This window comes from Planotetraspora mira, assembly GCF_016863275.1.
Classification (GTDB): Bacteria; Actinomycetota; Actinomycetes; order Streptosporangiales; family Streptosporangiaceae; genus Planotetraspora; species Planotetraspora mira.
In genome coordinates this window covers 1-113777 of sequence record NZ_BOOO01000030.1, presented here as the reverse complement: position 1 = coordinate 113777, position 113777 = coordinate 1, and the positions used below count along the sequence as shown (strand labels likewise).

General features: G+C 69.4%; 98 protein-coding genes, 3 tRNA genes and 1 pseudogene (1 of these 102 running past the window's edge). 64 read left to right on the top strand and 38 right to left on the bottom strand.

Going from position 1 to position 113777, the window contains the following annotated elements; all coding sequences use genetic code 11:
* The 3 genes from gatA to Pmi06nite_RS25505 form a co-directional block, all read left to right on the top strand.
* On the top strand, nucleotides 1-276 hold the 3' end of the coding sequence (gene gatA, locus Pmi06nite_RS25515) for an Asp-tRNA(Asn)/Glu-tRNA(Gln) amidotransferase subunit GatA (RefSeq protein ID WP_203955640.1). Its footprint begins 1215 nt before the window's first position; only the last 276 of its 1491 coding nucleotides appear in the window; its start codon lies off the left edge, out of view; it ends in the stop codon at nucleotides 274-276.
* A 108-nt stretch (nucleotides 277-384) separates the two neighbouring features.
* Entirely contained in the window at nucleotides 385-1893 is a 1509-nt protein-coding gene (gatB, locus tag Pmi06nite_RS25510) for an Asp-tRNA(Asn)/Glu-tRNA(Gln) amidotransferase subunit GatB (RefSeq protein ID WP_275409603.1), read from the top strand.
* A 241-nt stretch (nucleotides 1894-2134) separates the two neighbouring features.
* Complete coding sequence (locus tag Pmi06nite_RS25505; RefSeq protein ID WP_203955639.1) at nucleotides 2135-4087, top strand: VanW family protein; 1953 nt, start codon at nucleotides 2135-2137, stop codon at nucleotides 4085-4087.
* Between the two features lie 199 nt (nucleotides 4088-4286).
* On the opposite strand, the gene Pmi06nite_RS25500 is transcribed toward Pmi06nite_RS25505, so the two are convergent.
* A complete protein-coding gene (locus tag Pmi06nite_RS25500) occupies nucleotides 4287-5456 on the bottom strand; it encodes a PQQ-dependent sugar dehydrogenase (RefSeq protein WP_203955638.1) in 1170 nt (389 codons plus the stop codon).
* A gap of 67 nt (nucleotides 5457-5523) precedes the next feature.
* On the opposite strand from Pmi06nite_RS25500, the gene Pmi06nite_RS25495 reads away from it, so the two are divergent.
* From Pmi06nite_RS25495 to ilvC, 5 genes are all read left to right on the top strand, one after another.
* Nucleotides 5524-6456 (top strand): 2-hydroxyacid dehydrogenase, encoded by a 933-nt coding sequence (locus tag Pmi06nite_RS25495; RefSeq protein WP_239114198.1) that lies wholly within the window; start codon nucleotides 5524-5526, stop codon nucleotides 6454-6456.
* A gap of 492 nt (nucleotides 6457-6948) precedes the next feature.
* Nucleotides 6949-9582, top strand: a complete 2634-nt coding sequence (locus Pmi06nite_RS25490) for a putative bifunctional diguanylate cyclase/phosphodiesterase (RefSeq protein WP_239114197.1) — start codon at nucleotides 6949-6951, stop codon at nucleotides 9580-9582.
* Between the two features lie 211 nt (nucleotides 9583-9793).
* Entirely contained in the window at nucleotides 9794-11587 is a 1794-nt protein-coding gene (locus Pmi06nite_RS25485; protein WP_203955637.1) for an acetolactate synthase large subunit, read from the top strand.
* A gap of 49 nt (nucleotides 11588-11636) precedes the next feature.
* Nucleotides 11637-12161 (top strand): acetolactate synthase small subunit, encoded by a 525-nt coding sequence (gene ilvN, locus Pmi06nite_RS25480; RefSeq protein ID WP_203955636.1) that lies wholly within the window; start codon nucleotides 11637-11639, stop codon nucleotides 12159-12161.
* 90 nt (nucleotides 12162-12251) lie between these two features.
* Nucleotides 12252-13238 carry a ketol-acid reductoisomerase gene (ilvC, locus tag Pmi06nite_RS25475; RefSeq protein WP_203955710.1) on the top strand — a complete coding sequence of 329 codons (987 nt, stop codon included), beginning with the start codon at nucleotides 12252-12254 and terminating at the stop codon, nucleotides 13236-13238.
* 115 nt (nucleotides 13239-13353) lie between these two features.
* On the opposite strand, the gene dacB is transcribed toward ilvC, so the two are convergent.
* The 3 genes from dacB to Pmi06nite_RS25460 all read right to left on the bottom strand — a co-directional run bounded on the left by dacB (nucleotide 13354) and on the right by Pmi06nite_RS25460 (nucleotide 16568).
* Complete coding sequence (gene dacB, locus Pmi06nite_RS25470; protein ID WP_203955709.1) at nucleotides 13354-14901, bottom strand: D-alanyl-D-alanine carboxypeptidase/D-alanyl-D-alanine endopeptidase; 1548 nt, start codon at nucleotides 14899-14901, stop codon at nucleotides 13354-13356.
* A gap of 96 nt (nucleotides 14902-14997) precedes the next feature.
* A complete protein-coding gene (locus tag Pmi06nite_RS25465) occupies nucleotides 14998-15534 on the bottom strand; it encodes an FHA domain-containing protein (protein WP_203955635.1) in 537 nt (178 codons plus the stop codon).
* An 86-nt stretch (nucleotides 15535-15620) separates the two neighbouring features.
* Entirely contained in the window at nucleotides 15621-16568 is a 948-nt protein-coding gene (locus tag Pmi06nite_RS25460; RefSeq protein WP_203955634.1) for a CAP domain-containing protein, read from the bottom strand.
* A 271-nt stretch (nucleotides 16569-16839) separates the two neighbouring features.
* On the opposite strand from Pmi06nite_RS25460, the gene Pmi06nite_RS25455 reads away from it, so the two are divergent.
* The 3 genes from Pmi06nite_RS25455 to Pmi06nite_RS25445 are packed head-to-tail and all read left to right on the top strand — an operon-like array spanning nucleotide 16840 to nucleotide 20779.
* Nucleotides 16840-17379 (top strand): PadR family transcriptional regulator, encoded by a 540-nt coding sequence (locus tag Pmi06nite_RS25455; RefSeq protein WP_203955633.1) that lies wholly within the window; start codon nucleotides 16840-16842, stop codon nucleotides 17377-17379.
* A complete protein-coding gene (locus tag Pmi06nite_RS25450) occupies nucleotides 17376-18131 on the top strand; it encodes an ABC transporter ATP-binding protein (RefSeq protein ID WP_203955632.1) in 756 nt (251 codons plus the stop codon). Before Pmi06nite_RS25455 ends, Pmi06nite_RS25450 begins: the two co-directional genes overlap by 4 nt.
* A complete protein-coding gene (locus tag Pmi06nite_RS25445; RefSeq protein ID WP_203955631.1) occupies nucleotides 18128-20779 on the top strand; it encodes an FtsX-like permease family protein in 2652 nt (883 codons plus the stop codon). The genes Pmi06nite_RS25450 and Pmi06nite_RS25445 overlap by 4 nt, the downstream gene beginning before the upstream one ends.
* A gap of 17 nt (nucleotides 20780-20796) precedes the next feature.
* Here the strand turns inward: Pmi06nite_RS25445 and Pmi06nite_RS25440 are convergent, their stop codons facing one another.
* Nucleotides 20797-22182, bottom strand: a complete 1386-nt coding sequence (locus tag Pmi06nite_RS25440) for an MFS transporter (protein ID WP_203955630.1) — start codon at nucleotides 22180-22182, stop codon at nucleotides 20797-20799.
* Nucleotides 22183-22259: 77 nt separating this feature from the next.
* Nucleotides 22260-23123 carry a hypothetical protein gene (locus tag Pmi06nite_RS25435; RefSeq protein WP_203955629.1) on the bottom strand — a complete coding sequence of 288 codons (864 nt, stop codon included), beginning with the start codon at nucleotides 23121-23123 and terminating at the stop codon, nucleotides 22260-22262.
* 312 nt (nucleotides 23124-23435) lie between these two features.
* Between Pmi06nite_RS25435 and serA the strand changes: the two genes are divergently transcribed.
* Both serA and Pmi06nite_RS42680 read left to right on the top strand, forming a co-directional pair.
* Nucleotides 23436-25025, top strand: coding sequence for a phosphoglycerate dehydrogenase (gene serA, locus Pmi06nite_RS25430; RefSeq protein ID WP_203955628.1), 1590 nt, complete (start codon nucleotides 23436-23438; stop codon nucleotides 25023-25025).
* A gap of 435 nt (nucleotides 25026-25460) precedes the next feature.
* Complete coding sequence (locus tag Pmi06nite_RS42680; RefSeq protein ID WP_275409602.1) at nucleotides 25461-25589, top strand: hypothetical protein; 129 nt, start codon at nucleotides 25461-25463, stop codon at nucleotides 25587-25589.
* 48 nt (nucleotides 25590-25637) lie between these two features.
* On the opposite strand, the gene Pmi06nite_RS25425 is transcribed toward Pmi06nite_RS42680, so the two are convergent.
* The 4 genes from Pmi06nite_RS25425 to Pmi06nite_RS25410 are packed head-to-tail and all read right to left on the bottom strand — an operon-like array spanning nucleotide 25638 to nucleotide 29676.
* Nucleotides 25638-26687: an ROK family protein gene (locus Pmi06nite_RS25425; protein WP_203955627.1), complete on the bottom strand. Its 1050-nt coding sequence runs from the start codon at nucleotides 26685-26687 to the stop codon at nucleotides 25638-25640.
* Nucleotides 26684-27871 carry a sugar ABC transporter permease gene (locus tag Pmi06nite_RS25420; RefSeq protein WP_203955626.1) on the bottom strand — a complete coding sequence of 396 codons (1188 nt, stop codon included), beginning with the start codon at nucleotides 27869-27871 and terminating at the stop codon, nucleotides 26684-26686. The genes Pmi06nite_RS25425 and Pmi06nite_RS25420 overlap by 4 nt, the downstream gene beginning before the upstream one ends.
* Nucleotides 27868-28587: an ATP-binding cassette domain-containing protein gene (locus tag Pmi06nite_RS25415; RefSeq protein WP_203955625.1), complete on the bottom strand. Its 720-nt coding sequence runs from the start codon at nucleotides 28585-28587 to the stop codon at nucleotides 27868-27870. Before Pmi06nite_RS25415 ends, Pmi06nite_RS25420 begins: the two co-directional genes overlap by 4 nt.
* A complete protein-coding gene (locus tag Pmi06nite_RS25410; RefSeq protein ID WP_203955624.1) occupies nucleotides 28588-29676 on the bottom strand; it encodes a sugar ABC transporter substrate-binding protein in 1089 nt (362 codons plus the stop codon). It abuts the gene before it with no gap.
* A 433-nt stretch (nucleotides 29677-30109) separates the two neighbouring features.
* Here Pmi06nite_RS25410 and Pmi06nite_RS25405 point away from each other — a divergent pair, with 433 nt between their 5' ends.
* From Pmi06nite_RS25405 to Pmi06nite_RS25395, 3 genes are all read left to right on the top strand, one after another.
* On the top strand, nucleotides 30110-31048 hold the full coding sequence (locus Pmi06nite_RS25405; RefSeq protein ID WP_373317333.1) for an ROK family protein: 939 nt from the start codon (nucleotides 30110-30112) through the stop codon (nucleotides 31046-31048).
* A gap of 46 nt (nucleotides 31049-31094) precedes the next feature.
* A complete protein-coding gene (locus Pmi06nite_RS25400; RefSeq protein WP_203955622.1) occupies nucleotides 31095-32141 on the top strand; it encodes a 3-isopropylmalate dehydrogenase in 1047 nt (348 codons plus the stop codon).
* A gap of 145 nt (nucleotides 32142-32286) precedes the next feature.
* On the top strand, nucleotides 32287-33378 hold the full coding sequence (locus tag Pmi06nite_RS25395) for a branched-chain amino acid aminotransferase (protein ID WP_203955621.1): 1092 nt from the start codon (nucleotides 32287-32289) through the stop codon (nucleotides 33376-33378).
* Nucleotides 33379-33575: 197 nt separating this feature from the next.
* On the opposite strand, the gene Pmi06nite_RS25390 is transcribed toward Pmi06nite_RS25395, so the two are convergent.
* The gene (locus Pmi06nite_RS25390) at nucleotides 33576-34229 is read right to left on the bottom strand and encodes an O-methyltransferase (protein ID WP_203955620.1); all 654 of its coding nucleotides are present in this window, start codon (nucleotides 34227-34229) and stop codon (nucleotides 33576-33578) included.
* Between the two features lie 328 nt (nucleotides 34230-34557).
* Here Pmi06nite_RS25390 and cimA point away from each other — a divergent pair, with 328 nt between their 5' ends.
* Entirely contained in the window at nucleotides 34558-36132 is a 1575-nt protein-coding gene (cimA, locus tag Pmi06nite_RS25385; RefSeq protein ID WP_203955619.1) for a citramalate synthase, read from the top strand.
* A gap of 46 nt (nucleotides 36133-36178) precedes the next feature.
* On the opposite strand, the gene Pmi06nite_RS25380 is transcribed toward cimA, so the two are convergent.
* Nucleotides 36179-36559 carry an antibiotic biosynthesis monooxygenase family protein gene (locus Pmi06nite_RS25380; protein WP_203955618.1) on the bottom strand — a complete coding sequence of 127 codons (381 nt, stop codon included), beginning with the start codon at nucleotides 36557-36559 and terminating at the stop codon, nucleotides 36179-36181.
* A 154-nt stretch (nucleotides 36560-36713) separates the two neighbouring features.
* Here Pmi06nite_RS25380 and Pmi06nite_RS25375 point away from each other — a divergent pair, with 154 nt between their 5' ends.
* Nucleotides 36714-37484 carry a fumarylacetoacetate hydrolase family protein gene (locus Pmi06nite_RS25375; RefSeq protein WP_203955617.1) on the top strand — a complete coding sequence of 257 codons (771 nt, stop codon included), beginning with the start codon at nucleotides 36714-36716 and terminating at the stop codon, nucleotides 37482-37484.
* Nucleotides 37477-38841: a glutamate--tRNA ligase gene (gene gltX, locus Pmi06nite_RS25370; protein ID WP_275409601.1), complete on the top strand. Its 1365-nt coding sequence runs from the start codon at nucleotides 37477-37479 to the stop codon at nucleotides 38839-38841. The genes Pmi06nite_RS25375 and gltX overlap by 8 nt, the downstream gene beginning before the upstream one ends.
* Nucleotides 38842-39468: 627 nt before the next feature.
* On the opposite strand, the gene Pmi06nite_RS25365 is transcribed toward gltX, so the two are convergent.
* Complete coding sequence (locus tag Pmi06nite_RS25365; RefSeq protein WP_203955616.1) at nucleotides 39469-41448, bottom strand: M3 family metallopeptidase; 1980 nt, start codon at nucleotides 41446-41448, stop codon at nucleotides 39469-39471.
* 160 nt (nucleotides 41449-41608) lie between these two features.
* Between Pmi06nite_RS25365 and Pmi06nite_RS25360 the strand changes: the two genes are divergently transcribed.
* The 5 genes from Pmi06nite_RS25360 to Pmi06nite_RS25340 all read left to right on the top strand — a co-directional run bounded on the left by Pmi06nite_RS25360 (nucleotide 41609) and on the right by Pmi06nite_RS25340 (nucleotide 43654).
* Nucleotides 41609-41680: transfer RNA gene (locus tag Pmi06nite_RS25360), tRNA-Gln, on the top strand.
* Between the two features lie 44 nt (nucleotides 41681-41724).
* Nucleotides 41725-41797 (top strand) — tRNA-Glu (locus Pmi06nite_RS25355).
* A 12-nt stretch (nucleotides 41798-41809) separates the two neighbouring features.
* Nucleotides 41810-41882, top strand: a tRNA-Glu gene (locus Pmi06nite_RS25350).
* A 213-nt stretch (nucleotides 41883-42095) separates the two neighbouring features.
* Complete coding sequence (locus tag Pmi06nite_RS25345) at nucleotides 42096-43103, top strand: TlpA disulfide reductase family protein (protein ID WP_203955615.1); 1008 nt, start codon at nucleotides 42096-42098, stop codon at nucleotides 43101-43103.
* Between the two features lie 56 nt (nucleotides 43104-43159).
* Nucleotides 43160-43654 (top strand): PaaI family thioesterase, encoded by a 495-nt coding sequence (locus Pmi06nite_RS25340; RefSeq protein WP_203955614.1) that lies wholly within the window; start codon nucleotides 43160-43162, stop codon nucleotides 43652-43654.
* Here Pmi06nite_RS25340 and Pmi06nite_RS25335 read toward each other — a convergent pair.
* Both Pmi06nite_RS25335 and Pmi06nite_RS25330 read right to left on the bottom strand, forming a co-directional pair.
* Nucleotides 43632-45326, bottom strand: a complete 1695-nt coding sequence (locus Pmi06nite_RS25335) for a hypothetical protein (RefSeq protein ID WP_203955613.1) — start codon at nucleotides 45324-45326, stop codon at nucleotides 43632-43634. The genes Pmi06nite_RS25340 and Pmi06nite_RS25335 overlap by 23 nt on opposite strands.
* Before the next feature lie 36 nt (nucleotides 45327-45362).
* Nucleotides 45363-46079, bottom strand: a complete 717-nt coding sequence (locus Pmi06nite_RS25330) for an IclR family transcriptional regulator (RefSeq protein WP_203955612.1) — start codon at nucleotides 46077-46079, stop codon at nucleotides 45363-45365.
* Between the two features lie 133 nt (nucleotides 46080-46212).
* On the opposite strand from Pmi06nite_RS25330, the gene leuC reads away from it, so the two are divergent.
* The 3 genes from leuC to Pmi06nite_RS25315 all read left to right on the top strand — a co-directional run bounded on the left by leuC (nucleotide 46213) and on the right by Pmi06nite_RS25315 (nucleotide 48802).
* The gene (gene leuC / locus Pmi06nite_RS25325; protein WP_203955611.1) at nucleotides 46213-47598 is read left to right on the top strand and encodes a 3-isopropylmalate dehydratase large subunit; all 1386 of its coding nucleotides are present in this window, start codon (nucleotides 46213-46215) and stop codon (nucleotides 47596-47598) included.
* A 29-nt stretch (nucleotides 47599-47627) separates the two neighbouring features.
* Nucleotides 47628-48215 (top strand): 3-isopropylmalate dehydratase small subunit, encoded by a 588-nt coding sequence (gene leuD / locus Pmi06nite_RS25320; protein ID WP_203955610.1) that lies wholly within the window; start codon nucleotides 47628-47630, stop codon nucleotides 48213-48215.
* 287 nt (nucleotides 48216-48502) lie between these two features.
* Complete coding sequence (locus Pmi06nite_RS25315; RefSeq protein WP_203955609.1) at nucleotides 48503-48802, top strand: HU family DNA-binding protein; 300 nt, start codon at nucleotides 48503-48505, stop codon at nucleotides 48800-48802.
* A 102-nt stretch (nucleotides 48803-48904) separates the two neighbouring features.
* On the opposite strand, the gene Pmi06nite_RS25310 is transcribed toward Pmi06nite_RS25315, so the two are convergent.
* Nucleotides 48905-49126 carry a hypothetical protein gene (locus Pmi06nite_RS25310; RefSeq protein WP_203955608.1) on the bottom strand — a complete coding sequence of 74 codons (222 nt, stop codon included), beginning with the start codon at nucleotides 49124-49126 and terminating at the stop codon, nucleotides 48905-48907.
* Between the two features lie 51 nt (nucleotides 49127-49177).
* On the bottom strand, nucleotides 49178-49918 hold the full coding sequence (locus tag Pmi06nite_RS25305) for a TetR/AcrR family transcriptional regulator (protein WP_203955607.1): 741 nt from the start codon (nucleotides 49916-49918) through the stop codon (nucleotides 49178-49180).
* Nucleotides 49919-50116: 198 nt separating this feature from the next.
* Between Pmi06nite_RS25305 and Pmi06nite_RS25300 the strand changes: the two genes are divergently transcribed.
* A complete protein-coding gene (locus Pmi06nite_RS25300) occupies nucleotides 50117-51577 on the top strand; it encodes an MFS transporter (RefSeq protein ID WP_203955606.1) in 1461 nt (486 codons plus the stop codon).
* A 498-nt stretch (nucleotides 51578-52075) separates the two neighbouring features.
* Here the strand turns inward: Pmi06nite_RS25300 and cofC are convergent, their stop codons facing one another.
* Complete coding sequence (cofC, locus tag Pmi06nite_RS25295; protein WP_239114195.1) at nucleotides 52076-52723, bottom strand: 2-phospho-L-lactate guanylyltransferase; 648 nt, start codon at nucleotides 52721-52723, stop codon at nucleotides 52076-52078.
* A 147-nt stretch (nucleotides 52724-52870) separates the two neighbouring features.
* On the opposite strand from cofC, the gene Pmi06nite_RS25290 reads away from it, so the two are divergent.
* From Pmi06nite_RS25290 to Pmi06nite_RS25275, 4 genes are all read left to right on the top strand, one after another.
* Entirely contained in the window at nucleotides 52871-53659 is a 789-nt protein-coding gene (locus Pmi06nite_RS25290) for a lysophospholipid acyltransferase family protein (protein WP_239114194.1), read from the top strand.
* A 66-nt stretch (nucleotides 53660-53725) separates the two neighbouring features.
* Entirely contained in the window at nucleotides 53726-54733 is a 1008-nt protein-coding gene (locus Pmi06nite_RS25285) for an NAD(P)H-dependent glycerol-3-phosphate dehydrogenase (protein ID WP_203955604.1), read from the top strand.
* Nucleotides 54734-54738: 5 nt separating this feature from the next.
* Entirely contained in the window at nucleotides 54739-55968 is a 1230-nt protein-coding gene (locus tag Pmi06nite_RS25280; protein WP_203955603.1) for a trans-sulfuration enzyme family protein, read from the top strand.
* A gap of 40 nt (nucleotides 55969-56008) precedes the next feature.
* Complete coding sequence (locus Pmi06nite_RS25275; RefSeq protein WP_203955602.1) at nucleotides 56009-57124, top strand: D-alanine--D-alanine ligase family protein; 1116 nt, start codon at nucleotides 56009-56011, stop codon at nucleotides 57122-57124.
* Nucleotide 57125: 1 nt separating this feature from the next.
* On the opposite strand, the gene Pmi06nite_RS25270 is transcribed toward Pmi06nite_RS25275, so the two are convergent.
* Nucleotides 57126-57572 (bottom strand): DUF3515 domain-containing protein, encoded by a 447-nt coding sequence (locus Pmi06nite_RS25270; RefSeq protein ID WP_203955601.1) that lies wholly within the window; start codon nucleotides 57570-57572, stop codon nucleotides 57126-57128.
* Between the two features lie 49 nt (nucleotides 57573-57621).
* Nucleotides 57622-57855 (bottom strand): Lrp/AsnC family transcriptional regulator, encoded by a 234-nt coding sequence (locus tag Pmi06nite_RS25265; RefSeq protein ID WP_203945897.1) that lies wholly within the window; start codon nucleotides 57853-57855, stop codon nucleotides 57622-57624.
* 47 nt (nucleotides 57856-57902) lie between these two features.
* Between Pmi06nite_RS25265 and Pmi06nite_RS25260 the strand changes: the two genes are divergently transcribed.
* The 3 genes from Pmi06nite_RS25260 to thiD all read left to right on the top strand — a co-directional run bounded on the left by Pmi06nite_RS25260 (nucleotide 57903) and on the right by thiD (nucleotide 60755).
* Nucleotides 57903-58892 carry a thiamine-phosphate kinase gene (locus Pmi06nite_RS25260; RefSeq protein WP_203955600.1) on the top strand — a complete coding sequence of 330 codons (990 nt, stop codon included), beginning with the start codon at nucleotides 57903-57905 and terminating at the stop codon, nucleotides 58890-58892.
* A 71-nt stretch (nucleotides 58893-58963) separates the two neighbouring features.
* Nucleotides 58964-59917: a hypothetical protein gene (locus Pmi06nite_RS25255; RefSeq protein ID WP_203955599.1), complete on the top strand. Its 954-nt coding sequence runs from the start codon at nucleotides 58964-58966 to the stop codon at nucleotides 59915-59917.
* 43 nt (nucleotides 59918-59960) lie between these two features.
* Nucleotides 59961-60755: a bifunctional hydroxymethylpyrimidine kinase/phosphomethylpyrimidine kinase gene (thiD, locus tag Pmi06nite_RS25250; protein ID WP_203955598.1), complete on the top strand. Its 795-nt coding sequence runs from the start codon at nucleotides 59961-59963 to the stop codon at nucleotides 60753-60755.
* 7 nt (nucleotides 60756-60762) lie between these two features.
* Here the strand turns inward: thiD and Pmi06nite_RS25245 are convergent, their stop codons facing one another.
* Both Pmi06nite_RS25245 and rpmB read right to left on the bottom strand, forming a co-directional pair.
* Nucleotides 60763-61407, bottom strand: a complete 645-nt coding sequence (locus Pmi06nite_RS25245) for a hypothetical protein (RefSeq protein WP_203955597.1) — start codon at nucleotides 61405-61407, stop codon at nucleotides 60763-60765.
* Nucleotides 61408-61529: 122 nt separating this feature from the next.
* Nucleotides 61530-61715, bottom strand: a complete 186-nt coding sequence (rpmB, locus tag Pmi06nite_RS25240; RefSeq protein WP_203955596.1) for a 50S ribosomal protein L28 — start codon at nucleotides 61713-61715, stop codon at nucleotides 61530-61532.
* Nucleotides 61716-61924: 209 nt separating this feature from the next.
* Here rpmB and fakA point away from each other — a divergent pair, with 209 nt between their 5' ends.
* The 10 genes and pseudogenes from fakA (at nucleotide 61925) to Pmi06nite_RS42095 (ending at nucleotide 70659) form a co-directional block, all read left to right on the top strand.
* Nucleotides 61925-63490 (top strand): DAK2 domain-containing protein, encoded by a 1566-nt coding sequence (gene fakA / locus Pmi06nite_RS25235; protein WP_203955595.1) that lies wholly within the window; start codon nucleotides 61925-61927, stop codon nucleotides 63488-63490.
* Between the two features lie 37 nt (nucleotides 63491-63527).
* On the top strand, nucleotides 63528-65699 hold the full coding sequence (gene recG / locus Pmi06nite_RS25230) for an ATP-dependent DNA helicase RecG (RefSeq protein WP_203955594.1): 2172 nt from the start codon (nucleotides 63528-63530) through the stop codon (nucleotides 65697-65699).
* Between the two features lie 381 nt (nucleotides 65700-66080).
* On the top strand, nucleotides 66081-66650 hold the full coding sequence (gene rsmD, locus Pmi06nite_RS25225; protein ID WP_203955593.1) for a 16S rRNA (guanine(966)-N(2))-methyltransferase RsmD: 570 nt from the start codon (nucleotides 66081-66083) through the stop codon (nucleotides 66648-66650).
* Nucleotides 66651-66667: 17 nt separating this feature from the next.
* Complete coding sequence (gene coaD / locus Pmi06nite_RS25220; protein ID WP_203955592.1) at nucleotides 66668-67144, top strand: pantetheine-phosphate adenylyltransferase; 477 nt, start codon at nucleotides 66668-66670, stop codon at nucleotides 67142-67144.
* A gap of 71 nt (nucleotides 67145-67215) precedes the next feature.
* On the top strand, nucleotides 67216-67788 hold the full coding sequence (locus Pmi06nite_RS25215) for a YceD family protein (RefSeq protein ID WP_203955591.1): 573 nt from the start codon (nucleotides 67216-67218) through the stop codon (nucleotides 67786-67788).
* Nucleotide 67789: 1 nt separating this feature from the next.
* The gene (gene rpmF, locus Pmi06nite_RS25210) at nucleotides 67790-67969 is read left to right on the top strand and encodes a 50S ribosomal protein L32 (protein WP_203945887.1); all 180 of its coding nucleotides are present in this window, start codon (nucleotides 67790-67792) and stop codon (nucleotides 67967-67969) included.
* Between the two features lie 328 nt (nucleotides 67970-68297).
* Nucleotides 68298-68960 (top strand): annotated as a pseudogene (gene rnc, locus Pmi06nite_RS25205) (ribonuclease III); the annotation flags it as partial.
* A gap of 65 nt (nucleotides 68961-69025) precedes the next feature.
* Complete coding sequence (gene mutM, locus Pmi06nite_RS25200; protein ID WP_203955590.1) at nucleotides 69026-69958, top strand: bifunctional DNA-formamidopyrimidine glycosylase/DNA-(apurinic or apyrimidinic site) lyase; 933 nt, start codon at nucleotides 69026-69028, stop codon at nucleotides 69956-69958.
* Between the two features lie 46 nt (nucleotides 69959-70004).
* Nucleotides 70005-70274, top strand: a complete 270-nt coding sequence (locus Pmi06nite_RS25195) for an acylphosphatase (RefSeq protein ID WP_239114193.1) — start codon at nucleotides 70005-70007, stop codon at nucleotides 70272-70274.
* A 190-nt stretch (nucleotides 70275-70464) separates the two neighbouring features.
* Nucleotides 70465-70659 carry a hypothetical protein gene (locus Pmi06nite_RS42095; protein WP_239095011.1) on the top strand — a complete coding sequence of 65 codons (195 nt, stop codon included), beginning with the start codon at nucleotides 70465-70467 and terminating at the stop codon, nucleotides 70657-70659.
* Nucleotides 70660-70711: 52 nt separating this feature from the next.
* Here the strand turns inward: Pmi06nite_RS42095 and Pmi06nite_RS25190 are convergent, their stop codons facing one another.
* On the bottom strand, nucleotides 70712-70879 hold the full coding sequence (locus Pmi06nite_RS25190; RefSeq protein ID WP_203955588.1) for a hypothetical protein: 168 nt from the start codon (nucleotides 70877-70879) through the stop codon (nucleotides 70712-70714).
* A 174-nt stretch (nucleotides 70880-71053) separates the two neighbouring features.
* Between Pmi06nite_RS25190 and Pmi06nite_RS25185 the strand changes: the two genes are divergently transcribed.
* Complete coding sequence (locus Pmi06nite_RS25185; protein WP_203955587.1) at nucleotides 71054-74764, top strand: chromosome segregation SMC family protein; 3711 nt, start codon at nucleotides 71054-71056, stop codon at nucleotides 74762-74764.
* A gap of 179 nt (nucleotides 74765-74943) precedes the next feature.
* Nucleotides 74944-76119 carry a signal recognition particle-docking protein FtsY gene (ftsY, locus tag Pmi06nite_RS25180; protein ID WP_203955586.1) on the top strand — a complete coding sequence of 392 codons (1176 nt, stop codon included), beginning with the start codon at nucleotides 74944-74946 and terminating at the stop codon, nucleotides 76117-76119.
* 48 nt (nucleotides 76120-76167) lie between these two features.
* On the opposite strand, the gene Pmi06nite_RS25175 is transcribed toward ftsY, so the two are convergent.
* On the bottom strand, nucleotides 76168-77238 hold the full coding sequence (locus tag Pmi06nite_RS25175) for a PLP-dependent cysteine synthase family protein (RefSeq protein ID WP_203955585.1): 1071 nt from the start codon (nucleotides 77236-77238) through the stop codon (nucleotides 76168-76170).
* Between the two features lie 262 nt (nucleotides 77239-77500).
* Between Pmi06nite_RS25175 and Pmi06nite_RS25170 the strand changes: the two genes are divergently transcribed.
* Complete coding sequence (locus Pmi06nite_RS25170; RefSeq protein ID WP_203955584.1) at nucleotides 77501-78097, top strand: sigma-70 family RNA polymerase sigma factor; 597 nt, start codon at nucleotides 77501-77503, stop codon at nucleotides 78095-78097.
* A 71-nt stretch (nucleotides 78098-78168) separates the two neighbouring features.
* Here the strand turns inward: Pmi06nite_RS25170 and Pmi06nite_RS25165 are convergent, their stop codons facing one another.
* Nucleotides 78169-79005, bottom strand: a complete 837-nt coding sequence (locus Pmi06nite_RS25165) for an EamA family transporter (RefSeq protein ID WP_203955583.1) — start codon at nucleotides 79003-79005, stop codon at nucleotides 78169-78171.
* A 68-nt stretch (nucleotides 79006-79073) separates the two neighbouring features.
* Between Pmi06nite_RS25165 and Pmi06nite_RS25160 the strand changes: the two genes are divergently transcribed.
* The 5 genes from Pmi06nite_RS25160 to Pmi06nite_RS25140 all read left to right on the top strand — a co-directional run bounded on the left by Pmi06nite_RS25160 (nucleotide 79074) and on the right by Pmi06nite_RS25140 (nucleotide 83144).
* Nucleotides 79074-79652, top strand: coding sequence for a helix-turn-helix domain-containing protein (locus Pmi06nite_RS25160; RefSeq protein ID WP_203955582.1), 579 nt, complete (start codon nucleotides 79074-79076; stop codon nucleotides 79650-79652).
* Nucleotides 79653-79794: 142 nt separating this feature from the next.
* Nucleotides 79795-80100, top strand: coding sequence for a hypothetical protein (locus Pmi06nite_RS25155; protein ID WP_203955581.1), 306 nt, complete (start codon nucleotides 79795-79797; stop codon nucleotides 80098-80100).
* A 33-nt stretch (nucleotides 80101-80133) separates the two neighbouring features.
* Entirely contained in the window at nucleotides 80134-80949 is an 816-nt protein-coding gene (locus Pmi06nite_RS25150; RefSeq protein ID WP_203955580.1) for a polysaccharide deacetylase family protein, read from the top strand.
* The gene (locus tag Pmi06nite_RS25145; protein WP_203955579.1) at nucleotides 80946-82460 is read left to right on the top strand and encodes a helicase HerA-like domain-containing protein; all 1515 of its coding nucleotides are present in this window, start codon (nucleotides 80946-80948) and stop codon (nucleotides 82458-82460) included. The genes Pmi06nite_RS25150 and Pmi06nite_RS25145 overlap by 4 nt, the downstream gene beginning before the upstream one ends.
* Before the next feature lie 57 nt (nucleotides 82461-82517).
* Nucleotides 82518-83144, top strand: coding sequence for a DUF2461 domain-containing protein (locus tag Pmi06nite_RS25140; protein ID WP_203955578.1), 627 nt, complete (start codon nucleotides 82518-82520; stop codon nucleotides 83142-83144).
* Nucleotides 83145-83147: 3 nt separating this feature from the next.
* On the opposite strand, the gene Pmi06nite_RS25135 is transcribed toward Pmi06nite_RS25140, so the two are convergent.
* Nucleotides 83148-83759 carry a superoxide dismutase family protein gene (locus Pmi06nite_RS25135; RefSeq protein ID WP_203955577.1) on the bottom strand — a complete coding sequence of 204 codons (612 nt, stop codon included), beginning with the start codon at nucleotides 83757-83759 and terminating at the stop codon, nucleotides 83148-83150.
* Nucleotides 83760-84215: 456 nt separating this feature from the next.
* Entirely contained in the window at nucleotides 84216-86069 is a 1854-nt protein-coding gene (gene typA / locus Pmi06nite_RS25130; RefSeq protein ID WP_203955576.1) for a translational GTPase TypA, read from the bottom strand.
* A 490-nt stretch (nucleotides 86070-86559) separates the two neighbouring features.
* Between typA and Pmi06nite_RS25125 the strand changes: the two genes are divergently transcribed.
* Nucleotides 86560-87315, top strand: a complete 756-nt coding sequence (locus Pmi06nite_RS25125; RefSeq protein WP_203955575.1) for an alpha/beta hydrolase — start codon at nucleotides 86560-86562, stop codon at nucleotides 87313-87315.
* Nucleotides 87316-87474: 159 nt separating this feature from the next.
* Here the strand turns inward: Pmi06nite_RS25125 and Pmi06nite_RS25120 are convergent, their stop codons facing one another.
* The gene (locus Pmi06nite_RS25120) at nucleotides 87475-88911 is read right to left on the bottom strand and encodes an aldehyde dehydrogenase (RefSeq protein WP_203955574.1); all 1437 of its coding nucleotides are present in this window, start codon (nucleotides 88909-88911) and stop codon (nucleotides 87475-87477) included.
* 264 nt (nucleotides 88912-89175) lie between these two features.
* On the bottom strand, nucleotides 89176-92217 hold the full coding sequence (locus tag Pmi06nite_RS25115; RefSeq protein WP_239114192.1) for a M14 family metallopeptidase: 3042 nt from the start codon (nucleotides 92215-92217) through the stop codon (nucleotides 89176-89178).
* Nucleotides 92218-92505: 288 nt separating this feature from the next.
* Here Pmi06nite_RS25115 and Pmi06nite_RS25110 point away from each other — a divergent pair, with 288 nt between their 5' ends.
* Nucleotides 92506-93360 carry a coiled-coil domain-containing protein gene (locus tag Pmi06nite_RS25110; protein WP_203955573.1) on the top strand — a complete coding sequence of 285 codons (855 nt, stop codon included), beginning with the start codon at nucleotides 92506-92508 and terminating at the stop codon, nucleotides 93358-93360.
* 7 nt (nucleotides 93361-93367) lie between these two features.
* On the opposite strand, the gene Pmi06nite_RS25105 is transcribed toward Pmi06nite_RS25110, so the two are convergent.
* A complete protein-coding gene (locus tag Pmi06nite_RS25105) occupies nucleotides 93368-94654 on the bottom strand; it encodes a GH1 family beta-glucosidase (protein ID WP_203955572.1) in 1287 nt (428 codons plus the stop codon).
* 149 nt (nucleotides 94655-94803) lie between these two features.
* Here Pmi06nite_RS25105 and Pmi06nite_RS25100 point away from each other — a divergent pair, with 149 nt between their 5' ends.
* Complete coding sequence (locus Pmi06nite_RS25100) at nucleotides 94804-95382, top strand: TetR/AcrR family transcriptional regulator (RefSeq protein WP_239114191.1); 579 nt, start codon at nucleotides 94804-94806, stop codon at nucleotides 95380-95382.
* A 24-nt stretch (nucleotides 95383-95406) separates the two neighbouring features.
* Here the strand turns inward: Pmi06nite_RS25100 and Pmi06nite_RS25095 are convergent, their stop codons facing one another.
* Together Pmi06nite_RS25095 and Pmi06nite_RS25090 are read right to left on the bottom strand one after the other, a co-directional pair.
* A complete protein-coding gene (locus Pmi06nite_RS25095) occupies nucleotides 95407-97248 on the bottom strand; it encodes an ABC transporter ATP-binding protein (RefSeq protein WP_203955704.1) in 1842 nt (613 codons plus the stop codon).
* A gap of 268 nt (nucleotides 97249-97516) precedes the next feature.
* Nucleotides 97517-98302: an IclR family transcriptional regulator gene (locus Pmi06nite_RS25090; protein ID WP_203955570.1), complete on the bottom strand. Its 786-nt coding sequence runs from the start codon at nucleotides 98300-98302 to the stop codon at nucleotides 97517-97519.
* Nucleotides 98303-98555: 253 nt separating this feature from the next.
* Between Pmi06nite_RS25090 and Pmi06nite_RS25085 the strand changes: the two genes are divergently transcribed.
* The 4 genes from Pmi06nite_RS25085 to Pmi06nite_RS25070 all read left to right on the top strand — a co-directional run bounded on the left by Pmi06nite_RS25085 (nucleotide 98556) and on the right by Pmi06nite_RS25070 (nucleotide 102655).
* Complete coding sequence (locus Pmi06nite_RS25085) at nucleotides 98556-98993, top strand: thiamine pyrophosphate-dependent enzyme (RefSeq protein WP_203955569.1); 438 nt, start codon at nucleotides 98556-98558, stop codon at nucleotides 98991-98993.
* Nucleotides 98944-100404, top strand: a complete 1461-nt coding sequence (locus Pmi06nite_RS25080) for a benzaldehyde dehydrogenase (RefSeq protein ID WP_203955568.1) — start codon at nucleotides 98944-98946, stop codon at nucleotides 100402-100404. Before Pmi06nite_RS25085 ends, Pmi06nite_RS25080 begins: the two co-directional genes overlap by 50 nt.
* 247 nt (nucleotides 100405-100651) lie before the next feature.
* A complete protein-coding gene (locus Pmi06nite_RS25075) occupies nucleotides 100652-101875 on the top strand; it encodes a CynX/NimT family MFS transporter (protein WP_239114189.1) in 1224 nt (407 codons plus the stop codon).
* A 69-nt stretch (nucleotides 101876-101944) separates the two neighbouring features.
* A complete protein-coding gene (locus Pmi06nite_RS25070; protein WP_203955566.1) occupies nucleotides 101945-102655 on the top strand; it encodes a hypothetical protein in 711 nt (236 codons plus the stop codon).
* Nucleotides 102656-103173: 518 nt separating this feature from the next.
* Here the strand turns inward: Pmi06nite_RS25070 and Pmi06nite_RS25065 are convergent.
* Together Pmi06nite_RS25065 and Pmi06nite_RS25060 are read right to left on the bottom strand one after the other, a co-directional pair.
* On the bottom strand, nucleotides 103174-103713 hold the full coding sequence (locus Pmi06nite_RS25065; RefSeq protein ID WP_203955565.1) for a cysteine dioxygenase: 540 nt from the start codon (nucleotides 103711-103713) through the stop codon (nucleotides 103174-103176).
* Nucleotides 103710-104600, bottom strand: coding sequence for an amidohydrolase family protein (locus Pmi06nite_RS25060; RefSeq protein ID WP_203955564.1), 891 nt, complete (start codon nucleotides 104598-104600; stop codon nucleotides 103710-103712). Before Pmi06nite_RS25060 ends, Pmi06nite_RS25065 begins: the two co-directional genes overlap by 4 nt.
* A 161-nt stretch (nucleotides 104601-104761) precedes the next feature.
* Here Pmi06nite_RS25060 and Pmi06nite_RS25055 point away from each other — a divergent pair, with 161 nt between their 5' ends.
* Nucleotides 104762-105760 (top strand): LacI family DNA-binding transcriptional regulator, encoded by a 999-nt coding sequence (locus tag Pmi06nite_RS25055; RefSeq protein ID WP_239114188.1) that lies wholly within the window; start codon nucleotides 104762-104764, stop codon nucleotides 105758-105760.
* On the opposite strand, the gene Pmi06nite_RS25050 is transcribed toward Pmi06nite_RS25055, so the two are convergent.
* From Pmi06nite_RS25050 to Pmi06nite_RS25040, 3 genes are all read right to left on the bottom strand, one after another.
* Nucleotides 105757-107127, bottom strand: coding sequence for an aromatic amino acid lyase (locus Pmi06nite_RS25050; RefSeq protein WP_203955563.1), 1371 nt, complete (start codon nucleotides 107125-107127; stop codon nucleotides 105757-105759). The genes Pmi06nite_RS25055 and Pmi06nite_RS25050 overlap by 4 nt on opposite strands.
* Nucleotides 107117-107488, bottom strand: a complete 372-nt coding sequence (locus tag Pmi06nite_RS25045; RefSeq protein ID WP_203955562.1) for a phage holin family protein — start codon at nucleotides 107486-107488, stop codon at nucleotides 107117-107119. Before Pmi06nite_RS25045 ends, Pmi06nite_RS25050 begins: the two co-directional genes overlap by 11 nt.
* 205 nt (nucleotides 107489-107693) lie before the next feature.
* On the bottom strand, nucleotides 107694-109781 hold the full coding sequence (locus tag Pmi06nite_RS25040) for an acyltransferase family protein (RefSeq protein WP_203955561.1): 2088 nt from the start codon (nucleotides 109779-109781) through the stop codon (nucleotides 107694-107696).
* 350 nt (nucleotides 109782-110131) lie between these two features.
* Here Pmi06nite_RS25040 and Pmi06nite_RS25035 point away from each other — a divergent pair, with 350 nt between their 5' ends.
* Nucleotides 110132-110407, top strand: coding sequence for a hypothetical protein (locus Pmi06nite_RS25035; protein WP_203955560.1), 276 nt, complete (start codon nucleotides 110132-110134; stop codon nucleotides 110405-110407).
* A 21-nt stretch (nucleotides 110408-110428) separates the two neighbouring features.
* Here the strand turns inward: Pmi06nite_RS25035 and Pmi06nite_RS25030 are convergent, their stop codons facing one another.
* The gene (locus Pmi06nite_RS25030) at nucleotides 110429-111805 is read right to left on the bottom strand and encodes a ferredoxin reductase family protein (protein WP_203955559.1); all 1377 of its coding nucleotides are present in this window, start codon (nucleotides 111803-111805) and stop codon (nucleotides 110429-110431) included.
* A 146-nt stretch (nucleotides 111806-111951) separates the two neighbouring features.
* Here Pmi06nite_RS25030 and Pmi06nite_RS25025 point away from each other — a divergent pair, with 146 nt between their 5' ends.
* Together Pmi06nite_RS25025 and Pmi06nite_RS25020 are read left to right on the top strand one after the other, a co-directional pair.
* On the top strand, nucleotides 111952-112680 hold the full coding sequence (locus tag Pmi06nite_RS25025) for a response regulator transcription factor (protein WP_444544158.1): 729 nt from the start codon (nucleotides 111952-111954) through the stop codon (nucleotides 112678-112680).
* A gap of 47 nt (nucleotides 112681-112727) precedes the next feature.
* Nucleotides 112728-113114 carry an OsmC family protein gene (locus tag Pmi06nite_RS25020; protein WP_203955558.1) on the top strand — a complete coding sequence of 129 codons (387 nt, stop codon included), beginning with the start codon at nucleotides 112728-112730 and terminating at the stop codon, nucleotides 113112-113114.
* Nucleotides 113115-113777 lie beyond the last annotated feature (663 nt).

Genomic DNA, 113777 nt, shown 5'->3' with positions numbered 1-113777 from the left:
ACCACGCCGACGACCGCCTTCCCGATCGGGGAGCGGGCCGACGACCCGATGGCGATGTACCTGGCGGACCTGTGCACGATCCCGAGCAACCTCGCGGGCAACGCCGCGATCTCGGTGCCGTGCGGTCTCGCCGACGAGGACGGCCTGCCGGTCGGCCTGCAGATCATGGCTCCGGTGCTCGGCGACGACCGGTGCTACCGCGTCGGCGCGGCGGTGGAGAAGGCGTTCACCGACCGCTGGGGCGGGCCCCTGCTGTCCAAGGCGCCCGCGCTCTAGAGGGGAGGGACGACGCATGGTCAACCACATCGATCTCGCGGTTCCGGCCCCCGTGTGCGCGGACCGGATCGCCGATGCGAGGAACGCATTGAAGGGACGGGCTTACCTGTGAGCAGCACTGAGACGCTCATGCCGTACGACGAGGCGCTGGAGCGCTTCGAGCCGGTGCTGGGGCTGGAGACGCACGTCGAGCTCGGCACCGTGTCGAAGATGTTCTGCGGTTGCTCGACGACGTTCGGCGCGCCGCCCAACACGCACGTGTGCCCGATCTGCCTGGCGCTGCCCGGTTCGCTGCCGGTGGCCAACGTCAAGGCGATCGAGTCGACCATCAGGATCGGCCTCGCGCTGAACTGCTCGATCGCGGAGTGGTGCAGGTTCGCCCGGAAGAACTACTTCTATCCGGACATGCCGAAGAACTACCAGATCAGCCAGTACGACGAGCCGCTGTGCACGGACGGCTACCTGGACGTCCAGGTCGAGGGCAAGACCGTCCGGGTGGAGATCGAGCGGGTCCACCTCGAGGAGGACACCGGCAAATCCACCCACGTCGGCGGCGCCACCGGCCGCATCCAGGGCGCCGACTACTCGATCGTCGACTACAACCGGGCGGGGATCCCGCTCGTCGAGATCGTAACCAAGCCCGTCGAGGGAACCGACAGGCTCGCTCCCGAGGTCGCCAAGGCCTACGTCACGGAGCTGCGTGAGCTCCTGCGCTCTCTCGGCGTGTCCGACGTCCGGATGGAGGAGGGCTCGCTGCGCTGCGACGTCAACGTGTCCCTGATGCCGCGCGGGTCCTCGACGTGGGGCACCCGCACCGAGACCAAGAACGTCAACTCGCTGCGCAGCGTCGAGCGGTCCGTCCGAGGTGAGATCGAACGCCAGGCGGCGATCCTGGCGGACGGCGGGCGGATCATCCAGGAGACCCGCCACTTCCACGAGGACACCGGGGCCACCACGTCCGGCCGGTCCAAGGAGGAGGCGCAGGACTACCGCTACTTCCCCGAGCCCGACCTGGTGCCGATCGCGCCCGACCCCGCGTGGGTGGCGACGCTGAAGGCCGAGCTGCCCGAGCTGCCGTCCGTACGGCGGGCGCGCATCCAGGAGGAGTGGGGAGTCTCCGATCTCGACATGGCGGCCATGCACAACGCCGGCGCCATCGGGCTGGTGGAGGCGACGGTCGCGGCCGGGGCTCCGGCCGCCGACGCGCGCAAGTGGTGGATGGGCGAGCTGGCCCGCCGGGCCAACGAGTCCGGTACGGCTCTCGCGGACCTGCCCATCACGCCCGGCGACGTCGCCAAGGTGACCGAACTGGTGGCCTCGGGGGCGTTGAACGACAAGCTGGCCCGCCAGGTGCTCGAAGGCGTGCTGGCCGGAGAGGGCACGCCGGAGGCCGTCGTCGAGAAGCGGGGCCTGCGGATCGTCAACGACGAGGGCGAGCTGTCCGCGATCATCGACCAGGTGCTGGCGGGCAACGCCGACGCGGCGGACAAGGTGCGATCGGGCAAGATCGCGGCCGTGGGCGCCCTGGTCGGCGGAGTCATGAAGGCCAGCCGCGGCAAGGCCGACGCCGGCCGGGCCCGCGAGCTCATCCTCGAGAAGCTCGGGGTCGAGGGATAGTTCCGCACTCGCCGCGCGTGGCTCGCCTGACGGCGGGCGGCGCGCGGCGGGAAGCCCGCTCCGGCGGGGCTTTCATGCCCGAATGAGAGATGTGCCGGCGAGAAGCCTGTGTGGCGTTCGGGGACGCTGTTGTACCCGCGAGTTTCTTGCACACAGAACGTTGTTGTTTCATGACATATCTCAAAGGCAGGCTTTAGGGTTGGCTGAACGGAGTGGCCCTTGAGCAGGAGGAGACCGAGGCGTGCGGAACGCCGGAGCGTCCATCGATCCGCCGACAGATCCGCTGTCGGCCGTGCCCGCCTCCGATCCGCCCAAGAAGCATCCGGTCCGGTCGAACGCGTCCTCGCTGCCTCCCGGAGTCTCCGCCGACATCTTCGGTGAGAGGTCGGCGCACCCCACGCCCGGGCCGTCGGCCTCCAAGCAGGGCAGCAGCCTCCCTCCGCCCGCGTCCCCGGTCGAGTTGTGGCCCGTGGTCGACACGACGGTCATCGAGGAGCCCGTCGCGCTGGAGCCGGAACCCGAGCCGAAGCGGCGGACGCTGCGCTACACGATCGTCGGCCTGGTCGTCCTGCTGCTGCTCGCCTACCTGATCCCCGCGATCTCCATGTCCAGCCGGATCCTGCCCGGCACCCTGGTCCTCGGCGTCGACATCGGCGGGCAGAGCACGTCCGACGCGGTGCTGAGCCTGCAGGAGAAGCTGTACACCCAGACCCGCTCGCCCATCGTCGTCCGGCAGGGCACCCACCGCATTCCCGTGGACCCCAACGAGGCGGGTCTCCAGTTCGACGCCGAAGCGACCGTACGGCAGGCGCCGACGGGTTTCCCCACCCCCGCGCAGGTCCTGGGGTCGATCTTCGGAGGCCGTCATCTCGCGCCGGTCGTCTCGGTCGACCAGGTCAAGCTGGAGGCCGCCGTGGCCAAGGACATCGGCGCCTCCCTCGAGGACCCGGCCCAAGAGGGCGACGTCACGTTCAAGGGGACGACTCCCGTCCCGGTCTACCCGCACCCGGGCAACGGGATCGACAAGACGGTCGTGGCCCGGGACATCCAGCGGGCCTACCTCAGCCCGAACGTCACGGTCATGGCCGCGGCGGTGAAGGACGACCCCCAGGTCGACCGAGCCGCCGTGCAGCGGGCCGTGACCTGGGCGAAGCGCGCGGTCTCCGAGCCGATCACGCTGACCGTCGGCGCGAAGTCCGTCCAGCTTCCCCCGGCCACCCTGGCCGGGCACCTGTCCTTCGTGCCGGAGGGACACTCCCTGAAGCCGCGGTTCGACGCCGCGGCCGCCGCCGTCGGCTTCGAACACCGGTTGGTCGCCGCAGAGGCGGGAGCCAGGAACGCGACGTTCACGATCGAGGACGGCAAGCCGGTCCTGGTGCACGCCCGGGCGGGCAAGAGGGTGGACACCGGACGGCTCGGCGTCGACGTGATCGCGGCGATGGAGGGCGGGAGCCGTACCGTGCCGGTGACGCTGGTCAGCGCGCCGCCGGTCGTGACGGACGACGATGCGGCGAAGATGGGCGTCAAGGAGAAGGTCGGCGAGTTCACGACCTCCTATGCCTGCTGCCAGCCACGGGTGGCCGACATCCAGGCCGCCGCGCGCGTGCTGAACACCCATCTGGTCAAGCCGGGGGAGACGTTCTCGTTCAACGAGTTCGTCGGGAGGCGGGACGCCGCCGGCGGGTTCAGCGGAGTCGCCCTGCCCACCTCGATCCGGGGGAAGGCCGGCTCGGACGTCGCGGGCATGACCCAGGTCGCCACCACGATGCTCAACGCGGTGATGCGCGCCGGGATGGCGGACGTCGAGCGCACGGCCCCTGATGTGTACATGCCGCAGTATCCGGCCGGGATGGACGCCACGGTGTCCTACCCGGAGCCGGACCTGAAGTGGACGAACGCCTCGCCGTACGGCGTGCTGATCCAGGCGTCGGCGAGCGACACGTCGTTGACCATCTCCCTCTGGAGCACCCAGCGGTACGACGTGCAGATCAGTGGGCCGGTCAAGTCCCGGTTCCTCCACGCCGCGCCGGTCGAGGGAGCGGGACCGGACTGCGTGCCGGTTCCCGAGCAGCTGGGCTTCACGGCAGAGGTCACGCGGGTCATCAGGCGGGAGGGGAAGGCCGACGACCGCCAGTCGTTCACGACCGTCTACCGCCCCCAAGCCGAGATCACCTGCCCCGCCCCTCCCGCGTGATCATGCACACCTTCGGAAACATCCCGCCTGACCTGCGCCCACACCTGTCGTGATCATGCACAGGTTCGGGTGTGGCCCACTTGACCTGCGCCGATCCAATTCGTGATCATGCGCAAATTCGCGATCATCGCGCCCGACCTGCACTTACACCGACCGTGATCATGCGCAGGCGCCCGCCCCCCAGGGCGCCCGTGCGTGATCAGCCGGCCGACTTCCCGGTCGGCACCACGAGAATGCGGTCGTCGCCCCGGCGGGGAGACCCGCGGCCGTCCTTGTTGCTGGTCCCGACCCACAAGGTCCCGTCCGGAGCGGTGGTCACCGCGCGCAGCCGGCCGTACTCCCCGGTGTAGAGGGCTTCCGGCCGTCCGGCCTTGCCGTCCGCGCTCAGCGGGATCCGCCACAGCCGCTGGCCGCGCAGGGCCGCCGCCCACAGCGAGCCGTCGGCGTAGGCGAGCCCCGACGGCGAGGCCTCGTCGGTCGACCAGGTGAGCAGCGGGTCGGTGTACTTGCCGTCCGCGCCTCCGCCCATGCCCTCGACATCGGGCCAGCCGTAGTTGTGGCCCTTTTCGATCAGGTTGACCTCGTCGTAGGTGTTCTGGCCGAACTCCGTGGCGTACATGTGACCGCTGGAGTCCCAGGCCAGCCCCTGGACGTTGCGATGGCCGTACGACCAGACCAGGCTGCCGAAGGGGTTGCCGGGCGCCGGCTTGCCGTCCACCGTCATCCGCAGGATCTTGCCGGCCAGGGAGTTCCTGTCCTGGGAGAGCCCGCGCTCGCCGGTCTCGCCGGTCGACGCATAGAGGTAGCCGTCGGGGCCGAAGGCCAGGCGCCCCCCGTTGTGGATCGACCCCCTCGGGATGCCCGTGACGAGCGGGACGGGGTCGGACAGGCCGCCGTCGTACCGGTACCTGACCACCCGGTTGTCGCCGTCGGCCGAGAAGTAGACGAAGACGTAGTGATCGGTCGCGAAGCTCGGGGACACGGCCACGCCGAGGAGGCCGCCCTCCCCGCTCGGGGATACGCCGTCGATCACGCCGACGTCCGTGACCTGCCCCTTCGGGGTGACCCGGACGACCTTGGCAGAGTCCCGCTCCGTCACGAGCGCGTCGCCGCCCGGCAGGAACGCGATGGCCCAGGGCACGGCGAGATCCGTCACCAGCGTGCGCGGTGCTCCGGAGACCTGCGCCGGCGCCGATCCGGCCAGCGGGCCGGGCGTCAGGGCCCCGCCCGCGCGTCCCGGCGTCGTGCCCTGACCCGGCGCGGTCCCGCCAGGCCGCTCCGGCGCAGCCGAGCATGCCGTCACCGCCGTGATCGCCACGGCCAGCGCCACCGGCGACGCCCATCGTGCGAATCGGCCCGTATTCACCATGGTTCGTGACCTCCCTCGTCCCTTCCATACTCGCGTTTCGCCGCAGAGGTTCCCTAGGTTTGTTCTTGTGAAGATCTGGGTCGCCTCGCAGGACCTCGCCGACGTGCTGTCCGATTTGCCCAAGGAGTCGCCGGACGATCCTCCGGAGATCGAGTGCGCCGTCTATGACGGCAGGGGAGCGCTGCCCGGCCCGCCCGAGGAGGTGGAGATCTGGGTGCCGCCGCTCATCCCGGTGCCCGACACCCCCGGGTTGCTCGGCCGGATGACCGGACTGCGCCTGCTGCAGACCGTGACCGCGGGCGTCGAGGCGTACCTTCCGCATGTCCCGGAGCACGCGATGCTCTGCAACGCCCGTGGCGTCCACGACGCGGGAACCGCCGAGTGGATCGTCGGCGCGGCGATCGCCGTGCTCCGGGAGTTCCCCGGTTTCGCCGCGGCCCAGGCTCGGCGCGAGTGGACCTACCACCACACCGGCGTCCTCGACGGCGCCACCGTTCTCATCGTCGGGTACGGCTCGATCGGTGAGGCCGTGGAACGCCGGCTCGCCGGGTTCGAGGTCGACGTCGTCCGCGTGGCCAGGACCGCGCGCGAGAACGTCCACGGGGAGGACGAACTTCCCGCTCTGCTGCCCTCGGCCGACGTCGTCGTCCTGCTCGTCCCCGTCACGGCCGGCACCGTGGGCATGGTGGACGCCCGCTTCCTCGCACGGATGCGGGACGGGGCCGTGCTCGTGAACGCGGCACGGGGCACCGTCGTCGACACCGACGCTCTGGTCGCCGAACTCGAGAGCGGGCGCCTGCGCGCCGCCCTCGACGTCACCTCACCCGAGCCGCTGCCCCCGGACCATCCCCTGTGGACCGCGCCCGGAGCCTTCATCACGCCGCATGTCGCCGGCAGCACCCCCGCATCCGTACGGCGGACACGAGAACTCGTGCGCGCTCAGGTCATCAGATACGTGACCGGCGAGAGACTCGCTAACATGATCACGGATCATTACTGAGCGCTCGCCGTCGAGACGACACGAGCGACCAGGGACTTGACTGGCGGTCCTGACTGGTCCATTAAGGAATCCGGAACGTGGCTGCTCCGTGACCTGTAGTGCGTACGGTGAACCTCGTCGCGCGTGGCCGGTTATCAGATCGGTGACGACTCGCGGGTTGTCGCCTTACGGATCAGGCGGCTGTGCGCAGACTGGCCATGTGACATGGAGAGTAAAGCCGGGTCGAGGACGGGAGGGGCAGTGACATCACACCCCGCCGGGCGCGACGACGCCGACGCGGCTCCATCTCCGGAGACGACGGCGCCGGACGTACCGGCTTCGGAGGCACCGGCACCGGACACGGAGCCACCGGGGACGGCGGAAGCGGACGCGGTGGTGTCCGACGCCGCCGAATCGGGCCACGCGGCGACGGCCGCGCAGACAGTTGCGCAGACGGCCACACAGACAGCTACAGAGACGGCTGCAGAGACAAGGGACACAGGGGCGATTCGCGTGGACGGCAGGCGCAACCCGAGGGGTTCGCTCACCGCCGCGGCCGGGCTCGGCGCGGTGGGGCTCGCCGCCGCGTTGATCGGCGGAGGCTCCTCGTCCGTCATCGCCGCCGTGGCGGGCGTCGCCGCCGGCCTTCTCGCGGCCTTCTCGCTGTTCCTGGCCGCCCTCCGCTCCCAGCCGGGGCAACGGCCGCGGCCCGCCGCCTGGCGCTGGCTGGCCGTGGGGACGCTGACCTGGCTCGTCGGCATCGGCCTGCGCCCGGCGGCCGACGGCACCCCTTTCGTTCTCACCTTCGCTGACCTGCTGCTTCTCGTCGGATCCGTGTTGATGGCGATCGGTTGCGGGGTCGCCGTGACTCCCTCCGCCTACAGCAGGGGCGCGGTCCGGCAGGCCGCCGACGCCTATCTGGGCGCCGCGTCGATCTTCACCGTGGGCTGGGTCCTCCTCCTCGGCCCCGCCTTCCAGAAGGCGGAGGAGCCCGGAGCGTTCTTCTCCACGCTGGCGCTGCCGATCGTCTGCCTGTTCGCGGCCTGCGCGGTGGCGCCCGCCGTGGCCGCCGCCCGCTCGGGAGGCCGCGTCGTGGGTCTCGCCGGTGTGATCGTGCTAGGCGCGATCACCGTGGCCGAGGTGAGCACCGCCCTCGCCAGACTCAGCGGAGACGACCCGCCTCTGGCCACGGTCCTCATCGCGCCGGCCGCGTTCCTCGTGCTCGCCGTCGCGCCGTGGCTCGACCAGCGGCGCCTTCGCCGGCCTCTGCCGATCGCGCTCACGGCGGCCACGCCGCTCGTGCTCGTGGCCGTCGCCACCGTCGCGGTCGCCGTCCAGGCGATCAGCGGCAACCGGGACGCGGCCCTGTCCGCCATCGCCGCCTCCGTCGTCCTCGTCCTGCTCGGGCGGCTGTTCGTGCTTCTGGTGGAGACCGCGGGGATGCGCCGCCTCGTCGACGTCGGCGAGCGGCAACTGCGCCAACTGGCGGAGAACACGGGCGACCTCGTTCTCGTGTGCGATCACGACGGCGTCATCAGGGAGATCGGCGCGGCCGTCCAGGAGACGTACGGCTACTGCCCCGACGATCTCGCCGGCCGCCCGATGTTCGACTACATCCATCCCGAGGACGTGCCCGGCATCCAGGCGCTGCTGCGGCGCATGGCCGCCGAAGAGGTCGGGCCCGAGGGGCCCGGGACCTGCCGGATCGCCTGCCGGGTCCGGGCGGCGGACGGCACCTGGCGGCCGACCGAGTCGGTCGCCACGCGAGACGTCAGGAACGAGGACCAGATCCTCGTCAGCGTCCGGGACATGAGCGATCAGGTGGCCCTGCGGAACCAGGTCACCCACCTGACCTTCCACGACGGTGTCACGGGCCTGCCCAACCGGGCCTACTTCGAGGAACGCGCCCGGGAGGTCCTCGCCCGCCGCGGCTCCGGCCGTACCGCTGTGATCTTCCTGGACCTCGACGGCTTCACCGGGGTCAACGACTCGGTCGGCCACGCGAGCGGCGACTACCTGCTCGGCCAGGCCGCGCGCAGGCTCCGCTCCGCCGTACGGGCCGACGACACGCTGGCCCGCTGGGGCGGCGACGAGTTCGCGGTGTTGCTGGAAGGCGGCGTCTCCACCGGCTCGGACGCCCAGACCGCGATCGACCTCGCGGAACGTCTGGTGCGCGCGGTGTCGTCCGAGCCCTTCCGGGTGGCGGACCGCGACATGGCCCTCACCGCCAGCGTGGGCGTCGCGTTCGCCGAGGACGGCCTGTCCGCGGGCGACCTCCTCCGCAACGCCGACGTCGCGATGTCCCGCGCGAAGGAACTGGGCGGCCGGCGGGTCGAGGTGTTCGCCGCCCACATGCACGCCGACGTCGTACGTCGGCTGGAGATCGCGGCCGACCTCCAAAGGGCCCTGCTCGACAACCAGTTCGCCATCGAATACCAGCCCGTCGTCGATCTGGCGACCTCCCGCGTCACGGCGGTCGAGGCGCTGGTCCGGTGGTGGCGGGGTAGCACGTTCGTCCCGCCCGAGCAGTTCCTCGGGCCGGCCGAGGACACCGGCCTCATCGTTCCGCTGAGCGAATGGATCCTCCGCGAGGCGTGCAACGAAGTGGCCGCCTGGCGGGCCTCGTCGCTCGACATCGGCCTGTCGCTCAACCTGTCCCTACGCCAGATCACCGCTCCCCGGTTCGTCGAGACCGTCTCCCAGGCGCTCGCGGAGAGCGGCCTGCCCGCGAGCGCGCTGACCCTCGAAGTCATCGAGGAGATGCTCGTCGAGGACGCCGAGGACACGATCAACAAGCTGTCGCAGTTGCGGGCTCTCGGCGTACGGCTGGCCATCGACGACTTCGGCACCGGCTACGCGTCGCTGGCGTTCCTCCGCCAGCTGCCCGTGGACATGATCAAGATCGATCCGTCGTTCGTGTCCGGCCTCGGGCGGGACGAGACCCTCACCCTGCTGACCCGAACGATCGTACGGCTCGGCCACGATCTCGGCCTGATCGTCGTCGCGGAGGGAATCGAGCGCCCCGAGCAGCTCGAACTGCTGCGCGAGATGGGCTGCACCCGTGGTCAGGGTTACCTGGTCGGACGCCCCATGGCCGCCCGCGGCGTCGACTCCCTCATGCGCACATCCCTGCAGAACACCGCGTGACCTATTGCCTCGCCGGAGGCGAGGCAATAGCGGGCACCATCCCGGATGCTGAGATATCCGTCCCAGATGATTTGACGTGAGGGCCGGGGATCGGACATGGTGTAGCCATGCATCGCGATGGGATCCTCGTAGTACTTCGCAGGCGCGCAGCCTGACGAAGTCTCGGTCCTGCGCGCGCCCCAGCTCCGCTCAGCGGATTGGGGCGTTTTTTATGCCAGCGCAATCCCAGCAGACAAGCTCAGTCACAAGGAACGAGCCGATGACCGAACAGATGACAGGTGCCCAGGCCCTCGTGAGAGCCCTGGAGCACGTTGGGGTCGACACGGTGTTCGGGATCCCGGGCGGCGCGGTACTCCCCGCCTACGATCCCCTCTACGACTCGGTCAAGGTCCGGCACGTGCTTGTACGGCACGAGCAGGGCGCCGGCCACGCTGCTGAGGGATATGCCCAGGCCACCGGCAAGGTGGGGGTCTGCATGGCGACCAGTGGTCCGGGGGCCACCAACCTGGTCACCCCGATCGCCGACGCCTACATGGACTCGGTGCCGATCGTCGCGATCACGGGCCAGGTGGCGTCCCAGCTGATCGGGACCGACGCCTTCCAAGAGGCGGACATCTCCGGCATCACCATGCCGATCACCAAGCACAACTTCCTCGTCACCGAGGCCGCGGACATCCCCAGGACCATCGCGGAGGCGTTCCACATCGCGTCGACCGGCCGTCCGGGGCCGGTGCTGGTGGACATCGCCAAGGACGCGCTGCAGGACATGATGGAGTTCTCGTGGCCGCCGGTCATGCAGCTTCCGGGCTACCGTCCCGTCACCCGGCCGCACTCCAAGCAGATCCGTGAGGCCGCGAAGCTGATGATCGAGGCCAAGCGCCCGGTCCTTTACGTCGGCGGCGGCGTGCACCGCGCGGGGGCGTCGGCCGAGCTGATCGAGCTCGCCGAGCTGACCGGCATTCCCGTCGTCACCACGCTGATGGCCCGGGGGACGTTCCCCGACAGCCACCCCCAGCACATGGGCATGCCGGGCATGCACGGCAGCGTCTCCGCGGTCGGCGCCCTGCAGCGCTCCGACCTGCTGATCGCGCTGGGCACGCGGTTCGACGACCGGGTGACCGGCCAGCTGTCCAGCTTCGCGCCGCACGCCAAGGTCATCCACGCCGACATCGACCCGGCGGAGATCTCGAAGAACCGACACGCGGACGTGCCGATCGTGGGCGACTGCCGCGAGGTGATCGGCGACCTGGTCACGACCATGCGCAACGAGCACAACGAGGGCCGCAGGGGCGACTACTCCGAATGGTGGAAGCTGCTCAACGACTACAAGAAGACCTACCCCCTCGGTTATGAGGAGTTCGCCGACGGATCCCTCGCCCCGCAGTACGTCATGGAGCGGCTGAGCGCCATCGTCGGCCCGGACGCGTTCTACGTGGCGGGCGTCGGCCAGCACCAGATGTGGGCCGCGCAGTTCATCGGATACGAGAACCCGGGGTCGTTCATCAACTCGGGCGGCGCGGGCACGATGGGCTTCGCCGTCCCCGCCGCCATGGGCGCCAAGATGGGCCGGCCGGACGCCACGGTGTGGGCCGTGGACGGCGACGGGTGCTTCCAGATGACCAACCAGGAGCTCGCCACCTGCGCGATCGAGGGTGTGCCGGTCAAGATCGCACTCATCAACAACGGTAACCTCGGCATGGTCAGGCAGTGGCAGACGCTGTTCTACGAGCAGCGTTACTCCAACACCGACCTGCAGAGGGTCAAGAGGATTCCGGACTTCGTGAAGCTGGCCGAGGCATACGGATGCGTCGGTCTGCGCTGCGAGCGGCCGGAGGACGTCGACGCCACCATCCGCAAGGCCATGGAGATCAACGACGTGCCTGTGGTGATCGACTTCGTCGTCCATCAGGACGCGATGGTCTGGCCGATGGTCGCGGCCGGCACCAGCAACGACGACATCAAGTACGCCCGTGACATGGCGCCGAAGTGGGAGAGCGAAGAATGAGCGAGCGGGGCAACGGGGCCTGCGCCGAAGGCGCCATGAGGAGGGTGGCATGAGCCGTCACACGCTGTCCGTGCTGGTCGAGAACAAGCCGGGAGTCCTGGCGCGGGTCGCCGCGCTGTTCAGCCGGCGCGGGTTCAACATCGACTCCCTGGCCGTCGGCCCGACCGAGCACCACGACATCTCGCGGATGACCATTGTGGTCAACGTGGAGGACCTCCCTCTCGAGCAGGTCACCAAGCAGCTCAACAAGCTGGTCAACGTCCTCAAGATCGTTGAATTGGACAACGTCCAGTCGGTGCAGCGCGAGCTGATGCTGATCAAGGTCAGGACCGACTCGGAGAGCCGGTCCCACGTCCTGGAGCTGGTGAACCTGTTCCGCGCCCGCTGCGTCGACGTGGCCCCGGACGCGGTGACGATCGAGGTCACCGGCACGACCGACAAGCTGGCCGCGTTCGTCAAGGTCCTCGAGCCGTACGGCATCAAGGAGCTTGTGCAGTCGGGCATGGTGGCCGTCGGCCGGGGTGCCCGTTCCATCACCGATCGTTCGCTGCGGGCGCTCGACCGCATCGCATAGCCGTACGCGCCGCACAGCCGTACGCACGTGGTCGGGCCCGTGCCGAGCGAGCGCGACCATCCGATTCCGAAAGGCAAGCAAGTGACTGAGATCTACTATGACGACGACGCCGACCTGTCGATCATTCAGGACCGCCACGTCGCCGTCCTCGGATACGGAAGCCAGGGTCACGCCCACGCGCTGAGCCTGCGCGACTCCGGTGTGGACGTCCGGGTGGGGCTGCTCGAGGGCTCGAAGAGCCGCGAGAAGGCGGAGGCCGACGGCCTGCGCGTGCTCACGCCCTCCGAGGCGGTCGAGGAGGCCGACCTCACGATGATCCTCGCGCCGGACCACATCCAGCGGCACCTGTACGCCGAGCACGTCGCCCCGAACCTGGTCGAGGGTGACGCCCTGTTCTTCGGGCACGGCCTCAACATCCGGTACGGCCTCATCGAGGCGCCGGAGGGTGTCGACGTCGCCATGGTCGCGCCCAAGGGCCCGGGCCACCTCGTCCGCCGGCAGTACGCGGCCGGCCGCGGCGTTCCCGTCCTCGTCGCCGTCGAGCGCGACGCCACCGGCAACGCGTGGCCGCTGGTCCTGTCGTACGCCAAGGGCATCGGCGGCACCCGCGCGGGCGCGCTGAAGACGACCTTCACCGAGGAGACGGAGACCGACCTGTTCGGCGAGCAGGCCGTGCTCTGCGGCGGCGTGTCCGAGCTCATCAAGGCCGGGTTCGAGACGCTGATCGAGGCGGGCTACCAGCCCGAGGTCGCCTACTTCGAGTGCCTTCACGAGATGAAGCTGATCGTGGACCTGATGTACGAGGGTGGCCTGTCCAAGATGTACTGGTCGGTCTCCGACACCGCCGAGTACGGCGGCTACACGCGGGGCCCGCGCGTGGTCAACCCGGAGACCAAGAAGGAGATGCGCCGCATCCTCGACGAGGTCCAGGACGGCCGCTTCGCCCGCGAACTGGTCGAGGAGTTCGACTCCGGCCAGGGCAACTTCAACAAGTACCGCGAGGAGCTCGCCGGGCACCCGATCGAGCAGACCGGTGCCAAGCTGCGCCCGATGATGAGCTGGCTGAAGGGCGAGTAGCCCGGAGCGCCGGCGCTCGCGCCGGCAGCGTTACACGGCGTGACACAGTGCGACGCGGCGCCGCCGACCTCGGCGGCGCCGCGTCGCGCGTTCACTCACCCCGCGCCGGTACGGCTCAGCACTGGACGGGCTTGAGCCACGAACACTCCAGGTCGCCGCCCGCGGGCGGGTTCACCCGGAGGACCGAAGCCCCGTCGACCGCGGTCGACCGCTTGAACTCGGCCAGCCGGATGGCGATCTTGTCCTCCAGATCCTTGGGCGACCCGGAGAGGTAGCCGTTGGAGATCACGGAGAAGACGAGGGGCTCGCCGTCGGCGCTGGTCACGTAGCCCGACAACGCCGAGACGCTGGTCAGCGACCCGGTCTTCGCATGCACGTTCCCCGCCGCGGGAGTGCCCGCCATCCTGCTGCTGAGCGTCCCGCCGACGAACCGCTCGCTTTCACCCGCGACGGGCAGCGCGTCGTACCAGGTCTGGAACCAGGGCTTGCCCTTGAGGGTCACGAGCAGCGAGGTGATGCCCGACGGCGTGAGGCCGTCGATCCTGGACAGGCCTGAGCCGTCGCGGAGCCGTGCCGTGGGGACCCCGTTGGCCTGCGCGAACGCCGAGGTGACCGCGAGTCCGGCCGACCAGGTGCCCTGGCCGGACACCTTCCGGCCCATCGCCTTGGTCAGGATCTCCGCGTGCATGTTGTTGCTCAGCTTCATGAACGGGACGAGGAGCTTGCTGAGCGGCATCGATTCATGGTCGGCCACGGTCGTCGCACCGCTGGGGGCGGCCCCGCGAACGGTGGGACCGTGGACGCGCACTCCGTGCTCGGCGAGGGCGGCCCGGAACAGCGACGCCGTGTAGAGCGTGGGGTCCCACACCGAGATCCAGTCCTCGTACCGGTCGGCCACGGTGCCGGTGATCACGACGGTGTTGGTGCCGTGCTCACGGACGATGTTCGCGTCGGTGGTCGTCCCGGTGACCGCCTTGTTGACGATCTTCAGGTAGTCGGTGGGGGGTGTGGTGGAGATCTTGGCGGGCTTGCCCGGCGCGCTGCCCGGATCCGCCGAGACGATCACCGATCCGGCGTCGTAGTCGGTGTCGGGCGAGGTGGTCAGCGCTGAGATCTGGCCCGCGTAGTAGTACGGCTCGTCGTCCCAGGTCCAGTCGGTGCCGAGCCGTACGTCGTCGAACCAGGTGTCGTCGGCGATCAGACGGCCGGTGACCTCCTTGACCCCCGACCTGGCGACCTTCGCGGCGAGCGCGTCGTAGTCGGCGGCCAGCATGGTGGGGTCGCCCGTTCCCTTGAGCACGAGGTCGCCCTTGATCGAGCGCCCCGGCTTCGATGTCGCGAGGACCCTGGTGCTGAACCGGTAGTCCAGGCCGAGCGTCTCGACCGCGGCGGACGAGGTGACCAGCTTCGTGTTGGACGCCGGGATGAACAGCTTGCCCGAGTGCAGCGAGTAGAGGTCCTCGCCCGTCTCCGCGCTCTTCACGACCACCCCGGCCTGAGCGACCGTGAGCCGCGGGTCGCTGAGGATCTGGTCGATGTCGTGCGTCAGGTCGCTGACCCCGGGCGCCGGATCGAGAGCGCTCGCCGGAATGCCGGAACCCGCGACCCCCGTCACGAGAACCGCGCCCGCGAGCGCGATCGAAATTCGTCGTGATGACCGCACAATCAACCCCCAATGATAGGCCTTTCGCGATCATTGAGAATTCTCGACGGCGCCTCAATACGGAAATATGCGTAACTGTTCCCGGATAAGGCGTGATCAGGCCTGTGCGGCCACCAGGAAGGCGCAGTCACCGAAGGCTATCTCGTCGCCCGTCCGAACCCTGGCAGGCCCGGCCAGCCGCCAGCCGTTCAGCCTGGTCCCGTTCATGGAACCCAGGTCGACCAGCATCCAGGAATCGTCGGTGTCCTTGCGCAACTCGGCGTGGACCCGGGAGACCGTCAGGTCGGTCAGCACGAGATCGCAGGTCGTTCCCCTGCCCACGACGTACCGGGCGCGGTTGTCCACAGGCAGGGCCAGGCGAGGAAGACGGGGCCGTCGCCAGGCGGCCTCGACCCGGTGGGTGAAATCCGACACCGAGCCGACGGCCTCGGTGATGCGTCTGCGCCAGCGGCCGCGGTGAGGCAGGTCGGCGATCAGCTCGTCCAACTCGCCGCGGCTCCGTGCCCGCAACGCCATGTCGACTCGGCCGACGAAGGTCTCCATGGACAGGCGTCCCTCGGCGGCGCGGTCGCGAAGCTCGCTGAGCGCGCGCTCGCGATCCCCGTCGGAGGCGCGGACCGGGGGAGAACTCATGACTGGAGTATCCGACGCATGCGCGCGGAGTGTCCAGAAGATCCCTGCATTCTCTCCTTTTTGGGGCGCTGTTATCCACTGTTTGGTCAGGGCTTGCCGAAGTCCTGGGTCCAGTACGGCCCGCCGGCCTTGGCGTAGCCGACGCCGATCTCCGTATAGGTGCAGTTCAGAATGTTCGCCCGATGCCCAGAGCTGTTCATCCAGCCGTCCACGACGGCGGCGGCGCTGCTGTAGCCCTTGGCGATGTTCTCGGCGGCCGCGGAGAACGAGTAACCGGCCGCCTTGATGCGGTCGACGAACGTCCTGCCGTCCTTGGAGTCGTGGTCGAAGTAGTTCTTCGCGGACATGTCGGCCGAATGGCCGAACGCCGCGGCGCGGAGCTTCGCGTTGGCCTTGAGCGGGCGGCAGCCGGCCTTCGCGCGCTCGACGTTGGTGAGGCGCACGACCTCCTGCTCCACGGCCGTGCCGACGCCCGACGAAGACGATCCGCCTGAGGATCCGCCCGTAGAGGTTCCACCCGAGCCCGAGGTGCCCCCGGAGGTCCCGCCCGAGGGAGTCGAGCCGCTGGTCGTGGGAGGCGCGGGGCAGGTCACGCGGATCTGCTTCGAGGTGCCGGTGTGCCCCTTCTGGTCGGAGACGGTCGTGTAGAACAGGCCGTTCGCGCAGGGAAGGGCGATCGTCACCCGCGCGTTCACGACGCTCTTCGAACCGATCTTCGCCAGCCGGTCGTTCCCCGGCTGGACCTTCCAGACGCGGACCTGGAAGGTCGCCTTGTCGACACAGCCGGCGCGCGAGCCCGCCGCACGGACCTTCCCGTCAGAAGCGCGGGACGGCACTCCCGCGAAGACCCGGCAGTTCTTCCCCGCCGTCGCGCTGGGGGAGGGGGACGGGGACAGGGACGGCGTCGGTGTGGGGGTGGCGGAGACCTCGGCCTGCGCGTTGGCGACGGGCGCCGTGGTGGGGGTGGAAGCCGCCTGGCCTCCGCAGGCCGCGAGACTTCCGACGCACAGGATCGCTCCGAGCGCTCTCTTCACGATCTTTCTCCAGTGGGGGTTCGACGCTGGATGCAAATCGCCATTATGGGGCGCTCGGATGACGTTTGTCCTGCTAAATCACTCGTCTCTCTGAAATATCGCCCAAGATGGGTCGCCTCAGAGATCACACGAGCCACTCCCGACGCAGCCTTCTGATAGCCCCTGGAACGTTTTCTCCAGGGGTTGTACGCGTGGCCGTGGAGCACGCGAAGGGTGACATATCTCACCGGCGGGTTGCCGGATGAATACTGAGTATGCATACTCAGTATTCATGTCGATCCGGCACGGACTGCTCGCTCTGCTCAGCCAGGGGTCGCGTCACGGCTACCAGTTGCGCGCCGAGTTCGAGGCGTCGACGGGGGCGACCTGGCCGCTGAACATCGGCCAGGTCTACACGACGCTGGCGCGCATGGAGCGGGACGGTCTCGTCGCGCCCGGTGAGCAGGACGAGCAGGGCCGGATCGTCTACTCGATCACTCCGGACGGAGCGACGGAGGTCGGGCGGTGGTTCGCCACCCCCATCACGCAGACCGAGCGGCCGCGTGACGAGCTCGCCATCAAGCTCGCCATGGCGGTCACCACCCAGGATGTCGATGTGGCCGGGGTCGTCCAGGCGCAACGGACCGCCACCATGCGGACCCTGCAGGAGCTGACCCGGAGCAAGCGCGGTCTGGACTCTCCACTCGACACCGCACAGACGCTGATCCTCGATTCCAAGATCTTCCAGGCCGAGGCCGAGCTGCGCTGGCTCGACCACTGCGAGGCCGTCCTCTCCCGCAGATCCCTCCAGCACCCTCAGGAAAAGCAATGATCGATCGTGATCCGTCCCCCGTCCCACCCGTCGCCGAGGAGGATCCGGGGCGTGCTCTGGTCGTGGAGTTGGCCGACGTCAGCCGTGTCCACGTGGAAGGTACGCAGTTCGTCGTCGCGCTGAAAGAGGTCAGCCTGAAGGTCTCGGCGGGTGAGCTCATCGCGGTGATGGGGCCGTCGGGGTCCGGCAAGTCCACCTTGCTCAACATCGCCGGCGGCCTCGATCGGGCGACGTCCGGAGGGGTCATGGTGGAGGGCGAACTCCTCAACGTCCTGCTCCCCTCGCGACTGGCCGCCCTACGCAGAAGGCGCGTGGGTTACGTCTTCCAGGACCTCAACCTCATCCCGTCGCTGACCGCCGTCGAGAACGTCATGTTGCCGAGGGAGCTGGACGGGGTCCGTACGGCGAAGGCGAGGCAGGAGGCCCTGGCCGTGCTCGGCGAGATCGGCGTCGCGGACCTGGCAGAACGTTTCCCCGACGAGCTGTCCGGAGGACAGCGTCAGCGGGTCGCCATCGCCCGCGCGCTGGTGGGGGAGCGGCGGCTCATCCTGGCTGACGAGCCGACCGGCGCCCTCGACACCGCGACGGGCGACGACATCCTGCGCCTGCTCCGCGCCCGAGCCGACGCCGGCGCGGCCGTCATCCTCGTCACCCACGAGCCTCGCTATGCCGGATGGGCCGATCGCGTCGTCTTCCTCAGGGACGGGCAGATCGTCGACTCGGCCACGGCAGGCCTGGCGAGCGCCCGATGAGCGCCTTCAGAGTCGCGCTCCGGATCTCCCGCAGGAACGCCTGGCGCTCCAAGAAACGCAGCGCGCTGATCCTCACCATGATCGCGCTCCCGGTGGCCGTCGCGACGTTCCTGGCGACGGCCATGACCGGCGCCCTCGGTCCGGAGGACCAGGGGGAGATGCCCCTGGGCCGGGCCGACGCCATCATCGGCGGCTCCCCCGAGACGACCAACGTCGTCCAGGAGGAAGCCGGCGACGGCTCGTCCGTGAGCTGGGAGGGCCCCGACGACGGGAAGCCGTTCACCGCCGACCAGGTGATCGGCATGTTCGGCCCCGGGACGCGCGTCGTGCAGATCGACCGGGGCTATGTGCGCTACCGGACGCCTCAGGGGTACCGGTCGGACATGGTCCAGTCGCAGGACCTCCGTGATCCGATCTTCGGCGGCACCTACTACCTCGTCCACGGACGGTTGCCCACCGCACCTGGGGAGATCGTCATATCCTCGGAGGCCGCCGACAGGGGACTGAAGATCGGTCAGACCGTCGCGATCGATCGGCGACCGCAGCTCCGCGTCGTGGGGATCATCCTTACCCCACAGGTCGGCCCTCCGTTCGACTTCATCGCGTTCCCCGGCTCCGTGTCCGTCGGCGACCTGGACGACGGCGGCCCGGGCGGCAGAACCGTGTGGATGGTCGACACGCCGAAGGCCGTCTCCTCGGCGGATGTCCCGAGGCTCAACGCGCGGGGCGCGGTGGTGGTCAGATACGCCGGACCGGACGGAACACGCGGCGACACGATCGTTTCGGAGTCGAGCAGCGGCGATGTGCTGTCCGTTCTCGAAGTCGTTCCGTGGATCGCGCTGATGTTGCTGGAGGTCGTCCTGCTCGCCGGGCCCGCGTTCGCGGTGGGTCAGCGGCGCAGGGCACGGGAGTTCGCGCTGATCGGCGCACAAGGTGGCTCACCGGGGCAGCTCAGAGGTGTCGCGCAGGCCGACGGGCTGCTCTTCGGCGTCGGCGCCGCGGTCGTCGGCGCGGCGGCGGGTGTCGGAGTGGGGGCTCTCGTCAGCACTCGCATCGCGATCGCGAATGGCACGATCCCCCATCCCTTCGCCGTTCCCTGGACCGCCGTGGCGATCATCATGGCTATGGGCGTCGTCGCCGGGCTGCTCGCCTCCCTCGCGCCCGCCGAACGCGCGGGCCGTACGGACGTGGTCGCAGTGCTCACCGGCCGGCGTGCCCCCGGGCGTGACCGGGCCGGCCGGCCCGCCCTTGGGCTCGCGCTCGTCGCCGCCGGCCTCACCGTCACGGTCGTAGGCGCGCGGTACGCCGTCGCCTGGATCGTCAGCGGCGCGCTGCTCACCCAGCTGGGGCTGGTGGCGGCGTTGCCGTGGCTGATCGCCAGGGCCGGACGTCGGGCGGCCGCCTTGCCGTTCCCGCTCAGGTTCGCCGTGCGGGACGCGATCCGCAACCGGGCCCGCACGGTTCCCGCCGTATCCGCGATCATGGCCGCCGTCACGCTGTTCATGGCGATCGGGGTCGTGTCGCGAAGCGGCCTGTCCGACTCGCCGACCTGGGCTGATGCGTACCCGCAGGCGCCTGCGGGCGCGCTGTTCGTCAGGGGCACGGATCTGGGTCCCGACCTGTGGAACCGGGTCCGCGCACGGATGCGTGCCGAACTCCCCGCTGATGTGCCGTTCGTCGAGGCGGACATCCCTTCCACCAGGTCGGGCGTGCCGCTACAGGCAGACGTCGTGCCGCCGGACCAAGATCCCGACGGCGACTACATGGGGGCGATGCGTGTGGACCCCGGCGGTGGCGGCGGCCTGCTCGTGGGCGACGCGCGGCTGCTGCGCTACGTCCTGCGCCGTGCTGATCCCTCAGCGGAGGCGGCGTTGCGCGCGGGGAAGGCCGTCGTGCTCGACCCCGGCGCCGTCCACAACGGGAAGGTCGGCCTCATGCTCCAGACCCAGGACGGATCCTCCGACGACACCGACGATCTGACCCTGCCCGCCGTCGCCGCACGGGCGACAGGCCAGGGCTGGGCGCGCGTCGTCATCTCTCCCGAGGCGATCAGGAAACACGGTTTCACCACGCAGGCAGCGTTTCTCGCGGTCGACCCCGTGGATTACCGGGTGCCGCCGGAAGCGGCGCAGCGGATCACCGCGGAGTTGGCGAAGCTCTCTCCACAACAGCTGACCACTCGCCTTGAGGCGTCCCGGCCGGCGGACGACACGCTCCGGATCCTCCTGCTGGCCGCGGCCGCGGCCGTGCTCGTCCTGGGAATGACCTTCGTCGCCACCGCGCTCGCGGCGGCGGAGGCGAGACCGGATCTGGCGGTGATGTCCGCCGTGGGAGCCGCGCCGCGGACCCGGCGTGCGGTGAAGGCCGGGCAGGCGCTGGTCATTTCCCTGACCGGGGTGACCCTGGGTGTCGCCGCGGGTCTCGTGGCAGGGGTGGCGGCGCGCCTGCCACGGACCGCGAGTTCTGTAGGCGAGCCGCAGTTCGGCGCCGACGGCGCGCCTCTCTCCGCACATCCGGCGTCTTTCACGATCGACGTCCCGTGGAGCCTGATCGCGCTGCTGGTGGTGGGGCTTCCGCTGCTCGCCGCGCTCGTCTGCGGCGTGTTCACCAGGTCGCGGCTTCCGGCTCCCCGGCGCAGGCCGGCCTGACAATCGAGACGGCGGTGTCAGGCCTCCGGCGCCGCCGTCTCGGAGGTCTCCTTCGGCTCCGACGCGGTGATCGCGGCCAGGCGGTCGGCGGTGAGGTCGTACTTCATGGTCATCCAGATGCTCGCGATGGTGATCACGGCGGGGATGGCGGTGAGGCCGACGATGACGGCGGTGTGCGCGCTCTCCGGCTGGGTCACCGGGTTCTCGGGGTCGGAGGAGATGAAGCCGCCCACAGCGAGGGTGGCGCCGTAGATGGTCGCGCCGAAGGCGGCGACGGCGTTCTCGGCCGCGGTCCACAGGCCGGTGAAGACGCCGCCCCTGCGCTCGCCGCTGACGGCTCCGTCATAGGCGATCACGTCGGCGAGCATGGAGAACTGGAGGAGTTGCAGCCCCGCGTAACCGATGCCGACCACCACGACCGCCAGGTGGGCGTACAGCGAGCCCAGAGCGGGAGCCCCGACGGCCAGGATGTCGCCGATCGCGAACAGCGCCGCGGCGAGGATCATCGCACCGCGCTTGTCGAGCCTGCGGGCCAGCCACACCCACAGCGGCATCGTCACCAGCATGGGCGCGACGAGAGCGGCGAAGAGCGTGACCTTCGCGTCCGGGTCGTCCAGCGTGTACGCCGCGAAGTACGGAGCGCCCGCCAGCATCACACCCGCTGCGAGGGTCTGAGCGGAGCTGAGCCCGAGCAGCCACATGAACGGCTTCGACGTCCGCGCGGCACGCACCTGCGCCCGCAGTGTTCCTCCCGCCGACTGCTGCTGGCCGGTGAACGGGGCACGGGCCGTGCCGTAGAAGGAGCCGATCATGGCGGCGAGCAGGATGAGCGCGAAGACGATCCCCATCATGCGGTAGCCGTCCACGGTGTGACCGGCGATGAGCGGCGCGACGATCCCGCTCAGCCCGATCGAGATGGCGATGAAGACCATCCGCCACTGCAGCAACGAGGTCCGCTCGTGATAGCTGCTGGTCATCTCGGCCGGCATCGCCTTGTACGGAACCTCGTACAGAGCGAATCCCGTGGCCGCGATCAGGAACATCACGCCCACGAAGATCCCGGCCGAGGTGCCCTTGAGCGGGGGGCCGAGGAACATCAGGGCGAAGAACAGCGGGAGGACGGCCGCGCCGGCGAGCAGCCACGGTCGCCGCGGCCCCCACCGCGACGTCGTACGGTCCGACCACTGACCGACGAGCGGGTTGGCGATCAGGTCCCATGCCTTGGGGAGGAAGACCACGACGCCGGCGAGCAGGGCAGGTACGGCGAGCACGTCGGTCATGTAGATCAGCAGCAGCAGACCGGGAATGGTCGTGAAGTTCGCCGAGCAGAACGAGCCGACGGCATACCCGAGGCGCACGCCGGTGGACACGTTCGAGGGGGGCCTGGCCGTCGCGGAAACCATGCCGTCATTCAAGCCGAGCAAGCGCCCGACCGGAAGGCTTTCTAGATCGCAATCGGGGTACGAGAGAGGCGGTGCCGTCAGTCCGTGACGTCGGCGCAGACGACGTGCGCACCGAGTTCGATCATCCGGCGTTCGGTGTGGGAGTCCGCCACGCGGGCCATGAGCGCGGGCGCCTCGCTGGCCGCGAGTTGCGGCAGCTGTGCCCGGACCCGGCGGTGCAGGCTCTTGACGATGTCGTCCGCGGAGGGCGTGTGCACCTTGACGTGCAGCATGATCCCCGACGTTCCGGCGGCGGTGCGCGCCTCGGAGATCCAGACATGGTGGACCAGCGGGAAGTCACGGAGCATCTCTCCGATCGCCACCCGGAGGGCGGGCAGGATCGGATGACTCGTCCGGCGGTAGCTGGGGTCGACCACGGGCGCGGCGCCAGGCGTGTGCTGCCGCGGCGCGGGGACCCAGGACGAGGACACCGGGGCCGGGACGGGAACGGGAGCGCTCCGCGGCAGGTGCGAACTCGTGATCGCCGCCATTGCTCCCGTGGCGTACGCCGCGGGAACGGGGGCCGACTGCCTGTTCAGTGCGGGTGTCGGGCCGGTGCGGGTCGTCCGGAGATGCCGCTGGAGGTCCTCGATCGGCACGGCCGCCGCAGCGGGACCGGCCGCGTCGATGACGATCTCCCGGACACCGGTGACGCGCTGGATGTCGAGGATGGTGTCGGCGTCGCAGACCGATAGCGAGTGGCTGCCGTTGTGGCGCGCGTAAGTCGCGGGCCCGGTGTAGCCCAGCAGAACCCGCTCGCCGTTCTGGGTCGTCCCAAGCACCACGGAGCGGTCTGGCCGTACGGCAACGAGGATGCCCCATTCCGCCAGAGCCGCAAGCAGCTCCTGGGGACCGCCGTGCTGCGCGAGCACTTCGCCGAGGGAGGGGTTCCCGATGCTCATATGCTGAACGATAGGTAGAGAACCATGGCTTAAGCAGGCTAATCGTCAAGATTGGGTGCTATCAATACCAAGACGACCCTTGTACGGATAGGACCGGTCCAAGTTGGGTAAACAACCCCACTAGTGCCCACATCGGCATAGGTCTCACCTCTCACTGTGGTCACACGAGCCCCCGCCTCCGTTCGCGTGAAGCCCCGTCTTCGCGGAATCGACACGGGTTCCGTCTCGGATGGCGGATCGCTCGTGAGAGCTTTCACAAGCTCCGGCTAGACTCGCGCGTGTCCGAGCCGTCGCACTTCGAAGGACTGACTAGTGAACAGGCCCGTCGTACTTGTCGCAGAAGAGCTCTCCGATGCGGGTCTCGCCGTCCTCGGCGCGGACTTCGAGGTCCGCCATACCGACGGCGCGGACCGGGCGCAGCTGCTGCCCGCGCTCGCCGACGTGGACGCCGTGATCGTCCGCAGCGCCACCCAGATCGACGCGGAGGCCGTGGCCGCGGCGCCGAAGCTGCGGGTCGTCGCCCGCGCGGGCGTCGGCCTCGACAACGTGGACGTCGAGGCGGCCACCAAGGCCGGTGTCATGGTGGTCAACGCCCCGACCTCCAACATCACCAGCGCGGCCGAGCACACCATCGCGCTCATCCTCGCCAGCGCCCGCAACGTCGCCCAGGGCCACTCCGCGCTCAAGGACGGCGAGTGGAAGCGCTCCAAGTACACCGGTGTCGAGCTCGACGGCAAGGTCGTCGGCATCCTCGGCCTCGGGAAGATCGGTCAGCTGGTCGCGCAGCGCCTGCAGCCGTTCGGCGTCGAGCTCATCGCCTACGACCCCTACCTGCAGCCGGCCCGCGCCGCCCAGATGGGTGTGCAGCTCGTCTCCCTCGAAGAGGTCCTCGAGAAGGCCGACTTCATCACCGTGCACCTGCCGAAGTCGAAGGAGACCGTCGGTCTCATCGGCGACCGCGAGCTGCACCTGGTCAAGCCCTCCGTGCGCCTGATCAACGTCGCCCGCGGCGGCATCATCGACGAGAACGCCCTCTACGCCGCCATCAAGGAGGGCCGCGTCGCCGGCGCCGGCATCGACGTGTTCGCCAAGGAGCCCTGCACCGACAGCCCGCTGTTCGAGCTGGACCGGGTCGTGGTGACGCCGCACCTCGGCGCCTCGACCCACGAGGCCCAGGAGAAGGCCGGCACCCAGGTCGCCCGCAGCGTGAAGCTCGCCCTCGCCGGCGAGTTCGTCCCGGATGCCGTGAACGTCCAGGGCGGCGCCGTCGCCGAGGACGTCAAGCCGGGCCTGCCGCTCACCGAGAGGCTCGGCCGCATCTTCACCGCCCTCGCGGGCGAGGTGGCGACCAGGCTCGACGTGGAGGTGCGCGGGGAGATCGCCGCACATGACGTCCGCGTGCTGGAACTGGCCGCCCTCAAGGGCGTCTTCACCGACGTCGTGACGGACGCGGTGACCTACGTCAACGCCCCGCTGCTCGCGAAGGACCGCGGCGTGGTGGTCGAGCTGGTGACCAGCGGGGAGAGCCCCGACTGGCGCAACCTCATCACCGTCAGGGGCGTGCTCGCCGACGGCCGCACGGTGTCGGTCTCCGGCACGCTGTCCGGCCCCCGGCAGATCACCAAGATCGTCGAGGTCAACGGCTTCGCGATGGAGATCGAGCCCACCGACCACCTGGCGTTCTTCACCTACACCGACCGGCCCGGCATCGTGGGCATCGTGGGACGCCTGCTCGGCGAGCACGGCGTCAACATCGCCTCCATGCAGGTCTCCCGGAACGTGAAGGGCGGCAAGGCCCTCATCGCTCTCACCGTCGACTCGGCCATCCCGTCCGACGTCGTGGAGCAGATCGGCGGCGAGATCGGCGCCGACAGCGGCCGTACGGTCGACCTGGAGGACTGAGCACGGCCGGCGGCCACGCGGTCGCCGTAGGACATATGGGGCAGGGAGCCGATCGCCGATCGGCTCCCTGTTCGTTTTTCTCCGCTCGTCCTTCCGAGGGCTACGCCGTCCGAGGGGTACGGCTGGGGCTCGGGATGCGAGAGAGCCGGATGTGGCTGGTCAGGCCGGTGATGCTTTTGGGATTCCGTCTCAACAAGTGAGATGCTAGGTCGTCCTACAAGATACTGGGGTAACCTGGCTGGAGATGACGCGCCAGGTGTTCGTACTCCTTACCTGCCGCGGCGGGGCCTGATCATGGCAGGCCGGCGACCCGCCGCGGTGTGCGGCGTGTGCCGGCCAATGGCTTCTCGGTTCCAAGACGCGTGATCCGCGCCGGAGCCCGAAAGTCATGAGCCCCGGGTTCGCGACCGGAATCCGCCTCCCAGCATTCCTTTCTTGGAGATGAGATCCGCCATGTACGAGATGTATCCCTGGAACCGCCCAGAAGACGCCGAAGACGAGGCCACCGCCGCGCTGCAGACCGCCCTCGACCGGCGTGACAACGGCGGCTCGCCGCAGCGCTGACGCTTCCCCCGATCGAGGGGTGGCCTTCACGGGGATCGGCCGGCCGGTCTAACCGGCCGGCGTGTCCCCGTCCAGTGCCAGGGCGAGTGCTCCGTAGAGGGGCGCGTCGTCTACGAAACGGGCCGCCACGATCTCCGGCGGGTACGGCACGGCCTGCCGTACGGCCTCGCGCAGGTGGGGCATGATCAGCGAGGCCGCGCCCATCATGCCGCCCCCGACGACGACGCGGGACGGATCGAGCGTGACGCAGAGATTGGCCAGGGCGAGCCCCAGCGCGTCGAAAGCGTCGTCGAGCAGGGTCCGCACGCGTGGCTCGTCGCCGCGTTCGAACAACTGGGCCGCGGTCACCGGACTGCCGAGCAGTTCGGTGCCGCGCCCGGCCAGCGCGACCCCGGAGACGTACTCCTCCAGATGCGCCCGGGCCGCGGCGGGCTCGGACACCTCCTGCTGCCGTGTCGTCACCCCGCCGGACCCGTCGGCCGGCCGTGGCACGCGCAGGTCGTCGGCATGGCGGGCGAGGTAGGCGATCTCGCCCGCGGCGCCGTGCGCACCCCGGATCACCCTGCCGTCGACGACGAGGCCGGCCGCGAGCCCGGTGCCGAGGTTGAGGTAGATCCCGTCACGTACTCCCGCGAGGTTGCCCCACCGCAGTTCGGCGGCCGTCGCGGCTTTCACGTCGTTGGCGACGAACACCGGCGTCCCGCCGAACTCCTGCCGCAGCAGGCCGGGGAGTGGCAGCCCCTCCCACCCCGGCACGTTGGGCGCGAGCCGTACGACGCCGTCGCGGACGATGCCGAAGGTGGACACGCCGACGGCGACCAGGTCCCCGGCCTGTGAGGCGACCAGGGCGCGGCAGGCCAGCACGGTGCGGCGCACCACCTCGGCCGCTCCCTCGAAGCCGCGGGTCTCCAGGCGTGTCACGGGCGGAGCCGTTCCCAGCGCCGCTTCCAGCGCGGCACCAGGAGCCGCTCCGGAAACCCCGGAAGCCGCCCCGGGGGGCACTCCCGCGGCACTCAGCGGTGCCACGGTGAGCGCCACCTTGGTGCCCCCGAAGTCGATGCCCAGCACATAGGGAAGCGGTTGCGTGGTTTCGCTCACGGGGTGCTGCCGCGCCGGGCGAGCGAGTCGATGGCCACAGCGAGGGCGAGGACCGCCGCGGTGACCATGTACCGGACGGAGGAGTCCACGCTCAGCAGGTACATGCCGTTCGTGATCGACTGGATGACCAGGATGCCCAGCAGCGCCGCGTAGGTCCGCCCCCGGCCGCCGAACAGCGACGTGCCGCCGATGACCGCCGCGGCGATCGCCATGAGGAGGATGTCGCTGCCGCCGGAGCCCTGGTTGACGGCCGACAGGCGGCTCGCCGACAGGATGCCGCCGAACGCCGCCAGCGTGGAGGAAAGGACGAACGCCAGCACCCGGATCCGGGTCACGCTGATGCCCGCCCGCCGGGCCGCCTCGACGTTGCCGCCCACGGCGTACATCCACCGGCCGAACGCCGTGTGCCGGAGCACGAGGTCGAAGGCGACCACTAGCGTCCCGAAGATCACCAGCAGGAGCGGCACGCCCCGGTCGGCCGACATGACCAGGACGGCTCCCGCCAGCACCACGGTGAGGCCGCCGATCTTGACGGCGGTCCACCACGCCGGCGGCACCGGAAGCTCCGCCGCGAGCCGCAGTCGCCGGTTGATCAGGCTCGACCCTCCGGAGACCAGGACCAGCAACGCGACGATGAACCAGGCCAGCCAGGGCGGCAGCCACGTGTCGCTCAGCTTCGCCACGAAGCCGTCGAAGGGCAGGTTGACGATGCCGCCCTCGCCGAGCAGGTAGAGCAGCAGGCCCTGCCAGCCGATCAGGCCCGCGAGCGTCACGACGAACGACGGCATCCTGAGCCGGGTGAACATGATCCCGTGCAGGAGGCCGACCAGCGCCCCGGCCGCCAGGGCGACGACGATCGCCAGGATCGGGTTCCAGCCCTGCCGTACGGACAGGATGGCCATGACGACGGCGCACAGGCCGCTGACCGAACCCGCGGACAGGTCGATCTCGCCCAGCAGCAGCACCATGATGATGCCGAGTGAGATCGTCCCCGTCGCCGCCATCTGCAGCGCCAGGTTGGTGAGGTTCTCCGGGGACAGGAAGTGCTCGTTGAGGGACCCGAAGACGACGGCGATCGCGATCAGGGCGCCGACCACCGGCCAGGCGCCGAGATCCCCGTGCCGCAGTCGCTCGATCGCCTCCTTCGGCGTGTACGGCTTGCGCGTGACCGTGGCGGCGTTCATGCGGCGGCTCCGGTGATGGCGGCCACGATCGACTCCTGGGTGGCGTCGGCCGTGCGGAACTCGCCGGCGTTGCGGCCGAGGCGCAGCACGACGACGCGGTCGCTGACCGCGCGCACGTCGGCGAGGTTGTGGGAGATGAGCAGCACGGCGAGGCCGCGCTCGCGCAGCCGCCTGATGAGGTCGAGGACCTGGGCGGTCTGCTCGACTCCCAGCGCGGCGGTCGGCTCGTCCAGGATGACCAGGCGAGGCTCGCCGATCAGCGCGCGGGCGATGGCCACCGACTGGCGCTGGCCGCCGGAGAGCATCGCCACGGGCACCCTGATGTCGCGGATGCGCACGTCGAGGGAGGTCAGCAGGTCGCGCGCGGATCGTTCCATCCGGATGTGGCTCAGCACCGACCCCTTCCGCAACTCGGACCCGAGGAAGAGGTTGGCCACGACGTCGAGGTTCTCGCAGAGCGCGAGGTCCTGGTAGACGGTCGAGATGCCGAGCCGCTGCGCGTCATGGGGGTCGCCGATGTGCGCGGGCTCGCCGTCGATCGCGACGCCTCCGGAGTCGGGGCTGACCACGCCGGCGATGACCTTCACCAGTGTCGACTTGCCGGCGCCGTTGTCCCCGACCAGGGCGACCACCTCGCCGGGGTGCAGGTCCAGGCTCACATCCTGGAGAGCCTGGACCGCGCCGTAACGCTTGGACACGTCTTTCGCGGAGATCATCTACTGGATGCCCGCCTTCGCGCACGCGTCCTTGAGCTCCGGAGTGCAGATGTCGGACGCCTTGTAGAAACCGTCCTTGACGATGGTTCCGGCGATCTTGTCCGCGGTGACGGGGATGGGGTCGAGCAGGAACGACGGGACACTCGCGGTGCCGTTGTTCACGGTCGTGGGCGCCGCCGGCTTCTCGCCCTTGGCCACCGAGACCGCCAGCTCGGCCGACTTCTCCGCCTCGGCCCTGATGTCGAGGTAGATGGTCATGTACTGGTCGCCGCTCAGGATGCGCTGCACGGCCGCGAGCTCGGAGTCCTGACCGGTGATCGGCGGCATGGCGCTGTAACCGGCGCGCTTCATCGCGGCGATCGCGCCGCTGGCCATGCCGTCGTTGGCGGACAGGACGCCCACGATGTTGTCACGGCCGAGGGCGGTGATGGCCTGCTCCATCTCCTGCTGCGCCTTGTCGGGGCTCCAGTCGGGGGTGTCGAACTCCCGGCCGATCTTGACCTTGCCGTCGAGGACGTTGTGCGCGCCCTTCTTGTAGTCGGCCGAGCTGGGGTCGGTCGGCGAGCCGTGGATCATCACGATCTGGCCCTTGTCCACCGTCCCCTTGGCGGTCAGCGCGTCCAGCAGGCCCTGACCCTGCATCTCGCCGACCCGGACGTTGTTGAACGACACGTAGTACTCGTAGCCGATGCCGGAGATCAGCCGGTCGTACGCGATGACCGGCACGTTCTTCTGCTTGGCCTGGTTGACCAGCGGCGCCACGGCCGCAGCGTCGACCGCGTCGAGCACCAGCACGTCGGCGCCCTGGGTCAGGGCCGCCTCGACCTGCTGCTGCTGTTTGGTGGCGTCCTGGTCGGCGTTGGAGTACAGGAGCTTGCAGTCCGCGCAGAGCGCCTTCACCTTCGCCTCGAACAGCGGCCGGTCGAAGGCTTCGTAGCGGGTCGTCTTCGACTCGGGCAGGAAGAGGGCGATGGTCTTGCCGCCGCCGCCCGTCTCCCCGGACTGTGTGGCGCCCGTGGTCGAACCGTTCCCGCAGGCCGCGGCGAGCAGAAGCGCCGCGGCGGATATGGCCAGCATTCCTCGACGCATTGGACACGATCCTTTCTCACGACCCGGAGGGTTGATAAGAAAGGTAATTTACTATCAGGTGGAATGACTAGGGGTTGGGGAAGATCACGTTCGCGGAGGCCGCATGGTGCAGGGCGATCCACTGATGATCAACTGGCCCGCCTTCCGCGGCGGGTATGTCAACCTTGGGAACGTGGTGAGTATGAGCGGCGGGACCGCCAACACGACCAGCCTGCTCAGGGTGATGAACGAGCGGGCGGTGTTCGGTGAGATCTTCCGGCTCGGCAAGGTCTCCCGGCCGGAGCTCGCTCAGGCCACCGGGTTGTCCAAGCCGACCATCTCCGTGGCGCTCGCCGATCTGGAGCGTGCCAAGCTGGTCCGCCCCGTCGGCCTGCGCACCGGCAACGCGGGCCGTGCCGCGCTGCTCTACGAGATCCGCCCCCAGGCGGGCTCGGTGCTGGCGGTCGACATCGGCAGGGCGTACGTCCGGCTCGCGCTCGCCGACCTGGTCGGCGACATCGTCGCGCGCAAGGACGAGCCGTCGCGCGCGGAGAGCTACGACGAGGTGCTCTCCCAGCTCTCGGGGATCGTCGACCAGCTCACCGCCGAGGCCGGGATGACCCGCGCGGACATCACGCTCAGCGTGTTCGGCACCCCCGGCATCCATGACAAGGAGACGGGCATCCTGCGGCTCGCCCCCAATCTCCCCGGCTGGGAGCAGCCAGGGGCGGTCGAGCGGCTCGCCGACGTGACCGAGTCGCCGTACGTCGTGGAGAACGACGTCGACCTCGCCGCGGTGGGGGAGGGCGCCTACGGCCTCGGCCAGGGCGTGTCCCACTTCGTCTACGTCTCCATCGGCACGGGAATCGGCATGGGCGTCGTCATCGACGGCAAGCTCTACCGCGGCTCCCAGGGGGCGGCAGGGGAGATCTCCTACCTGCCCGTCGGCGAGGGGGATCCGCTGGTCAACCCGGGGCGCGGCATGTTCGAGTCCGTCGCGTCGGCCGACGGGGTCGTCGCCGCGGCGGGACGGTTCGGCATGGTCGCGGCCACGGCCAAGGAGGTCTTCGACGCGGCCAGGGCGGGCGACGAGACCGCGGGGAAGGTCGTCGCCGCCGAGGCCGATCACGTGGCGCACGCGCTCGCGGGCGTCACCGCCGTCCTCGACCCCGAGTTGGTCGTGCTCGGCGGGGGGATCGGCGCACAGGCGGGTGACCTGCTGATCGAGCCCGTCGCCGGGCGGCTGGAGTCGCTCGTGGCCCTCAGGCCGCCGCGGATCGAGAGCTCCACCCTCGGGTCGGACGCGGTGCTCCTCGGCGCCCTGGCCTTCGGGCTCACCACCGCGCGCGACCTCGTCTTCGAGCGCGCGGTGGCCATGACGCCGCTCGGATAGTGAGACCGTTTGTTCGAGCTCCGAGACGAGCCGGTAGGGTACACGCATGGAGTCGAGCAGCATCCGCCTCGCGGTGATCCCCGGTGACGGGATCGGCACCGAGGTCGTCGCCGAAGGCCTCAAGGTCCTTCACGCAGCGGGCGTCAAGACGGAGACGGTCGAGTACGACCTGGGAGCCAGGCGTTACCACGCGAGCGGGGAGACCCTCCCCGACGGCGTCCTCGAGGAGCTTCGCGGCTTCGACGCGATCCTGCTCGGCGCGGTGGGCGACCCGAGCGTCCCGCCGGGCGTCCTGGAGCGCGATCTGCTGCTGCGGCTGCGTTTCGAGCTCGACCACTACGTGAACCTGCGCCCGGTCAAGCTCTTCCCGGGGGTGGAGACCCCCCTCGGCGGCGTCCGTCCCGAGGACATCGACATGATCGTCGTCCGCGAGGGCACCGAGGGCCTGTACGCCGGAGCCGGTGGCGTCCTGCGCCGCGGCACGCCGCAGGAGATCGCCACGCAGGAATCCCTGAACACGGCCTTCGGCGTCGAGCGCGTCGTCCGTTACGCCTTCGACAAGGCGCAGGCACGGCCGCGCCGCAAGCTCACCCTGGTCCACAAGACCAACGTGCTGACCTTCGCCGGCGACCTGTGGGCCCGTACGGTCGATCGGGTCAGCGTCGAGTATCCCGAGGTCACGACCGACTACTGCCACGTCGACGCGGCGTCGATGTTCTTCGTGAACCAGCCGCAGCGGTTCGACGTGATCGTCACCGACAACCTGTTCGGCGACATCCTCACCGACATCGGCGCGGCCGTCGCGGGCGGCATCGGGCTCGCGGCCAGTGGCAACGTCAACCCCTCCAGGACCACGCCGTCCATGTTCGAGCCGGTCCACGGCAGCGCGCCCGACATCGCGGGCCAGGGCAAGGCCGACCCGACGGCGACGATCCTGTCGGTCGCCATGCTCCTCGACCACGTGGGCCTCGCCGCCGCGGCGGCACGGGTCGAGCAGGCGGTGGCCGACGACCTGATCGGGCGTCAGGTGGCCGGATCAGACAGGCAGACCCGCGAGATCGGCGACGACATCGCCGCACGAGTAGCCGGCTGAAGCCGGGCCGCTCACCCCCTTCACAGCGCATGGCGGCCCGGTTAGGGCCACCATGCGCTTTTTCATACCCATCGGATGCCCTAGGTTTTCGTTAGCCGCTTCGTCGCACAATGAAGATGACGACGTAGAGAGAAGGATCCTCGCCATGACCACCCAGCTCAGCTTCGACGTGCAGCTCAACCAGCAGGCCCGCACCGTGGCCGAGCGCGAGCAGGTACTGGCGAACCCCGGCTTCGGGCAGACGTTCACCGATCACATGGTCTCCATCGACTGGACCGAAGGACGCGGCTGGCACGACGCCAGGCTCGAGCCGTACGGGCCGCTGGTCCTCGACCCCGCGACCTCGGTGTTCCACTACGCCCAGGAGCTTTTCGAGGGTCTCAAGGCCTATCGGCAGTCCAACGGGTCGATCGTCACGTTCCGCCCGTACGCCAACGCCGCCCGCTTCAACCAGTCCGCCCTCCGCATGGCGATGCCGGAACTGCCCGAGGACACCTTCGTCGAGTCGCTCGAACTGCTCGTCCAGACCGACCGCGACTGGGTGCCGACCACCGAGGGACACAGCCTCTACCTGCGCCCCTTCATGATCGCCACACAGGCCGGGCTCGGGGTGAACCACCCGTCGCGGAACTACCGGTACATGGTGATCGCCTCGCCGGCGGCGTCGTACTTCTCCGGCGGCGTGCGGCCGGTGTCGGTCTGGCTGTCGACCGAGTACACCCGGGCGGCTCCCGGCGGCACCGGGTTCGCCAAGTGCGGCGGCAACTACGCGGCGGCCTTCGTCGCCCAGCGCCAGGCCGTCGAGGAGGGCTGTGACCAGGTGGTCTGGCTCGACGCCTTCGAGCACCGCTGGGTCGAGGAGATGGGCGGGATGAACCTGTTCTTCGTCTTCGGCGACCGCCTCGTGACCCCGGCCCTGACCGGCACCCTGCTTCCGGGCATCACCCGCGACTCGATCCTGAGCATGGCGGGCGAGCTCGGGGTCAAGGCCGAGGAGGGCAAGATCTCCATCGAGGAGTGGCAGTCGGCCTGCGAGTCGGGGGAGCTCACCGAGGTCTTCGCGTGCGGGACGGCCGCCGTCGTCACGCCCGTGGGCACGGTCAAGGGATCCGACCGCGGCTGGACCGTCGGCGACGGCACCCCCGGCCCGGTCACCCTCAAGATCCGCGAAGAGCTCATGGGCATCCAGTTCGGCACCCGCCCCGACACCCACAACTGGGTCCGCAAGATCTGCTGAGCTGCCACAACCCTTGTGGTGATCATGCACAGGTTCGTGGCGAGGGCGGCTGAGCTGCCACAACCCTTGTGGTGATCATGCACAGGTTCGGGAGGAGCATCCGTGACCTGCGCATTCACCATTCGTGATCATGCATGAATTCGGTGGAAGGCCGCCGACCTGGCCTTCCACCATCCGTGATCATGCACACGCCGGAGTCAGTTCTTACGGACCAGGGTGAGCCCGTCGGCGATCGGCAGCAGCACGCTGGTCACTCGGGAATCACCCGCCACGAGGTCGTTGAACGCACGCATCCCCGGCACATTGCCTCCGTTGGAGGCGTCGGTGATTTTGCCGTGCTGCAGCGTGTTGTCCACGGCGATCAACCCGCCCGGCGCGAGCCGTACGAGGATCTCCTCGTAGTAAACGGGGTAGCCGGCCTTGTCCGCGTCGATGAACGCGAAGTCGATCCACTCCTCGCGAGGCAGTGCCCGCAACGTCTCGGCCGCCGGGCCGAGGCGAAGCTCGATCTTGCCGGCCACGCCCGCCTTGTCCCAGTAGCGGCGCGCGATCGACGTCCATTCGTCGCTCACGTCGCAGGCCAGAAGGTGCCCGTCGGACGGCAGGCCCCGGGCGATGCAGATCGACGAGTAGCCGGTGAAGGTCCCCGCCTCGACGGCCTGCCGTGCTCCGGTGAGCTGGACGAGCATGGTGAGCAGCGTGCCCTGCTCGGGGGCGATCTGCATGCCGGCGTTCCCGCCGGTGATCCGCAGAGTCTCCTCCGCCAGGCCGAGCAGCAGGTCGTCGGGCGGGTCGGTGTGCGAGGCGGCGTACTCGGCCACGGCGATGTCGATGAAATTGGCAGCCTTCATGGTGACCACCCTAGACAACGCCGATCGCGAGAAGCAGGGCGATTCGGACATGCTTCGCACCGCGTTCACACCGCCCCGGCGGCGGTCCGAAGGCCGCCGTCGCGGTAGGCCGCCGTCTCGTCATTCGAGATCGATGTGCCAGATGCTGAAGTCGTATGGCAGACTGCAAGGCACTATGCGCTTCGGTCTGCTCATTATCAGCAGGCGCGCCGGCTAAAGGACAACGCCGGCGCGCAGACCTCTCACGTCCGTGGGGGGTCTTTTTGTTTGGCCGGAAACCCCGGGAAGCGCGCGCGGCGACATGAACACCCGCGAAGGAGACAGAGCAATGGCCGATGACGGCTTCCATGTGTATGACACGACGCTCCGTGACGGCGCCCAGCAGGAGGGGCTCAATCTCACGGTGGCCGACAAGCTGGCGGTCGCGCGGCACCTGGACGGCCTCGGCATCGGCTTCATCGAAGGCGGCTGGCCCGGCGCCAACCCCAAGGACACCGAATTCTTCCGGCGGGCCCGAACAGAGCTCGACCTGAAGCACGCGCAACTCGCCGCGTTCGGCGCGACCCGCCGGGCCGGAGTGAAGGCCGCCGACGATCCATTGGTGGCCGCCTTGCGCGAGTCCGGCGCGCCGATCGTGACCCTTGTCGCCAAGAGCCACGACCGGCACGTGGAGCTGGCCCTCCGGACGACACTTGAGGAGAACCTCGCGATGATCCGCGACACGGTCTCCCATCTGCGCACGGAGGGCCAGCGCGTCTTCCTCGACGCCGAGCACTTCTTCGACGGCTACAAATCGAACCCGGCGTACGCGCTGGAGGTCCTCCGTACCGCGGCGGAGGCCGGGGCGTCGGTGATCGCGCTCTGCGACACCAACGGCGGCATGCTGCCCGACGAACTCGCGGGCGTCGTCCACGCGGCGGTGGGCACGGGCGCCCGGATCGGCATCCACTGCCACGACGACACCGGCTGCGCGGTGGCCAACACCCTCGCCGCGGTCGCGGCCGGCGCGACCCACGTGCAGGGCTGTGCCAACGGCTACGGCGAGCGCGCCGGGAACGCCAACCTGTTCACGGTGGTCGCCAACCTGCAGCTCAAAAAGGGTTTCGACCTCGTCCCCGCGCAGTCGCTCGGAGACATGACGCGCATCGCCCACGCGATCACCGAGGTGACCAACGTCACGCCCAACTCGCACCAGCCGTACGTCGGGACCTCGGCGTTCGCGCACAAGGCAGGGCTGCACGCGTCGGCGATCAAGGTCGATCCCAACCTCTACCAGCACATCGACCCCGCGGAGGTCGGCAACGACATGCGGATGCTGGTGTCCGACATGGCCGGCCGGGCGTCGGTCGAGCTCAAGGGCCGCGAGCTGGGCTACCAGCTCAGCGGCGACCAGTCCCGCCAGCTCGTCGACCGGGTCAAGGAGCTGGAGTCCCGCGGGCACACGTTCGAGGCGGCGGACGCGTCGTTCGAGCTCCTGCTGCGCGACACGGTCTCAGGCGAGCGGAAGCGGCACTTCTCGGTCGAGTCGTGGCGGGTGATCGTCGAACGGCGTCCCGCCGGGGACATCGTCAGCGAGGCCACCGTCAAGCTGCACGCCAAGGGCGAGCGGATCGTCGCCACGGGCGAGGGCAACGGCCCCGTCAACGCGCTTGACAAGGCCGTACGGCTGGCCCTCGAGCAGCTCTACCCGGAGCTCGCGGCGGTGCAACTGGTCGACTTCAAGGTGCGCATCCTGGAGGGCACGCTCGGTACGGACGCGGTCACCCGCGTGCTGATCACTTCAAGCGACGCCACCGGCGAGTGGGCGACCGTGGGCGTCGACGAGAACATCATCGAGGCCTCGTGGCACGCGCTGGAGCAGGCCGTGACGTACGGGCTCCTGCGCGCGGGACACACTGCCTGATCGTTCGGGCCCGGCCCGCGAGGGAGTCGGGGCCCGGCCGCGGAGATCAGGACTCGCGGGGCGCGGCGCTCTGGACGACCTCGAAGGACCACAACTCCGATCCGGAGGCGGCCGGGCCCTGTCCGTGACCGTGGCCCTGCCCCTGGGCCTGCCCGTGACCGTGGCCCTGCGCGCCGGCCTCCGCCGCCGCCCGGGCGTGGCCCGCCTGGAACGCCTGGCTCTGCTGCCAGCGCTGGAAGTCCTCCTCGCTCCGCCAACGGGTGTAGACGAGGTAGCGGTCCGTGCCCTCGACGGGGCGCAGAAGCTCGAACCATTCGAACCCGTCGGAGGACTCGACCATCCCGGCGCGGTTGGCGAACCGCTTCTCCAGTTGCTCGCGCATCTCCCCGGGCACAGTCAGCACATTGATCTTCACGACCGAAGGCACATGGACTCCCGTACGACTCGATGCTCGTCTGACCGGTGACCCCTCGGGCACCAAGGACCACCTTACGGCGACCGTACGGCCCGGCCTGGCGGGCGGCTCGCCGCGAAGCGAAACTCGAGTGTGACCACTCGTCGATCGGCACTAGGCTCGTGACGTGCGTATCGCGAGGTTCTCCACAGGCGACGGGGTCGCTTTCGGAGTGGTGGAAGAGGGCGAGCAGGTCATCGCCAAGATCGACGGTCATCCCTTCGGCGGGATCCAGCTCACGGGTGAGCGGTATCCGCTGGCGGAGGTCCGGGTGGTCGCCCCGATGTTGCCGAGCAAGGTCATCGCGATCGGCCGCAACTACGCCGACCACGCCAAGGAGATGGGCAACGAGGCTCCGGCAGAGCCGATCGTGTTCCTCAAGCCCAACACGTCGGTGATCGGGTCGGGCGAGGCCATCGCGTACCCGGAGAAGCTGTCCGAGAGGGTCGACTTCGAGGGCGAACTCGCCGTGGTCATCGGGCGGCTGTGCCGTGAGGTGCCGGTCGAGCGCGCATTCGACGTGATCTTCGGTTACACCTGCGCCAACGACGTGACCGCCCGTGACCTCCAGTCCAAGGACGGTCAGTGGACGCGGGCCAAGGGCTTCGACACGTTCTGCCCGCTGGGCCCGTGGATCGAGACCTCGCTCGACCCGAGCGACCTCGCGCTCACCACTACCGTCAACGGCGAGCTTCGGCAAAGCGCGCGCACGTCGCTGCTGCTCCACGACATTCCCGCGCTCATCGCGCACGTCAGCGCCTTCATGACCCTGCTGCCCGGGGACGTCATCCTGACGGGCACTCCCGCCGGGGTCGGCCCGCTGTCCGTCGGCGACGAGGTCAGCATCGGCATCGAAGGAATCGGAACTCTCACGAACCGGGTGGTCTCACGTGACTAGGGTGCGCTTCGCCCCCTCGCCCACCGGCATGTTCCACGTCGGCGGGGCACGCTCCGCGCTGTTCAACTGGGCGCTCGCCGAGCAGTCCGGCGGCACCTTCGTCCTGCGCATCGAGGACACCGACGCGGCGCGCAACCGGCCGGAGTGGACGGAGGGCATCATCTCGGCCCTCGCCTGGATCGGCATCAACGGCGACTCGCCCCACTTCGAGGGTCCCTACTTCCAGTCGGCCTACGAGCAGCAGCACCGCGAGGCCGCGGCGAAGCTGCTGAAGGACGGGCGCGCCTACCACTGCACCTGCACGCGCGACGAGGTCAAGGCCAGGACGGGCTCCGAGCACCAGGGCTACGACGGCTTCTGCCGGGACCGGGGTCTGGCCGAGGGCGCGGTTCGCTTCCGCACGCCCGACGACGGCGTCACCGTCGTGGAGGACAAGGTCCGCGGCCGGGTCGAGTTCCCGAACTCGGCCATGGAGGACTTCGTGATCGTCCGCGGCGACGGCTCGCCGCTGTTCGTCCTCGCCAACGTGGTCGACGACATGGAGATGCGGATCGACCGCGTCGTCCGGGCCGAGGAGCACCTGTCGAACACGCCCAAGCAGCAGCTTCTCTGGGAGGCGCTCGGCGCCGAGCCGCCCCAGTGGGCGCACGTGCCCGTGATCGTCAACGAGAAGCGGCAGAAGTTGTCCAAGCGTCGCGACAAGGTCGCCCTGGAGTCCTACCGGGACGAGGGCTACCTCGCGGAGGCGATGGTCAACTACCTGATGTTGCTCGGCTGGTCGCCCGGTGACGACCGCGAGATCCTGCCCTGGTCGGAGATGATGCCGCTGTTCCGGCTGGAGGACGTCAACCAGTCGCCGGCGTTCTTCGACGAGAAGAAGCTGCGGGCCTTCAACGGCGAGTACATCCGGGCGCTGCCGCTCGACATCTTCGTCGCCCGCTGCGAGCCGTGGCTGGACCCGTCCTGGGACCGGGGCGTGTTCGGCAGGGTGGCGGAGCTGGCCCAGACTCGGATCGCGGTGCTCTCGGAGATCACGGCCAACGTCGACTTCCTCTTCCTGGAGGAGCCCGCCTTCGACCAGGCGTCCTGGGACAAGGCGATGAAGCCGGGCGCGGCGGAGATCATCTCCGGCTACGCCGAGCGGCTGGAGACGGTCAGCTGGGACGCGGAGTCGCTCAAGGCCGCTCTGGAGGAGGTCGGCGCCGAGCGGGGGCTCAAGCTGGGCAAGGCCCAGGCCCCGGTGCGGGTCTCGATCACGGGCAGGACGGTCGGCCTGCCGCTGTTCGAGTCCATCGAGGTCCTCGGCCGAGCCCGCTCCCTCGACCGCCTCCGCACCACCCTGACCAAACTCACCTGATCCCCCCCTTCCCCGGGGCGTGATCATGCACGGGTTCGTGAAAGTAGGCCTTGAGCTGGCCGAACACCGGGCGTGATCATGCGCAGGTTCGGGGTTTGGGTGCATGACCTGCACCGACCTCAATCGTGATCATGCGCAGGTTCTTGTTCATGAGGCCTGACCAGGCCGGACGTCTTTCGTGATCATGCACAAGTTCGCGGGAGCATGCCATGAGCTGCCCGTATGCCGTTCGTGATCATGCACTCGGCGGCCCTTGTGGTCTATAGCGACCGGCGGTGGTCGCACTTGCCGAGTGCATGATCACCAATGATGATGCTCCTGGTCAGGGGTCGCTTAGAAGAATGTGCGCATGATCACGTGCGGGGGGTTCGCAGCTCAGGAGCCTCGCGGCCGAACTCGTGCATGATCACGTTTGAGATCTGCGCTGGTCAGCGGGCAACTTTACGAACTTGTGCATGATCACGCTCGGGGTTTGGGCAGGCCGCGGGGCACATGCGCGAGCCTGTGCATGATCACCCATCACTACCGTCATCACCCACCGCTACCCCCATCACCCACCGCTACCACCGTTACCTACCGCTGCCACCGTCACCCGCGGCTACCACTACCACCCACCGCTGCGCACAGTTAGAGGAGGCCGCGGCGGGTGAGGAGGGGGGTGATCTCCGGGTCCCGTCCGCGGAAGTTCCGGAAGGCCGTGAGCGCGTCGACGCTGCCGCCCTTCGACAACAACTCCCGCCGGAACTTGTCGCCGTTCTCACGCTGGAGGCCGCCGTTCTCCTGGAACCACTCCACCGTGTCGGCGTCGAGCACTTCGCTCCAGATGTAGGAGTAGTAGCCGGCGCTGTAGCCGCTCGCCCAGATGTGAGCGAAATACGTGCTCCGATAGCGGGGAGGCACGGCCGCAAGGTCCACTCCGGCGCGCTTCAGCGCCTCCGCCTCGAACCGCTCCGCCTCGCCGCCCGTGTAGGCCGTGTGCCAGGCCCAGTCGAGCAGGGTGGCGGCCAGGTACTCCACGGTCGCGAACCCCTGGTTGAACTTCTGCGCCTCCAGCATGCGGTCCACGAGTTCCTGCGGCATGGGCTCGCCGGTCTCGTAGTGCTTCGCGTAGTTCGCCAGGATCTCCGGATCGGTCGCCCACATCTCGTTGACCTGTGACGGGTACTCCACGAAGTCACGCGGCACGGCCGTACCCGAGAAGCGCGGGAACCTGACGTCGGAGAACAGGGCGTGCAGGGCATGCCCGAACTCGTGGAACATCGTGTTGACCTCGTCGAAGGTCATCAGGGTCGGCTCACCCTTGACGATGTTGAGGTTGTTGACCACGACGGGCCCGGTGCCCAGGAGCGCCGACTGCTTGACCAGGCTGTTCATCCACGCGCCGCCCCGCTTGGAGGCCCTGGCGTGGAAGTCCCCGAGGAAGAGGCCGAGCGGTGTGCCGTCCTCGTTGAAGACCTCGAAGACCCGAACATCCGGGTGGTATCCGTGTAGATCGGACCGCTCGGTGAAGGTGATGCCGTACAGCCGGGTCGCGGCGTGGAAGACGCCCTTCTCCAGGACGGTGTTCAGCTCGAAATACGGCCGCATGCTGGCGCTGTCGATGTCGTAGCGCGCCTTTCGCACCTTCTCGGCGTAGAAGGGCCAGTCCCACGGCTGCACGGCGTGTCCGGCGATCTCCTCGAGGTCGGACTGCTCCTTGCGGGCGTTCGAGACGGCCGGGGGAACGAGTCTGTCGAGCATGTCCGTGACGGCCTGGGTCGTCTTGGCCGTCTGGTCGGCCAGGACGTACTCCGCGTGGTTCGCGTATCCGAGCAGGCCCGCCCGCTCCTGCCGTAGCGTGGCGATCTCGGTGATCAGCCCGGCGTTGGCGGCGCCGCGTCCGGTGGACGCCTCGTGGATCCGCTGCCGCAGCGACCGGTCGGTCAGCTCCGTGAGGTACGGCTGGCTGGTCGGCAGCACGAGTGTCACCAGGTACTCGCCGTCGAGGCCGCGCTCCTTCGCGGTCTCCTGGAGCCCCTGCACCGCGTCGGCCGACAGCCCGTCGAGCTCCGAGACGTCGTCGACGACCACGGCCCGCGCGTTGGTGTCGGCGAGGAGGTTCTGCTGGAACGTCGTCGCCAGCGTGGAGAGCCGCTCGTTGAGCAGCCTGAGGCGCTCCTGGTCCTCCCGGTCGAGTACGGCCCCCGCCCGGGTGAAGTCCGTGAGATACCGATCGAGCAGCCAGCGCTGCTCCTCATCGGCCGCCTCGACCGCCTGGATGCGGGCGAAGAGCTTCGCGTTGAGGTGGACGGCGTCGGCGTGCTTGGCCAGCCTGGGCGTGATGTCCTTCTGGACCTCCTGAACGCCCGGAGTCGCGTCGGAGGACACCTGGTTGAAGAAGACCGTGGAGACCCGGTCCAGGAGCTCTCCAGACCTTTCCAGGGCCTCGATGGTGTTCGCGAACGTCGGCGGCTCCGGATCGTCCGCGATCGCCGTCACCTCGGCGAGATGCTCGGCCATGCCCTGCTCGAACGCCGGCGCGTAGTGCTCCTCCCTGATCTCCCGGAACGGAGGCAACCGGTAGGGGAGCGGGCTGGTGCTCAAGAAGGGATTCGCATCCGGCGTCATCGGTGACGACTCCTCACAGGGGTGCTGACGTGTGGTTCCACCCTCGCATAAGTCAAGCTCACGCTGTGATCGCAGGACGCGCGAGAATCGTTTTGGTGGTGGGTCCCAAGCTGGGCTATTCTTTCGGAGTCGCAAGCGGCCCCTGTGGTTCGCGAGCAGATGGGGTATGGGGTAATTGGCAGCCCGGCTGATTCTGGTTCAGCTAGTCTAGGTTCGAGTCCTGGTACCCCAGCTGGATCCCCCCATGGGATTCTGCTGGATAAGATGCAGTGCGAAGGTCCCGTCGTCTAGTGGCCCAGGACGCCGCCCTCTCAAGGCGGTAGCGGCGGTTCGAATCCGCTCGGGACTACTCACTGCGCAAGGCTCCGTCGTCTAGTGGCCTAGGACGCCGCCCTCTCAAGGCGGTAGCGCCGGTTCGAATCCGGTCGGGGCTACAAACTCGGGTAGAACCCTCGGACGCTCCTGTCCGGGGGTTTTTCGCTGTTTTCCGACATTTCACCCGCCCACGCGCCCACCCCGCCGCCCGCTGTCCATCGCGACTCTTCGCGGCCTCGCAAGCTGTCCGGCATCATCCGCCGTCTCCGACATTGACTGGACAGCGCCGCTATCCAATAATTGGAGAGCGAAGCTATCCAATGGAGGTGTCCGTGTTCACGTTGCTGATGGACGGCCGGGAGGACCGGGTCGAGAGTCTGACCGTTCCGCACGGCGAAGCGATCTTCGGGTGGGTGCGCAAGCCGCATGGCTGGTGCCGCGACGACGCGTGCATACCCGCTTTCCGTGCGGCCGAGGTCGAGACGCCGGAGGGTGTCGACCTCGCCGGGTTCGCCGGGCTGCTGGGCCGGATCGCGGTGGTCGATCCCGTCGAGCGGCTGATCGCGGTTGGCGAGGCCCAGAGGCTCGGCCCGGACGAGGCGCCGGATTTCACGCTCGACGGCTTTTCCCTCCGAGAGGCGCGAGGCAGCAAGATCGCGCTCGTCTTCTGGGCCTCCTGGTGCGGTTGCCGCTATGACCTGGCCGCGTGGGACGAGCTCCACGAGGAGCTCTCGCCGAGCGGGCTCACCGTCGTCAGCGTCTCCCTCGATCGTGATCCCGAGGACGCCCGGCCGTGGATCGAGGGCCTGGAGCATCCGTCGCTGATCGACGCCGAGGGCTCGGTGGCGGAGCTCTACAACGTCGTCAACGTGCCGACCGTCGTATGGATCGACGAGGAGGGCCGGATCGCGCGGCCGCAGGACACCATGACCGCGACGGACACGTTCCGTGAGATGAACGGCCTGTCCTCCGAGGACGCCAAGAACGCCCTCCGGAGGTGGGTCCTCGACGAGGAGTCCGGCCTGACGCCGGAGGTCGTACGGGAGCATCTGCGGATCCCGACGGAGGAGGAGCGCCGCGCGCGCCTGCACGCGCGGCTCGCCGCGTGGCTGTTCCGCCATGGCCGTACGGCTCCCGCACAGGGACACGCTCGCGAGGCGGCGGAGCTCGCGCCGCACGATGTGGCCGTCAGGCGGAGCCTGATGCCGCTGAGCGGGGCCGACCCCTTCGGCGACGAGTACTTCAGGCTCAGGGACGAACTGGAGGCCAGGGGGGTGGCCATCTACCGCCCGCTGCCGGACTGGTCGGGGGGAGGCGCCGCAGCGGAGGTACGCGCCTGAGGGAACCCGCGGCTTTCGATTGCGTTCGGCGGCACCTGGGTTCCAAACTTAGACCCATGACGACGACCGCCAACTCGCGAACGCATTCCTGGTTTCCCCCGACCCCGGCCACTGGGGAGCTCAGCGGGCTGGACTTCCTCCGCGCCCTGATCGACGGGGAGATCCCGCCCCCGCCGATCGCCGGCACGCTCGGCTTCACCCTCGTTCACGTGGAGCCGGGCAAGGCGATCTTCGAAGGGGAGACCGGTGAGCACCTGTACAACCCGCTGGGCTCGATCCACGGCGGCTACTACGCCACCCTGCTCGACTCGGCCCTCGGCTGCGCGGTGATGACCCGGCTACCGGCCGGCCGGGGCTACACCACCACACAGTTGGGGGTCCACATGATCAGGCCGGCGTTCGCCCACACCGGAGTCCTCCGCTGTGAGGCGAACACCGTGCACGTCGGAAGGACGACCGCCACCGCGGAGGCGCGGCTCGTGGGCGCGAACGACGGCAAGCTCTACGCCCACGGCACGACGGCCTGCGCTATTTTCCCGACCGCGCCTTGAACAGGGCCCGCTTGGCGGCCTTGCCCACCTGCTGGTCCGGGTGGGCGTCGCCCACGGCCTCCAGCAGCTCCTCCAGGTGCGGGTGAGGGACCTTCCAGATCACGTCGAGCAGGCCGATGATCGTCTGCGCCGTGCCGATGTCGTGGAGGCTGCTCACGAACTCGGTGCGGCCGAGACCCGCTGAGATCGTCCACATGTCGAGGATCAACCAGTGCGTGTCCGCCTGGGTGGGCTCGAGAGCGTCCTCGGCGTCGAGTTGGGCGAGGTGGGTCGCGGCGTACGGCCGGAGCGAGGCCTCCTCGAGCGCCTCGCGCCAGGCCGGTACGGCGGCCTCGCCGAGGGAACCCACCATGCTGGCCGCCTGGACCCGGATGAGGGCGTCGGCCTCGTCCTCCGCGGCGGCGGCCAGGAGTTCGGAAGCCGCGCGACCGGGGTCGCGAAGGGCCATCCAGGCGGCGAACTCGGCGTCGGCCTCCTCTTCAGGCAGGTCGGCGCTGAACGACAGCAGATCGAGGGCCGTCATCGCGTCGATCGCCGGACGGGCGTCCACCTCGATGTCCGCCTCATCGATCATGTGCACGACGCCTTCGGTGCCGAGCGGCGTCAGTGTGACATCGCTGTCCTCGACGGTGACCATTCCGTAGCCCGTGAGCCAGGCGATGACGGGGGCGAGCGGGTCGCCGGCGGCGGCCCACGCGTCCGTGCCGAGATCGTCGTACTCGGCCGTGGCCTCGGCCAGCTCGTCTCGCAACTCGTCGAGAGAGCGGCTGCCGCCGTTGAGCAGGACCCTGATCAGCAGTGCCCGGGTGAGCCCGGAAAGGGCCAGTGTCAGGTCGTCGTCGTCGAGTTCGGGGTCGCCGTAGTCGATCGAGTGCAGACCGAGCATCCAGACGTCCAGGGCGTCCTCGTCGTCCTCGAACGGCCAGGCGGCGGTGTCGGAGTCGACGCTCACGGTGTCTTCGCCGTCGGGAGCGATGAACTCCAGATCGATGGCGAGGTTCCAGATGTTCCAGAGGGACTGCGGCTCGGACAGGCCGAGCACCTTGACGGCGTCGGCGACCTCCTCGTCGCTGAGCAGGGTCTCCTCGCCGACCTTGCGGCCCGTGCCGACCCACAGCGCCAGATCGCGCGCCTGGCCGACGAGCCCGACCTGGCGGGCGGCCCCGGCCAGCTCGGAGTCGGGCCGCAACCGGATGGTGGGGAGGTCGGAGATCTCGTCGGCGAAGGGCTCGAAGTCGCCGAGGCTCTCGTCCTCGTCGAGCTCGTCCTCCTCCTCGTCCCAGTCCCGCTCGGAGAGTGCGTCCTCCATCGCGTCGACGAAGTCGTCCTCGAGTTCGTCGAGCTCCTCGATCAGGCCCTCCAGCGTGTCCGAGCCGGCCGACAGGTGGCCGGTCGAGGACAGGAAGGTCAAGTACGCCCGGAGGGCCGGCACCATGCCGTCCGCGGCGGCGTCGGGATCCTCGACGGCCTGCGGCATCCGCTCCAGAAGCAGGTTGCGCAGATCCTGTCGTTTCCACAGCCCTGCGTCGCCCTTGACGTCCAGGCGATGCCACAGCGCGGCCGGGCCCACGAGGTCAGGGTCACTGCCCGGTGCGTTGGCCGGCGCCCAGAGGATGAATTCTTGGAGCAGGGGACGCAGTTCAGCGGCGGCTGCCTCGATGCGATCTGTCACCCCGCCAGCCTAGGGCCAACAGCCGCAGCTCTCTAATCAGTTAGCCCGCCGCATCGCCTCGGTGATCCTCTCGGCCGCGGCGAGGACGGGGGCGGCGTGCATACGGCCGGGCGTGCGGGTGAGGCGCTCGATCGGACCTGACACCGAGACGGCCGCGATCACCTTGCCGCCGGCGCCGCGGATGGGGGCGGAGACGCTGGCCACGCCTTGTTCGCGCTCGCCGACGCTGTGGGCCCAGCCCCTCCTGCGTACGCTCGCGAGGGTGGCGGCGGTGAACTTGGCTCCCCGCAGCCCGCGGTGCAGCCGGTCGGGCTCCTCCCAGGCGAGGAGGATCTGCGCCGCGGATCCGGCGGTCATCGGCAGCGCCGACCCGACGGGAACCGTGTCGCGCAGGCCGCTCGCCCGCTCCGCCGCGGCGACGCAGACGCGCTCGTCCCCCTGGCGGCGGTAAAGCTGCGCGCTCTCCCCGGTGAGGTCGCGGAGGTGGATGAGGACGGGCCCGGCCACCGCGAGCAGCCGGTCCTCTCCCGCCGCGGTGGACAACTCCGACAACCGGGGTCCCAGAACGAATCGTCCCTGCGTGTCGCGGGAGACGATGCGATGGTGCTCCAGCGCCACCGCGAGCCGGTGTGCCGTGGGCCTGGCAAGTCCGGTCGCCTGGACCAGCTGTGCGAGGGAAGCGGGGCCCGCCTCCAGGGCGTTGAGTACGAGAACCGCCTTGTCGAGTACTCCGACCCCGCTAGAGTTGTCCATACCCCGATACTGCCGTCTCGGTATCCGAGATGCAAACCCAATACGGGAACACAGCGGGTACAGTGTCCATATCCCGATATTTCCGTCTCATCATCAGAGATGCCGGGGTAGAGCGCAAGGAGGCGTCACAATCATGGGCCGCACACTGGCTGAAAAAGTCTGGGAGAAGCATGTCGTCCGCCGCGCAGAGGGCGAACCCGACGTGCTCTACATCGACCTGCACCTCATCCACGAGGTGACCAGCCCGCAGGCCTTCGACGGCCTGCGTCTCAGCGGCCGGACCGTGCGCCGTCCCGACCTCACGATCGCCACCGAGGACCACAACGTCCCGACCGTGCTCGGTCCCATCGCCGACCTGGTGTCGCGCACCCAGGTCGAGACCCTGCGCAAGAACACCGCCGAGTTCGGCATCCGGCTCCACCCCATGGGGGACGCGGGCCAGGGCGTCGTGCACATCATCGGCCCCCAGTTCGGTCTCACGCAGCCCGGCATGACGGTCGTCTGCGGCGACTCCCACACCTCCACGCACGGCGCCTTCGGGGCGCTGGCCTTCGGCATCGGCACCTCCGAGGTGGAGCACGTGCTGGCCACCCAGACTCTGCCCGCCTACCGGCCCAAGACGATGGCGATCGAGGTCGCCGGCCAGTTGCCGGTCGGCGTGACGGCCAAGGACCTGATCCTCGCCATCATCGCCCAGATCGGCACGGGCGGCGGCCAGGGCTACATCGTGGAGTACCGCGGCGAGGCCGTGCGCAAGCTCTCCATGGAGGGCCGGATGACGGTCTGCAACATGTCGATCGAGGCCGGGGCCCGAGCGGGGATGATCGCGCCCGACGAGACGACGTTCGAGTACCTTCGCGGCCGGCCCCACGCCCCCACGGGGACGGCGTGGGACGAGGCCGTCGAGTACTGGAAGAGCCTGCGCACCGACGACGACGCCGAGTTCGACAAGGTCGTGCACATCGACGCCTCGACGCTGACGCCCTTCGTCACGTGGGGGACCAACCCCGGCCAGGGTGTGCCGATCGGCTCCGCCGTACCGTCGCCTGAGGACTTCGCCGACCCGGTCCAGCGGTCCGCCGCGGAGCGGGCGCTGGAATACATGGGGCTGGCCGCCGGCACACCGCTCCGGGACGTCGAGGTGGACACGGTCTTCGTCGGGTCCTGCACCAACGGCCGGATCGAGGACCTTCGCGCCGCGGCCGACATCCTGCGCGGCCGCACGGTCGTGACCCGCACGCTGATCGTCCCCGGGTCGATGCAGGTCAAGAAGGCCGCCGAGGAGGAGGGCCTGCACGAGGTGTTCAAGGCCGCCGGCGCCGAGTGGCGCGAGGCGGGCTGCTCGATGTGTCTCGGAATGAACCCCGACACGCTCAAGCCGGGGGAGCGCAGCGCCTCGACCTCCAACCGCAACTTCGAGGGCCGTCAGGGCAAGGGCGGACGGACCCACCTGGTGTCGCCGCAGGTCGCCGCCGCGACCGCCGTCACCGGCCGGCTCACCGCCCCCGCCGACCTCTGATCCCGGCCCGTTCCTAGGAGAGAACACTCATGGACGCCTTCACCACCCACACCGGCCGGGCCGTGCCGCTGCGCCGTAGCAACGTCGACACCGACCAGATCATCCCGGCCGTCTGGCTCAAGCAGGTCAGCCGTACGGGCTTCGAGAACGGCCTGTTCTCCGCCTGGCGCGAGGACCCGGCCTTCGTCCTGAACGACCCGGTCTACGAGGGCGCCTCGATCCTCGTCTCCGGCCCCGACTTCGGCACCGGATCCTCCCGCGAGCATGCGGTCTGGGCGCTCCAGCAGTACGGCTTCCGCGTCGTCATCTCCGCGAGGTTCGGCGACATCTTCCGGAACAACTCCACGAAGATGGGCCTGCTGCCGGTCGTGCTCCCCGCCGACGTCGTCGAGCGCGTCCAGGCCGCGGTCGAGGCGGACCCGGCCGCCGAGGTGACCGTCGACCTCGTCGAGCGGCAGGTACGGCTTGGCGATCTGGTGGCGGAGTTCGAGATCGACGACTACACGCGGTGGCGCCTGATGGAGGGCCTGGACGACATCGGGCTCACTCTGCGTCACGCGGACGACATCGCGGAGTATGAGAACGGCCGCCAGCGGTGGCTGCCGACGACCGTCTGAACGATCTTCAGAGCGTATATTGCCTGCTGGCACGGCGACTGTGTGATGCGCAGCGCCGTGTCGGCGCGCTAGCCTTACCACAGGAGAAGCGGTGCGCCCGATTCGACGGTGCTCGCCATCTGTGACGTGGCATATCGGGACATAACCCATGCGGCTCGCCCGGCCGGACGCCTTCATCGCCTGTCTGGACGGCGCATTCGACACGCCGAGCAGGCGAAACATGCCCCCCGGTGATTGAGTCCCGCGCCCTCGTCCCCTAATTTCAAGCGCGTAAGGGGGAGGAACCAATGAACAAAAAAGAACTCGTCGACGCGATCATCGACCGCGTAGGTGACCGGAAGACGGCCACAGAGGCCGTCAACGCGGTACTCGACGCGATCCAGCAGGCCGTCGCAAGTGGTGACAAGGTTTCGATCACCGGCTTCGGCGCTTTTGAGATGGTGCACAAGCCCGCCCGTACGGCGCGCAACCCTTCGACCGGCGACCCGATCAAGGTTGCGGAGAGCTGGGCGCCGAAGTTCCGCCCTGGCGCCGACTTCCGCGACCAGGTCAACGCCGGGGGCAAGGCGTCCTCGAAGAGGAAGTAATCAGCGGAACCATCATCAGAGCCATGAAACGGCGTCCGGTAACCCCGGGCGCCGTTTCCGCTTGTCCGGGGCCTGCCCTCCTGCGGCCGGTTCCCCGTGGGCTCAGGCCGTATCGGGGCCGGTCTCGGGGAGCGGGAACGTGGAAAGCGTCACGTAGGTGATCCGCTCGCCGGTCATGACGATGTTGACCCGCTGCCCGGAACGCAGGTGCCGCAGCGGCCCGGCGTCGAACGCGGCGGCGTCGAACGGGATCTCCGTCCCGTCGTCGAGGAAAACCGATCCCGAGCGGGTCTCGCCGTCGAAGGTCTTCACAGTGGCCTGCACATGATCAGACTACTCACGATGACCCGCCTGCCGGCACGGCTCAGCCGTACATCAGGAGGCTTCGTCCCCATCGGGGGAGGACGGGGACACGCTGTATGACGCGAGCCCCCGGACGATGATGTCGAGGCCCAACTCGAACCGGTAGTCGTTGGTCTCGCCCACCATCAGGTCGGCGAGGGCGACCAGGTTCGGGAAGCGGTCGGGCGGCAGCGAGGCGAAGTAGTTCTCCGTCTCCGTGCTGATCGTCTGCCAGGAGGCGTCGCTCATGCGCTCCCGCCACATGTTCTCCTCGAGGGTGAAGCCGTCCATGTACGTCGAGAGCAGGTCACCGGCGATCGCCATCACATTGTCGGGCAGGCCGCCGGCCCTGAGGATGGCGAACAGCTTCTCGATGTGCGGGAGCAGTTCCACCGTGAAGGGGACGTGTGCCATAGAGATCCGGGCCATGTCGCGGTGACGCAGTAGGCGCTCACGCCCTGATCGGGCGAAGTCCTTGATCTGCTCCTGCCACGTCTCGGGATCGGGCTCCGGCAGATCGACGCCCTCGAACAGCCGGTTGTACATCAGCCGGAGCAACTCGTCCTTGTCGTCGACGTGGACGTACAGCGCCGACACGGCGACGCCGAGCTCGGCCGCCACCTGGCGCATGCTCAGCTTGTCGAAGCCGTCCCTGTCGAGGACGACGAACGCGGCGTCGACGATCCGCTCCCTGGTCAGAGGAATCCTGGCCGGAGCCTGGCGCTTCCGCGGACGCTCCCACGGCGGTGTGGGCACGTCGTCCTGCTGACTCATGAGGTCCTCCCGCTGTCGCGCCCATCGTAGGGAACGGCGCTCGGTGCGGGCGAACAGCGCTTCTTTTTGAGATATATCTTGTCTCTCCTCAAGTTGAGATATATCGTGAGAACACCGAACTTGTCACTGAGCACTGTTCAATAGTAGAACAGTGCTCAGCACATTGTGAACAGTGTTCTTTCGGTTTCAGGAGGAGTGATGGTCAATCCCACCGATGTGACGGCGTCCGCGGCGCCGGCCGGTGAGGCCGTGCCGTACAGGTGGCGCTGGGCGGCTCTGTTCGTGATCCTCGCCGCGGAGGTCATGGACCTGCTTGACGCCATGGTCACCAACATCGCCGCGCCCACCATGCGCGCCGATCTCGGAGGAACCCCCGCGACGATCCAGTGGCTGGGCGCCGCGTACACGCTCTCGATGGCCGTGGGCCTGATCACCGGCGGCAGGCTGGGTGACATCTTCGGGCGCAAGCGGATGTTCCTGATCGGCGCCGTGGGGTTCACCCTCGGGTCGCTGGCCTGTGCCGTCGCGCAGTCGCCCGAGATGCTGATCGGCGCTCGCGTCATGCAGGGCCTGTTCGGCGCGGTGATGCTTCCTCAGGGTCTGGGGATGATCAAGGAGATGTTCCCGCCGAAGGAGATGCAGGCCGCCTTCGGAATGTTCGGCCCGGTCATGGGGCTCTCAGCCGTAGGCGGTCCGATTCTGGCCGGCTGGCTCGTCGAGGCCGACTACTTCGGCACCGGCTGGCGCATGATCTTCCTCATCAACCTGCCCCTCGGCGCCGCCGCGCTGCTCGCCGGCATGCGCTACCTGCCCGAGTCGAGGTCGCCGCACCCGCTCAGGCTCGACATCCCCGGAATCATCCTCGCCTCGCTCGGCGGATTCCTGGTGATCTACCCCCTGGTTCAGGGGCGTGAGAGCGACTGGCCCGCCTGGACGTTCGTCATGCTCGGGGCGGCGGTCGTCGTCTTCGCGGCGTTCGGTTGGTTCGAGTCGCGCAAGAGCCGCCAGGGCGGTGACCCGCTGATCGTGCCCAGCCTGTTCCGCAAGCGCGCCTTCACGGGCGGCCTTCTCACGGGCACGGTGTTCTTCTCCGGCATGGCCGGCTTCATGCTGGTCTTCAACCTGTACACCCAGATCGGGCTCGGCTACTCCACGCTGAAGGCGGGACTGACGATGGTGCCCTGGTCGGCCGGCATGATCGTCGGATTCGGGCTCGCCCAGGCCGTGCAGAGGTTCGGGCGGAAGGTGCTGCACGGCGGCACCTTGATCATGACCGTCGGTGTGATCGCCGTGCTGTTCACCGTGAGCTCCGCCGGGCTCGAGGTCACGCCGTGGCAACTCGTTCCGGCTCTGATCGTCAGCGGTGTGGGGATGGGCCTGCTGATGGCGCCGTTCTTCGACATCGTCCTGGCGGGCGTGGAGCAGCACGAGACCGGATCGGCGTCCGGCACGCTCACGGCCGTCCAGCAGTTGGGGAACGCCTTCGGCGTGGCGCTGCTCGGCACGGTCTTCTTCGATCTGCTGGGCTCCGTTCCGAGCGGTGCGACCTTCGACCACGCCATGAAGGTCACCCTCTGGGTGGTGGCCGGAATGCTGATCGTCACCTACGCGGTGGCCTTCCTCCTCCCCAAACAAGCCCGAGAGGAGACCCCCGCGTAACCCCCCGCCCCCTCCGCCGTGATCATGCACAGGTTCGTGATCATGGTGTCCGACCAGCCCAAACCCCGGTCGTGATCATGCGCAGATTCGGATTTACCCGGGTCCACCTGGGAAAACATCGCCCGTGATCATGCACGGGTTCGCGTGTGACGCTCCCGACCTGCTGATCCTCCATGTGTGATCATGCGCAGATTCGCGCGGGCGTGGGTCTGCCTGGGAAGACGACGAGCGTGATCATGCGGAGCATGCCTCCCGTGATCACGCTCGCGGCGTTGTCCGCCCAGGTGCCGTACGGGATGCCCGCAGTGTGTGGGTGCAGTCCGCCGGATGCATGCATGATCACGGTCGATGTTTCGGCTGGTCGAACGCGTTGATCCCGAATCTGCGCATGATCACGGAGAGGGTTGCGGCAGGTCAGGCCTGACATCCACGAATGTGTGCATGATCACGCCGAAGGGTTGGGCTGGTCGGGCACCGTGATCACGAAGGTGTGCATGATCACGGCGGAGGGGTGGGGCGGAGGATGTGGGGGGTGATTTGGGTGGTGGCGGGGCCCAGGCCGAGGGCTTGGGCTTGTTCGAGGTCCTCGATCGTGTCGACGTCCCGCCGGACCGAGGGGATCCCCTCCAGCGTCAGCTCCTTCGCTCCGCCCGACAGGTGCCTGGCTCTCGACTCGCCCCCGAATCTCGGGTGGAACGCGATCCCGGGCCGTACACCGTAGAAGGTGGTCCCCACATCGGTGGCGTCCGGGACGAAGGACTCGTCGAAGTCGAGAGCCGCCGTCAGCACCCGTTCCAGCTCCAGCGGCCGCAACGCCGGCAAGTCCGCCTGAAGCGCTCCCACGGCGTCGCCGGGCGCGAGCCGCACCGCTTCCGCCGCGCCCACCCGCAACGCGGCGTTGAGCCCCGTGTCCGGGTCGTCCACCACATGCGCGCCGAGCGCGGCCAGCCGTTCCGCCGGTACCGGGTCCGCGGTCACCACCACGACGCGGGCCACGAGAGCGCAGGTCAGCGCCGCCGACACCGTGTCGCTCGCGATGGCCACGGCCAGGTCGGCCCGGTACGGCCCGGCCGCACCGGCCAGCCGTGTCTTGGCCCGGATGAGAGTCTTGACCGGCACCACGATGGACCATCGAGGGAGCTGCATAACCTTAAGCATCCCGCCTCGACATTCCGGCGGCGCAGCCGGGAGACTTGAGCCGCGCGCGCGTGACCTGGAGGCCAGGTGGCGGGGCGCAGCGATGCGACACATGGAGACTCAGCGGCCGTCGAACGCGGCCGTGAAGGAGGAGAAGTGAGCCAGCCCAGCGAGCCCACCGGAGAGGTGGAGCAGTCGCCGTCCGGCGAGGCTCGGACACCCGCTTCGAGGCGCAGTGCGCGCCCGCCCCGCTTCTGGGAGTTCCTCGCCGTCCTGATCGTGAAGCCGCTGTCGCTGCTGTTCGTCAGGCGGAGATGGCGCGGGGGCGAGAACATCCCGCGCAAGGGCGGCCTGATCATCGCGGCCAACCACCTGTCCTGGTCGGACCCGGTGCTGCTCTCGCACTACCTCTACAACACCGGTCGCTGGCCGATCATCTTGGCCAAGTCGGGGATCTTCAAGGTCCCGGTGCTCGGTCACGCGGTCGCCCAGTTGCGGGCCATCCCGGTCCACCGCGGGAGCACCGAGGCCACGCAGTCGCTCAAGACCGCGGAGGAGCGGCTCAGGGCGGGCGGCTGCATCCTGTTCTACCCGGAGGGCACGATCACCCGCGACCCCGACCTGTGGCCGATGGCGTCCAAGACGGGCGCGGCACGGCTGGCCCTCGCGACGGGTGTGCCGGTGGTCCCGATCGCCCACTGGGGTGCCCAGGAGCTCCTGCCGTACGGCGAGAAGAAGCCGCGGCTGTTCCCTCGCAAGACGTTCCACGTGGTCGCCGGCCCGCCGGTCGACCTGTCGAAGTACGCCGGCCTGCCGCTGCGCGGATCGGTCCTGCGCGACGCGACGGCCGACATCATGGCGGCGGTCACCGATCTGCTCGCCGGGATCCGGGATGAGAAGGCGCCCGAAGTCCCGTATGACCCGAAAAACGCTGCACAGGACTGAGCACGACGTACGGTAGGGAATGGCACGTGACCGCGAGCCTGGGCGATGAGGAGTGGTGAGCGACCAGTGAGCAAGGCGGTCGTCTTCGGTACAGGCTCGTGGGGCACCACGTTCGCGATGATCCTCGCTGAGGCGGGCACCAGCACCGCCCTGTGGGGGAGGCGGGCGGAGGTCGTCGACGCGATCAACGATCGGCACGAGAACCCCGAATACCTTCCCGGCGTGAAGCTGCCCGAGACCCTGCGCGCCACGACCGATCCCGTCGCGGCCATGGACGGGGCGGACTTCGTCGTCCTCGCCGTCCCCGCGCAGACGCTGCGCGGCAACCTCGCGGTGTGGAAGGACGCCATCCCGCCCGGCGCCGTGCTGGTCAGCCTGATGAAGGGCGTCGAGGTGGGCACCGGCAAGCGGATGAGCGAGGTCATCTGCGAGGTCGCCGAGGTGCCGGAGAGCCGTGTGGCGGTGGTCTCCGGGCCCAACCTGGTCCCCGAGCTGGCCCGGCGGCAGCCGGCCGCGGCCGTCGTCGCCTGTACGGACGAGGAGGTGGCCGGCAGGCTCCAGGACGCCTGCCACCTGCCGTGGTTCCGCACCTACACGAACGCCGACGTCGTCGGCGTCGAGCTCGGCGGCGCGGTCAAGAACGTCATCGCACTGGCCGTGGGCGTCGCGGCGGGCATGGGCCTCGGCGACAACATCCGGGCCACGCTGATAACCCGCGGGCTCGCCGAGATCGCCCGGCTGGGCGGGGCGCTCGGCGCCGACCAGCACACCTTCGCCGGTCTCGCGGGGATGGGCGACCTGATCGCGACCTGCACGTCGCCCCTGTCCAGGAACCGGACCTTCGGGGAGAACCTCGGGCGCGGCATGACACTGGCCGAGGTCGTGGCCGCGACCAAGCAGACGGCCGAGGGCGTGAAGTCCTGCGAGTCGGTCCTCGAGCTGGCCAGGAAGCACGATGTGGAGATGCCCATCACCGAGGTGGTCGTGGGAGTGGTCCACGACGGTCTGACGCCCAGTGAGGCCGCGCTCCTGCTGATGAACCGGACTCCCAAACCGGAGCGATACGGTCTGTGAACCCCATGAGGCGGTCGCGGAAGAGGCCCGGGGAGAACACCCGGGCCGTCCATCTGCCCTCGCCTCCGCTGCCTCGTCAGGTCCCGATCGGCCTTCCCGTCTGGCGGACCGCCTCGTGGAGTTTCGAGTCGTCCGGCGAGCACGCCGACGTCCTGGCGGGCCGCATGCCGGGTTTCGCCTACAGCCGCCTCGACAACCCGACCGTCGCGGCCTTCGCCGCCGGGGTGGCGGCCCTCGAAGGCGCCGCCGCACCCGATGACGTGTCGGGCCAGGCCTTCCCGTCGGGAATGGCCGCGATCAACACGGTCTTCCTGAGCTTCCTCCGCGCCGGGGCGCACGTCGTGGCGCCCGCCCCCGTGCACGGGGGGACGTACGCGCTGCTGACCGACGTGTTGTCCCGGTTCGGGGTGACCGTGGACTTCGTCGACTACACCGACCTGCGGCGGGTCCACGCCGCGATGCGGTCGACGACGAAGATCGTGTACGCGGAGGCGCTGGCCCACCCGACGATGATGGTGGCCGACATCCGTGGTCTCTACCGGATAGCCAGCGAGGCGGGGGCCCTGCTCGTCGTCGACTCCTCGACCGCCACCCCGATCGTGTGCCGTCCGCTCGAGCACGGCGCTGACCTGGTCGTCCACTCGGCCACCAAGTATCTGGGCGGGCACGACGACAGCACCGGCGGCGTGGTGGTCGGGCGCCACGACCTGATGGCCCAGATCCGTGAGGTCCGTGTCGCCACGGGCGGTGCGCTCTCGCCGGACGACGCGTTCCTCCTGCACCGGGGCCTGGAGACGCTGACCCTGCGCGTGCGGCGGATGTGCGCGACGGCGATGGAGGTCGCGGCCGCCGTGGCCAAGCACCCGGCCGTGCGCCGGGTCGACTACCCGGGTCTGCCGGGCCACCCCGCTCACCAACTCGCCCGGCTCGTCTTCGACTCCGGACCCGAGGGCACCCGGTTCGGCGCGTGCATGACCGTAATCCCTCACGGCGGGTACTCGGCGGGCATGACCCTGGCGGACGGCCTGCGCCTCGCCGGGATCGCCTCCTCCGTCGGCGGCACCCACACCAAGGTCATGCACCTCGCCTCGGTCGCCCGTTCCGACGAGGCGCTTTCCGGGGTCGACGCGGGAGCCGTGCGGTTCTCGATCGGGCTCGAGGACGCCGACGACCTCATCATGGACGTCACCCAGGCGCTCGACACGCTGCGTTCCACCAGTCCGGCGCGCGGCTGACAAGCCGTTTTGCACCCCAGACACGGTAGATTCGGGCATCATGAACGAGGTTCGCGAGTCACGGTCGCGTATACGTGTGGCGGTCGTCTTCGGAGGACGCAACTCCGAGCACGCCGTTTCCCTGATGGGCGCCGGAAGCGTGCTTGAGGCGATCGACCGCTCAAAGTACGAGGTGTTCCCCATCGGCATCGCCCAGGACGGGCGCTGGGTGCTGGCCTCCGGCAGCCAGAGTTATGCGATCGAGGCGGGCCGTCTGCCCTCCGTCGAGGAGTCCGGTACGGCTCTCGCGCTGCCGTCCGAGTCGGGCTCACTCGTCGCCCTCGAGCCGGGGCAGATCCCGCGGTCTCTCGGTGAGGTCGACGTCGTCTTCCCCGTCATGCACGGCCCCTTCGGCGAGGACGGCACCATCCAGGGACTGCTGGAGATGGCCGGGGTGCGTTACGTGGGGTCCGGCGTGCTGGCCAGCGCCGTCGGCATGGACAAGGCCTACATGAAGCTCGTTCTGCGGGCGGCCGGGCTGCCCGTGGGGCCGTTCGTCGTCGTCCGTGACCGTGACTGGCGGACGGACCGCGCGCGGGTGCTCAAGGAGGTCGAGGAGCTCGGCTGGCCGGTTTTCGTGAAGCCGGCCCGCGCCGGGTCGTCGCAGGGCATCTCCAAGGCCCACGACATCGAGTCCCTCGAGGCGGCGGTCGAGTTCGCCCGGGCCCATGATCCCAAGGTGCTGGTCGAGGCCGCCATCGTCGGCCGTGAGATCGAGTGCGCCGTGCTGGAGTCCCTCGGCGACGCGCCCGCGGAGGCGAGCATCCCCGGTGAGGTCCTGGTCAGGGGCGAGCACGAGTTCTTCGACTTCGAGGCCAAGTACTACCCCGACCAGATGGCGCTCGACGTGCCCGCCGACATCCCGGAGGAGACGATCGAGGCGCTGCGGGCCATGGCCGTACAGGCCTTCGAGTCGCTCGGATGCGAGGGACTGTCCCGGGTCGACTTCTTCTACACGCCGTCGGGCGAGCTCGTGCTGAACGAGATCAACACCATGCCCGGCTTCACGTCCCTCTCGGTCGCCCCGCAGTTGTGGGCCGCGAGCGGCCTGCCGTACGCCGATCTCGTCGACCGGCTGATCCAGCTCGCCTACAACAGGCCGGCCGGGCTGCGCTGACTCACTGAGGGATGGCGGCCTTGATGGGTCCGGCGAGGTCGACCTGGACCTCAGCGGGCTTGTGCTGGGGGGAGATCGTCACCTCGACGTACGCCTCGCGGTTGACGGCGGTGTACAGCGCCGGCCGCTGCGGATCGTTGAACCAGCCGATGCCGTTGACGTCCGACACGTCGGCGGTGGCGTCCATCGCGGCGGGCCGGTCGACGCCGCAGCGCAGGGCGATCTCGCCCTCGCCCCAGACCACGACGTACGGCGAGGCGGGCTCGGACGCGACGCGGTCGAGCCCGTCGAGCTTGCGGGGAAGCGCGGCGGCGAGCTTCTCGCACGCGGCCGCGGCGGTGCCCGTGGGCGTGGGCGGGTCGACGCGCACGACACCGGAACATCCGGCCAGGACGGTCAGAGCCGCGAGTGCGGCCGCCGCCCCAGCGGGCAGGGCTGGTCTTGGCATGGTCTTCCAGATCGGCTGTCCGGCGGTTGTCGAGGCCCGCCGGACCGGGCTAAATGTGGACTATCGGACACGTAAGCGTACGTGTGATGCCCGCCACCGCCTGAATCTGGGCCACGACGAGCTTGCCGAGTTCGTCCACGTCCCGGGCCTCGGCCCGGACGATCACGTCATAGGGGCCGGTGACATCCTCGGCCTGCGTGACGCCCACGATCGACGCGATCTGCCCGGCCACATCGGCGGCCTTGCCGACCTCGGTCTGGATAAGGATGTAGGCCTGCACCATCACGTCCTCCGGATAGAGATCAGTGCCGGAGCGTAACCGTACCTCGAATGCACAAGGGGTGTGTCATCAGAGTCGGAGATCTCGGTGAATTCGGTGTGATCAGGCGAATTTCGGGACGCCTGCCCCAAGGCTCGGGGGTGATCCTGGGCCCCGGCGACGACGCCGCGATCCTGGAGGCACCTGATGGACGGGTCGTGGTGAGTACCGATCTCCTGATTGAGGGTAGGCACTTCCGTCGCGATTGGTCCAGTGGGTACGACATAGGTAGAAAAGCCGCAGCACAGAATCTTTCCGACATCGTTGCCATGGGGGCGAATCCCACGGCGATCGTGGTCGGCCTGGGGTTGCCCGGCGAGGCGTCGGCCGAGTGGCTGGACGCCCTGACCGACGGCTTCCGGGACGAATGCGCTCTGGTCGGGGCCACGGTCGCCGGGGGAGACATCGCGCGCTCGGACACCGTGGTGATCGGGGTGACCGCCCTCGGCGATCTCGGCGGGCGGACGCCGGTGACCCGGTCGGGCGCGCGGCCGGGCGACGTGGTCGCGGTCGCGGGCCGGTTGGGATACGCCGCCGCCGGCCTCGCCTACCTCTCGGCGGAGCAGAGAAGCGCCGAGGCCGGATCTGCGGAGATCGCGGACGAGTTCGTGGCGGCCCACCGCCGGCCGGCCCCGCCGTACGCGTGCGGGCCGGAGGCGGCCGGGCTCGGCGCCACGGCCATGCTCGACGTCAGCGACGGTTTGCTGCAGGATCTCGGCCACGTGGCGACCGCCAGCGGTGTGCGGATCGTCCTCGACCCCGGCGCGCTGCCCGTGCCCGAGGCGATGGCCCGGCTCGCCGCCGAACTGGGCGCCGATCCTCTGGAGTGGGTCCTCACCGGGGGCGACGACCACGCGCTCGCCGCGACCTTTCCCCGGGACGCCCCGCTCCCCCCTTCCTGGCGTGTCGTCGGGCAGGTGTCCGTCGCGGATGGGGAAGCGAAGGCAGAGGTCAGCGGGCGTGCCGAGGCCTCGGGTGGCTGGGATCACTTCCGAGAATGAGGGGAATTTTGTGACAAGGATTAATTAGCTCTGTTATTAAGTAAGGCGGTCACCAACAGGAAAGGACCCTCATGGGTCGCCACGCGGCAGAACATCAGGGCGGAGCGGAACACCCGCCCTTACCGGGCGAAGGGACGGACGCGGCCATCCGGTCCGGCGGTCTGACGGAGGGCCGGCAGGAGGGTGAGGAGACCCGGCGGAGCCCCGGGCTGAGCGGTGACGCCGCACTGGGCGACGTGCCCTCGAAGGGGCTGCGAAGGCTGGCTCTCGTGTCGGGCGTCTCGGTCGTGCTGACCCTGGGTCTGATCGTCGGTGGCGTGCGGGTGTTGTCGGGGCGCACCGAGCTCACCGTCCAGCCGTCGGGTGCGAGTTGTGCCGCGCCCAACCAGTGCAGCGCCGAGCAGGCGGCGGACACCGTCCCCACGGACGGTCGTCAGACCAGCGACGGCCCGGCATCCCCCGCTCCCACGATCTCCGCTGGACAGACGCCCCTCGTCTCGCACAGCGCCACGCCCGGCGTCACACCCAGCCCTGCCACCAGCACGACCACCTCGGCCACTCCGGGTACCACCGCGGTTCCCGAGCCCGGCAACTCGCCGACCCGTGCCGTCACGCAGACCCCCGCCGGGACGACGCCGAGCGCGTCCTCGCCGGTGCTCGGCGCCGCGCCTCCTCCTCCCTCTCCCGATGGCGGAGCGTCCGTGCCGGCGACCACCCAGCCGGCCGCCCCGAACCGGGTGCGCGTGAGCGTCGAGCTCTTCTCTCGGGGCTACCGGGCAGAGGTCACGGTGCACAACGAGGCCGCCGACCTCGACTCCTGGGCCGTCGACCTCCCCCTCGGGGCCAAGATCGCGGGGGCGTACTCGAACCAGGGAGGCGTGAAAACGCAGGGGAGCACGATCGTCTCCAGCCGGCCGCTGCGGAGCGGACGTGACATCACGGTGACGATCTTCGGGTACGGCTCGTTCCGGTCACCCGGCGGATGCTCCCTCGCCGGAGGTGAGTGCACCGTCTCCAGCCGGTGACCGTGACGCGGGCGATCCCCATCGGTCCTGGTTTGATGGGGGCATGACCACCACCCCTCCACGTGTGCTGACGATCGCGGGCTCGGACTCCGGCGGGGGCGCCGGAATCCAGGCCGACCTCAAGACGATGCTGGCCCTGGGCGTCCACGGGATGAGCGTGATCGCCGCCGTGACGGCCCAGAACTCGCTGGGTGTCCAGGGTTACTGGGAGCTCCCCCCCGAGGCGGTACGGGCTCAGCTCGACTCCGTTCTCGGGGACATCGGCACCCAGGCGATCAAGACCGGCATGCTGGCCTCCCCGGCGCTCGTGGAGACCGTCGCCGACGTGCTCTCCGGCGTCGCCGCGCCCGTCGTGGTGGACCCGGTCGGCGTCTCCAAGCACGGCGACTCCCTCCTCGCGCCCGAGGCCGTGGGCACGGTGAAGACCCGGCTGCTCCCCGTCGCGACCGTCGTGACCCCGAACCTGTGGGAGGTCGCGCAGCTCACGGGCGTCAAGGTCGAGGACGAGGGTGATCTGCCCCGGGCGGCCGAGGCCGTGCTGGCGCTGGGGCCGACCTGGGCGCTGATCAAGGGCGGGCATCTGCCCGGCGAGCCCGTCGACCTGCTCACCGACGGATCCCGGAGCTTCCGCTTCACCGCGGAACGGCACGACAACCGGCACACCCACGGCACCGGCTGCACGCTCGCCTCCGCCATCGCCTCCTACCTGGCGCTGGGAGAGGACGTCCCCGGTGCGGTACGGCAGGCCAAGGAGTACGTCACAGGGGCGATCGCGCGTGGGTTCCCTCTCGGGGCGGGCATCGGCCCGGTCGACCACGGCTGGCGCTGGAGGTCCTGACCCGGGCTCAGGTCAGGCGGGCGATCGGATCGCTCGCGAGGCGGCGGAGGATCGCGGCGGCCTGGGCGGCATAGGTCGCGTCGGGCTCCGGGCGCGTGCCCGACTCGATCGCGTCGGCCAGGGCGTTCAGTTCGTCCGGGGGCAGGAGCCCCCGGTCTCTGCCGTGCAGCCGCAGCCGCAACAGCCCGCCTGAGGTACTCCCGGCGATCAGCCGGGGGATCCTGCGGCCGGTGGACATCACCTGGTCGTCCGCGCCGCGGACGTACTCGGGGACCGAGTCGATCCGCACCGGCGCGCTCGCCAGATCGGCACGGCGGGTGGAGAGCGCTCCCGTGAGCTCGAGCGTCGTTCCCGACAGCGTGGCGCGGCCGCGGAAGGTCTGCAGCAGGAATATGACCACGGCCACAGCGGCGACCATCGCGATCAGCGCGAAGAAGGCCGCGAACACGACGGCCCCGCCGTAGAGGACGCCGCCGCTGTCGGGCTCGATCGAATCCGTGAAGCCGGTCTCCGCGTCGACCGCCCCGAAGGCGGAGAACACGAGGGCGCCGATGCCGACGACGCCTGCGAGGATGCCGAGGAAGATGATCCCGAAGACCGAGGCGGCGATCTTCTGGCCCCTGGTCGCGTGAACGCTTATCCGAGTGATCACGGTTCGGATGCTAATCACGCCTTCGCCCTGTGGCGCCCCGGTTACCGAAATGGCCTATAAAACGGCGCACAACGCGAAAGCCCGCCACCGGGCGGTGACGGGCTCGGCGGAACCTCTGGGGGTCAGCGAGTGACCTTGCCTGCCTTGATGCAGGAGGTGCACACGTTCAGCCGCTTCGGCGTCCCGTCGACCACCGCGCGCACAGTCTGGATGTTCGGGTTCCAGCGGCGGCGAGTACGGCGGTGCGAGTGGGAGACGTTGTTGCCGAAGATCGGCTTCTTGGCGCAGATGTCGCAGACGGAAGCCACGGTAAATCGCTCCTTCAAATCAGTCGATCGGCCCGGTCCGCGTCGAGCGGCCCATCCGAGCAATGCCGGGACAACCGGCTGGCCAGACGAGGATATCCGATGTCAGCCGCTGCACACCAAACGGAGATCCCGGCGAACGGGGATAATCTCGTATCCGCCAACGGTAGCGCATTGGGGGAGCGCCGCGTCTGGAAGGAAGGACGGCAGAGATGCTGGACGTGCTCGACCCCCCGGCCGTGCGGCGCTGGCTCCGGCACTGCGCGGACGCCCTCGGCAAGGCCAGGGCGGAGATCGACGCCCTCAATGTGTTCCCCGTTCCCGATGGTGACACCGGGACCAACCTGCACCTGACACTGCTTTCCGCCGCCGAGGCGCTGGACGGCCTGCCCCGCGACGCGGGCAGCGACACCACCTGGCAGACGCTCGCCCGCGGCGCGCTGCTGGGCGCGAGGGGCAACTCGGGCGTGATCGTCAGCCAGGCCATCAGGGGCATGGCCGAGGTCCTCAGGCAGGCCGAGGGCCGCGGAGCCGATCTCCGCGACGGCCTGGTCAAGGCGGCGGAGCTGGCCAGGGCCGCGGTCGTCCGTCCCGTCGAGGGCACTCTGCTCAGCGTCCTGTCGGCGGTGGCGGGCGCCGTACGGGACGCCCCAGACGACCTCGCCGAGGTCGCGAGGCGGGCGGCCGAGGAGGCGCGCAAGGCTCTGCGCCGGACCACGGGGCAGCTCGACGTGCTGGCCCGCAACGGGGTGGTGGACGCGGGAGGCGCCGGGCTGGCGATCATCCTGGAGAGCCTGGCGGAGGTCGTCTCCGAGGCCTACAGCGACAGGCACGAGGTCCCGGCCCCGACCGAGAAGATCACCGCCGAGGCGGACGCGGGGGCGGGGGCGGGCTACGAGGTCATGTACCTCCTCGACGCCGAGCAGGCCGACGTCGACCGGCTCAGGACCGGGCTCGACGCCCTGGGCGACTCCCTGGTGATCGTCGGAGGCGACGGCCTGTGGAACGTCCACGTCCATGTGGACGACGCGGGCGCCGCGATCGAGGCCGCGCTGGGCGTGGGCCGTCCGCATCGCATCCGCGTCACCTACCTCGGCGGGCGCACGCACGAACCGAGCCACGGGCGGGGCGTGGTCGCGGTCGCGGCCGGCGACGGCCTCACCGCGCTGTTCCGCCAGGCGGGGGCCGTCGTCGTGCGGCGGGATCCCGGCTCGACGCCGTCGCTCGCGGCCGTCCTGCAGGCCATCAGGGAGGCCGGGACCGAGGTCGTGGTCCTGCCCAACGACGGCGGCGTCCAGGCCGTCGCGGCGGCTGCGGCGGAGGTCGCGCGCGAGGAGGGCGTCACGGTCAGCGTGCTGCCGACGAAGGCGTCGGTCCAGGGGCTCGCGGCCCTCGCCGTGCACGACCCGCTGCGCCGCTTCGACGACGACGTCGTCGCGATGACCGACGCGGCGGGCCACACCCGCCACGGTCACGTCTGGGTCGCCGACCGTGAGGTGATGACCAGTGCGGGGATCTGCGGCCCCGCCGACGTGCTCGGCGTCGTCGACGGCGAAGCCGCTCTCATCGGTACGGCTCTCGCCGACACGGCCGTGGAGGTGACCCGTCGCCTGCTGTCCGGGGGGAGTGAGCTCGTGACGCTCGTGACGGGCGCGGACGCCCCAGGAGAGGTCCTGCGGGCCGTACAGGGCCATCTTGAGGGCACGCGGCCGGACATCGAGGTGACCGTCCTGGAGGGCGGTCAGGGCGGTTATCCGATCCTCATCGGTGTCGAGTGACCCGCATTGTCGGTGATCCGGGGTAGAAACTGATGCCGTGACAAGGTTCGACGAGCCGCTGAAGAAGGCCCTTGGTGACAAGACGGCCGCTCCGCTGGAGAGCGCGCTGGGCATAGCCACGGTCGGTGAGCTGCTGCGGCACTACCCGAGGCGCTACGCGCAGCGCGGCGAGCTGACCCCGATCGCCTCGCTCGAACACGACGAGCACGCGACGGTCGTCGGCAAGGTGTCGGCGGCGATGCGCCGCCCGATGAAGAACCGGCAGGGCACCTGGCTCGACGTCCAGGTCACCGACGGCAGGGACAAGCTGCACCTCGCGTTCTTCGGCAAAGGGGCGTACGTCGCGGAGCAGCGGCTGACGCCGGGCACCGAGGCCATGTTCTCCGGCAAGGTCAACATCTTCGCGACCGGGAAGACGCGGCGGGTGTCGCTCGCCCACCCCGACTACGAGTCGTTCGACGAGACGCCGGAGACGGTGGAGGAGTTCGCGACCGCGCCCGTGCCGATCTATCCCTCGGCACAGGGGCTGGCCACCTGGAAGATCCGCCGGGCCGTCCGCACCGTGATCGACGTGCTGAGCCTCGAGGATCCGCTGCCGGCCGAGGTGCGCGAGCGGCACGAACTGTCCGCCCTCGACGTCGCGCTGCGCCGGATCCACCGGCCGCGCGACATGGGGGAGGTGTCCAAGGCGAGGCGCCGGCTGAAGTTCGACGAGGCCTTCGTCCTGCAGGCCGTGCTGGTGCGGCGCAGGCTCGCCGCGTCCGCCTGGCCGGCCAGACCGCGGCCGGGGGCCGAGGACGGGCTCCTGCGGGCCTTCGAGGGGAGGCTGCCGTTCCAGCTGACCGAGGGCCAGTTGGCGGTCGGTGAGGAGATCGCCGCGGACCTCGCCCTGGAGCACCCCATGCACCGGCTCCTCCAGGGGGAGGTGGGCGCCGGCAAGACCGTGGTGGCGCTGCGGGCCATGCTGCAGGTCGTCGACTCCGGCGGTCAGGCCGCGCTGCTCGCCCCCACCGAGGTGCTCGCCCAGCAGCACCACAGGTCGATCGTGAAGATGCTGGGCGACCTCGCCACCGGAGGCATGTTCGGCGGCACGGCGGTCGCCCTGCTGACCGGCTCGCTGGGCGCCGCCGCGCGCAGGAGCGCGCTGCTCGACGCCGCCTCCGGCAGCGCCGGGATCGTGGTGGGGACCCACGCCCTGCTCCAGGAGCATGTCCAGTTCGCCGATCTCGGCCTGGTCGTGGTGGACGAGCAGCACCGTTTCGGGGTGGAGCAGCGCGACGCCCTGCGCGAGAAGGGCGGCGGCGGCCGGCCGCACGTCCTGGTGATGACCGCGACCCCCATTCCCCGGACGGTCGCGATGACCGTCTTCGGCGATCTGGAGGTCTCCACCCTCACCCAGCTGCCCTCGGGCCGCGCGCCGATCTCGACGCACGTCGTGCCCGCGGCCGAGAAGCCGCGATTCCTGGACCGCACATGGGAGCGGGTACGCGAGGAGGTCGGGCTCGGCCGGCAGGCGTACATCGTCTGCCCCCGCATCGGTGACCAGGAGGGCGACGAGGGCGATCTCGACAAGGCCGACTCCGAGGATGAGCGCAGGCCCCCACTGGCGGTCCTGGACGTCGCCGAGGCGCTGTCCGGCGGACCCCTGCAGGGGCTGCGGATCAGGGTCCTGCACGGCAAGCTGCCGCCTGAGGAGAAGGACGCGGTGATGACGGCCTTCAGCCGGGGCGAGATCGACGTCCTGGTGGCCACCACGGTCATCGAGGTGGGCGTCGACGTCCCGAACTCGTCCGTGATGATCATCATGGACGCCGACCGGTTCGGCGTCTCACAGCTCCACCAGTTGCGCGGCCGCGTCGGGCGGGGCGGCCTGCCGGGATTGTGCCTGCTGGTGAGCGAGGCTCCGGAGGGAACCCCCGCACGCGCCCGGCTGGACGCGGTGGCGGGCACGCTGGACGGGTTCGAGCTGTCGCGGGTGGACCTGGAGCAGCGCCGTGAGGGCGACGTGCTCGGCGCGGCCCAGTCCGGCCGCAAATCGTCGCTGAAGATGTTGCAGCTACTCAGAGACGAGGACGTGATCGAGGCCGCCCGGACGGAGGCGATGGCCGTGCTGGTGGGCGATCCCGATCTGGAGGCCCATCCGGCCCTCCGAGCGGAGCTCGACGCGATGGTCGCCGACGAGCGGGCAGAGTACCTGGAAAAGGCATGAACCCTGCAAGACCCGCTAAAAGGCGGAAGATCTCGGAAAGGCCGCAAATAGGTTCCAGGCGCTGACGCGCCGAGGCCCTGGGCGCTTAAATGACCCAGGGCCCAGCCATGGGACGGCCTCCCCCCGAATGCCGTCCCCGGCTGGGCCCACCCTCGGGTCAGGTGCCGAGGGCGCCGACGCGCGGAAGGGCTCACGATCACGTCGGCCGGCCTTCCCCTGGGTCACCTGAAGGCCGCAGAACTCATCATGCGGATGCCACAGGCCCCGCGATACCGCTCTTACTCATTCCTCGCTCCCGCTTGCCCACTCTTGACCTGAGACGATCTCCGCGGGAACCGGGCCCCGGAGCGGGACGGCCGCGGCGGACGGGACAATGAACGGATGACGCGGGTGATCGCAGGGACCGCCGGAGGCCGCAGGCTCGCCGTTCCCCCAGGTGGTTCGACCAGGCCCACCAGCGACCGGGCCAGGGAAGGCCTGTTCGCCACGGTCGGGTCGGTGTTCGGCTCGCTCGGGGGGCTGCGGGTGGTCGATCTCTACGCCGGGTCCGGGGCCGTCGGTCTCGAGGCGCTCAGCAGGGGGGCCGCGCACGCGCTGCTCGTCGAGTCGGACGCGAGAGCCGTACGGACGATCAAGGAGAACATCGCCTCCCTCGGCCTGCCGGGCGCCGTGCTCGCGCCGGAGAAGGCCGAGCGGGTGGTGGGCCGCCCGTGCCAGGAGCCGTACGACTTCGTCTTCGCCGATCCGCCCTACGCCGTCACGGACGAGGCGGTCGTCAGGGTGCTGGAGGCGCTCAGGGACAACGGCTGGCTGGCGGAGGACGCCCTTGTGGCGGTGGAGCGGGAGTCCAGGGGGAAGGACCTGGTGTGGCCGCGTGGGTTCGAAGAAGACAGGGTCCGTCGGTACGGCGAAGCGTCCGTTTGGTACGGTCGCGCCGCCGGGAACCCGTAAACCGTGGGGGTGCGCCTTTGCGTCGCGTCGTCTGTCCGGGGTCGTTCGACCCTGTGACCAACGGACATCTGGACATCATCGGCCGGACGTCACGGCTCTACGACGAGCTCGTCGTCGCCGTGCTCATCAATGTGGAGAAGAAGAGCCTGTTCACGGTGGACGAGCGCATCGAGATGCTCACCACGGTGACCAAGGAGTACGGCAACGTCCGTGTGGAGAAGTTCCACGGGCTTCTGGTCGACTTCTGCAAGCAGCAGGGCATCCCGGTGATCGTCAAGGGACTGCGGGCGATCAGCGACTTCGACTACGAGTTGCAGATGGCCCAGCTGAACTACCGCATGTCGGGCGTGGAGACGCTCTTCATGTCGACGAACCCGGAGTACTCGTTCCTGTCGTCGAGCAGGCTGAAGGAGATCGCCCGCTACGGCGGCGACGTCTCCGGCCTGGTCCCCGACCTGGTGAAGGAGCTGCTCGTCGAGCGGCTCAGAGGTTGACGCCGGGCTGGTATCCTTTCCTTTCAGCCTTGCACGACGGCGGTTGTTCGCCATGCCTAAACGAGAGCAGGATGACTCAGCGCACCCTCGACCCCCGAGCCCCTTGGGTGATCTCCACCCATGATCTGGGACGACGACCGGGGTCGATGCGCAAGATGACCCCCGTTCTCCCGGCGCCGGTGGATCTCGCAGTCGGAATGATCGGCGTTCCCAAGGACGCCGACGTCGAGCTGGACATCCGGCTCGAGGCGGTGATGGAGGGCGTGCTCGTCACGGGCACGGCGCGGGCTCCACTCCACGGAGAATGCTCACGCTGTCTGGACCCGTTGACCTCGGAGATCGAGGTCGACTTTCAGGAGCTCTTCTACTACTCGGCGGATGACGCGCTTCCTGGAGGCGCGGGGGGAGAGGACGACCTCTTCCTCGATGGTGAGTTGCTCGATCTCGAGCCGGTATTCCGTGACGCGGTGGTGCTCGCACTGCCGCTGAGCCCGGTCTGCAGTGATGACTGCGCCGGACTCTGCACAGAGTGCGGGGTCAAGCTGGCGGAGGCCGGCCCTGACCACGGTCACGAGAAACTCGATTCACGCTGGGCGTCGCTGCAGGGTTTGGTTGTGGACAACAAAGACGATCAGGAGGGTTGACGTGGCCGTCCCCAAGCGGAAGATGTCGCGGAGCAACACCCGCTCCCGCAGGGCCCAGTGGAAGGCCGCCGCGGTGTCACTCGTGAGCTGCCCCCAGTGCCGTTCACCGAAGCGCCCGCACGTGGCGTGCCCCACATGTGGCACCTACAACCGCCGTCAGGTCATCGAGCCGTCGGCCTGATCGCGCTCTGAGCGGATCGGAACGCCGGCCGGATCGTCAAACGACCCGGCCGGCGTTACCTTGCTTAGAGGCGCGTGCGGTGGCGGTTGGAGCGAAAGACCGGCATTAACGTGCCCGCGGCCGTGGTGGACGCCGGGGCCCCCGACTTCGGTGGCCCGGCGTCCACCACGCCTTCGGGCCTCACATCGATCCCATCTGCCTCCGTGCTCGGCCTTGCCATGCATGAGTCAGGAGGAGAGAAGTGGCTTCAGCATCGGGAAAACCGGTGGCCGTAGAGGTCGCCAGGGAAGAGCTTTACCAGGTCATCGAGGTGCGGCTCAGCACCCCGATCCTCGAGCGGGCGCTGACCCACCGCTCCTACGCCTACGAGAACGGCGGCCTGCCCACCAACGAGCGCCTGGAGTTCCTCGGCGACTCGGTGCTGGGCCTGGTGGTCACCGACACCCTCTACCGGGGCCACCCCGACCTGCCGGAAGGGCAGCTCGCGAAGCTGCGCGCCGCCGTCGTGAACATGCGGGCCCTCGCCGACGTGGCGCGGACCCTCGGTCTCGGCAAGTACCTTCGCCTCGGGCGGGGGGAGGAGGGCACCGGCGGGCGTGACAAGTCGTCGATCCTGGCCGACACCCTGGAGGCCCTGATCGGCACGGTCTACGTCGACAAGGGCCTGGACGAGGCGTTCCGCGTCGTCCACCTGCTGTTCGACCCGCTGATCACGCGGTCGGCGTCGCTGGGCGCGGGCCTCGACTGGAAGACCTCGCTGCAGGAGCTGACCGCCGCCGAGATGCTCGGCGTCCCGGAGTACCACGTCGACGAGAGCGGGCCCGACCACGCCAAGTCGTTCGTGGCGGCGGTGCGCGTCGGCGGCCAGCAGTACGGCACGGGCGCGGGCCGCAGCAAGAAAGAGGCCGAGCAGCAGGCGGCGGAGGCGGCCTGGACGGCGATCCGCGCGCTCAGGGACGCTCGCGAGGGCGCGGGGCTCGGCCGAGCCTGACGGCTCGCCGCAGATCGTCGCCCGGGACCGAACGGAGCCCGGGACCGGCACGAGGTAGGAGCAGGATGCCCGAACTGCCCGAGGTGGAAGTCGTCCGGCGCGGCCTGGAGCGCTGGGTGGCCGGCCGTACGATCGCGTCGGTGGAGGTCCTGCATCCCCGCGCGGTCCGGCGGAACGCGGGAGAGCTGCCCGATCAGCTCAAAGGCCGGACCGTGCTCTCGGCCGAACGCCGCGGCAAGTATCTGTGGCTGCCGCTGCACGACGGCCCGGCGGAGCGACACCTGGTCGCGGGGGATGACGCCCCTGAGCCGCCCGTCGCCCCTGAGCCCCCTGTGGCGGCGGAGGCGCTGCTGGCGCATCTCGGCATGAGCGGCCAGTTGCTCGTGGTGGACCCCCTCGCGCCGGTGGAGAAACACCTGCGCGTACGGCTCTGCTTCGCCGACGGCGGCCCCGACCTGCGGTTCGTGGACCAGCGCACATTCGGCCACGTCCTGGTCGCCCCGATGGTCCAGCGGTCGCCGAGGCCCGTTCCCGAGCCGATCACGCACATCGCCGCCGATCCCCTCGAGAGCGCCTTCGACGACGCGGAGTTCGCGACCCGGCTGCGGCACCGCCGTACCGGGATCAAGAGGGCCCTGCTCGACCAGTCGCTGATCAGCGGGGTCGGCAACATCTACGCGGACGAGGCGTTGTGGCGCGCACGGCTGCACTGGGCACGTCCGACGGAGACGCTCTCCCGCCCCGTGATCGCGGAGTTGTTGTCGGCGGTCCGCGAGGTCATGGCCGAGGCGCTCGGCCAGGGCGGCACGTCCTTCGACAGCCTGTACGTGAACGTCAACGGTGAGAGCGGCTACTTCGACCGGTCACTCGCCGTGTACGGCAGGCGGGACGAGCCGTGCCCCCGATGCGGGACGCCCGTCCGGCGGGAGGCGTTCATGAACAGGTCGTCGTACAGCTGCCCGAAGTGCCAGCCGACACCGAGAAACGCCAGGTCATGACGGTCCCCCGGCGGCCGGCTCCCAGGACCGGCCAGATACTGTGAACGTGGTCAGGTTGACGGCGTGGGTCCGGGGCCGAGTGCAGGGAGTCGGCTTCCGATGGTGGACCCGGGCCAGAGCACTTGAGCTCGGCCTGGTGGGCTGGGCGGCGAATCTCGCCGACGGCAGGGTCGAGGTCGTGGCCGAAGGGCCCCGGGAATCGTGCGAGAGACTTCTCGGGCTGTTGCGCGGGGCCGACACGCCAGGTCAGGTGGAGGGGGTGGTGGAGCGCTGGAGCGACGCCAAGGGAAGTATGGCGGGGTTTGTAGAGCGATAGGGCTTCCCTCAAACCACCCAAATGCGGTATATTTACCTACCGAGAGTGCCCACCGGCAGATCTGTCCGGAGCGTTCAACTTGACCGCCTCCATTGCCGGTGCGACTCTTGAGAGGAACCACGCGCACCCCTCCCGCGGCAATAGAAGTGCGCGAACCAGTCTGGTCACTCAGCGTGGAGGACCCTTTACTATGGCGAAGGCTCTACTCGGCCACGTCGGCGGTCCTGACCCTCGAATGGTCTCGGAAATGCGCCGTCTCCAGCAGCGCATCCGGGATCTGGAGGCAGAACTCACCCGGCTCCAGGCACAGAACGACGCGCTAGCAGCGCAAACTCGTGACGAAACCCTGGTCCGGCTGCAGGATCGCGAGCCGGCTCTCACTTGAGAGACCGGCCACAGGAAGGATTGTCAGGGGCGCCCCGCAAAGGCGTCCCTTGTCATTTGCGGAAACCGTCCGACCGCCATTCAGGCGTCGGCAAATTGTCTGTAATGTCCTTTGCTGTACTGGTCGATAGCTCGTTTGGCGATTCGTTATCGAACGCCAGTGCCTGGTGAATGGCCCCGGTCATCGTCGTCGCGGGGTCATCGGCGATCAGGACGGGCATTTCCCGAGACATCCGGCGGCCCGGCCGTACGCATGGCGGGTCTTCGGGAGGGCAGTATGGCCCGATGTCGGGGACCGCGTCACCGGAACCGGTGTCATGGGGTCTATCCGACGTCCCGCGCCTGCCCGGGCCGGTAGTCTTCCCCGATAAGTCTGGCGTCTGGGAGGGGGCCGTGTGTATCTGAAGACGCTCACCCTGCGCGGCTTCAAATCCTTCGCCTCCGCGACGTCCCTGCGTTTCGAGCCCGGTATCACGTGTGTGGTCGGCCCCAACGGCTCGGGCAAGTCCAACGTCGTCGACGCCCTCGCGTGGGTCATGGGCGAGCACAGCGCCAAGTCGCTGCGCGGCGGCAAGATGGAGGACGTGATCTTCGCGGGCACCTCGAGCCGCCCGCCGCTCGGCCGGGCCGAGGTGACGCTGACCATCGACAACTCCGATGGCGCCCTGCCGATCGACTACACCGAGGTGACGATCAGCCGGCTGATGTTCCGGTCCGGGCAGAGTGAATACGCCATCAACGGCGACACCTGCCGCCTCCTCGACATCCAGGAACTCCTGTCCGACTCCGGCATCGGCCGCGAGATGCACGTCATCGTCGGCCAGGGCCAGCTCGACCAGGTGCTCCACGCTGGCCCGGAGGAGCGCCGCGCGTTCATCGAGGAGGCCGCCGGCGTCCTCAAGCACCGCAAGCGCAAGGAGAAGGCGCTTCGCAAGCTCGACGCGATGCAGGCCAACCTCACCCGGGTGCAGGACCTCGCCACCGAGTTGCGCCGCCAGCTCAAACCGCTGGGACGGCAGGCGGAGATCGCCCGGAAGGCGGCCGTCATCCAGGCCGACCTGCGCGACGCGCGCCTGCGCCTGCTCGCCGACGACGTGGTGAATCTGCGCGAGGTCCTGCAGCGGGAGGCCGCGGACGAGGCGGCCGTCCTGGCCCGGCGCACCCAGGTCGAGACCGATCTGGCGAACGGCCAGCGGCGGGAGGCCGAGCTGGAGGCGGCGGAGAACGACGCCCAGCCCCGGCTCAAGGCCGTACAGGAGACCTTCTACCGCCTGTCGGCGCTCAGGGAGAGGCTCCGCGGCGTCGAGAGCCTCGCGGTCGAGCGGGGACGGCACGCCGCGGACGCCGCCTCGATCGAGCGCCGCGGCCGTGACCCCGAGGATCTCGAGCGGGAGGCCGCCGAGATCCGGGAGCAGGAACAGACGCTGTCCGACGAGCTCGACGAGGCACGCGACCGGCTGGAAGCCGCCGTGGAGATCCGTGCGGAGGCCGAGGAGGCGCTGGCCTCGGAGGAGCGACGTCTGTCCTCCGCCGCCCGTGCCGCCGCCGACCGGCGTGAGGCGCTCGCCAGGCTCCGCGGCCAGGTGGAGTCCGCCAGGAGCCGTGCCCGCGCAGCGAGTGACGAGATCGGCCGCCTGACCAAGGCGGTGGAGGACGCCCACCACCGGGCCGAGCGGGCGCAGGCCGACTGCGACGCGCACGAGCTCGGCGAGCCAGCCGCGGACCCGGAGCTCCTCGCCGAGTTCGAAGCGGCCCAGGAGGGCGTCGACCTCGCCAGGGCCGCCGTCGAGGCGGCGCGGGGCGTGGCCGAACACGCCGAAACCGCCGTGGCGCAGGTCAAGGCCGCCGCCTCCTCGCCCCGTGAGGCGCTCGGCGCCGCCAAGTCCGCCGTCGGTACGGCACGGGCCGCCGACCAGGAGTCGCAGCGAGCCCTCGCCGCGCTCCGGGCACGGCGTGAGGCGCTGGAGATGAGCCTCGCCGGAGGTGTCGACGGGGCGGCCGCGCTGCTCGGCGCGGACCTTCCCGGCGTCCTCGGCCCGATCGCCACCATGCTCGCCGTCCGGCCGGGGGCCGAGGCGGCCGTCGCCGCGGTCCTGATGGCCGACGCCGTCACCGTCGACTCCCTGAACGCCGCTGTGGCCGCCCTTGAGCACCTGCGCGTCGCCGACGGAGGCCGCACGGCGCTGCTGATCGCCGCCGACGGCCAGGCCGCCCCGGCGCGACCCGCCGTCGACGGCGGGGAATGGGCCGCCGATCTGGTCACCGTGCCGGAGGCGCTGAGGGGCACCGTCGACGTGCTGCTGTCGGACGTGGTCGTCGTCGACGATCTCGCTTCGGCGCGGAAGGTCGTGGACGCCGATCCGGGCCTGCGAGCCGTCACCCGCTCGGGAGACGTCCTCGGGGCGCACTCGGCGCACGGCGGTTCCGGCAGTGTGGCGTCGCCGCTTCAGGTCCGGGCCGCGCTCGACGAGGCCGCCGCGGACCTGGCCGCCGCCGAGACGGCGGCGGAGGCGCACGCGCTGGCGCTGGAAGAGGCCGTGGCGGCCGAGGGGCAGGCCCAGCTGGCGGTCGACGCGTCCCAGGCACGCGTCGCCGAGGCGCAGAACGACGTCACCATGGCGCAGAACGGCATCAACAGCGCGCAGACCGGGCTGAACGCGGCCCAGTCCGTGCTCGACCGGCTGCGGAGCCGCCAGCGGGACGCCGACCAGAAGGCGGCGACCGCCGCCAGGGAACTCGCCCGGCTCGAGGCCGCCGTCAAGGCCGCCCAGGACGAGGCCGCCCGGCTGGCGAAAGCCGTACAGGACGGGGAAGAGGCCCGCGAGCTGGCCCAGGCGGCGGTCGTCGAGCTGGAGGAGCAGCTGGCCGAGGCGGAGTACGCCCAGGAGCTGGAGGCCGAGCCGACCACCGACACGCGTGACGAGCTCGCGGCGGCCGTCGGGGTGACGCGCCAGGCCGAGATGGAGGCCAGGCTCACCGTCCGGACCTCCGAGGAACGCGTCAGGGGCATCGCCGGCCGCGCCGACGGTCTGATGCGCGCCGCCCGCCGGGAACGTGACGACCGTGCGCGTGCGGCGGCCCAGCGAGAGCGACGCCGCAGGCAGGCCGAAGTCGCCGCCGGTGTCGTCGGCGCGGCGCAGATCGCCCTGAAGGCGCTGGACGCCTCACTCACGCGGGCCGCGGACGAGCGTGACGAGGCGGAGCGGGCGCGCGGCGAGATCGACGCGGAGCTCAAGGCGATACGGCTCCGCGTCCGTGCGCTCAGCTCGGAGCTGGACACGCTGGTCAACCGTGCCCACGGCAGCGAGATGGCCAGGACGGAACAGCGCCTGCGGCTCGAGCAGATGGAACAGCGGGCCCTCGAGGAGTACGGCGTCGAGCTGGAACCGCTGATCTCCGAGTACGGCCCGGCCGTCCCGGTGCCCGGCGACCCTCCGGTGCCGTACGTCCGGGAGGAGCAGGAGAAGCGGGCCAGAGCCGCCGACAAGCAGATGACCCAGCTGGGCAAGGTCAACCCGCTCGCCCTGGAGGAGTTCGCCGCGTTGGAAGAGCGGCACGCCTTCCTCACCTCGCAGCTCGAAGACCTCAAGAAGACCCGCAGGGATCTCCTGCTCGTCGTCAAGGAGGTCGACGACAGGGTCGAGCAGGTCTTCTCCGCGGCCTACGAGGACGTGGCCCGGGAGTTCTCCCAGATCTTCGAGCGGGTCTTCCCCGGCGGCGAGGGCCGCCTGCTGCTGACCGACCCGTCCGACATGCTCACCACGGGAGTCGAGGTCGAGGCCCGCCCGCCCGGCAAGAAGGTCAAGCGGCTGTCGCTGCTGTCCGGCGGCGAGCGGTCGCTGACCGCCGTGGCGTTCCTCATCTCGATCTTCAAGGCCCGTCCGTCGCCCTTCTACGTGATGGACGAGGTCGAGGCCGCGCTGGACGACACCAACACCCAGCGTCTGCTGACCCTCTTCGAGGAACTGCGCCAGAGTTCGCAGCTCATCGTCATCACCCACCAGAAGCGGACGATGGAGATCGCCGACGCGCTGTACGGCGTCTCCATGCGAGGAGACGGCGTCACCCAGGTGGTGAGCCAGCGCCTGCGCGAGCACGCGGGTTGACCGGCCTCGCCTCCGGCGAGGCGGGCTCGGGGCGCCTTTTTTGGCGTCGTCTTCCCTCGTCACTCGGGGTCGCTCGTTCCTCGCTCCCCACTCGCTCCTCAGTCCAGACAACGCCGCGCCCCTCGCGGGATGGGCTTCGGTGACCGGAGCAGTGCGGTGTGTCTGGGAAACTGCATCTTGTGGATGGTTACCTCGGCGTCATCGTGATCGTGGCCGTCGTCGCCGTGCTGGCGGTCGGTGGCCTGTTCCTACTCTTCCGGCCCAAGGCCAAGGACCGCCCCACGGTGGAGGCGCCTCCGGCGCCGCGCGCCCCGGGCGTCGAAGAGCCGCAAGGCGGCGGCCTCGGCGAACAAGAAGGCGGCCTGACCACGACGTTGCCGCCTCCGGCCCCCGCCGAGGAGCTCGTCAAGGCACCGGAGATCGAGGTCCCGCCGCCGTCCGCAGGCCGGATGGTGCGGCTGCGCGGACGCCTGGCCCGTTCGCAGAGCGCGTTCGGCAAGGGCCTGCTCGAGCTGCTCTCGCGTGACCGGCTCGACGACGAGGTCTGGGACGAGATCGAGGAGAACCTGATCACCGCCGACGTCGGTGTGGCCCCGACCCGGGCCATCGTCGAGGACCTCCGTACGAAGGTGAAGGTCCTCGGCACCCGCACGCCGAGCGAGGTCCGGGCGATGTTGCGCGAGGAGCTTCTCACCCAGATCGCTCCTGAGCTCGACCGCACCCTGCACGTCCGCCCGCACGGCGAACGCCCTGCTGTGGTCCTGGTCGTCGGGGTCAACGGCACAGGTAAGACCACCACGTCGGGCAAGCTCGCCCGGGTGCTGATCGGCGATGGGAACAAGGTCGTCCTCGGGGCGGCGGACACGTTCCGCGCCGCGGCGGCGGACCAGCTCCAGACCTGGGGCGACCGGGTGGGGGCGACCGTGGTCCGCGGACCGGAGGGCGGTGACCCGGCGTCCGTCGCGTTCGACGCCGTGGCCAAGGGCTTCGAGGACCACGTCGACACCGTCATCGTCGACACCGCCGGGCGTCTGCACACCAAGACCGGCCTGATGGACGAGCTCGGCAAGGTCAAGCGAGTGATCGAGAAGCGGGCGCTGGTCGACGAGGTGCTGCTGGTCCTCGACGCGACCACGGGCCAGAACGGCATGCGCCAGGCTCAGGTGTTCGCCGAGGTGGTCAACATCACGGGCATCGCGCTGACCAAGCTCGACGGCACCGCCAAGGGCGGCATCGTGATCTCGGTCCAGCGTGAGCTGGGCGTCCCCGTCAAGCTCGTGGGGCTCGGCGAGGGCCCCGACGATCTGGCCCCGTTCGACCCCGAGGTGTTCGTCGACGCGATCCTCGGCGACTGACGAAGACCCTCGCCGCGGGGCCCGGGCCGGCCCCGCGGTCGTTCGGGGTCAGCTCAGCAGGGACCTGCGGAAGTCGGCGAGGTGGGGCTCGATGTCGATGCCCCTGTCGGCGAGCCACCGGTCGTTCCCGTAGGTGTCGCGGTAGCGCTCGCCGCCGTCGCAGATCAACGTGACGACGCTGCCCCGCTCACCCCGGGCGCGCATCTCCTTGACGATCTCCATGGACGCCGCGACATTGGTGCCGGTCGAGCCGCCGACGTCGCGGCGTGTGACCTCTTTCACCCAGTGCATGGCGGCGACGGACACGGCGTCGGGCACGTGGGTCATCCGGTCGATGACCGTGGGCAGGAACGACGGCTCGACGCGGGGCCGTCCGATTCCCTCGATCCGGGACCCGGGGCCCGTGAGATCGTCTCCCGAGATCCACGACGGGAAGAACGCCGAGCCTTCCGGGTCGGCGACGCACAGGCGGGTCGAGTGGCGGCGATACCTGATGTAGCGGCCGATCGTCGCGGACGTGCCCCCGGTGCCCGCTCCCACCACGATCCACGCCGGCTCCGAGTGCCGTTCATGGGACATCTGCTGGAAGATGCTCTCGGCGATGTTGTTGTTGCCCCGCCAGTCGGTGGCCCGCTCGGCGTAGGTGAACTGGTCCATGTAGTGGCCGCCGGTCTCCTCGGCGAGCCTCCGGGACTCCTCGTAGATCGCCCCGGGGTCGGAGACGAGGTGGCACTTGCCGCCGTAGAACTCGATGATCTCCCGCTTCTCCGGCGACGTGGTGGCCGGCATCACGGCGATGAACGGCAGGCCCAGTAGCCGCGCGAAGTAGGCCTCGCTGACCGCGGTCGATCCGCTGGACGCCTCGATGACCGTCGTCGTGGGCCCGATCCACCCGTTGGCCAGGCCGTACAGGAAAAGAGAACGGGCGAGCCGATGTTTGAGTGAACCGGTCGGGTGTACGGACTCGTCTTTCAAGTAGAGGTCCACACCCCAGTGAGAGGGGAGGGGGAACACATGCAGGTGCGTGTCACAACTGCGGTTCGCGTCGGCTTCCACGGCCAGGATGGCGTCGGCGGCCCATGCTCTAATGCCGGGATCATGCCGGTCCACGTGTTTCATGCCGATACTCTAGCGAGTGAGGTTTGCCACACTTTACGCCGGATTGAGGCTGGAGTGTTACGCTACTGAGATTCGTCCGGCCCGCACGTGACCTGCCCGTGCCGGGCACCCAGCCTGAGCGACCCCGCTGAACAGGTAAAACATTTAACACCGTGCTTACGGTTCGCCTGGGACGATGGCTCGGGACCGCAAATGAACCAGGCCTACTCGCATGGGTCAATGCCGGACGGGTAACGGGGGAGAAGTTCCGTAGGGGGAAGAGATGATCTCGATGACTGAAGAGCAGCGACACGCGTGGTTCGAGCGCGACGTCGTCCCGGTTACCGGTCAGCTCTACGCGTCCGCCATGCGGCTCACCCGTAACCCGGCCGACGCGGAGGACCTGGTCCAGGAGACCGTGGCGAAGGCGTACACCTCCTACCACCAGTTCCGCGAGGGCACGAACCTCAAGGCGTGGCTGCACCGGATCCTGACCAACAACTTCATCAACGACTACCGGAAGAAGCAGCGCTCGCCGAAGCTCTCCACGGCCGAGGACATCGAGGACTGGCAGCTCGCCGCCGCCGAGTCCCACACCTCGACCGGCCTGCGCTCGGCGGAGAACGAGGCTCTCGACCAGTTGCCCGACAGCGTCGTGATGGACGCCCTGCGGTCCCTCCCCGAGGAGTTCCGCATGGCCGTCTACCTCGCCGACGTCGAGGGGTTCGCCTACAAGGAGATCGCCGACCGGATGGGAACCCCCATCGGAACGGTGATGTCCCGGCTCCACCGCGGGCGCCGGCAGCTTCGCGGGATGCTCGAGGGCTACGCGCGTGAAGAGGGCGTGGTCCGCGTCCCCGAGCCCGCCGTAGCCGCCTGAGATCGTCTACCTCCTCCGCGGTCCCCTGGTACGGCTGTCGCGTCGCGGCAGCCGTACCGGCATGTCCGGGGTCAGGACGCGGCGATGAGGGCGACGGCGCCCAGGGCGAAGCCGACCCCGGTGATCTGCACCGGGCTCAGCCGCTCGCCGAGCACGTATCGCGCCAGCAGCAGGGTGCTCGCGGGGTAGAGCGACACCAGGACGGCGATCAGGCTCAGCAGGCCGCGCTGTGCGGCGAAGAGATAGAGCACGTTGGCGGCCATGTCGAGCAGCCCGGCGGCGATGGTCACCGTCAGCGTCCCCGGGATGGGGCGGAGACTTCTGCGCGTCGCGACCGCGAGCAGCGCGACCAGCGTGATCGACGCGATGCGGGCGCCGAGGAGCGGCCAGACCCCGGCGTCCTCCGGAGCCAGCTTCAGCAGGATGAAGAAGCCGCCGAACCCGGCGCCGGAAGCGAGGGCGTTGAGGATCGAGCCGGCCCGGGATCCGGCGGCGGGGTCGTTCGGGGACCGGCTGACCAGGGTCACCGCGAACAGGCCGAGGAGCACGCCCACGAGGGCCGGAATGGACGGGCGCTCGCCGGTTATCAGGCCGAACAGCACCGGCACCGCCATCGAGGCGATGGCGGTGGTGGGGGCGACCACCGACATCACGCCGGTGGCCAGGCCTCGGTAGAACATCACGATTCCGACGGCGCCGGCCACGCCCGACGCCATTCCCCACAGCAGGGCCGCGGGACTCAGGGTCCCCGGCAGGAAGGCGAGCAGCGCCGCGATCAGCAACAACCCCCCGAGCTGGGAGAACACGACGACCGCGAGCACGCGCGAGCGCCTGGTGGCGAGACCTCCGAAGAAGTCGGCCGTCCCGAAGATCACCGCGCACGCCGTCGCCAGTGCAGCCGCTGTCACCTGATCGCCTCTCAACGGACATTTCAATAGTGCAATGGATTGTATATGTGAATCACTAGACTGTACTCATGCCGGATCCGGAGACCCTCGCCGCGGCCATCGCGGCCAATGTCCGCGGCCAGCGCGCGCACCGCGGCATGACGCTCGACGAGCTCGCCGCGCGGTCGAACGTCAGCCGCGGCATGCTCATCCAGATAGAACAGGGCAGGACCAACCCCAGCGTGAACACCCTCAGCCGGATCGGCGACGCGCTCGGCGTGACCGTGGGACGGCTGGTCGAGGTTTCCGACACCCCCGTCGTGCGCGTCGTCCACGCGTCCGAGGTGGTCACGTTCGAGCACAGTGGGGGCGGCTCCGCGCGGCTGCTCGTCGGCACCGACGCCCCCGCGATCCTCGAGCTGTGGGACTGGCACCTCGGCCCGGGTGAGCTGCACGACGGTGACGCGCACCCCGCCGGGACCCGCGAGATGATCACGGTCATCGAGGGCGAGCTCACTCTCAGCCTGTACGGCAAGAGCCACATCGTGGGGAAGGACGAAGCGGTCGTCTTCAGTGCCGACCGGCCCCACCGCTACGCGAACGAGGGCGGCGTCCCGCTCCGGTTCGTCATGGTGGTCACCGAACCCGCTGAACGGCTTGATGACTGACGGGTACGCCTGCGCGGTAACGCTCCGGAGTCTCATGATTACACCATGAGTGTGCGAGGGCCGGCTCAAGGTTGGGTACATCCCTTTTTGTGTTGCTCTCTTCGGCAACGGATCGTGAGTGTCCGGCAGCGGGTGGTGGCGGGTGAGTGAGTCGCAGGCCGCGCTGGAGAAACTCCGCGCGGAGCTCGCCGTGCTCGGGGTTCCCGACGCGTACGAGATCGGTGACGACGTGACCCTCTCGGTGTGGATCGGCCTGGTCGTCAGCTTCCGGGAGGGTCTTTACCGTTGGCGGGAGGGTGCCGTGAAATGCCGGCACCTGGGTACGGACCCTGTCGGATGCGCCATCCGGGTCGCCCGGCGATATGCCGAGCTCAAGGCACACGAGCCGCCCTGGTGGGAAGACCTGGCCAAGGTTCTCCGGGGGGAAGGGGTCAAGGGGCATCCGTAGCTTCCGCACCCCCCGAGCTCTCCGGGGGGTCGTATGCGGATCGGATTGGTGCTGCTGTCGTTGATCCTTGCCGCAGGATGTGGTGAGGCCAGGTCGTCCGCGGTCCCGAGTCCGTCCTCGAAGTCGCACCACGCGTTCCGCGTGGGCGGCCAGTTCGACGCCCAGGTCTTCGGCAGCAGGCTGGCGGCCCGGCAGCACGGCTGGCCCGGCCCGCGGATGCCGGTGGCCCCGCCACCCCGGAACATCGACTGCCGTCAGCTGAAATGCGTGGCGCTGACCTTCGACGACGGGCCGGGAGACAACACGGGCCACGTGCTGGACACCCTGGCCGCCCACCGTGCCCGTGCCACGTTCTTCATGCTGGGCCAGATGGTCACCGACGGCACCCGCGACTTCGTCAGGCGGATGGTCTCCGAGGGGCACGAGCTGGGCAACCACTCGTGGGACCACCCCTCGCTCGTGGGGCTGTCGGAAGGGGCGCTCCGGCGTGAGCTCCAGCGCACGCAGGACGTGATCCAGCAGGTCGCCGGCGTCCGGATGCGGGTGATGCGCCCGCCGTACGGGTCGACCAACCACGAGGTGGAGGCGATGGCGAAGCAGGAGGGACTCGCCCAGATCATGTGGGACCTGGACACCCTCGACTGGCGGGACCGCAACGCCGGACTCGTGGCCAAGCGCTCCGGCGAGGCCAAACCAGGCGACATCGTGCTGATGCACGACATCCACCCCACGACCGTCGAGGCGCTCCCGCGTCTCCTCGACGAGTTGGACCGGAAGAAGTTCACGTACGTGACGGTCTCCGAGCTCATCGGCAGCCTCACTCCCGGAAAGGCGTACCACAACGGATGAAGGGCTACGACTTCCCGGGACCGGCGCTGGAACTGGGCGCGCTGGTGAAGGACGACGGCACGGCCGATCCTTCGTCGCCGATCCGGATCCCTCTCGCGATGATGAACCGGCATGGGCTGGTCGCCGGGGCGACCGGTACGGGCAAGACCAAGACGCTCCAGCTCATGGCCGAGCAGTTGTCCGCACAGGGCGTGCCGGTCTTCCTCGCCGACGTCAAGGGCGACCTGTCGGGGATGGCCTCGCCGGGCGTCCCCTCCGACCGCACCGCGCAGAGGGCGGCCGAGGTGGGCCAGTCCTGGTCGGGGCGGGCCTGCCCCGTGGAGTTCTTCTCCCTGGGAGGCATGGGAGAAGGCATCCCGCTGCGCGCCACCATGACGGCCTTCGGGCCCACCCTGCTCTCCAAGGTTCTCGGGCTCAACGAGACGCAGGAGTCGTCACTCGGGCTGGTCTTCTACTTCGCCGACAAGCACGGCATGCCACTGCTCGACCTGAAGGACCTCGTCGCGATCATCACGTACCTGACCGAGACGCCCGAGGTGCTGAAGGGCATCGGCGGCCTGTCGTCGGCGACGGCGGGCGTCATCCTGCGCGCCGTGGTCAACTTCCAGGCGCAGGGCGCGGACGCGTTCTTCGGCGAGCCGGAGTTCGACGCCCGCGATCTGCTGCGACAGGCGCCGGACGGCCGGGGCGTCGTCTCCATCCTGGAACTGCCTGCCGTACAGGACCGGCCGCGGTTGTTCTCCACGTTCCTGATGTGGCTGCTCGCGGACCTGTTCGAGGCGCTGCCCGAGGTGGGCGACCCGGACAAGCCCAAACTCGTGTTCTTCTTCGACGAGGCCCACCTGCTGTTCAGCGACGCCTCCAAGGCGTTCCTGGAGTCGATCACACAGACCGTGCGGCTGATCCGCTCGAAGGGCGTCGGCGTCTTCCTCGTCACCCAGACGCCCAAGGACGTGCCGGCCGACGTGCTGGCCCAGCTCGGCGCCCGGGTGCAGCACGCCCTGCGGGCGTTCACGCCGCAGGACGCCAAGGCGTTGAAGGCCACCGTCTCGACCTTTCCCGAGTCGGCGTACGACCTGCAGCGGCTGCTCACGGAGCTCGGCATCGGGGAGGCGGTCGTCACCGTGCTCTCGGAGACGGGGGCCCCCACACCGGTCGCCTGGACCCGCCTGTGCGCCCCGCAGTCGCTGATGGCGCCCTCGGACCCGGCCGTGGTCGGTGGAGTCGTCGCGGCCTCCCCGCTCCTCGCCAAGTACGGCACGGCGATCGACCGCGAGTCGGCCTACGAGATGCTCAGCGCCCGCCTGGCCGCGCCCACGTCCACGTCCACCTCCACCGACACGTACGGCGCGCCTCCACGGGAGCCTGAGTCGCGGCGGCACGAGGAGAAGTCGGTGCTGGAGGGAGTTCTCGGTTCGTCGGCCTTCAAGTCGCTCGCCCGCTCCGCCGCGTCGGCGCTCGGCAGGGAGATCACCCGCTCGATCTTCGGCACCGCGAGACGGCGGCGCTGACCGCCTGCCGCCTCCGCCCCGGCCTGGTTGTCGGCGGGGCGTGCGAAGGTGGGTGCCATGGGATTCAGCGGGTTTCCTGATGAGGCGCTCATTTTCTACGAGGGCCTCGTGGCCGACAACTCCAAGTCGTACTGGGCGGCCAACAAGGGTCTCTACGACAGCGCGGTGAAGGCGCCGATGCTGGCGTTGATGGACGAGTTGGCCCCCGAGTTCGGGACGCCGCATCTGTTCCGGCCCAACCGGGATGTGCGCTTCGCGAAGGACAAGTCGCCCTACAAGACCCACCAGGGCGCGTACGTGCAGGTGGGGGTCGACGGCATCGGCTACTACGTGCAACTCGACGCCGAGGGGCTCTACGTGGCCGGTGGCTGGTGGGCGGGGGGAGATCAGATCGTCCGCTACCGGGACGCGCTCGACGACGATGTGGCGGGCGGCGGGCTCGAGTCCGCGATCGCGGAGTTGCCGCCGGAGCTGACCGTTGGCGGCGATCGCCTCAAGACCCGGCCGCGAGGCACGCCTGAGGGCCACCCCCGTCTGGAGTTGCTCCGGCACAAGTCGCTGCACGCCGGCCGCCGGTTCGAGCCGGAGTTGTGGCTGAACACGCCGGAGGTCCTCGACCGGGTCCGTGTCACGTGGCGCTCATTGACCCCGCTGGTCGACTGGCTGCGGATCCACCTCAGCTGATCGTCAGGTGAGGACCCTGATCACGCCGCAACCCACCCGGTCGCCCGCGTCCCCGGTCTTGAGCGTGGTCGCGTCCGGCCCCATGGCGCCCGTCGTGTCGGAGGCGTGGGTGTAGCGCGTGGGGATGTTGGCGAAGTTGTCGGCCTTCGCGTGCACGACGACCGCGCTGCCGTCGGTGTCCGCCAGTTGTGCGATGGCGAACCGGTCGGTCACGAAGGACGCGTTGCCGGTGCCGTCCCCGGCCACGAGCAGCGAGGGCAGGTTGCCGGCGGCCATGCCGTACGAACTCGGGCTGGGGTCGAGGTGGGCGCCCGCGCTGGAGAACGGGCTGCCCGTGGTCGCGTCCACCGCCCGCGGGTCGCACACGCCCGCGGTGTGGATGTGGAGGCCGTGGAATCCGGGAGCCAGACCGCGGACGTTGACCGTGACCCGCGACTTGGTCATGTCGTATCGCTCGATCCGCAGGGTGCCGAGCGCGGTCCCGGCGGTGTCCTTGATCACGGCGATGGCCGACGGGCCCGCGGGAGGACGGGCCGGTTCGGCGTGTGCGAGGACACCCGTGCCGACGCAGATGGCGAGGTTGGCGGCCAGGGCGAGATGGGTTTTCCGAAGCATGGACGGCTCCTCCGTATGCGCTCGTGACCTGGCACAGGAGAGCACGGTCCGTACCGGGGAAGAGCTCCGGAAACGCCGCTCATAGAGCGTCGTTTGCCCCCACCTTGCCGACTCCCGCCCCTTCTCCGCGTGATCATGCACAGATTCGTGGGCAAGGTGTCTGAACAGCGCGAACGCTCCGCATGATCATGCACAGGTTCGTAGATTGGGCTCTGACCTGCGCAGACTCCGATCGTGATCATGCACGGATTCGTGGAACCAGCCTCTGACCTGGACGGACTCTGTCCGTGATCATGCGCGCATTCGCCGGCAAGGTGTCTGAACAGCGCAAACGCCCCCCGTGATCATGCACGGTGGCATGTTCACGAGGGGCGTCGTCGCATGGCTTGGCGCCGGCTCACGACCAGGGCCCTTGCTCGACTGAGCGCCGCTCGCCGGGGCCGGCCGTTCGCCGGGTCAGTTGACGCGCTTGGCCCGCGCGGTTGCGCGGCCGCGGCTGGCCGCGTCGAGCACGACCTTGCGGATGCGGACGGTCTCCGGCGTGATCTCCACGCACTCGTCGTCACGGATGAACTCCAGCGCCTGCTCCAGCGACAGGGAGCGCGGCGGGATCACCTTCTCCGTCTCGTCGCTGGTGGACGAGCGCATGTTCGTGAGTTTCTTCTCCTTGGTGATGTTCACGTCCATGTCGTCGGAGCGCGAGTTCTCGCCGACGATCATGCCCTCGTAGACCTCGGTGGTGGGGGAGACGAACAGCGTCCCGCGCTCCTGCAGGTTCAGCATCGCGAAGGGGGTGACGGGGCCCGACCGGTCGGCGACGAGGGAGCCGTTGTTGCGGGTCCGCAGCTCGCCGAACCACGGCTCGTAGGCGTCGAACACGTGGTGGACCAGGCCGGTTCCCCGGGTCTCGGTGAGGAACTCCGTACGGAAGCCGATCAGGCCACGTGCGGGAACCACGAACTCCATGCGGATCCAGCCGGTGCCGTGGTTCGTCATGTGCTCCATGCGGCCCTTGCGTACGGCCAGCAGCTGGGTCACGGCCCCCAGGTACTCCTCGGGGCAGTCGACGGTGAGCCGCTCGACCGGCTCGTGCACCTTGCCGTCGACGAGCTTGGTCACGACCTGCGGCTTGCCGACGGTCAGCTCGTAGCCCTCGCGGCGCATCTGCTCGACCAGGATGGCCAGCGCGAGCTCACCACGGCCCTGGACCTCCCAGGTGTCGGGGCGCTCGGTGGGGATCACGCGCAGCGAGACGTTTCCGACCAGTTCCTTCTCGAGCCGGTCCTTGACCATCCGTGCGGTGACCTTGGAGCCCTTGACCTTGCCGACCAGCGGGCTGGTGTTGGTGCCGATCGTCATCGAGATCGCCGGCTCGTCGACCGTGATCAGCGGCAGGGGCCGCGGGTCGTCCGGGTCGGCCAGCGTCTCGCCGATCATGATGTCGGGGATGCCGGCGATGGCGATGATGTCGCCCGGGCCCGCCTCCTCGGCGGGCTTGCGCTCCAGCGCGTCGGTCATGAGCAGCTCGGAGATCTTCACCCGCTGGATCGTGCCGTCGGTACGGCACCAGGCGACCTGCTGCCCCTTCTTGATCGTGCCGTGGTGGACCCGGCAGAGTGCGATCCGGCCCAGGTAGCTGGAGGCGTCGAGGTTGGTGACGTGCGCCTGGAGCGGGGCGGTCGGGTCGTAGAGGGGAGCCGGGATCGTCTTGGTGATCGTCTCGAACAGTGGCTCGAGGTTGTCGGCGTCCGGCATGCCGCCGTCCTGCGGCCGGTTGAGCGAGGCCCGCCCGGCCTTGGCCGAGGCGTAGACGATGGGGAAGTCGATCTGCTCCTCGGTGGCGTCGAGGTCGAGGAAGAGCTCGTAGACCTCGTCGACGACCTCGGCGATCCGGGCGTCGGGCCGGTCCACCTTGTTGATGCACAAGATCACCGGGAGCTTGGCGGCGAAGGCCTTGCGCAGCACGAAGCGCGTCTGGGGGAGCGGCCCCTCGGAGGCGTCCACCAGGAGGACGACGCCGTCGACCATGGACAGGCCGCGCTCGACCTCTCCGCCGAAGTCGGCGTGACCGGGGGTGTCGATGATGTTCAGAGTCATTCCGCCGTGCTTGACCGCGGTGTTCTTCGCGAGAATGGTGATGCCCTTCTCGCGCTCGAGGTCATTGGAGTCCATGACGCGCTCGTCGACGTCCTGGTTGGCGCGGAACGCCCCGGACTGCCACAACATGGCGTCCACCAGCGTGGTCTTGCCATGGTCGACGTGCGCGATGATCGCGATGTTCCGCAGGTCGTCGCGGCTGTTCAAAGGCATAGTGGAGTCTCGCTCTAGTTCGTCGGGGTGTCGTCCGCGTCCCGGAACTTCGGCGAGACGGACATCCGCCGCGGAGTGCGGCCATTCGATTTTAGTTGATCCCCGTTACCACCATGTGCCGTGGAAGCGGGAATCCCCACGACCTGCGGTTTTAGCGGCGTATTCGCTACGGGTTCGCTACGCGTTTCCTACGGGCGGGCGGGTGGGTGGGCGATGGCCGTGATCGGCGAGGTCTGTTCGCGGCCGGTGGCCGCCGCCGATTGCATGATCACGGCCGATGAAGCCGCAGGTCGTGGGGATTCTTACGAATCTGCGCATGATCACGAATCGGATTCGGGCAGGTGGCGAGGGGTTTCTCCGAACCTGTGCATGATCACGCGGAGTGTTTTGGCCCGTCAGGTGCCCTGTGGGCGAACCTGTGCATGATCACGGGGAGTGGGGTGGGGGTGGCTTCTGAGATCGGAGTGGGGGAGGAAATAAGGTCGGCGGCATGGGTTTTGCTCCTGCCTTCGGGGCGATGTTGCGGACGGCCGACGGAATCAGGATCGACGCGTCGCACACGCCCAACGGTTCGCTCGATCTCGGCGTCGTCGTCGCCCACGGGTTCACGGGCTCGTGGCGGGAGCGTCCCACGCGGCGCATCGTCCATGTCCTGTCCGGTTTCGGCGGCGTGCTCTCGTTCGACTTCCGGGGTCATGGACGTTCCGGCGGCGTCTCCACCGTCGGCGACCTTGAGGTCCTCGACCTCGACGCGGCCGTGAAGCACGCCCGCTCGATCGGCTACGAACGGGTCGTGACCGTGGGCTTCTCCATGGGGGCCGCCGTGGCCGTACGGCACGCGGGGCTGCACGGGGGAGTGGACGCGGTGGTGGCGGTCAGCGCCCCGGCCCGCTGGTACTACCGGGGGACCCGCCCGATGCGGCAGGTCCACTGGGCGATCGAGCAGTGGTCGGGACGTCTCGCGGCCCGGCTGGCCAAGCGCACCCGGATCTCGACCGGGACGTGGGATCCCGTTCCGCTGCCGCCTCATGAGGCCGCCGCGCTGATCGCGCCGACGCCGTTGCTGATCGTCCACGGGGACGCCGACCCGTTCTTCCCGCTGGACCACGCCCATCAGCTGTACGAAGGCGCCAAGGAGCCGAAGGAGTTGTGGATCGAGCCGGGGTACGGCCATGCCGAGGCGGCGGCGACTCCTGAGCTGATCCGGAAAATTGGCCGGTGGATTTCGCGAACCAAATCCCAATAAGGGTCGTCTATGTGAACGTAGGGGTCCCTTGGGGATCCAGACCGCCGATCAAGGGGGGTCGGCGCACACCTGCGGGTGTGGCCCAGCGTCGCGGGGGCGCGCTGGGCGATCTTCCCGGTCCTGTACGGCAGGCCGTACAGGACCGGGAAGTGCTCATCCTCAGCCCAGGCGGGCGATCGACTTGTACTCCAGGTACGCCGACAGGCCCTCGGGGCCGAGTTCACGGCCGAGCCCGCTGGCCTTGTAACCGCCGAACGGCGTGTTCGGGTCCATGGTGTTCATCATGTTGACGCCGTAGGTCCCGGTGCGGACCTGGCGGGCGACGTCCACACCGTGGTCGGTGTCCGCCGTCCAGACCGTGCCGGACAGGCCGTAGTCGCTGTCGTTGGCGATTCTGATCGCGTCGCCCTCGTCCTCGTAGGGGATCACGGTCAGGACCGGCCCGAAGATCTCCTCACGGGCGATGCGCATGTCGTTCGTCGCGCCGGCGAACACGGTCGGCGCGACGTACCATCCCCGGTCGAACGGCCGGTCGAGGCCGCCGACCACCGGCTTGGCGCCCTCGTCGAGACCGGCCCGGATATAGCCCTCGACCCGCTCCTGCTGACGCTTGGCGACCAGAGGGCCGATCCCGGTGGCGGGGTCCGACGGGTCGCCGACGGCCTGGCCGGTGACCATGTCGGCCACGGCCTGGACGACCTCGTCGTACCGGTGCCGCGAGGCCAGGATGCGGGTCTGGGCGACGCAGGCCTGGCCGTTGTTCATGAGGGAGGCGATCGACAGGAAGCCCATCGCCGAGGGCAGGTCGCAGTCGTCGAGGATGATCGCGGCCGACTTCCCGCCCAGCTCCAGCGTGCAGCGCTTGAGCTGCTCGCCGCAGATCGAGGCGATGCGGCGGCCCGCGGCGGTCGAGCCGGTGAAGGCGACCTTGTCGACGCCGGGGTGGGAGACCAGGTGCTCGCCGGCCTCGCGACCGGCGGCCACGATGTTGACCACGCCGTCGGGGATCCCCGACTCCTTGATCATCTCGGCGAGCAGGTAGGAGTCGAGCGGCGTCTCCGGGGCCGGCTTGATCACGACCGTGCAGCCCGCGACGAGTGCGGGGGCCAGCTTGGTCATGATCACGAACTGGGGGACGTTCCACGGCACGATCGCGGCGACGACGCCGACGGGCTCGCGGCGGATGGTGACCGGCCCGAACGTCCCGGGCCGCTCCTCCTCCTCGGGGAACGTGGCGCCGAGCCCGGCGAAGTACTGCAGCATGCCGAGCGGCTGGGGAGCCTGCGCGAGCTGCGAGAACGTGATGGGGGAACCCATCTCGAGGGTGATGACGTCGGCGAGTTCCGCCTGACGGGACGCGTAGATCTCCGCCAGTTTCCCGACGACCGCGGCGCGCTCGGCCATGCTCATGCGCGGCCAGGGTCCGTTGTCGAAGGCCTCGCGTGCGGCGGCCACCGCCCGGTCCATGTCGGCGGGGGTGCCGTCCGGCACGCGCCCGACGACCTCCTCGGTGTGGGGGGAGATGACGTCGATGGTGCCGGTGCCCGCGGGGGCGACCCAATCGCCCCCGATGAATAGCGTGTCGTGCTGAAGCATGTCCCTGCCTCCTGGTCGGGCGCGCCTCACGAATTTGAGCGAACGCTTGCTTGGACAAGTCTGTTCTCGCGCGCCGGACGTCACAAGTCCCCGCGCGCTCAGTGAGACCGAATCATGTTCTGTCGGTCGTTGGCAATACCCCGGCGCCGGGGGCTTGGGAGCGGGTGTCGCATGCGGCGGGTACGGCTCGCCGACCTGAGCCGGGCGCCCGGAGAGCCGTACGGCTCCCGCCCCTGAGGGAGCGGGAGCCGTACGGGTGCGGGACTACGGGAGGGTGGGGTGGAGCAGGTGGGCCATCGAGCGCTTGACCAGGTCGGTCCGCATCGCCTGGGTGGTCGCTCCTTCGGCGCCGAAGCCGAAGTAGACCGTGTCCTTGGTGGTGATGCCGGCGCCGTCCTCGAGTGACTGGTCGCTGCGCGACCAGTCGTTGGGAGCCTCGGACGAGTCGGCGGGCGGCCCCGCGACCGTCCAGCCACCGAGGTCGCCCTCGAAGGAGGTCTCGGAGACGGTCGCGCCGTCGGCCGTGACCTTCGAGTCGTCGACCCAGACGCCGAGGCCCTGGGTGCCCCAGTCGCTGATGTAGGAGATCGACACCTCGACCTGCTTGCCCGCGTACGCGGTCAGGTCGATCGACCACTGCTGCCAGCCGTTCGACGAACCGGAGGCCGCGTGCCAGGAGCCGGTGGTGCCGGTGCCGGTGCACGAGGTCGCGCCGTCGAAGGTTTGGTAGTGCGCGGTGGACGGATGGATGTCCACCCAGCCGGCGGCGCAACTGTCGCCGGGCTCGCCCGAGGTGTGCCCGTTGGCGTCGGGCAGGGTCGTCCAGTCGTCCTGGCCCACGGTGTGCGCCTCGACGGTCAGGAAGTCCCAGTTCGGCTCGGTGTTGTACGACGTCCAGAACGACAGGTTCCCGCTGGTCTTCCCGGTCAGGTCGACCGTACGGGTCAGGCGCTTCCAGGACACGTCGGCCTGGCCGCTCTGCGCGTCCCATGCGCCGGTGTGCGGGCTGAAGGGTGCTCCCGAGCTGTACTGCCACTTCAGCGGCGCCGAACTGGCGAACTGCGGGAACGTCTTCTGCGGCAACACCGAGGAGGTCGTCACGAAGGTCGAGGTGTGGTCCTGGTTGTTCGCCGAGTCCCCGCCGTTCAGCGTGCCGAGGAAGCCGTTGAACGCGCCTCCCGTGCCCTTGAGCGGGAGGGTGTTCCCGTCGCCGTCCTGGCCGCCGCCGTCCACGAAGGTGTAGGCGCCCAGGTAGTACTGCACGAAGTCGTTGCTCAGCGCGAGGCACGGGGGCTTGGTCCCCGTGGTGCACTCGGGCTGGCCCGGGTAGTCGGGCTCGTACCAGTACGCGTTGTTGACGTTCTGCGCGTACAGGGCGTACTTGCCGGTGGCGAGGAGCTTGCCGCCCTCGTTGAGGTAGTCGCGGAAGGCCAGTTCGAGCGCCTCGGCGAGATTCGCGGCGGTGCCGCCCGGCTGGGTGGCCGCGCGCGGGATGATGTCGTCGCCCGTTTCCCAGACGACGGCCTTGTAGTGGCTGAGCACGCCCAGCGGGTGGGGTGCGGTGCGGCCGTTCTTGTCCACGTCGTAGACGTCGGAGCTGTAGCCGGCCTTCGACAGCGCCGTGGCGTAGTCGTCGGCGTACTTGGCCTCGGTCACGCCCTGGACCGGGCTCGCGCCGGTGACGTCCTCGGCCGCGACGATGAGGACCTTGCCGCCGATGTCACCCGACACCTTGTAGGTGAACGACTCGCTCTTGCCGGTGAGCGAGGTGAACCACACCTTCACGTTGTCGCCGGGCTTGGCGCCCTTGACCGTGCCGCGGAGCTGGTGGAAGTAGGTGTCGTAGCCGTCGCCGTAACGCTCGCCGCCCTTCCACTCGGAGGTGGAGGCGACCCGCGCGATCCCGCCGTTGATCTGGTACCGGAGCAGGACGGGGCCGAGCCTGCGCTGAGCGTCCACCTGGACGACCTGGTCCTTGCCGTAGCTCACGCCGAACTTGTCGACCACGAAGTCGGGCACGGTGTTGCCGAGGTGGCTGACCGGCTCGCTCAGGTTCGGCGCCGACTTGAGGATGTCGAGCGCGAAGGGAAGCTGCTTCTCGAACTCGGCCTGGACCAGCGCCTCGTCGTCGGGGAAGACGAACCCGCAGCCCTCGCAGCCCTCCTCGAGCTCGGGAGTCCACGCGAGCGTGCCGTACTTCGCGTGCGCGTGGTCGGTGGTCTCGCCGTTGGTCGTGTACAGCTCGGCGGCCACGCCCGGGTCGAACCCGGGGACGGCCGGGTTCTCGTCGGTTCCGGTCAGCGCCAGGTAGACGGGGTCGTCGGCGGTCTTGGTGGCGACCTGCCAGCCCTGGGGGTAGAGCAGCAACGGGCCGAAGGAGTGGTAGTTGACCTGGGCCTTGGGGCGCAGGCGCTTGAGCAGCCCGTCCATGGCCCTCGTCTCCGGCTCTGAGGCCGGGGCCGTACCACGGTAGGTCTCGCTGCTGAAGACGCCGGACGACCCCTCGTCGTCGTAGCCCCACTTGGTGGGGAAGTTCCGGTTGGGGTCGACGCCGTCGTTGCCGGTGATCTCACGGTCGCCGTCGTTGTCGCGCAGGTTCTTGCGCCACAGGCGGTTGCCCTCGGTGAAGGTGAAGTCGTAGCCGTCCGGGTTGGCCACCGGCACGAACCACACCTCGGTCGTGGACAGCAGCTTGCTGACGTCCGGCTTGGACTTGTTGGCCACCAGGTACTTCAGCAGGCGCATGTCGACCTCGGTGGAGATCCACTCGCGCGCGTGCTGGGTCGCCGAGTAGAGCACCGCCGGCCTGGTCCCATCGGGCAGAACCCGGGCGAGCTTGGTCAGCTTGACGGCGAGGATGTCCTTGCCCTGGATGGTCTTGCCGATCGACTGCAGCTTCGCGATGTCCTTGTTGCCGTCGCTGATGGCGCGGAGCTGGTCGGCGATGCCGCCCTTCTCGGAGTAGGACCGCCACACGGTGTACCCGCCGGCGGCCTGTGCCCGGGCCGCCTGCAACTGGGTCTGGCCCTGGGGGTTGCGGACCGGCTGCGGCCGGTAGCCGAGGGTCTGCAACTTCTTCAGCTCGATCGGGGTGGCGGTGAGCTCGATGTGCTCCTTGTCGCCCGTGGCCTTCTGCTGAACGATGTCGAAGCCCTTCTGGGCCAGCGTGCCGGCGGTCCCGGCCTGGCTGTCCAGTTCGTAGAGCTCGATCCGGTCCGTGGGTGGAAGGGGGTCGGTGGTGACGGCCTGTGCACCGGCGGTCGGCATGAGTGGCGCGAGCAGTGCGCCGGCCGCAAGGACTGACAAGATCAGTCTTCGGGACATGGATACGGCCCTTCGTAGGGAACGATCACCCGAATCTCGCTTGCGGTCAGATCACCCGCAAGTCACGTCAGGACTCGTGTAAGTCACGAGTTGGTCACGACTCCCCCAAGGGAAAATCCTCACAAATGGTTAAAAAGTGTGAGATTCCTCCTTAATGGGGCATGAGTTTCTCCCGTTCCGGTAGCAGGCGTAAAGATCGCCTTCTATAGTTTCGGTCCGAATGGGATTGGAGGCCGCGTGCGACCGAGGCGCCTGATTGGGTTGGCGGTTGTGACCACCGCGTTGCTCGGGACGTTCGCGGTGCCCTCCGCACAGGCCGCGCCGGACGACCAGGCCTCGCTGGCCAAGCTGACCAAGCAGGCCGCCGAGCTCACCAAGGCCTATCGCGGCGAGATCGTCAGCCTCGAAGACGCGCAGACCGCCGTCAAGAAGGCGTCATCGCGGGCGAAGAACCTCAAGAGCGATCTTCGTGCGGCCGAGGAGCGGGTGGGTGACTTCGCCCAGACGTCGTACATGGGCGGCGGTCTCAACGACTCGCAGTTGTTCAGCATGCGGATCGACCTCGGCACCGTCTCCACGATGTCGTATCTCTCCAACCAGACGACCGAGCAGCTCAACACCGTCAAACGGCTCATCGCGGAGCACAAGAAGGCCACCGAGGACGCCGACGCGGAGATCGCCAAGCTGCGGAAGAACATCAAGGAACTCCAGGCCCAGCGGCGTGACGTCGAGCGGCGCATGGCCAAGTTCGGCATTCAGACCCCCGGCTCGGCGTCGGGCCTGACCAGCCGCCTGGTGAACGTGCGGGCCGCGATCATGTCGCAGTTCCCCATGCCGTTCGGCGTGGGATGTCTGCGCGTCGGCGACCCGGGCGAGCACGGCAAGGGCAGGGCCTGCGACTTCATGATGAGCTCGGGCGGCCGCCTGCCGGACGCCGTGGCCAAGGAGCGCGGTGACGCCCTGGCTCAGTGGTGCATCAGTCACGCCGGCCAGTACGGGATCATGTACATCATCTGGCAGCAGCGCATCTACGACATGCGCACCGGGGGCGGCTGGAAGATGATGGAGGACCGCGGCGGCACCACGGCCAACCACTACGACCACGTGCACGTCTCGGTGCTCTGAGGGCTCGTCAGCCCTGATTCGCGAGGAACTCCCTGAGCCAGTGGTAGGACGCCTTCGGCGTGCGCTCCTGGGTGTCGAAGTCGACGTGGACCAGGCCGAACCGCTGGTGGTAACCCTCGGCCCACTCGAAGTTGTCGAGCAGCGACCACACGAAGTAGCCCCGGACGTCCACGCCCTCGGCCTGGGCCTGCCGTACGGCCGCGATGTGGCCGTCGAGGAAGGCGATCCGCTCCTGGTCGTCGACGCCCTCGTAGGAGCAGCCGTTCTCCGTGATGTAGACGGGCGGGAGCGCCGTGCCGTACCGGGCCTTGAAGGTGACGAGCAACTCGCGCAGGCCGTCGGGGACCACGGGCCAGCCGAAGGCCGTCGTCGGGTGGCCGGTGATGCCCGCGTCGGTGAACGGCAGGCCGTCAGAGCCCGGTCCTGCGATCCGGGTGGGGTTGTAGTAGTTGATCCCGAGGCCGTCGAGGGGTTGGGCGATGGTCTCCAGGTCTCCGGTACGGACGAAGTCCAGGTCGGTGATGCCGTACGCCGAAAAATCGGGATATGTGCCGAAAAAGAGGGGGTCGTTGAACAGCCGGTTGTGCAGGGTGTCGTACGCCTCGGCGGCGGCCAGGTCCTCGGCGGAGCCGGAGGCGGGCCACACCGGTGTGCAGTTGTTGGTGATCAGCACGCGTTCGGCGCCGCCGCCGCGCAAAGCCTGTACGGCCAGGCCGTGCCCGAGCAGTTGATGATGGGCCGCGGGGAGGGCGTCGAGGAAGAGGGCCTTGCCGGGGGCGTGGATGCCCAGGGCGTAACCGAAGACCATGTGGATGAAGGGCTCGTTGAGCGTGATCCACGTCGTGACGCGGTCGGAGAGTCGGTCGGCCACGATGGCGGCGTAGTCCGCGAAGTATGCGGATATATCGCGATTGAGCCAGCCGCCCTCGTCTTCGAGGGCCTGGGGCAGGTCCCAGTGGAAGAGCGTGGGCGTGGGGACGATGCCCTTCTCGCACAACGCGTCCACCAGTCGGTCGTAGAAGTCGAGGCCCGCCTGGTTGACCGCGCCGCGTCCGGACGGTTGGACGCGTGGCCAGGAGATCGAGAAGCGATAGGCGTTCAGGCCGGCTTCCTTGATCAGCGCCACGTCCTCGGGCCACCGGTGGTAGTGGTCGCAGGCGACGTCGCCGGTGTGGCCGTCGCGGGTCCGGCCGGGTTCGTGGGAGAAGGTGTCCCAGATCGACGGGCCCTTGCCGTCCTCGTGGGCGGCCCCTTCGATCTGATAGGACGCGGTAGCCGTACCCCAGAGGAACATGGCCGCCTCCTGTGCGCCGTTACATGAGTGAAGCTCATGTTAATCTGCCATCCGCCGAATCGGGAGACAATAGCGGAATGACGGACGCCACGGGTGGAACACTGCGTCGCCGGCCAGCCCAGCGTCGAAGTCAGGAGCGAGTCGAGCGGATGCTGGACGAGTGCGCCCGGCTGCTCGACGAGGCGGGGTACGACGCGCTGACCACGAAGGAGGTCGCGCGCCGGGCGGAGGTGCCGATCGGGACCTTCTACCAGTTCTTCCCCGACAAGCAGGGGCTGGTCAAGGCGCTCGCGCTGCGCAACCTCGACGCCTTCCTCGACAGCGTGGCCACGAGGCTGGCCGTCTCGTCGCCCTCGGGCTGGACCGACGTGGTCGATCTCGGCATCGACGAGTTCGTGCGGATGAAGCGGACGGTGCCCGGATTCGGCGTCGTCGACTTCGGCGAGGTGCAGGCGACGCCTGGCGGTCCCGGTCTGCCCGGCACGCAACGGATGCTGGATGCGGCGCTGGAGAACAACGTCGTGGTGGCCGACCGGCTGCGCTCGCTGACCACCGATGTGCTCGGACTGCCGCGGGGGGAGGACACGGCGCGGGCGTTCCTGGTGGCCGTCGAGGCTGCGGACGCGGTCTTGAAGCTCGCCTTCCGTGCCCACCCCGACGGCGACCCGGACCTGATCGCCGAATGCAAGCGCCTGGTCCGCCGCTATCTGGCCGACCACCTCGGCTAACCGTGATCATGCACAAGTTCGTGATCAAGCCCGGGGAAGGTAGGCCTGGGCTTGGAGGTTGTAGAGATCGGCGTAGAGGCCGTCGAGGGTGATGAGCTCGTCGTGCGTTCCGTGCTCGAGGACCTTGCCGTGGTCGAGGACGTAGATCCGGTCGGCATAGCGCACACTCGCCAGCCGATGCGTGATCAGCACGACCGTCCGGCCGTCTGCGTGCCGCCTGATCCGCTCGAACAGCGCGTGCTCGGCCCGGGCGTCCAGCGCGGCCGTCGGCTCGTCGCAGATCAGCAGAGGGGCGTCCCGGTAGAACCCCCGGGCGACGGCGATCCGCTGCCACTGGCCGCCGGACAACTCCTGCCCGTCCTTGAACCGGCGGTCGAGAAGCGTGCGATAGCCGTGCGGAAGCTCGGCGATGACCTGGTCGGCGCCGGCCACCTCGGCGGCCCTGATGATCGCATCCTCGGGCTTGTCCATGCCCATCGTGATGTTGTGGCGGGCGGTCAGCGGCCAGCGGGTGTGATCCTGGGCGATGACGGCGATGTTGCCTCTCAGCTCGTCCGGGTCCACCTTCCGCACGTCGGTCGAGTCCCACAGGACGCGGCCGCCGTCCGGGTCGTAGAGCCCGGCGAGGATCTTCGCCAGCGTGGTCTTGCCCGATCCGTTCTCTCCGACGAGGGCCACGACCTCGCCGCGCTCGATGTGCACGGAGACCCCGCGGAGCGTCGGGGAGTCGGCGCCCGGGTAGCTGAAGGTGACGTCCTCGACCACGATCCGGTCGAACTCCGAGGGCATCTCGTCCGTCCGCCCGGCGGGGATCCGCGACTCGGCCTCGGCGGCGAAGTCGAGGAAGTCGGTGAAGTACAACCCCTCCTCGTAGAGCCGGTTGGTCGCGTACATGAAGTTGGCGAGTGACGACTGCCCGGAACGGATGGCGAGCACCGCGGTGCCGGCCACGGCGAGCGGCACCGCACCCACCGCGAGGAGCACGCCGAGTGCCACGAAGACCACGCCCTGGCCGATCCCGCCGAGGCCCTCGCCGGCGACGCGAGCGGACGCCTGCCGCCTGGCCAGGTCGAGCAGGACCTTCTGCTCCGATCTGGCGATGCCGTCGTACATCCTCAGGAGGAAGTCGCGCATGGTGAACGTCCGGACCTCGGCGGCGGTGTCCTTGTCCGCCAGCAACTCCGTGACGATCCACTTGCGGCGCCGCTGCGGCACGAGCAGCAGGTCGGTCGCGTAGCTCATCCTGGCCGACCGCACCGCCGCCCAGGCGTCGGGAAGGACGGCCAGCAGGAGCAGTGGCAGCAACACGGGATGCAGCACACCCAGCACTCCCGCCGCCGCCGCGATGCCGATGGCTCCGGTGAGGGTGTCGATCGCGGTGTACACGACCGTGTCGGCCGAGTCCATGCCTCGTATCCGCGCCCGCTGCAGAGAGTCGTGGAACTCCGGGTCGTCGAAGCACACGAGGTCGACCTGGCTGGTCAGGCCGTAGAGCCGCTCCTCCGCGATCCGGTTGACCTGCGGGCCGAGCCTGGCCTGCGCCCACCCGGCGCCGGCCTGGAGAACGGTCCTGATGGTCGCCGCCACACCGACGAGCACGAGGCTGGGCAGCGCCGCACGGATGCGGTCGGGTGTCGGGCCCGCCTCGAACAGCGCCGTCAGCACGCCCGTGGTGGCGAGCAGGCCGAAGGCCGTGAAGACGCCCCCGAGCAGGCTCAGCGTCACGGTCGTCGTGGTGTCGCGCGGGCTGGCCTGCCAGGCCATGCCGAGTGCCTGCCTGATCAGGTTGGGCAGGCGGCGCGCGACCGTGAGGAAACCGATGCCCGCCATCGTGTCCCCATGGCGAATCCAGGTGAAGGAGGTCATGTCCGCGAGGACGGGTGCGTCCTTCTGTGGATCGGAGGGGGAGTCCGCGCCCTCGGGGTCCTCGGGGTCGTCGTGGGGGTCCCGTCGTTCCGTGCCAGGAGGAGTGGCCGCCATAAGTGCAGTGTGAGCGTCCCGACCGACAAAAAGCCACCAGAGATCTTGACGCGAGCCGGCTTCACGTTCTACGACGCGGCCGTGGCCGGCGGCTCAGGCGACCAGGCCGGCAGGCCTCCGTACCCGTTCCCGCCGACGTCACCGGGACGGGCGATCAGCGCCGTGCCGCGGAGTCGGTCGAGCCGGTGGCGTGCAGATCGGCCTCGACGCGGGCGGCGGTGGCGAGAAGCGGCGGGAGCAGGTCCCTGCGGACCGCCTCGAGTGTCGTGCGGCTGGCATGGGAGGACACGTTCACCGCCGCGACCACGCGCCCGCTGCGATCCCTGATCGGCGCCGCGATCGAGCGCAGGCCCTCCTCGAGTTCCTGGTCCACCATCGCCCAGCCCTGCGCCCTGACCCGGTCGAGCTCCGCCCGCAGGGCCGCCGGCGAGGTCGTCGTCCGCGGGGTGAGGCGTTCCAGCGGGGAGCGTTCGAGAGACGCGTCGAGTTCGTCGGGGGAGAGCCACGCCAGGAGCACGCGGCCCATCGAGGTGCAGTAGGCGGGGAAGCGGGTGCCGATGGCGATCGTCACCCGCATGATCCTCGCGGTGGGAACGCGGGCGACGTAGACGACGTCACCGTCGTCGAGCACCGAGACGGACGCCGACTCGTGTACCTCGGCGACGAGCCGCTCCAGGTGTGGGAGGGCGACCTCGGGGAGCGAAAGACTCGAGAGGTAGGCGTAGCCGAGCTCGAGGATGCGCGGTGACAGCGAGAAGAGTCGTCCGTCGGTCCGCACGTAGCCCAGCCCGACCAGAGTGAGCAGGAAACGCCGCGCGGCGGCTCTTGTCAGATCGGTCTTGCGCGCGACGTCGCTGAGCGTGAGTTCCGGGCTGGTCGCGTCGAACGCCCGAATCACCGCCAGGCCCCGAGCAAGCGACTGGACGTACTCCTCGGCCATGGGCCGCCCCACCTCCCGACCAGGAACTCTAGCGTCTCGTGATTGTTCGCATTCAGAACCGATGTTCTCACAGCGAACGCCATTCCGGAAGAATGATCCATTTCTTCATTGACGCGCTTTAGAGGCGGGCGTAGCTTCCACAGTACGTTCCGTACAAGAACTGTCGTTCGCTGAGCGAACAAAATGGAGTGTCGATGAACCGCTCCTTACGCATGTGTGTTCTGGTGGGCGCCCCTCTGGCCTTCCCCGTCGCGTGCGGGTCGTCCTCGGTCGTACCGGACCGGCCGGTCGTGGCGTCGTGGGGGACGGCTCGGCGATCTACGGGATCCAGGCGCTGTGGAGCGAGGCGCACTACCGGGTCGGGGCGATCTTCGTAGTGCCGGCGAACGGCCGTTACGCCGTCATGGACCGGCTGGCGGAGAAGAACAAGCGAGGCCGGGTGCCCTGGCCGCCGTTCACCGAGGTCAGCCTGTCGGACATGGCGCGCTCGTTCGGCTGTCCGGCCGTACGCCTCGAGTCTTACGACGATCTGGTGACCGCTCTCGACGAGATCGTGCCGTCGGCGGTTCCCGCGAGGAGCCGATTCTCCTGGATGTCGCGGTCGTTCCCGACTCCGAGTTTCCCCCTTAGGAGGATTTTTCATGACATTAATGGACACGAAGATCTGGGCAGGATCGATCTTCGGCGGTGAATGGGTGACGTCGAGGGCCGGTGACTCTCCCGTCATGGAGCCGGCGACCGGAAACGAGATCGGCCGCGTGGGCGTCGCGGATCCCGACGACGTCGCGGCCGCCGCCGTACAGGCGAACGCGGCCCAGCGTGGATGGGGCGCCGCCACGTTCGAGGAGCGGGCCGCCGTCCTGCGCAGGGCGGGCCGGCTGTTCGAGGAGCACGCGGAGGAGATCCAGGGCTGGATCATCCGCGAGACCGGTTCGATTCCCGGCAAGGCCGCGTTCGAGACCGCCGTCGCCGCCTCGGAGTGCTACGAGGCGGCCGCCCTGGCGTCCCAGCCTCCGGGGGAGATCCTTCCGACGGGGAGGCCGCGACTCAGTCTGGCCCGCCGCGTGCCCGTCGGCGTGGTCGGTGTGATCGCGCCGTTCAACGTCCCGCTCATCCTCGGCATCCGATCGGTCGCGCCCGCCCTCGCCCTCGGCAACGCGGTCGTCCTCAAGCCGGACCCCCGTACGGCGGTGGGCGGAGGCGTGTCGATCGCCCGCGTCTTCGAGGAGGCGGGGCTGCCTCCGGGCGTGCTCCACGTGCTTCCCGGCGGCCCCGACGTCGGAGAGGCCCTCGTGGGCGATCCGCACATCCCGGTCATCTCCTTCACCGGGTCCACGGCTGCGGGCCGAAGGGTCGGGGAGATGTGCGGCCGCCTGCTGAAGAGGGCGCACCTGGAACTGGGCGGCAACTCCGCGCTGATCGTCCTCGACGACGCGGACCTCGACCTCGCCGTCTCGGCCGGGGCGTGGGGCTCGTTCTTCCACCAGGGCCAGATCTGCATGACCGCCGGCCGGCATCTCGTGCACTCCTCCCTCCAGGAGGAATACGTGGCACGGCTGGCGGCCAAGGCCGACCACATGCCGGTCGGCGATCCGGCCACCGGGCAGGTCGCCCTGGGCCCCCTGATCGACGCGCGGCAGCGCGACAAGGTCCACGCCCTGGTCACCGGCAGCGTGGACGTCGGTGCGCGGCTCGCGGCAGGCGGCACGTACGAGGGGCTGTTCTATCGGCCCACGGTCCTCGCCGACCTGACGACCGAGGCGCCCGCGTACGCGAACGAGGTCTTCGGGCCGGTCGCGCCGGTCATGCCGTTCTCCACGATCGAGGAGGCGGCGGCGCTGGCCGGAGACAGCGAGTACGGCCTGTCGCTCGGCATCCTGACGCGGGACGTCATGAAGGGCCTGGCTCTCGCCGACCTCATCCCCACGGGCATCGTGCACATCAACGACCAGACGGTGGACGACGAGGCCGTCGCCCCCTTCGGTGGGCTGGGTGCGTCGGGAACCGGGTCCCGCTTTGGCGGAGGCAGGGCCAACATGGACGCCTTCACGCACACGCAGTGGGTCACGATGCAGGGGGACATCGCCAGGTACCCCTTCTGAATGCATGATCACGGCACGGGTTCGCGCATGTCAGGGCGGGTGTGCGCGAACCTGCGCATGATCATGGCGGGAGTTTGTGCAGGTGGGACGAAGTGTTCCCGAACCTGTGCATGATCACGGGCGAAGTTTGCGCAGGTGGGGCTGAGTGTCACCGAACCTGTGCATGATCACGGGGGAGGGGTGGGGTGGTTGGGGGGCTTTAGGGTATTGATGGTGTTTATGGTTGACCATGGGTAATCGTGGTCGGGTGTTGCTCGTCGTTGGGTTCGTCCTGGCGGCATGGAACCTCCGGCCCGCGCTCGCAGGCGTCTCCCCGCTCCTGAACGACATCATGGGGGATCTCGCCCTCACCCCGGCCGAGGGCGGGGCGATCACCACGGTGATGGTGCTCTGTCTCGGGCTGCTGGGCCCGCTGGCCCCCGCCCTGTCCACCAGGCTCGGCCTCGACCGCACGCTGCTCGTCGGCCTGCTCATCCTGGCCACGGGCGTCATCGTGCGGAGCGCGGGAGGCCTCGTCACCCTGTACGTCGGCGCCGCCCTGGCCGGCACGGCCATCGCGATCATGAATGTGGCCATGCCCGGCCTGGTCAAGCAGCACTTCCCCTCCCGGGTGGGGCTCTTCACCGGCGTCTACGTCTCGTGCCTGGTGGCGGGAGCGGCGGTGACGTCGTCCGTCATGGTGCCGCTGGCCAGGGAGCACGGCTGGCGCACGGCCGCGGGCTCGGTCGCCGTGCTCGCGCTGGCGGCCGCGCTCCTGTGGGCGCCGCAGGCGTTCCGGCGTCCCGCTGGTGGCGTCCGGAGCGCGGGCCGTGGGCGATACCGCGCTCTGCTGAGGAGCAGGACCACGTGGGTGGTCATGTCCTTCATGGGGCTGCAGTCGCTGACCTTCTACGTCATGCTCGCCTGGCTTCCGACGATCTTCCAGGACGCGGGGCTCTCCGCCGATGAGGCCGGGTACATGCTCGGCCTCACGAACCTGGCGCAGATCGCCGCGACCCTCACCATGCCCGTGCACGCGGGCAGGGCGCGTTCCCAGGTGCCTCATGTGACCGTGGCCGCCGTCCTCACCATGGTCGGATACGTCGGCGTCCTGCTCGCCCCTGCGACGCTGCCGTGGCTCTGGATGATCGTCCTGGGCCTCGGGCAGGGCGCCTCGATCGCCCTGGCCCTGCTGATCATCACTCTGCGGGCGCCCGATCCGGCGTCGGTGACCGCGCTGTCGGCCGTCGCCCAATCGAGCGGCTACACGCTCGCCGCGCTCGGTCCTGTGGCCTTCGGCCTGATTCACCAGGCCACCGGTGACTGGACCGCGCCTCTGCTCGCGGGCCTCGGCGTCTGCGTCATCCAACTCGGGTTCGGCGCGCTCGCCGGCCGTCCGGCACCAAGGGACCTCGCGGCCGTGGCGGCTGTCGGGACGGCGGGGCCGGGGACGGTCACACCATCGTCCGGCAGCCCGTCGGGAACGGACTGACCGGTCGCCGGCGAGGTGACACGAGCGTCTAAGCTTTAGGTAAGCCTTGCCTAAGCGAGCGGAGAAGCCGTGCCCCTTGGAGCTCTCACCGAGAGTCTCGAAAGCCTCGCGGAGGAAAGAGACGGCACCATCGGCGTGCTTCCCGGGCTCGTCACCGAATACTCCCGTGAATGGATCCGTGCCTCAGAGTTGGTGCGGGAGCCGTACGGGGAGCTGGCCGGCCTGGTGAGGGAGACGGCGGACCGGTGGGACGCCCCCCGCCACGTGGCCGCGGCGCTGCTGTGGAAGACCTACGGCTACTGGCACACGTTGCCGATGGCTCTCGGCTGGGGGCTCGGGCGGCGCGTGCCGTTGATGCGGCTCGAGGACACCCTCGTACGGTCGTCCGAGGCGGGGGTGACCATCGCGGCCGAGAAGGTGACCGTAGCCGTCCTTCCCGGCGACCCGATGGCGGGCGCCCCCGGCACGACGGTCGTGGACAGCCTGGGCGCGGCGATCAGGGAGGCGCTGCTCGACGGGCAGCGGCCGGTCATCCGGGCCCTCGGCGCGCTGGCCAGGGTGGGGGAGCGCACCCTGTGGGGGTCGACCGCGGAGGCGTTCGTCGGCCCGCTGCTCGAACTCGGCCCCTACGGCCAGGCGGCGGCACTCCTCGCGGAGATCGGCCCCCCGGTGGACGGCCTGATGGTCCCCCATGAGGACGGCTACCGCCGCCGCACCTGCTGCCTCTGGGTGACCATCCGCCCCGAAGACCCCTGCACCACCTGCTGCATCCTCCCCTAACCCTTCACCCCTCGTGCTTGGCCGTGATCATGCACACCTTCGGAAATGTGCCCCGTGAGCTGCTCAGACATCTCGCGTGATCATGCGCACCTTCGGGGAAACCGCCCCTGAGCTGGCCGTACGCCAGTCGTGATCATGCACGCATTCGTACGTATGGCCGTTGGCGTGCCCTTATACATCTCGTGATCATGCACACCTTCGGAGAAGCCGCCGCTGAGCCGGCCATATGTCGGTCGTGATCATGCACGGACGAGCCCTCGAGTGTCGTGCGGATCGTGCATGATCACGCTGCGCGTTTTCGCAGGTCAACATGCATCGACCCGAATCCGTGCATGATCACGAAATGCGTATCGGCAGGTCAATGCGGCATTTCCAGAACCTGTGCATGATCACGGCCCATGTGTGTCCAGCTCAGCGGTGGTTTCCCCGAAGGTGTGCATGATCACGAGAGATGTCTGAGCAGCTCACGGGGCACATTTCCGAAGGTGCGCATGATCACGGCCAAACTGAGGGAGGGGTTAGGCGGGGTCTAGGGGGCGGAGTTCGTCGGCGTAGCTGACGGACAGACGGCGCATCATCCCGTCCGGGTTGATGGAGTACTGCCCGAGGCGCCACAGGGGCGGGGAGTAGGCGTGGATCGACACGCTCCCGTGCTCCGCACCGGTCAGGCGGTGGATGTGGTCGGGGCCGAACGTGAACGACTCACCCTCGGTGACGGCCGTCTCCAGGTGCTCGCCGCCGATTCGGGGGTTGCACTCCTTGAGCTCGCCGGTCACCACGCGCACGGCTCCCGAGGAGATGTCGTGGTCGTGCCAGCCCGTGTCGTCCTCCGGGCGCCAGCACAGCAGCCACACGTCCACATAGGAGTCCCGGTAGAGCGACGCGTAGTGGCGGCCGCCGTCCTCGGCGCCCTCGAAGTTGAGCTGCTCCTTCCACAGCTCGGGCTGCTCGGCCAGCTCGTTGACCAGCTCCGACAGCTCGCGGCGGTCGAGCGCGCGGGCGGGTAGCTGCTCGAAAGGAGCACAGCTCGCGGTGACCTGGACGGTGGGGGTGCTCATGACTGCGACTCCTTTCGTTTCAACATGCGATCGGGATTGCTCACGCGGATGGCGTGGCGGGCGGCTTCGCCGAACTCGGGCGACGGGGCCTCCGCGTACGGAAGATCCGAGCCGTTGACGACGACGTCGATGCCGAGTTCGCGGACCATGGCGTCGATGGCCCGCGGCCCGTAGGACGAGGTCTCGACGAACAGGTTCGCGTCCACGCGCCCCCGGCCGGAGCCGCCGCGGTTGATCTGGCGCTCCGAGTGAAGGGGCGCCAGACCGGCGAGCAGGGCGAAGCAGACCTTCAGGCGGGGGTGCCTGGGCCGGCCGAACGCCTGGAATGCGTACCACGAGGCGTGCATCTGCTGGACGTACGGCACGACCGCGGCCCACCAGGACGGGCCTTCCGGCGTGGCCGCCGGCCCGGGGTGGACGAACAGCGGCAGACCGCGCTCCTCCAGCACGTCGAGCAGCGGGGCCACGACCGAGAGTCCCTCGGCGTCCCCCAGGGCGGTGGCGGGTAACTGGAGACCGCGGAACCCCTGGTCGAGGGTCCGCGAGAGCCGTACGGCGTCGACGTCGGTGACCGGCGCGGCGGCCCAGGCCCCGAACGGCGCAGGCAGGTCGCGGGCACCGGAGTGGTAGGCGTCGATCAGCGGCCACGCCTCGGCGGGCGGCAGGTGCTCGATTCCGAGAGGGCTCGACAACGAGACGAGCGCGAGGTCGAGATCGGCGTTGAGCTTGAGCCTGGAGTCCAGGTCGTGCGCGCCGGGGTCGACCTCGTAGGGGGCCTCACCGTCCAGGATCAGCGTCCAGCCGTCGAGGAGCGGCGGCTCGGCCCGGCGGCGCAGGGCGTCGAGGAACGACGGCGTCCACAGATGCTGGTGCACGTCGATGCTCATCGTCACCTCCTTCGTTGCCCCTATTCCCGACTGATAATACATGTAATCGGAAGGGAACACCCGTGTCAAGGCTCTGAATCGCTTCACTGATACGTTTCAGTGAACCGCTTCACCTCGTGAGGTGTCAAGACGTGAACGCCTGTCCGGCATAGGGTTACCGCGTGGCTCAGCGTAAGCGCGCGACGATTCGCGAAGTGGCGCAGGCGACCGGCCTGTCACCCGCCGCGGTGAGCTACGCCCTGCGGGGCATGCAGGTGTCCGAGGAGACCATCCAGCGGGTACGGCGGGCCGCCGCGGAGCTGGGATACGAGGCCGACCCGATCGCCCGGGCCCTCGCCAGCGGCCGCACGGGGATGATCGGTCTCCTCTGCGGCTCGCTGGAGGACCTGTGGCAGCAGTCCCTCGCGGTCGGCATCGGCCGCGCGCTGCGCGACAAGGACAGATACGCGCTCATCCTCGACGCCGCGGGCGACCCGGCCAGGGAGCGCACGCTCGCCCTCCAGCTCAGGGACCAGCGGGTCGACGGGCTGATCGTGCAGCCGGTGGACCCGGCGGCCAGGTTCTGGGCCGATCTGGCCGACTCCCTGCCCGTCGTGGCCATCGGCGACGCCCTGCTGCACGGGCACACCGCGGCAGAGGTGGTCTTCGACAACCGGCGCGGGGTCACGATGGCGCTGGAGTACCTCAGGGACAAGGGCCACCGCCGCGTCGCGGTGCTCACCCCGACCCGGCCGAGCACCCCCGACCGCCCCGCCGACGTCCACGTGATCGCGGAGGCCGAGCGCCTCGGCCTGGACATCGACGTCAGGTCGGCCGGGCAGAGCCTCGCCGACTCGGCGGGCGTCGCGGCCGGGCTCCTGACCCGGGCCGACCGGCCGACCGCCGTGTTCTGCTTCTCCGACTCGATCGCCTACGGCGTCTACAAGGCCGTCGCCGAGCTCGGGTTGTCGGTGCCGGACGACGTCGCGGTGATGGGATACGACGACCATCCGATGTCGGAGCTCCTCGGCCTGACGACCGTGAACTGGGACCTCGACGGCATCGTCCGCGCCGCCGTCCGGCTCGTCGTCGCCGCCTCGGAAGGAAAGGTCCACCGCCGCCGCATCGTCCAGGAACCCGGCCTGCGCGAGCGCGTGTCGGTCAAGCCGGACGCGATCTAGGCGAAGGCCGGCAGCGCCGTCCGTGCGGCCTCGATGTCGGCGTCGAGGGGCCGGTCCTCCATGCGCGGGTCGAGCGGCACGTCACTGGAACGCCCGCGCTGCCGTTGCGCGCGCACGGCCGCGACCAGCTCGCAGGCCAGGACGATCTCGTACGGCTCCCGCGTGGCGAGGCACGCCCGCGCGGCCTGGGTGCCGAACCCGGCGTGGTCCTCCACACTGCGCGAAAGGACCGCGCCCCCCAGCGTCACAGGGGCGGCGAGATTCCGCAGCGTGGCCAGGGCGTCATAGGCGACGTACTCGAGGATGAGCGCCCCCGAGGCGCCCGGCCGGTCGGCGAGGAACGGGATCAGGCCGGTGTAGGCGGGCTCCATCATGGTGGCCAGCCTCGCGGTGGACAACGACGCGGTCTGTACGAGCGCGGCGCGCAGCCCGTCGAGGGCGAGTGCCACCGGCGCGGTGTGGAAGTTGCCGTTGTGCCAGGCCCTGCCGCCCGCGATGAGCGGGTTCTCCGCCGCGGAGTTCATGTCGGTCGTGACCACCTGCTCGGCCGTGTCCAGCGCGTCGAAGGCCGCCCCGTGGACCTGTGGCAGCGCGCGGTAACCGTAGGGGTCCTGGAGGCGGGGGGACGGTCCGGGGACGAGCAGGCGGCGCAGCCGCGTGGCCACCCTGGCCTGGCCGGGATGGCGCCGGGCGTCCTGCACGGGCTGTTCCAGGGGCTCGTCCGACGCGTCCACGGCGCGCCAGGACTGGGCGGCCACCCCGATGGAGGCCTCGAGAAGCGGGCGGAGCCCCGCGCACGCCAACGCGGCGTCGCCCAGCGTCATGGCGTTGGCGCTCATGAACGGCAAGGCGTCGGAGCCGGACAGGGCGAACGACGGCTCCTTCTCCGGCGACCATGAGGCGCGTCGCCAGGGGACCTCGCCCGTGAGGCAGAGGGCGGCCGTGGACAGGGCGGTGAGGTCGCCCGTGCCGATGGCGCCGTAGAGGCGGACGGGAGGAGTGAAGCCCCCATTGATCGCGTACGCGAGAACGGGGAGGACTCCGGGATTGACGCCCGACCCGCCGCGGAGGATCTGGTTGAGGCGGATCACCAGCATCGCCCGGGCCCGTTCCTCCTCGACCATCGGCCCGGCTCCGCCGGCGTGACTGCGCACCAGGTCGAGCCCCTGCTCGTGCACAGCCACGTCCTTGTTGGCCCCGACGCCCGTCGTCCGGCCGTACACGGGGCCGTGCAACTGGCTGGAGGCGCGCCAAGCGGCCTGGGCCGCGGCGGTGGAGCCGACCGCGACCCGGGCCTCGCCACGGGCCACCGCGCCGACCTGTTCGCAGGTCAGCGTGGTGCCGTCGAGGGTGATGTCAGTCGTCACCGAGGATCATGTTGAGAACCCAGCTGATCACGCCCACGATGATCGCGCCCCAGAAGGCGGCCAGGAACCCGCTGACGTGGAACGGAAGGTCGACCTTGTCGGCCACCCAGCTTGTGAGCAGAAGCAGAGCGGCGTTGACGACGAGGGCGAACAGGCCCAGCGTCAACACGTAGAAGGCGCACCCGATGGTCTTGATGATCGGCTTGAGCACCGCGTTGACGAGACCGAAGATGAGCGCCACGGCGATCAGGGTGCCCGCCTGCTTGGCCGCGCTGCCGGTGTTGACCGTGATGCCGTCCACTAGCTGCGTGGACACCCACAGCGCTCCGGCGACGATCAATACCTTAAGGATGATCTTCAAAGGGGGGATCCTTCCATGATCGGAAAAGACGGTGCCAGGCGGCTGAGACGGACAAGCATGCTCGCCCCGCCCTCCGCCCGGCAAGCCTGCCCGGCCACCCGCGGCGCACCCCCGGTGACCCGCCTCGCTGACACGTTTTGATCGTATAGTTCGGCGGTCCCGGCGCGGCGGGGCGGGTTCTCCGGGACCGGCCTCCTCGGATCGCTCAGACCTTCGGCAGACGGGCCATGAGGATCGGTGCGAGGAGCTGGGCGTACTGCTTGGTCATGTGGCCCTCGTCCCGGTAGACGAGCAGGTTGCCGACGACCGGCGGACAGGTGCCGGCCGTACCGCAGAACCACGCGGTCGGGTCGATCACCTTGATCTTGGCCTTCTTCGCCGCGTCGGCGATGGCGCTGCGGCGGGCCGGTGAGTGCAGGGCCTTCGGCAGCTTGTTCGTGCACAGGGTCAGGACCCGGGGGTTCTGGGCGAGGCACTCGGGCGCGTCACTGTTGGGCCAGGGGATGTCCTGGATCAGCGTCATCTTCGTGCCGCGGGCGTTGATCTGCTTCAGCGTGTTCGCGAAACCCGCGCCCCAGGCGGCGGCGTTGTCGGTGTTCTTGGGGAAGATCGTCCCGTCCTCCGACGAGGACATGACGACCAGCGCGGGATGGAGCTTCTTGATCCTCGCGATCGTCTGCTTACGCCAGGTGTCGCAGCTTTCGTACGCCTTGCCGGTGCGGACCAGCGTGATCGAGGAGACCTTGCACGAGGCCTTGGTCCACGAGTAGAGCTTCCAGTGGTTCTCGCGGGCGAGCCTGTCCATGGCGGGGAACCAGCTCGCCGCGTGCGAGTCGCCGAAGAGGACGACCACCTTGCTCGATGTGAGGTCGCCGAACGCGCACTCGGGCATCGAGACGTCGTCGTAGCCCACGTGGCAGCCGTCGTCGTAGACGATCGCCTTGTCGTCCTTCACCTTGGTGAGGGAGGGCGTCAGGTTGCCGGGAAGCCGCTCCGGCGGGACGCCGCCCGCGATCGTGGACTTCAGGAACGCCTCGGCGTCCGGCGCCGACGCCATCGCGCTCGGCAGGTCCGCGACCGGCGGGCCGTACGGGATCGAGGGGGGCAGGGTGGCCGCGACCAGGGCGATCACCGCCGCGCCCGCGGACAGGGTGACTCCGAGGGAGATGGCCCGTCCCGGCCGGTTCTTGAAGGCGCGGTGGAAGCGGACCGGGTTCTCCACCAGGTAAAGGGTGACGGCGGCCAGGATCAGGCCGAGGCCGCAGAGCGCGAGATTGACCTTGAGCGTGCCGTGGAGGCCGAGTGCGGCGGGGCCGATGACCAGGAGCGGCCAGTGCCAGAGGTACCACCCGTAGGACAGGCCGCCGATGCGCTGGAAGGGCGCCAGTCCCAGCAGCAGCCGGGCGTCGGCGCGTGCCGCCGCGGTGCCGCCCGCGATGACGAGGGCGGTGCCGGCCACCGGCAGGATCGCGTGATAGCCGGGGAAGGGGGTGTCGTTGTCGTAGACCACCGCCGCGACGACGATCGCCGCCAGGCCCACCCACGTCATGGCCGCGGCGATCCGGCCGGGAGTGCGCGCGAGTCGCGCGGCGGCCAGAGCGACGAGCGCTCCCGCGCCCAACTCCCAGATGCGGGTGTGCGAGCCGAAGTACGCCCAGGGGGCCGAGCGCGGGGTGTCCACGATGCTCAGCAGGAGCGACACGGCTGACAAGACGACGAGCGGCACCGCCAGGTACCGCGTCCGGCTGCTGCGGCCGCCCCTGCTGAGCAGCCAGGCGGAGACGATCAGCAGGAGGGGCCAGACGAGGTAGAACTGCTCCTCGACGGCCAGTGACCAGAAGTGCTGGAACGGCGAGGGCGGGGCCCCCTCCTGCAGGTAGTCGGTGCCGGTGATCGCCAGCCGGAAGTTGATCGCGTAGAGCGTGCTGGCCAGGGCGTCCTTGGTGTATTCGGCGAATCTGACCGGCGTGAGCCACAGCCAGGAGCCGATCACGGTGAACACGACCACGATGGTGGAGGCCGGCAGGAGCCGCAGGGCCCGCCGCGCGTAGAAGCGCCGGATCGAGATGCGGCCGGTGGTGTCGAGTTCGCGCAGCAGCAGTGAGGTGATCAGGAAGCCGGAGATCACGAAAAAGACGTCGACTCCGATGTAACCACCGGCGAACAGGGCCACCCCGGAGTGGCTCAGTACGACGAGCGTCACCGCGACCGCGCGCAACCCCTCGATGTCGGTCCGCTTCCGGGCATGCGGAGGGGAAGCGGGCTCGGCGCGCTCGGTTCTTTCCAGTGGCACGGGCGTCGCGTGCGTCACTGTGCGTTTCTCCCGGCGGCCGGCGCGATGCGCGAAGCGGGAGGGCGTTTCCGGGGAGACGGCATAGCGACAAACCGAAACAGAAAACATCGACGCAGGTCAAGCCCCGGCAAACAGGTGTTCCGCCGAAGTTCATGCGCGTTTCATATAGGTGGCTTCCAAATGTCTACAAGGTGGGGCGAATGGGTCGCGTGCGTGCTCGACGGGCGCGATCCGCGCGTTCCGAGGAGAGGGCCGTCGGCAAAGGGATCGTGGTCTCTGACTACCCTTTTCTCTGCCATGGGCATAACCGGCACGGCTTGGGGCAATCACAATTTTTGGGGTGAGTGTGGATGGACGTGGAAGAGCTCGATTCGTTGTCGGCCAAGGAGTTGCACGACCGCGCCGTGCACTACGCCGTACGGCACGGCGATTTCGGTTTCCTCTGGGACCTGCTGAAGCTGATCCCGGCCGCCGAGGCGGCCAGCGGCAACTCCGATGAGACGGCGAACGATCTCAGCCGGGTGTCCGCGCTGCTCAGCGATGCGATGGCGGCGGGGGAGGGGGAGCTCGGCGACGCCCTGCGACCCGTCTACGTCGACTACCTGTCCAAGCATCCTGACGCCTGAGGCCCACTCGCGGTCGGGCGCCTAGAGCTCGAAGGGGTCGTAGTGGACGTGCCGGTCGCGGACGCCCGCCTTGCGCAGCTCCGCGTGGACCCGGCGGACGAGACCGGGGGGACCGCACAGGTAGACGTCGCGGTTCCCGATGCCGGGTACGAGCCGGGCCAGCCCCGGTGCGGTGAGCTCCTCCGGGATGTGCCGGCCGTCGGTGTCCTCAGGAGTGTCGCTCCGCCCGCCGTTCTCCCGTCCGTCGTCGTCCAGCAGGTAGACCAGGCGCGCGCCGCGTGACCTGGCCAGTTCGTCGAGCTCGTCGCGGAAGACCACCTCGCTGCCCGACCTGGCCCGGTAGAGGACGACCGTCCCCGGCGGCATCTCCTCGAGCAGGGCCCTGATCGGCGTGATCCCGATGCCCGCCGCGATCATCAGGACGTCCTTGTTGACGCGTGCGCCGGCCGTGAAGCTCCCGTACGGGCCCTCCACCACGACCCGGGTGCCGACCTGGACCCCCTGCAGCCCGCGGGTGTGGTCGCCGAGCGCCTTGACCGTCACGCGCAGGCGGCGCCCGTCGGGAGCGGCCGACAGGGAGAAGGGGTGGGCCTGCCCCCAGTCGCTCCGCGTGAGGAACCGCAGCCACAGGAACTGGCCCGGCTTGACCTGGAACTCGCGCATCCGGCGGCCGCCGATGTGGATCGAGGTGACGTCCGGCGTCTCCCGGACCACGTCGGAGACCCGGAAGCCGTGCCGTGCGACCAGTCTGGCCGGCCGTACGATCCGCCGCCAGACGGCCAGCGTGAGGGCCGTGCCGTACAGGACGATCCAGAAGACCCTGGCGATCCCCTTGATGTCGGTGGAGATCATGATCGTGTGGGCGAACGCCAGCGCGGTTCCCAGGTAGGCGTACAGATGCAGGTAGTACCAGGTCTCGTAGCGCATCCGCCGCTTGATCGCGCGGATCGAGGTCAGGCCGATCATCACGATCAGGGCCGTGCCGACGTAGGCCGCGAGGAGCCAGGGATAGCCGTAGACGAATCTCATCGTCTGGTCCGCCAGGCTTCTCCCGGCGGCGTGGCCGACGGTGCTGAAGACGATGTGCGCGGTGATGAACGCGAAAACGGCGGCCCCCAGCCTGCGGTGCCAGACCGAGATGAGCCGCGTGTCCAGGACCCTGCTCATGAGGATGAGCTGGACCGCGATGAGGTATCCGGCGAGCATCCCGGCCAGCCTGCCGGTGCCGACGAGGGGGTCGGCGGTGAAGCGGCCACCCGAGTGGACCGCCCAGGGCACGAGTGCCGCGGCCGCTCCCAGCCAGAAGATCGCCGGCCAGAGCCACGTCGTGGAGGCGCGAGCCGTACCTGCCCGTGAGCGGTCCGCCGGGGCCGCGCCCGTCAAGTCGGTGTGTGCCATCCCCCGACCATCGCCGATGGATATGAGGCGGATCTGAACGAGTCACCCGTGGCCGGGGGCGCGATCGGCTGGTGCGGCGCGGATACGGACGCCGGCCTGCGGCGTTCCTTCATGAACTTCTCATCGTCTCAGGCCAGGATGGCGTGGTGGCCAAGACACGGATGCTGGTCGTGGACGACGATCCGGACGTACGCGACGCGATCGCGCGCGCCCTCCGCGGGGAGGGATACCGCGTCACGACCGCCGATGACGGTGAGTCGGCGCTCGCCGCGATCAGCGGCGGCACACCTGAACTCGTGCTGCTCGACGTGCTGATGCCGCGGGTCGACGGTCTGGAGGTCTGCCGGAGGCTGCGGGAGAAGGGCAACCGGGTCCCGGTGCTCATGCTGACCGCGCTGGAAGAGGTCGGGGACCGTGTGGCAGGGCTCGACGCGGGCGCCGACGACTACCTGGTCAAGCCGTTCGCCGTAGAGGAACTGCTGGCCCGTGTCCGGGCGCTGCTGCGCCGTACGGGCCCGGCGGAGCCGGCCGCGGGCTTCGCCGATCTGACGTTGCTGCCGGAGAGCAGGCAGGCGAGGAGAGGCGGCCGGGTCATCGACCTGACGAGGACGGAATACGCCCTGCTCGACCTGTTGATCCGCAACGGCGGACAGGTGCTCACGCGCAAGGTCATCCTGGAGCGGATCTGGGGGCAGGCCTTCCGCCCCGCGTCCAATTCGCTGGAGGTCTACATCCGCTACCTGCGCAGGAAGACGGAGGCGGCGGGCGAGCCCCGGTTGATCCACACCGTGCACGGCCTCGGGTACGCCCTCAGAGAGACGATCAGGGACACCCTTCGCGACGCGGGCGCGATCGGAGAAGCCGCCGGGCGTTGATCGCGGCTACGCGGCCGAGGTCGATGCTCCCCAAGTAGGGTGACGTCATGGCATTCGTCCACGTTGAGCGCACCGAAGATGGATTCGTCGCCCGGAACAATCGGGGCGCGGAGATCACCATGGGCACGTCGGAGGGCCAGTTCAGTCCTCTGGAACTGCTGCTCGCGGCCGTGGGCGGATGCAACATCATGACCGTCGAGCCCCTCACCGCCCAGCGGGGCCACCGGCTCGTACGGCTGGCCATGGATGTGACGTCCGAGAAGGCGGGCCCCACCCAACTGGAGTCCGTCACGGTCACCTACGACGTCGAGGCGCCGTCCGAGGAGGCCAGGGAGGTCTTCGAGTCGGTGGCGCAGCGGGTCCACGAGCGGCACTGCATCGTGAGCCGTTCTCTCGAGCGGGGCACCGAGGTCCGCATCATCCTCAACGGGTAGTCCCGCGTCGCTCCTTCGGTCGTCGGAGCGGCCGAAGGGCTACGCATGGGTGACACGTGTATGTGACGCGTGTATGTGACGCGTTCCACACCGCTCCGCCGGGTGCTCTTCCGAGTGGTTCCTCTGAGTGGGTTTCGTGGGCGGGAAATCGGGGATTCCAGGGGCCCGGCTCCGTCGTGGGGGGTGTCGCTTGACCGTGTCGCACCTGGTCAACGCCGGATGTAGGCCGAAAATCCACCTGTCGATGACGAGTTCATGACAACCACGGCGCTAGTGTGGTAGCAGGTCGAGAAGACCAGTTGAAGCTTTACCGAAGGACGCGGAGGGGGAACCGCGTCCGACAATAAGCGGGGGCCTGCCGGTGCCTTTGGGGAGGGCATGCCTGGCGGAACCGCTTTCAGCCGAGGCCGGACAGTTGGGGGACTGTCCGGCCTCGGCGTTTTTTATGCCCGAAGAGGCGTAGGCGGCGGCCCGTGGTCGTCCGCCACGAGCAGGGCCCCTGGAACCCATGCGGCCGCTGACCGGTTGGTCGTTCTCCCCGGCCGGCCCTGCCGTCGTCTACCCCCGCACCCCCCGCCACCCCCACACCCTCGCTACCCCCACACCCCCGTTACCTCCGCACGCCCGCTGCTCCCGCGCCCCCGTTACCTCCGCACGCCCGCT

Bases quoted from the DNA above. Each gene is read 5' to 3' on its own strand.
- Pmi06nite_RS25500 (WP_203955638.1), bottom strand. From the start codon at position 5,456: ATGGTGAATACGGGCCGATTCGCACGATGGGCGTCGCCGGTGGCGCTG.
- Pmi06nite_RS25485 (WP_203955637.1), top strand. From the start codon at position 9,794: ATGCCAGCGCAATCCCAGCAGACAAGCTCAGTCACAAGGAACGAGCCG.
- ilvN (WP_203955636.1), top strand. From the start codon at position 11,637: ATGAGCCGTCACACGCTGTCCGTGCTGGTCGAGAACAAGCCGGGAGTC.
- Pmi06nite_RS25465 (WP_203955635.1), bottom strand. From the start codon at position 15,534: ATGAGTTCTCCCCCGGTCCGCGCCTCCGACGGGGATCGCGAGCGCGCG.
- Pmi06nite_RS25455 (WP_203955633.1), top strand. From the start codon at position 16,840: ATGTCGATCCGGCACGGACTGCTCGCTCTGCTCAGCCAGGGGTCGCGT.
- Pmi06nite_RS25450 (WP_203955632.1), top strand. From the start codon at position 17,376: ATGATCGATCGTGATCCGTCCCCCGTCCCACCCGTCGCCGAGGAGGAT.
- Pmi06nite_RS25445 (WP_203955631.1), top strand. From the start codon at position 18,128: ATGAGCGCCTTCAGAGTCGCGCTCCGGATCTCCCGCAGGAACGCCTGG.
- Pmi06nite_RS25440 (WP_203955630.1), bottom strand. From the start codon at position 22,182: ATGGTTTCCGCGACGGCCAGGCCCCCCTCGAACGTGTCCACCGGCGTG.
- Pmi06nite_RS25435 (WP_203955629.1), bottom strand. From the start codon at position 23,123: ATGAGCATCGGGAACCCCTCCCTCGGCGAAGTGCTCGCGCAGCACGGC.
- Pmi06nite_RS25420 (WP_203955626.1), bottom strand. From the start codon at position 27,871: ATGAACGCCGCCACGGTCACGCGCAAGCCGTACACGCCGAAGGAGGCG.
- Pmi06nite_RS25415 (WP_203955625.1), bottom strand. From the start codon at position 28,587: ATGATCTCCGCGAAAGACGTGTCCAAGCGTTACGGCGCGGTCCAGGCT.
- Pmi06nite_RS25410 (WP_203955624.1), bottom strand. From the start codon at position 29,676: ATGCGTCGAGGAATGCTGGCCATATCCGCCGCGGCGCTTCTGCTCGCC.
- Pmi06nite_RS25400 (WP_203955622.1), top strand. From the start codon at position 31,095: ATGGAGTCGAGCAGCATCCGCCTCGCGGTGATCCCCGGTGACGGGATC.
- Pmi06nite_RS25395 (WP_203955621.1), top strand. From the start codon at position 32,287: ATGACCACCCAGCTCAGCTTCGACGTGCAGCTCAACCAGCAGGCCCGC.
- Pmi06nite_RS25390 (WP_203955620.1), bottom strand. From the start codon at position 34,229: ATGAAGGCTGCCAATTTCATCGACATCGCCGTGGCCGAGTACGCCGCC.
- cimA (WP_203955619.1), top strand. From the start codon at position 34,558: ATGGCCGATGACGGCTTCCATGTGTATGACACGACGCTCCGTGACGGC.
- Pmi06nite_RS25365 (WP_203955616.1), bottom strand. From the start codon at position 41,448: ATGACGCCGGATGCGAATCCCTTCTTGAGCACCAGCCCGCTCCCCTAC.
- Pmi06nite_RS25340 (WP_203955614.1), top strand. From the start codon at position 43,160: ATGACGACGACCGCCAACTCGCGAACGCATTCCTGGTTTCCCCCGACC.
- Pmi06nite_RS25330 (WP_203955612.1), bottom strand. From the start codon at position 46,079: ATGGACAACTCTAGCGGGGTCGGAGTACTCGACAAGGCGGTTCTCGTA.
- leuC (WP_203955611.1), top strand. From the start codon at position 46,213: ATGGGCCGCACACTGGCTGAAAAAGTCTGGGAGAAGCATGTCGTCCGC.
- leuD (WP_203955610.1), top strand. From the start codon at position 47,628: ATGGACGCCTTCACCACCCACACCGGCCGGGCCGTGCCGCTGCGCCGT.
- Pmi06nite_RS25315 (WP_203955609.1), top strand. From the start codon at position 48,503: ATGAACAAAAAAGAACTCGTCGACGCGATCATCGACCGCGTAGGTGAC.
- Pmi06nite_RS25305 (WP_203955607.1), bottom strand. From the start codon at position 49,918: ATGAGTCAGCAGGACGACGTGCCCACACCGCCGTGGGAGCGTCCGCGG.
- Pmi06nite_RS25300 (WP_203955606.1), top strand. From the start codon at position 50,117: ATGGTCAATCCCACCGATGTGACGGCGTCCGCGGCGCCGGCCGGTGAG.
- cofC (WP_239114195.1), bottom strand. From the start codon at position 52,723: ATGCAGCTCCCTCGATGGTCCATCGTGGTGCCGGTCAAGACTCTCATC.
- Pmi06nite_RS25280 (WP_203955603.1), top strand. From the start codon at position 54,739: ATGAGGCGGTCGCGGAAGAGGCCCGGGGAGAACACCCGGGCCGTCCAT.
- Pmi06nite_RS25275 (WP_203955602.1), top strand. From the start codon at position 56,009: ATGAACGAGGTTCGCGAGTCACGGTCGCGTATACGTGTGGCGGTCGTC.
- Pmi06nite_RS25270 (WP_203955601.1), bottom strand. From the start codon at position 57,572: ATGCCAAGACCAGCCCTGCCCGCTGGGGCGGCGGCCGCACTCGCGGCT.
- Pmi06nite_RS25265 (WP_203945897.1), bottom strand. From the start codon at position 57,855: ATGGTGCAGGCCTACATCCTTATCCAGACCGAGGTCGGCAAGGCCGCC.
- Pmi06nite_RS25260 (WP_203955600.1), top strand. From the start codon at position 57,903: ATGCACAAGGGGTGTGTCATCAGAGTCGGAGATCTCGGTGAATTCGGT.
- Pmi06nite_RS25255 (WP_203955599.1), top strand. From the start codon at position 58,964: ATGGGTCGCCACGCGGCAGAACATCAGGGCGGAGCGGAACACCCGCCC.
- thiD (WP_203955598.1), top strand. From the start codon at position 59,961: ATGACCACCACCCCTCCACGTGTGCTGACGATCGCGGGCTCGGACTCC.
- fakA (WP_203955595.1), top strand. From the start codon at position 61,925: ATGCTGGACGTGCTCGACCCCCCGGCCGTGCGGCGCTGGCTCCGGCAC.
- rsmD (WP_203955593.1), top strand. From the start codon at position 66,081: ATGACGCGGGTGATCGCAGGGACCGCCGGAGGCCGCAGGCTCGCCGTT.
- Pmi06nite_RS25215 (WP_203955591.1), top strand. From the start codon at position 67,216: ATGACTCAGCGCACCCTCGACCCCCGAGCCCCTTGGGTGATCTCCACC.
- mutM (WP_203955590.1), top strand. From the start codon at position 69,026: ATGCCCGAACTGCCCGAGGTGGAAGTCGTCCGGCGCGGCCTGGAGCGC.
- Pmi06nite_RS42095 (WP_239095011.1), top strand. From the start codon at position 70,465: ATGGCGAAGGCTCTACTCGGCCACGTCGGCGGTCCTGACCCTCGAATG.
- Pmi06nite_RS25190 (WP_203955588.1), bottom strand. From the start codon at position 70,879: ATGCCCGTCCTGATCGCCGATGACCCCGCGACGACGATGACCGGGGCC.
- Pmi06nite_RS25175 (WP_203955585.1), bottom strand. From the start codon at position 77,238: ATGAAACACGTGGACCGGCATGATCCCGGCATTAGAGCATGGGCCGCC.
- Pmi06nite_RS25170 (WP_203955584.1), top strand. From the start codon at position 77,501: ATGATCTCGATGACTGAAGAGCAGCGACACGCGTGGTTCGAGCGCGAC.
- Pmi06nite_RS25160 (WP_203955582.1), top strand. From the start codon at position 79,074: ATGCCGGATCCGGAGACCCTCGCCGCGGCCATCGCGGCCAATGTCCGC.
- Pmi06nite_RS25150 (WP_203955580.1), top strand. From the start codon at position 80,134: ATGCGGATCGGATTGGTGCTGCTGTCGTTGATCCTTGCCGCAGGATGT.
- Pmi06nite_RS25145 (WP_203955579.1), top strand. From the start codon at position 80,946: ATGAAGGGCTACGACTTCCCGGGACCGGCGCTGGAACTGGGCGCGCTG.
- Pmi06nite_RS25140 (WP_203955578.1), top strand. From the start codon at position 82,518: ATGGGATTCAGCGGGTTTCCTGATGAGGCGCTCATTTTCTACGAGGGC.
- Pmi06nite_RS25135 (WP_203955577.1), bottom strand. From the start codon at position 83,759: ATGCTTCGGAAAACCCATCTCGCCCTGGCCGCCAACCTCGCCATCTGC.
- typA (WP_203955576.1), bottom strand. From the start codon at position 86,069: ATGCCTTTGAACAGCCGCGACGACCTGCGGAACATCGCGATCATCGCG.
- Pmi06nite_RS25125 (WP_203955575.1), top strand. From the start codon at position 86,560: ATGGGTTTTGCTCCTGCCTTCGGGGCGATGTTGCGGACGGCCGACGGA.
- Pmi06nite_RS25120 (WP_203955574.1), bottom strand. From the start codon at position 88,911: ATGCTTCAGCACGACACGCTATTCATCGGGGGCGATTGGGTCGCCCCC.
- Pmi06nite_RS25105 (WP_203955572.1), bottom strand. From the start codon at position 94,654: ATGTTCCTCTGGGGTACGGCTACCGCGTCCTATCAGATCGAAGGGGCC.
- Pmi06nite_RS25100 (WP_239114191.1), top strand. From the start codon at position 94,804: ATGCTGGACGAGTGCGCCCGGCTGCTCGACGAGGCGGGGTACGACGCG.
- Pmi06nite_RS25095 (WP_203955704.1), bottom strand. From the start codon at position 97,248: ATGACCTCCTTCACCTGGATTCGCCATGGGGACACGATGGCGGGCATC.
- Pmi06nite_RS25090 (WP_203955570.1), bottom strand. From the start codon at position 98,302: ATGGCCGAGGAGTACGTCCAGTCGCTTGCTCGGGGCCTGGCGGTGATT.
- Pmi06nite_RS25080 (WP_203955568.1), top strand. From the start codon at position 98,944: ATGACATTAATGGACACGAAGATCTGGGCAGGATCGATCTTCGGCGGT.
- Pmi06nite_RS25065 (WP_203955565.1), bottom strand. From the start codon at position 103,713: ATGAGCACCCCCACCGTCCAGGTCACCGCGAGCTGTGCTCCTTTCGAG.
- Pmi06nite_RS25060 (WP_203955564.1), bottom strand. From the start codon at position 104,600: ATGAGCATCGACGTGCACCAGCATCTGTGGACGCCGTCGTTCCTCGAC.
- Pmi06nite_RS25035 (WP_203955560.1), top strand. From the start codon at position 110,132: ATGGACGTGGAAGAGCTCGATTCGTTGTCGGCCAAGGAGTTGCACGAC.
- Pmi06nite_RS25030 (WP_203955559.1), bottom strand. From the start codon at position 111,805: ATGGCACACACCGACTTGACGGGCGCGGCCCCGGCGGACCGCTCACGG.
- Pmi06nite_RS25020 (WP_203955558.1), top strand. From the start codon at position 112,728: ATGGCATTCGTCCACGTTGAGCGCACCGAAGATGGATTCGTCGCCCGG.